Origin of the sequence: Acidiphilium multivorum AIU301, assembly GCF_000202835.1 — a bacterium.
Lineage (GTDB): Bacteria > Pseudomonadota > Alphaproteobacteria > Acetobacterales > Acetobacteraceae > Acidiphilium > Acidiphilium multivorum.
Genome location: NC_015186.1, coordinates 3,390,297 through 3,503,299, shown reverse-complemented (window position 1 = coordinate 3,503,299; position 113,003 = coordinate 3,390,297). Strand labels below are relative to the sequence as shown.

Here is a 113,003-nt window from a genome sequence, read left to right as displayed (position 1 = left end):
GCGTCAAGACCTTCGTGACGCTGGCGCGACCCGGCCGAAGGTCAGACGAGAGCCCGCTGATATTGCGGCACGAGATCAACCGGCAGGCCGAAATGCTGCGCCGCGCGGATCGGCCATGCCGGGTCGGCCAGCAGGGCACGGGCGAGGAAGACGAGATCCGCCCGCTCGTTGGCGACGATCTCGGCCGCAAGCTCGGGCTCGCGGATCATGCCGACCGCGCCGGTCGCGATCCCGGCCTCGCGGCGGATGCGCTCGGCGAACGGCACCTGGTAGCCGGGGTGGATCGAGGGAATCCTCTGCTGCGGCGAAATTCCGCCGGTCGAACTGTCGATCAGGTCGACATCGCCGCGGGCGGCAAGCCAGCGGCACAGCGTCACCGCCTGGTCGGCGTCGAATCCGCCCTCGATCCAGTCGGTGCAGGACAGGCGCACGAAGAAGGGCAGGTCGTCCGGCCATTCCGCCCGCATCGCGTCGATCGCCTCCATCACGATCCGCGCGCGGTTGGCGAGATCGCCGCCATAGGCGTCGGTGCGATGGTTGCTGACCGGCGAGAGGAACTGGTGCAGCAGATAGCCATGCGCCGCGTGAAGCTCGACGATGCGGAACCCGGCGCGGCGGGCGCGGGCCGTGGTCGCGGCGAAATCGCCCACGATGGCGGCGATCTCGCCGGCGGTGAGTTCGTGCGGAGCGGGGCGATCAGGCGCGAAGGGCAGCGGACTCGGCGCCACCGGCAGCCAGCCATCCGCCGCATCGGGCGCCACGAACCCGTCGCCCTTCCAGGGCTGGGTCTGGCTTGCCTTGCGGCCGGCATGGGCGATCTGGATCGCCGGCACCGCGCCGCCATATTCGATCAGCGCGACGAGGCGCTTCATGAAAGCCTCGTGCCCGTCATTCCAAAGGCCGAGGCAATGGGCGGTGATCCGCGCCGCGGGCGAGACATGCGTCGCCTCGGTGAAGACGATGCCGGCGCCGCCCATCGCCTTGGCGCCGAGATTCTGGATGTGCCAGTCCTGCCCGAGGCCGTCGATCGCGCTGTACTGGCACATCGGCGAGACAACGATGCGGTTGCGCGCCTCGACGCTGCGGAAGCTGACCGGCTGAAAAAGCTTGGGAATGCGCGCCACGGCAAGACCTTTCGACAATGAATGAAGACGTTTGCCCGGTGAGATGGCGCAGGGAAGGCGGGCATGCAACCGCCGGCCCTTGCCAGGCCGCGCGCCCTGCCGCCAAACCGGGCCATGGCGATTCTCTCGATCCAGTCACAGGTGCTCAACGGCGCGGTTGGCAATGCCGGCGCGGCCTTCATCCTGGCGCGGCATGGCCACGAGGTCTGGCCGCTGCCGACGGTCCTGCTGTCGCATCATCCCGGCCATGGCGGCGCCGAGGGTGGCCCGGTGAAGCCGGCGCGGCTTGCCGCCCTGCTGGACGGGCTCGCCGCGCGCGGCGCCTTCGCGCGGTGCGAGGCGGTGCTGTCCGGATATCTCGGCGCCGCGGCCGCGGTTCCCGTGGTGGGCGAGGCCGTCAGCCGGGCGCGGGCGGCGAATCCGGCGGCGCTCTATGTCTGCGATCCGGTCATCGGCGATGACGGGCGCGCCTACGTGCCGCCGCCGCTGATCGCCGCGATCCGCGAAACCCTGGTGCCGCGCGCCGATATCGCGCTGCCGAACGCCTTCGAGCTCGGCATTCTTGCCGGCACCACCCCCACGGACCGGTCCAGCGCCTTCGCCGCCATGGAGGCGCTTGGCACGAGGCTGGTCGTCCTGACCGGTTTCGCCGGCGCGGATACGGCGCCCGGCATGCTCGACATCCTCGCCATCGACCCGGATGGGCGCCGGCAGATCTCCGTACCCCGCCTCGCCGGGCGGTTCTCCGGCGCAGGCGATGCCTTCGCCGCCCTGTTCATGGCCCATTACCTGCCGTCGCGTCGGCTTGACGCGGCCCTGACCGCCGCTGCGGCAGCAACGACGGAACTGCTCCGCATCACCGCCGCCCTCGGAACGGACGAACTCGCCATCGTCGCGGCTCAGGAGGCGTGGGTTGCGGCCGGATGCGCCGCACGGGATGATGAAAATCCGGCGAGATGAACCATTTGTGTTGATCTGGGCGAAACCGCCGACATAGTCTGGTCTGGAATGAGCCTGTCCGCCGCGCCGTCGTGCGGCGAGGGCGTCCTCGGGAGGTTTGCGATGACAACGATGGCTGCGATACTGAAACGGAAACCCACCGCGCTGATCTCGGTGCCGCCTGAGGCGCGTATCCGCGAGGTGGTCGTCGTGCTGGCGGAGAAGCGCATCGGCGCTGTGGTCGTGCAGTCGCCGAACAGCGACCTGCTCGGGATTCTCTCGGAGCGCGACGTGGTCAGAAGCCTGGCGGCGAACGGCGCCGCGACGCTGGAGATGGAGGCGAGCCAGCTGATGACCCGCGCCCCCACCACGGCGACGCCGTCGACCACGGTTTTCGAGGCGGAAAACCTGATGACCGACGGGCGTTTCCGCCATCTGCCCATCGTCGACGGGGGCAAGCTGGTCGGTGTCGTCAGTATCGGCGACGTGGTGAAGTCGCTGATCGAGACGCAGACGCACGAAGTGCGCAGCCTGCGGGAATACGTCAACGGCAGCGCCTGACCGCGCGGCCGCGCGAGGTCAGCCCGGCGGGGCGAGCGGCTGCGCCTGAACGCTGCTGTTCCCGCCATAGCCGGTATCGCTTCCCGTACCGCTCGTGTAGCCACGAGAGGAAGACATCGGCGCCGGCGCCAGTTGCTGCGGTGCCGCATTGGCCGGCCCTGGCCCGGCTTCGTTCGTGGCCGGCGCCGCCGCGCCGCCGGCCCAGGGCGGATTGCCGAGATTCACCTGCTTCGGCGTCGTGTTCGCGGCGGTGAGAGCGCCAATGCCGCCTCCAACGGCACCGCCGACGAGAACGCCGATCGGCCCGCCGATCAGGCCGAAGGTCGCGCCCGTGGCGGCCCCGCCGGCAGCCCCGCCGCTCATGCGATTGCCGGCATCCGCGCCGCACCCGGCCAGCGTCACCGTCATTGCCGCAATCAGCCCCAGCGTCGTCGCTTGCCGCCGCCTGCGCTTCCAATCCGTCATTGAATGCTCCTTCCCGCGCCGGAGCGTTTCCGGCTGTCGGACCCTACAGCGCGGAATCGTGGCGAAACAAGGTTCGGGCCGAGTCCGGACGATGATTTCGGCGTAATCAAGGACAGGCTGCAACGAGGTCGCGAAGGGCGATCGCCACCGGCCATGTGCCGGAATGATGTGCTAATGGACATCCGGAGGAAGTTCATCCCCGATTCTGCCTGACGGCCCGGCCGGCGCGCCATGGCCAGCGCCCGAGGTTTTGGCACAATTCCTGCTAACTGCCCGATGTCACACGGATCAGCCGCATCGGATAACGGGCGGAACAAGAAGGAGCGGGTCGCCATGACGCGACGTTTATGGACGGTGGGAGCCCTCTCGCTCCCGCTTGCCGGCATCTGTTTGCCTGCAAAAGCGGCAGAATCGGGTTTGAGCGCGGGCGATACTGCCTGGATGTTGGTCAGTTCGGTCCTGGTGCTGCTGATGACCATTCCCGGCCTCGTTCTGTTCTACGGCGGCATGGTCCGCAAGAAGAACGTGCTTTCGATCATGATGCAGAGCGTCATCATCTGCGCGGTCGTTTCCGTCCTGTGGCTCGTGGTCGGCTACAGCCTGGCCTTTTCCAACGGCAACGGCTTCGTCGGCGGGCTGGGCGATGTCCTGCTGGAAAACCTGGCGCGCGACTGGAACCTGCCCTTCACCCTCGGCACGGGGCTGCCCGACGCCGTGCATCTGCGGGTGCCGGAGAGCGTGTTCGTCATGTTCCAGCTCACCTTCGCGATCATCACCCCGGCCGTGATCACCGGCAGCTTCGCCGAGCGGATGAAGTTTTCCGCCCTGCTGATCGTGATGGCCGCATGGTCGCTGCTGGTTTACGCGCCAATCGCCCACTGGGTCTGGAGTCCCGCAGGCTGGCTCTACCGGCTCGGCATCGCCGACTACGCGGGCGGCACGGTCGTCGAGGTGAATTCCGGCATTGCCGGCCTCGTCTGCGCGCTCTATCTCGGCCGCCGCCTCGGTTTCGGACAGGACAACATGATGCCCTGGAACCTGTCCTATGCGGTGATGGGCGCCTCGCTGTTGTGGGTCGGCTGGCTGGGCTTCAATTCCGGCGGCGCCGGCGGCGCCAATCCGAATGCCGGCATGGCAGTGCTGGTCACCCAGATGGCCGCGGCGGGAGCGACCCTGTCCTGGACCGCGGTCGAATGGGCGCATCTCGGCCGTCCCACGGTGCTGGGCGCGATTTCCGGTGCCGTGGCCGGCCTTGTGGCCATCACCCCGGCGGCGGGCTTCCTGCTTCCCGGCCCGGCACTGCTGCTCGGGCTTGCGGCTGGCGTGGTCTGTTTCTGGGCCGTCACCGTCGTGAAAATCCGCCTTCGCTACGATGATTCGCTCGATGCTTTCGGTGTGCATGGTGTCGCGGGCATTCTCGGCACGCTGGCCACCGGCGTGCTCGCCTTCGGCCCGCTTTCGGGCGGCGCGGTCGAACCCGGACTGCACCAGCTGGCGATCCAGGCGCTCGGCGTGGCGGCGACGATGATCTATTGTGGCGTCGTCACCGCCGGCATCCTGTTCGCCACGCAGCGCCTGGTCGGCCTGCGTGTGACCCGTGACGAGGAACGGCAGGGCCTGGATGAGGTGCTGCACGGAGAATCGATCGCCTGACACCCCGCCCGCCGGGAAGGCGGCGCCGCGCCGGCATCCGGCATTTTGACTTGCGGCGCCGAAGCCCGCAGAAGTCGGGTCGAACCCGCCGCCGCGGGATTCCGGTGCGATACGGAGGAACGGAGCCCATGCTCGTCGTCGGCAGCGCGAATATGGATCTCGTGGTGCGGACACGGCGCGCCCCGGATGCGGGCGAAACCGTCATGGGCCTCGATTACGCGACTTATCCGGGCGGCAAGGGGGCGAACCAGGCAGTCGCCGCGCGGCGGGCGGGCGCAACGGTCGCCTTCGCCACCTGCCTCGGCCGCGACGCCCATGGCGATGCCCTCCACGCGACGCTCGCCGCGGAAGGCATCGATCTCTCCCTTCTGCGCCGCGTCGACGCGGCGAGCGGGGTTGCGCTCATCACCGTGGAGCACGGCGGGCAGAACCGCATCGTCGTCGTCCCGGGCGCGAACCAGGATCTGCGGCCCGAGCGCCTGCCCGATCCGGTGCCGGCAGGGCTGCTGCTGGCCCAGCTGGAGGTGCCCGTGGAAACCGTTCTGGCGGCGGCGCGACGAATGAGGGCCGCTGGCGGGCGGACGGTGCTCAACGCCTCGCCGGTGGACCGGCTCGATCCGGCCACGCGGGCCGATCTCCTGGCTGAAACCGACATTCTCGTGGTCAACGAAACCGAAGCGGCCGCCCTCCTGGGCGCCGATTCTCCGGATGCCGCACCGGCCGAGATGGCCCACCGCCTTGCCGCCGGACGGCAGGCGGCCATTGTCACCCTCGGCGCCGCTGGCGTGGTATGGCACGCGGGCAAGGCGGGTAGCCGGGTTGAGCCGCATCGGGTTCCGGTGGTCGATACCACCGCCTGCGGCGACGCCTTCGCCGGCGCGCTGGCTGCCTCGCTCGAGGCGGGCGGCTCGATCGAGGAGGCTGTCCGTTTCGGCAATGCGGCCGGCGCGCTGGCCGCGACACGGACCGGCGCGCAGCCCTCCCTGCCGACCCGCCAGGCCATTCTCGACCTGCTGACCCGCGACACATGAAGGAGCGCCCATGCTGCACGGTATCGATCCCATCCTCACCGCCGATCTTCTGCATGCGTTGCGGGCGATGGGCCATGGCGACACGATCGCCATCGTCGACGCGAATTTTCCCGCCGCCACCTGTGCGAGGCGCCTGGTCGCCATGCCGGGCCTCGAGGCCAGGACGGTGTTCCGGGCGGTGCTGAGCGTCCTGCCGGTCGATGATTTCATCCCCTTGCCGCTGCTGACCATGCAGGTCGTCGGCGACGCGGCGGCCGTGCCTCCGGCGGTGGCGGAGTTCCGGCAGATCGCGGCCGGGGCCGGGGTGGGCGCCGAACGCATGGGCACACTGGATCGCCATGGCTTCTACGCCGCCGCGCGGGACAGTTTCGTGATCGTCCAGACCGGCGACCGGCGGCTCTATGCCAACGTGATTGCGACCAAGGGCGTGATCAGGACCTGAACGGCGCCGCTCCAAGCCGCCGAACCGTCTCGGGATCGGGCTGTCCGTCGTACCAGCGGTCGAGATTCGCCTGGCAGGTTTCGTCGCCGCACGCCAGCGCGAACAGGCTCATCGAAGAGCGGAACTTCAGCGCATCGATCGGGCCGAAGATCGCCTCCGGCGAATCGGCTTTGGCCGCCAGCACGAGCGCGGCGGCCTCGCGCAGGCGGGCGCCAAGCAGCGGATGCGCCATGTAGGCGCGGGCTTCCGCCATCGAGCCGATGCCGTAATGCGCCGCCGCCAGCGAGCGGCCGAGCCCGCGCAACTGGGGAAAGACGAACCACATCCAGTGCGTTCGCTTCCGCCCGGCCGCGAGTTCGGCGAAAACCTGCCCGATCACCGGCGCCTGGGCATCGACGAAGCGGGCGAGATCATGGGGATCGTCACCGGGCATCGAGCCGACCCTGCCGCAGGACGGATGGCTCGCGCCCGGCCGAAATCCGGCGCCCCAGCCGCGCGCGGCGCCCGCGGGTATCAGGCATTGCCGCCGCCGAGCTCCGCGCCTTCGCCGTGCGACAGCCCCGGAAGTGCGTGAACATGCGCGTCTCGGGCGCCATGCCGGGTCAGAATGTCCAGGGCACGGCGCTCCTGCTCGGGCGTCCATGTCCGGACCCAGAGCAGAAGGCCGCCTTGTTCCAGCTGGTCCTGCAGCCGCCTGGCTCGGCTGTCGCCGACGAATTTGGCGAGCACACCGCCGATCAGCCCGCCGGTTCCGCCACCGATCGCGGAGGCGATGACCGCCGCTGCCAGCTCGCCGCCCGCGGCAACGATCGGCACCGCGGCAACGACCGCGCCGACATAGAGCAGCCCGCCGATCAGCGCGCCTTCCGCATCTCCGACGGATTCCGGCGAGACGTAGTCTCCGCGCGGTGTTTTAGGATCATCCTCCAGACCGGCAATATTCCGCCGTTCGGTCCGGGGTGTTTCGAATACCGAGGCCTCGGAGGCCAGAAGGCTGATATCGGCTCGGTCGAAGCCTGCCATCAGCAGATCGTCCACGGCGGCCTGGAACGCATCTCGTTCAGTGAAGACGCCAACCGCTTCGCGGATCGTGATGGCCGGCTCAATGGCAGACATGGTCTTTCCTTTCTGAACGATCGATGGACAAACTGGCCCGCCCCGCCGACCGTCGCTGCCGGTTCGCCCCCGACATGCGCCGCCGGGTTGCCTCAAGATCGACTTCGCGACCAGGGACGTTCATCTGTCCTCTGAAATGCTGCGGGTTTCGGTGAGAGGAGACTAGGTCAGCAGAACGGGGAACGGCCAGCCCCCTTGGAGGTGATGGCCAATCGGGTCATGTGTGGACCGTCATCTCGCCCGGCGATGGCGAACTCGGTTCGCATGCGGACGGACCGGGGGCGCGCATGCCTTGTCGCTGCATTGAACCGGCCGCTGCCAGGCTCGTGGTGGTGACGCCGCCGGGCTGATTTCCAGCCAGGCCCACGTCCACCGGCGATACGGCCTCACGCCGTGCATGCCCGCGACTTATCCACCTTATCCACCTTATCCACAGCCCCGTCGCGCGGCGGGCGCGCTGTCCTGCATCCATCGGCCGCGCTAGTAGCGTGTCATGGATATGACCGAGTCCGCGCTTCTCACCGTCTCCCCAAGACTGCCGCCCGCCAATCTCGAGGCCGAACAGGCCCTGCTCGGCGCCCTGCTGGCCAACAACAAGGCCTATGAGCGGGTTTCGGAGTTCCTCGCCCCCGAGCATTTCGCCGATGCGGTGCATGGGCGGATCTACGAGGCGATCGCCCGGCGGATCGAGGCCGGGCAGGTCGCCGACCCAGTCACGCTGCGCGCGACCTTCGAACATTCCGGCCTGCTCGACGATGTCGGCGGCGCGGCCTATCTCGGCCAGTTGCTCACCGCGATGGTCGGGATCATCAATGCCGGTGATTACGGCCGGATCATCTACGATGCCTGGATCCGCCGGCAGCTGATCGAGCTGGGCGAGCTCACGGTCAATCGCGGCTTCGGGTCGGATCCCGAGCTCGACGGCACCGCACAGATCGAGGCGGCGGAGCAGGCGCTGTTCGATCTCGCCACCAAGGGCGGCAGCGAGGGCGCCGCGATGACCTTCGAGACCGCGCTGGCGATGGCGATCGACACCGCCGCCAAGGCCTTCGAGCGCGATGGCAAGGTCTCGGGCCTGACCACGGGCCTCACCGATCTCGACGCCCGGACCGGCGGGTTGCACCCGTCGGACCTGCTGATCCTCGCCGGCCGCCCCGGCATGGGCAAGACGGCGCTCGCGACGAAGATCGCCTTCGGCGCCGCCCAGGCCCTGCTCAACGAGGCCCGCGCCGAGAACCCGAACGCCGAGGCAAAGCAGTGCGTCGCGGTCTTCTCGCTTGAAATGAGCGCCGAGCAGCTCGCCACCCGCCTTCTCGCCGAGGAGGCGCGCGTCTCCTCCGACCGCATCCGCCGTGGCGAGATCGGGCAGAAGGATTTCGACAATTTCGTCGCGGTGTCGCGCCGCATCGCCCGGCTGCCGCTGATCATCGACGACACGCCGGCGATCACCCTCTCCGCGCTGCGCACCCGCTGCCGCCGGCTGCGGCGAACGCGCGGCCTCGCGCTCATCGTGGTCGACTATCTCCAGCTCATGCGCCCCGCCGCCGGCACAAGGCCGGACAACCGCGTGCTGGAAATCAGCCAGATCACCCAGGGGCTGAAGGCCATCGCCAAGGAACTCTCGGTCCCGGTCATCGCACTCTCGCAGCTCTCCCGCGCCGTGGAATCCCGCGAGGACAAGCGCCCGCAGCTCTCCGACCTTCGCGAGTCCGGCACGATCGAGCAGGACGCCGACGCGGTGATGTTCGTCTATCGCGACGAATACTACCTCCAGGCCCGGATGCCCAAGCAGATGGCGTATGATTCGGAGGACAAGTTCCAGGACGCGCTGGCCAAATGGCAGCAGGACATGGAGCATGTGCACAACCGCGCCGAGCTGATCCTCGCCAAGCAGCGCCACGGCCCGACCGGCAAGATCGACCTGTTCTTCGAGGCCGAATTCACTCGATTTGCCGACCTCGACACCCAACATGAATGACCGGTGAGCGAACGGAAGGAGTGCGCGCGATGGCGACATCAGGCGGCAATGCCTGCGCCGGCCTGCCCGAGGCCGACCTTGCGCGGATCGCGCAGGCGGCGGAGCGCTATGTCGCGGCGCACGGGCTGTTCGCCCGCCTGCTGAGCCGGATCGGCCGCGGCACCGTGGGCGCGGCGGAACGCGCGCTGAACCTGTTCCTGCCGAACAGCCGCCGGGCGATCGAGGACTACGCCTCCGAAGCTCTGTGGTCGCTGCTCGACGTCTCGCGCGCCGGACTTGCGCCGCGCCGCGCGGGGCCTGCCTCCGAACGGGTCTATCGCGGCGCCGTCGCGGCGAGCGGGGCGATCTCGGGCCTCGCCGGCGGCCCGCTCTCGCTGGCCGACATTCCGTTCACCATGGCGATGATGTTCCGCGCCATCGCCGAGATCGCCCGCAGCCATGGCGAGGACATCGACGCGTTCGAAACCCGGCGCGCCTGCCTCGAAGTGTTCGGCTTCGGCACGATCCGCGACGAGGAAGGCGAGGTCGAGGCGAGCTACTGGGCGGTGCGCGGCGCGCTGACCCATGCGCCGCTTTCGCTGTTCCTGCGCACGGTCGCCGCGCGCTTTTCCGTCATGCTGTCCGAACAGGCGATGGCGGCCCTCGTGCCGCTTGTCGGCGCCTTGTCGGGGGCAGGCGCCAATTACCTGTTCATGAGCCATTTCCAGACCATGGCCCAGGTTCACTTCACCATTCGCGACCTTGAGCGCCGGCACGATCCCGAGCGGGTGCGCGCCTGTTTCGATGCGCATGTCGCCCGACTGCGGGAGCGCCGGCAACTGTTCCGCAACGCCGCATGAACCACCCGACCCTGACCATCGACCCCGGCGCCGTCGCCGCCAACTGGCAGGCGCTGGCCGCCCGCCATGCGGGGGAGGTCGCCGGCGTGGTGAAGGCGGATGCCTACGGACTCGGCGCGGCGCTGATCGCCCCTGCCCTCGCCGCTGCCGGCTGCCGCAGCTTTTTCGTCGCCACGCTGGATGAGGCCCTTTCCCTGCGCGCCCTGTTGCCGGCGGCGCGGATCGGCGTGCTCAATGGCTGCCCGCCCGGCGAGGAGGAAACGATGCGCGCGCGGGAGCTGAGGCCGGTTCTGGGCTCGCTCGCGGCCTGCGCGCGCTGGCGCGGCGCCGCTGGCGATGACGAGGCGCCGCCTTCGTTCCTGCATCTCGATACCGGGATGAACCGGCTCGGCCTCGATCGTGACGAGGCGGCCCATCTCATCGCCCATCCGACTCTTCTCGACGGGCTGGGCCTGACGCATGTGATGACGCATCTGGTCGCCGCGGAGGAGCCGGATGCGTCGGCGAATGCCGCGCAGCGCGAGCGTTTCGCCGCTTTCGCCGCGCGGTTCCCCTGGCTGCGGACCAGCCTTGCCAACTCCTCGGGCCTGTTTCTCGGCCCTGGGTTCGGCTCCGACCTCGCGCGGCCGGGCTATGCGCTCTATGGCGGCAACCCGACACCGACGGCGGCGAATCCGATGCGCCCGGCCATCGCCCTCGCCGCCCCCATCCTGCAGATCCGCGCGATCGCTTCGGGCGAGACCGTCGGCTACAACGGCACCTGGCGGGCGGCGCGGCCCTCGCGTATCGCGACGATCGGCGTCGGCTATGCCGATGGGTTGCCGCGGTCGCTGTCGAACCGGCTGACGGCGCGCTGGCAGGGGAAGATCATCCCGGTCGCGGGCAGGCTGTCGATGGACCTGACGACGTTCGACGTCACCGAACATCCCGACATCGCGCCCGGCGACGTCATCGAGTTGATCGGCCCGGGCCATGACATCGATGCCATCGCCGCCGAGGCCGGCACGATCGGTTACGAGATTCTGACCTCGCTCGGCCCGCGCTATCGGCGGGTCGTGAAATCGGTATAATCCGGCGCATGAATCTCGTGCTCGACCCGATTGCCGCTCTCGGCCGCCTTGCGCTCGGCTTCGTGATCATGCTCGGCGAACTTGCGCTCTTCGCCGCCGCCGGCCTGTCCGGCCTGGTGCGCCCGCCCTTCCATCTGCGCAATTTCGGCCGCGCGCTGATGGAAATCGGCTATTCGAGCCTGCCGGTCGTCGCCCTCACCGCCGTGTTCACCGGCATGGTGCTGGCGCTGCAGAGCTATATCGGCTTTTCCCGGTTCGACAGTTCGAGCGTGATCGCGAGCGTGGTGGTGCTGTCGCTCACCCGCGAGCTCGGCCCGGTGCTGGCCGGCCTGATGGTCGCGGGGCGGGCGGGCTCGGCGATTGCCGCGGAAATGGGCACGATGCGGGTGACCGACCAGATCGACGCGCTGACCACACTCGCCACCGATCCGATGCGCTATCTCGTCACCCCGCGCCTGCTCGCCGGGGTGATCGCCCTGCCGCTGCTGGTGGTGATCGCCGACATTCTCGGCGTGGCCGGCGGCTTCCTGGTCTCCACCGTCAGGCTCGGCTTCGAGCCCAACGCCTATCTGCGCGACACCGTGAACTACCTGCACAGCAACGATGTCGTCTCCGGGCTTGTGAAGGCGGCGGTGTTCGGCTTCGTGATCGCGTTGATGGGGTGCTTTCACGGCTACCGCTCGCGCGGCGGCGCGCAGGGCGTTGGCGGTGCGACCACGGCGGCGGTGGTCTCCGCCTCGGTGCTGATCCTGGCACTGGACTATCTGATGACCCAGGCGTTCTTCTCGTGAGCGGCGGCGGGACCATCGAGCCGAAGATTCGCATCCGCGGGCTGCGCAAGAGCTTCGGCGCGAAGCGGGTGCTCGACGGTGTCGATCTCGACGTGATGCCGAAGACGAGCACCGTCGTCATCGGCGGGTCGGGCACCGGCAAGTCGGTGCTGCTGAAATGCATTCTCGGCCTGATCCCGCCGGATGAGGGCGAAATCTGGATCGATGGGGAAAACCTGATCACCGCGCGGCCGGCGCGCGCCCGCGCGCTGCGCGACCAGATCGGGATGCTGTTCCAGAACGGCGCGCTGTTCGACAGCCGGCCAGTCTGGGAAAACGTCGCGTTCGGGCTGCTGGCACGCGGCCGCGTTACCCGCGCCGAGGCGCGCACGGTCGCAGCCCGTGTGCTCGCTCAGGTCGGCCTTGATGCCAGCGTCGGCGAGTTGTCGCCGGCCGAGCTCTCCGGTGGCATGCAGAAACGCGTTGGCCTGGCGCGGGCGATTGCCGCCGAACCGTCAATCATGTTCTTCGACGAACCGACGACGGGGCTCGACCCCATCATGGGTGCCGTGATCGATGGGTTGATCGTCGATTGCGTGAAGCGCCTCGGTTCGACATCCATCACCATCACGCACGACATGGCGAGTGCCCAGCGTATCGGCGACCGGATCGCCATGTTGCAGGACGGCAAGATCGTGTGGGAAGGCGATGCCGCCACGGTCATGAACAGCGGCAACGACATGGTGGATCAGTTCACCCACGGCCGCCGTGAAGGGCCGATCCGGATGGCCCTGCGCCGCTGACATCAATCGGCGTACCCTGCCAGCGGCGTCGCGACGTGACATTGCCAGGTGATATCGCCGTTATTGAACTCGCCGCTCGGCAACTAAAAAGCCCCGGGCACAAGGCCCGGGGCTGGCTCAAATGTCCCGTCCAAAATAGACGTCAGGTGATAATCGAGCCTCCAACAAATTTCTGCAGGTTGCTGGCATTGTAGCCAACCATGGTGATCTGCGTATTGTCCGAGAGGGTGACGAGCGCGGCACCGGTGGGGTAATTGCCGTTGTTCGCACCAGTGACACTTACAATGTTGACACCGCTGAGAATGACAATGTTGTCGGTCTTCGAATTGAAGTTCTCAAGCACGTCGTTGCCGCCGCCGCCCTGCAGCGAGGACGAGAAGAAGTAGGTGTTGGTGGCGCCAGAAACGGTCGAACCATACATCGTCGCCGAGCCGGTTGCCGCGAAGAACGCCTGACTGCCGGAACCGGCGGACGAAATGATGTCGGTCCCCGAACCCGCAGCGAAAAGGTTGTTTTGCGTGACGGAGCTCGCCATCAGGGTTTCGTTGCCTGGTCCAGCAAACAGATCGTTATTGAGCGCGGAAGTAGTAGCTCCCCCGCCACCGGCGAGGAGGTAATCGTTGTTGCCCGCACCCACCAGCGAAACGCCGCCATTGCCGCCGATCAACGAGTTGTTACCGCCTGTGCCGCCGTAGAGCAGGCCACCGGCATTGCCGCCGAACGCGGTCACCGAACCGTGGCCGCCAAGCACCGTTGCCTGCGCCGAACTGGAGTTGATAAAATCCAGCGTGCCGGCGTAGCCGGTGGGAACGCCCGCCTGAACCGAGGCTGATCCGGTGGCCAGAACCGTATCGTTTCCGGTCAGCACCTTGAAGCGGTCAAGGCCACCGCTCAGCGTGGCCTGATTATCGCCACCCGCGTAAATGGTCGTGTTGCCCCCCAGATCGTAAATCTGATTGGGGTTCGAACCCGAATTGCCGGATGGCGCCGCGCTACCATTGGTCGAGATGACGGCATTGCTCTGTGAACCGATCAGATAGGTTGACGTATACCCGTTACCGGCAACCGAAACAGTGCCCGGAACCTGAACGACAACCTCATTGGCGCTCGACGGAACTGTGACGCTGATATTGTTCGCGGTGCCGGCAGCCGACGCGCCAGTGCTGTCCGTGTTGGTGATCTCATAGATCCCACCAGAAGAACTGGAACCAGCAAACGTTGCAGTTTTCCCGGCAATCGCATCGAAGTTGACCAAAGACGACTGGCCGTTAGCAACGGCCGCGTTGACCACATCAACGATCGACTGAAGGGACGCCAAGCTCGTGCCGCTCAATCCGCTTGCGGGAACCTGAACAATTCCGCTGACATGAGTGGCGGAATTGTTCACGCCACCTATGACTGTAATATATGAACTCATGCCGTAAACTCCTGAAAAACCCTTACATGAATGATTCTCAATTATCCTGAACTGGCGTGGCAGGCAAGAGAAACTTTGCCTTTTCAAAACAATTGTTTTTAGATTTAACTAACATATTAGACGAAAATTTTAGGCAATTTCTAAAAATTTGAGTTTAAAATAAAAACTTTCCGTTATCATTTCTGGAAAGTTCGATTTCGTATCATATGGAGAATTTTAGATCTCTACGCGTGTCATAATTTCATATTAGACACGTTCGTTATGGACCGTAGGAGCATGGGAGTATCTTTATTCGAAAGAAAGAATAATCTTCCCGATATGTCCGCTCTCTTCCATCAAGCGATGTGCGCGGACAACATCTCCCCAGGGCATGGCTTCGGCAATCACCGGGCGAATTTTCCCCGATTCGAGCCAAGGCCATGCGCGTTCCCGCAATGCCGCAGCAATGCCCCCCTTCTCGGCAGTGCTGCGAGGCCGCATCGTCGATCCGGTGACGGTCAGCCGGTTTATCATGATCGGCAAGAGATCGAGATTGCTGGCGATACTGCCTCCCATGAAGGCAATCTGGATCAGCCGCCCGCCACGCCTCAAGGCACGCAGATTCTGCTGGGTGTAGGGCGCTCCAACCATGTCGAGCACCACGTCGACCCCGTTGCCCGCCGTCAGTGCCTTGATCTCATGAAGGAAATCCTGCTCACGGTAATTGATTGCAGCGGTCGCGCCAAGTTCGAGGCAAGCGTTGCACTTCGCAGCCGAGCCCGCGGTGGCGTAGACGCTCGCGCCATGAGCATGGGCCATCTGGAGCGCGGCGACGCCGATTCCGGACGTCCCGCCATGAACGAGAACGGAGTCGCCGGGCGCCAGGCGACCAAGATCAAACAGATTGGCCCAGACGGTAAAATAAGTCTCCGGCAACGAAGCTGCCTCGATCGCGCCGAAGCCGGCAGGCCACGGCAGGCACTGCGCCGCCGGCACCGCGACATACTCGGCGTAGGCACCGCCATTGCAGAGTGCGGTCACGCGGTCACCCATCCGCCAATTGTGAACCGCGGCGCCGCATGCCACCACGGTTCCCGCCGCCTCCAGGCCAAGAATCGGGCTTGCACCCGGCGGCGGCGGATACGCCCCCTTGCGCTGCTGCACGTCAGGCCGGTTTACGCCGGCAGCCTCCACCCGGATCAGCACCTCATCATCACGAGGCTCCGGAACCGGACCGGTCACGACATGCATCACTTCCGGCCCACCGGGGCGGTCGAACGTCACATGCTTCATGCTGTCTGGCAGGCTCATCTGCGTCTCCTCATCTCGTCCGCGCGGCCATGGACCCGTGGCGCGACAATTCCGGCGCCTATCCGCACACTTCCATCACCTATATATATGATCCATGAACGAGCAACCGCCACGCTCCGCCCGCCCGTGAAGAGATTGCTGCCCCGTCGCGCCTTCATCGGGGGCCTCGGCGCTGCCGGACTATCGATCCGCGGCGCCCGGCCTGCGTCGATTCACGCCACGGAAAAGCAACGCAAGCACCTGCTGATCGGGACGCTGTTTCCCGAGACCGGTGCCCAGACGCTTCTCGGCGACGAAGCCTGGCGCGGCGTCGAACTCGCGATCGATGCGGCGCGAGCCGGGATCGACGCCGACATTGAAGTCCTCCGCGCCGATGCGGCAAACCCCGACGCGGCGATCCGCGGCATGATCCGCAAGGCCGGCAAGGCGTCCGATATCGCCATGATTCTCGGCAGCCAGTCATCGACAGCCGCCTTCGCCGCGACCGCCGCCGCCGAACTCGCCGGCATTCCCTATGTCGAGCTCGACGCGCCGGCCGATGGCATCACCCGCCGCGATTTCAAGATCCTGAGCCGCATCTGCACGACAACGACCGATTTCGCCAGTGCCGCCGAATCGGCGATCACCACGCTGCTGATCCCTGGCTGGAAGACCGGCGCCGAACGCCTGCGCCTTGCCCTCCTGTTCGATATCGGCGCCACGGACGGCTCCTTCGCCGGCGCGATGCTCGCGGCCTGCCGGCGAGCCGGGCTACCGGTCGTGCTCAGCATGGCCTACGCCACCGAAGCGGCGGATTTCGACGAGGAAGTCGCGCGGATGCGGCGCGCCGGCATCGAACTGCTGGTCCATGCCGGGCGCACCGCGCATGTGCTGCTGCTCTACCAGGCCATGCAGGAGGCCGGCTGGCGGCCCCGGATGATCATCGGGGCCGGGCCTGGCTATGGCCTCGCCGAGACGGGCGCGGCGCTGGGCCCCGCGCTCGACAATACGATGGTGATTGGCAACCCGCTTTACGGAGAGGACTCGGCACCGATCGCGGCAGCCTATCAGCGGCGCTATGCCGCCCCACCGCGCGGCGGGGCGAGCCTTACCACCCATGTCGGCACCACGCTGGCGCTGGACGCGCTGCGCACCGGCAAGCCGCTGCCGGCATCGCTCACAGCCATCAGCCGCCCGCGCGGCAGCCTGGCGAATGGCTGGGGCGTCCGCTTCGACACCACGGGCCAGAACCGGGAAAGTTTCGTCACCCTCCAGCAATGGCGGGACGGCGCCCTCATCACCATCGACCCGAAAATCCCCGGCGCCGCGAAACCCGCCCTCACCCTCTGAAGGCCGCGCGGCGCCCGGCGATCACTGCCCCGGCGCGGCGGGCGGCTGGGCCGCGAAATAGGCGGCCACCGCCTTGATCTGCGACGGACTCAGCATGTCGGCAATCTTCTGCATCAGGTGCAGGTTGCTCTCGTTGCGCGCGCCTTTCTGCCAGGCCAGCAGCTGCGCCTCGAGATAGTTCGCCGGCTGGCCGGCGAGCCGCGGGAATTCAGGCTCCATGCCGCGCCCGCCGGCGCCGTGGCACGAGTCGCAGGCCGGAATCGCGTGGTCGGTGCCCGCGCCGACACCGTGGATCGCCAGCGTCTCGCCGACATTGTCCTTCGGGGCGGCGGGTAGCGAGGCCGGAGCGACCACCGGCAGGCCGTGGTAATATTCGGCGATCGCCTTGCGCTCAGACGCGTTCAGCCCGCCGGCGAAGCTGCTCATCATGCCGTTGCGCCGCGTGCCATGCTTGAAGGCGTAAAGCTGCTGCTCGAGATACTTCACCGGCTGGCCGGCGAGCGCCGGAAACCCGGCGGCCGGATTGCCCATGCCGTTCTGGCCATGGCACCCCGCGCATTGCGCTGCCTGCGGCGGCGGGGCCGCCTGCGCCACGCCGATCCCGGCCAAAATCGCCACAACCGCCAGCACGCCACTGTTTCGCATCATGTCCACCCCGTCCTGAAATACCAATATAGAACGCTCTTAGACCGTCGGCGCGCCGCGTTCCATACGGCAGGCGGCCGGGACGCGGGCACTCACCGTCCTGTCAACGCGGACCAGGGAGAAATCCGTGCAGCCCGGCCCGTCGATCCGGCCGGCCATGGACCCGCCCGCGCCGCCGAGCGTGCCACGCAGCCCGACCCAGACGAAATGCGCCGGGCGCAGCAGCCATATCGTCGGCTTCAACGCGATGCTGCGGGCGGCGGCGTCGTAGCGTCCGGCCATCGTGAAGCAGCCCGGCGGGACATGCGGATTGCCCGCCAGCGCGTGGAAGAAGAACAGCGCCCGGACCCGGCCGCGCCCGGCCGGGGTGATGGTGAGATCGAGCGCCGTGGCGCCCTGCGCGCAATGATACTGCCCGGCCCAGGCGCCGGCCGGCGAGACGCGGGCAGGCCGGACGTCCGCAACGGCCCCCATCGCGACCCCGACCAGCATTGCCGCCAGCATCGCCCCCTGCGCGACACGGCGCAGGCGGATCACGAGCGCGCGCCCGCGATCGTGGCCCGGACGATCGACGGCGTGAGCACCTGCGGCAGAACCACCGGTGCGGCGTGTCCGGGCGGGTAATAGACATAGATCGGCACGCCATCCCGCCCATGCGCGGCAAGGAAGCGGGTGATCGCGGGATCGCGCCGGGTCCAGTCGCCGACCATGAGCGTCACGTGCCGTGCCGCGAAAAGGCGCTGCATCGCGCGCGGCGCCAGTGCCACCCGCTCGTTCACCTGGCAGGTGATGCACCAGGCGGCCGTCATGTCGACGAACACGGCATGGCCGTCCTTGCGCAGCGCCGCGAGCTTCGCCGGGGAATAGGGCACCGCGCTGCGGGGCAGTGCGCCGGGGAGCGCGGCGGGACCTGTTGCATCGGCGGGGACGACCCGGGGCAGGAGCAGCACCGCCCCGATCACTGCGAGAACCGCGAGCCCACGGAGGAGAATGCCCGGAAAGCGTAGCAGCCAGAGAGCGAAGCCGATGAGCAGCGCGCCGGCGCCGACGATCAGCACGCCCGACGATCCGGCCTCGACCGACATCACCCAGAGCAGCCAGACGGCGGTGCCGAACATCGGGAACGCAAGGATCTGCCGCAGGATCACCATCCACGGTCCGGGCCGCGGGAGAATGCGGCCGACCGCGGGGACCGCGGCCAGCGCCACGAAGGGCAGGCCGATGCCGAGGCCGAGGGAAGCGAATATGCTCAACCCGAGCGTGACGGGGGCGGCAAGTGCCGCCGCGAGCGCACCGCCCATGAACGGCGCCGTGCACGGCGTGGCCACCGCGACGGCGAGCAGCCCGGTTGCGAAACTGCCGAGCACGCCGCCATGGCGGGCCAGGCCGGCACCGAGATTCTCGAGTCCGGAGATATCGAACAGGCCGGCGAAATTGAGCCCGATGGCGAAGACGAGCCAGGCCATCACGGCGATGAAGACCGGCGACTGGAACTGGAAGCCCCAGCCCAGCGCCGCGCCGCCCGCGCGCAGGGCGAGCAGCCCGCCGCCGAGCAGCAGCATCGCGGCGACGGTGCCGGCCGCATAGGCAAGCGCCTCGCGCCGGGCGAGCGGACGGTCGTCATGGCCGAGCCGGGCCAGCGCCAGCGCCTTGATCGCCAGCACCGGAAACACGCAGGGCATCAGGTTGAGGATCAGCCCCGCCAGCAGCGCGGCGCCGAGCCAGACGATCAGGGGCGTGCCGGCAAGCAGCGGCGGCGCGGCGCCCGGCGCGGCATGCAGCGTCAGCGCCTGCATCCGGCCCGAGGGATCGGTGATCTCGATTACGCCGGCGGCCGCGGTCATCGGCGGGTGCGCCGGCTTGAGCCGGAGGGTGAAGCCATCGCGCACGAAGCCAAGACGCTGCGGCGCCGCGTTGACGATCGCCGCCGGGTCATCGGGATAGAAATGCGCGCCCTTCACCACGCTCCGGCCGAGACCGGCGCCGGTGATGGCGAGCGTGCCGTCCGGCGCGATGGTCGCGCGATAGGGCGAGGGACGCGGCAAGGCCGCGCGGGCGGCGCGGAACAGGCCTGCCTCGGCCGACGCACCACCTGCAAGGGCGAGATGGAAACGGCCGTGTTCGGGAACGCAGAGCTTGGGGTTGCAGACCAGCCATTCGGCCTTCGCGTCGATCGCCGTCACACCGGATTGAGGCAGTGTCACGGTGAAGGGCAGCAGCACCGTGCCGCTCTCGATATAGTCGCCCACGCCGCCGCCGGCGACCAGCCAGTGCGGCGGCGGAAAGGCGAATGGGCCGGCCTTCGCCCCTGCCGGCGCGACGATCGACACGGTGGGAGCCTGCCCGGCATCGCCCGGATCGGACCAGTAGATGTGCCAGTCCGGCTTCAGGTGGAACAGCAGGCCAAGCGTGATTGTCCCGGCCTTCGGCGCGTTCGCGGCGGAGACGAGCGAGACCTGCGCGCGCGGCGAGGTGACCTCGTTGCTGCGCGCCGCCCGCGCCGGGCCGGTGGCGGCAAGAGCCAGAAGGAAGGCGGCAAGAGCGGGCAGAAGGCGTTTCATCGGCTCAATATCGCATATCGGGCGGTTCGGTGCTAACCGCCCGCCTCATGGACGAACTGCCGGTTGCCGCCATCCTGCCCGATCTTCGCGCAAGCCTCGCGCGGTCGGCCAATGCCGTTCTCGTCGCCCCGCCCGGCGCGGGCAAGACCAGCCTGGTGCCGCAGGCACTATTGGGTGCGGACTGGCTGGGCGGACAAAAGATCGTGATGCTCGAACCAAGGCGGCTTGCCGCCCGCGCCGCGGCGGAGCGGATCGCGCAGCTGATCGGCGAGGCGCCGGGCGGCACGGTGGGCTATCGCACGCGGCTGGAGTCCGTGACCGGCCCGGCGACGCGGATCGAGGTGATCACCGAGGGGCTGCTGACCCGCCGGCTGCTGGCCGATCCCGGGCTCGATGGCATCGGCTGCGTGATTTTCGACGAAATTCATGAGCGCAGCCTCGAGGCCGATCTCGCCCTGGCGCTGACGCTCGACCTGCAGCGCGGCCTGAGGCCGGAGCTGCGGATCCTCGCGATGTCGGCCACCGCCGACATCGCGACCCTGACCACGCTGCTCGAGGCGCCGGTGATCGAGAGCGCGGGGCGGGTCCATCCGGTGACGATCGAATTCGCCGCGCGCGATCTTGCCGATGCGCGGGACCTGCCGGCGGCGCTGGCCCGCGCGGTGCGCGGCGCGCTGGCGGCGCATCGGGGCGACGTTCTCGCCTTCCTGCCCGGTATTGGGGAAATCCGCCGCGCCGCCGAGGCGCTGGAGGGCGCGCCGGCCACGATCATGCCGCTCTACGGCGACCTGCCGCCGGCGGAACAGGCGCGGGTGCTGGCCCCATCGAGCCAGCGGCGCGTCATTCTCGCGACCAGCATCGCGGAAACCTCGCTCACCGTGCCGGGGGTGCGGGTGGTGGTGGATGGCGGGTTTCGCAGGGCGCCGGAATTCGATACCGGCCGGGCGCTGACCCGCCTCGTGACGCGGCGGATCAGCCGGGCGGCGTCCACCCAGCGCGCCGGCCGCGCCGGGCGCGAGGCGCCGGGAGTGGCGATCCGGCTGTGGACGGAGGCGCTGCATCGCGGTCTGCCGGAGTTCGACACACCGGAAATCGCCGCCGCCGAGCTTTCCGGGCTGGTATTGGCCTGCGCCGCCTGGGGCGCGGACGCGGCGGCGCTGCCCTTTCCCGAGCCGCCGCCGCCCGGCGCGCTGGCGCAGGCGCGCGCCCTGCTCACCGATCTCGGCGCGATCGACGCCACCGGGCGGATCAGCCAGGCCGGACGGCGGATGGCCGAACTCGGCGCCGCCCCGCGCCTCGCGGCGATGATGCTGGCCGCCGACAGCGCGGTGGAGGCGGCGCTGGCCGCCGATCTCGCAGCACTGCTCGAGGAACGCGACCCGCTGCGCGAGGCGGGCAGCGCCGATATCGCGCTGCGGCTCGACGCGATCGCCGGGCGCGGCGGCGGCGATCGCGGGGTGATCGCGCGGATCCGCCAGGCGGCGGGCACCTATCGCGGGCGGCTCGGGCTGCGGCGGGATACGCAAGCCGGCGGCGACCCCGCCGTGCTGATCGCCGCCGGCTTTCCCGACCGGATCGGCGTGCGCCGCGGCGAGCCGGGCAGTTTCCGGCTCAGCGAAGGGGGCGGCGCGAAACTCGACCCGGCCGATCCGCTGGCGCGCGCGCCGATGCTCGCCGTCGCCGCGCTGGGCGGCCGGGGCGCGCCGAAGATCGGGCTCGCCGCGCCGATCAGCGCCGCGACGATCGAGGAGCGCCTCGCCACCCGCATCGTCACCACGCGGGAGATCGGGCTCGATGGCACCGGCGGCACGGTGATGGCGCGGGAGCGGCGGCGCTTCGGCGCGCTGGTGCTCGCCGAACGCAGCACGCCGGCATCGCCCGCGGAGATCGAGGCGGCGCTGCGCGAGGCGATTCGCGAGAAGCCGGGCCTGCTCGGCTGGAGCGACGAGGTGCGGCAGTTGCAGGCCCGCGTGGCGCTGATGCGGGAGATCGAGCCGGAGGGATGGCCCGACCTGTCCGACGAGGCGTTGCGGGCGGATTTCGAGACCTGGCTGTTTCCCTATCTCGCCGGGATGAGCCGGGTGAAGGAGGCGGCGGCGCTCGACCTGCTCGCCATCCTGCGCGACCATCTCGGCCATGAGCGCGTCCGCGCGCTCGACGCGGCGCTGCCCGCGCGGATCGAGGCGCCGGGCGGTGCCGTGCCGATCGACTATACCGGACCGGTGCCGGTGGCGGCAGCGCGGGCGCAGGCCTTCTATGGCAGCGACGCGACACCACGCCTCGCCGGCGGGGCGGTGAGGTTGCAGATCGCGCTGCTCTCGCCGGCCGGGCGGCCGATCGCGGTGACCGGGGATCTCGCCGATTTCTGGCGGCGGGGCTGGGCCGACGCGCGCAAGGACATGCGCGGCCGCTACCCCAAGCACGAGTGGCCGGAAGAGCCGTGGCGCGCGCCGGCCCGGCCGCGCGGGCGGCGCTAATCGGCCGGTGTGACCCGCGTCGCAGCCGTGAGTGGAACAGCATGCCATAACGGATGCGAACTGGCATTCCGACCGTCAACCGGATAGAATGTCGCCAAGATCGAGGGAGTTGATCATGCGTTTCACGGGCGTCTCCGCCGCCGCCGTCGTTGCACTGCTTGGCATGGGTGCCGCCCATGCGCAGTCCAGCGGCCCGTCGGCTCAGCAGATCATCCAGGCTCTGAAGCCGACCGGCAATGTGTCGAGCACCACGCGCGGCATCGTCCCGCTCGCGCAGGGGGCGGCGCAGGCAGCACCCGCGCCGTCGGTGGCGAAGCCGGCGGCGATGCGGATGAAGACCACCGCGCCGGCGGCGGTTTCCCATGCCGCGGCACAGACCCCGTCGATCAACCTGAACATCGATTTCGCGACGGGCTCGGCCAAGCTGACACCGCAAGCCGTCACCGAACTCGACCGTCTCGGCCGGGCGCTGACCGACAAGACGCTCGCCGCCTATCATTTCAGGGTCGTCGGCCATACCGACACGACCGGCGCGGCATCGACCAACCTCGCCCTCTCCCAGGCACGGGCGGCCGCTGTGAAGACCTATCTGATGTCGAAATTCGACATCCCGGCCACCCGCCTGCAGGCGACCGGCGTCGGCGAGGCGGACCTGTTGGTGCCGACCGGACCGAACGTGGCGAACCGGGCGAACCGCCGGGTTCAGATCATCAACACCGGCAAGTAGGCCCCTCCTGCATGGCCGGCGGCGTCTGATGGCGCGGCGGGGGTGGGATGTGCGCGCGGCGGCGTCCGGCGATCCGGACGACACCGTGCCGATGGGACAGATTCCCTCACGCGCCGCCGGCGCTCGGACCCGCCCGCCGGCGACGCGCCTGGCCGTTGCGCTGATCGTCGCAATCGCCGCCGTAACGGGTGTCGGGATCGGTGGGTGGATGGCGCTGCGCCGTCCGGATTATCCGAAGGCGGGCGAGACCGGGATTTTCAATCATGTCGGCCGGCATTTCACGATTTTCCGCTTCCGTGACGATCCGCTGATCCTCGTGATCGACTGCCCGGACCTGCGGGCCCAGGGCATGATGTTCGACCGGATCGCGGCGCTGATCGAGAAGGCCTCGACGCCGCGGAACCGCGTGCTGGGCGAGGCCGCCTTCACGAAGGTTCTCGCGAAGGCGAACGCGACCGAGGCGACCTATTATTACGGCAATGACTATCCGGCCTGGGCCCTGCGGAAATTCTTCCGCCTCGCCCATGCCGAGGGCATCCGGCTCACCGCGGATGAGCGCCGGCTGCGGGAGATCGCGCGGCGGGAAGGGTTTCTGCGGCCCGGCGCGAACGGCGCGGTCATCTCGATTCCGCAGGCCCAGGGCAGCCGGCGCATCAGCTGGGTATCGCGGGCGGTCATCCTGCGCCACGAGCTTTCACACGGCGCCTATTTCACCATTCCCTCATACCGTCGCTTCGTGCACCGGTTCTACGACACGCAGATGACGCCGTCGGAACAGGCCGCCTTTCGCAGCTTCCTGATCCGCGATGGCTACGATCCGCACGATCGCGACCTCATCGTGAACGAGACGATCGCCTACATGGTGTTCACCCGCGACCCTGACTATTTCAACGCTCAGGCGGTCGGGCTCACCGATGCGCAACTGGCCTCGCTGCGGCAGCGATTCGTGGCGCAGATGCCTCATTTCTGGCTGCGCCCGATGGCGGACGCGCCGCTACCCGCGCATCGCTGACCCCCCTTGCCCGACCCGTCCGGAACGGGCAGTTTCCGTGTCCGAAAATCGACCGGCCAACGGGGAAGGAAAGACGGGTCCATGAACGGCGCTGAAAGTCTGGTGCATACGCTGATCGCGTGCGGCATCGATACGGTTTTTGCCAATCCCGGCACCAGCGAGATGCATTTCGTTGCGGCGCTCGACCGGATTCCCGGGATCAACTGCGTTCTCTGCCTCGACGAGACGGTGGCCTCGGGTGCCGCCGACATGTACTGGCGGACCAAGGGGCGCCCGGCGGCGACGCTGCTGCATTGCGGCCCCGGGCTCGCCAACGCGCTCGCCAACCTGCACAACGCGCGGCGCGGCCGGTCGGGCATCGTCAATATCGTTGGCGATCAGGCGACCTATCACCGCCCGCTGGACGCGCCGCTGACCGCCGACACCGAAGGCTGGGCACGGCCGGTTTCCGGGTGGGTCCGGACCGCGATGACCGCCGACGCGGTCGGACACGATGCCGCCGAGGCGGTGGCCGCTGCCCGGACCGGCACGATCGCCACGCTGATCCTGCCGGCGGACACGGCCTGGACCGAGGGCGGGGTGATCGGCACGCCGCAACCGGTGCCGCCGCGCCCCACGGCAGACGCCTCCGCCATCGACGCGGCCGCCGAGGTGCTGCGCTCGGGCGAACCTGCCCTGTTGCTGCTCGGCGGGCGGACGCTGACCGACGCGACGCTGCGGATCGCCACCGCCATCGTGCAGACGACCGGTGCCAAAATGCTGGCCGAGATGTTCAACGCGCGGATGGAACGCGGACAGGGGCGGCCGCCGATCGAGCGCATCCCATACCAGATCGACGCCGCGGTGCACTCGCTGGAGGGAATCCGCCACCTGATCCTGGTCGAGGCCAAGCCGCCGGTCGGGTTCTTCGCCTATCCGGGCAAGAAGGGCCGGCTCTGGCCGGATGACTGCACGGTGCACACGCTGGCGGATATCGGCCAGGACGGCGTGGCCGCCTTGCAGGCGCTGGCCGAACGCATCGGCGCCGGCACGCCGGAGATCGCGGTGACGCCGCGCCCTGCGCCGGCGAAGGAGGCGATCGCGCCGGAGACGGTGGCCACCTCGATCGCCGCCCTGCTGCCGGATGACAGTGTCGTGATCGACGAGGGGATTTCCTTCGGCCGCGGCTTCTCGCGCTTCACTCATGGGGCGGCGCCGCATCTGTGGCTGCAGGTGCCGGGCGGGGCGATCGGCGGCGGCCTGCCGGGCGCCGTGGGTGCTGCGATCGGCTCCGGGCGGCGGGTGCTCGCGATCCAGGCCGACGGCTCGGCGATGTACAGCATCACCGCGCTCTGGACGATGGCGCGCTGCAATCTCGACGTGACGGTGGTGATCCTCGCCAACCGGAAATACGCGATCCTGCTGCATGAATACGCCAATGTCGGCGCCAATCCGGGACGGACGGCGATGGACATGCTCGATCTCGGCCATCCGGACATCGATTTCGTGCGCCTTGCCGAGGGGATGGGCGTCGCCGCCGCGCAAGCCGGCAGCATGGAGAAGCTCAACGAACTGATGGCGGCGAGTTTCGAGCGCAAGGGGCCGTTCCTGATCGAACTCCTGACCTGATCCGTTGATCGGCGAAACGGATCGGAATCATCGGCCTTTTCCATCGAATCGGAGGTTGACCGTTAACTTTCCTGTTGTAACTGTGGCTGCGGCCATGATGCTGCCGGAAATTTGCGGCATCTGACCGCCGGGCGGGCGGTCCGTCCTGACACAAGAAGACTTCACAGGGCGCAGCATGGCGAGTTCCACTGTTCAGCATCGGTCCAATTCCCGCTGGTGGTCGGCGCTGCGACGACGGATCGCGGCAATCACGGTGGATGCGCCGATGCATGTGCGCGCTCTGGTGCGCACCGACGAGATCTGGCTCGCGATGCTCGCGGCCGTGGTCGGCGTGCTGTCGGGGTTTTGCGTCTATCTGATGGATTTTCTCAGCCATCATTTTCATTTCTGGTTCTTCGCGCTGCCGAATCTCGACGAGGGACTGTCTCAGCAGACACATATCGACCCGCTGCGCGCCATCTTCGTGCCGATCCTCGGCGGCGCCGTGCTTGGGTCGGTCGCGTGGCTTCTCGGCAGGTACCGGATGACCAATTTCGTCGACCCGGTCGAGGCCAACGCGCTCTATGGCGGCAAGATGTCGCTCAGGGACTCGATCATCGTGGCGATGCAGACCTCGTTTTCCAACGGCGTCGGCGGCTCGGTGGGGCAGGAGGCCGGTTACGCGCAGTTCGGTGGCGGCCTGGCTTCCTGGGTAGGCCAGCATCTTCGGCTAAGGCGGAACGACCTGCGGGTGCTGGTCGGTTGCGGGGCGGGGGCTGCAATCGGCGGCGCGTTCAACGCTCCTCTCTGCGGTGCCTTCTATGGCATCGAGCTCGTCATCGGCACCTATTCGCTGCCAACGCTGACGATGGTGGTGATCTCCTCGCTGAGCGGCACGCTCGCAGTCGAACTGCTGATGAATGGCGGCGTACGGCCGCTGAACGTCGTATTGCCCACCCATACGCCGGGCTACGCCTATCCGCTGGCGGTGTTGCTCGGCATCATCGCCGGCTTTGTCGGTATCGCAATCATGCGGGCGGTCACCTCGCTGGAGGCGGTGTTCCGGCGCACCGGCGTTCCGATCTGGCTGCGACCGATCATTGGCGGTGTCGTGGTCGGACTGCTCGGCAGCATCACGCCGAAGGTGATGGCCTCGGGCAATTCCTCCCTGCATACCCAACTCGCCGTGGTCTACCCGTTCATGCTGGCGGTGGCCCTGCTCGTGATGAAATCGACGGCCTCGGCCTTCTCCATTGCCACCGGCTTTCGCGGCGGCCTGTTCTTCGCCGCGCTGTTCATGGGGTCGCTGCTCGGCCGCGCCTATGGCGACGTCGCGGTCATGCTCCCCTTCGCGCATGGCGTGCCGATCGGCTTCTATGCCGTTGTCGGCATGGCTGCGCTCGCCACATCGATCGTCAGCGGCACGATGACCATGACCTTCCTGACGCTCGAGAGTACGAACAATTTCAGCATCACCATTGCGGTGCTGATGGCGGCAATCGCCGCATCCCTTACCGTTCGCCGGTTCTTCGGCTACTCGTTCACCACATGGCGCTTCCATTTGCGCGGCGAGACAATCCGCAGCGCGGTCGACATCGGCTGGATCCATAATCTCACCGTCGGGCGGATGATGCGCCGCAACCAGTACATCACCCAGGAGACAACCGCGATCGCGGATTTCAAGACCGAATTCCCCCTCGGTCGAACCCAGTACGTGGTCGTGCTCGACGAAAACCAGCATTATGCCGGCCTCGCCTACCCGTCCGAAGTTCATGCGCCGGACGCAGCAGCCGAGGACTCGATCCAGCATCTGGTGCGCCATCGCGACGATTTCCTGGTGCCGCAGGCAACGGTGAAGGAGGCGATCCGGGCGTTCGAGAAGGCGGAATGCGATGTCCTGGCCGTCATCGACGGCGAGGAAACACGCCAGGTTCTGGGTGTTCTCACCGAGCAATACGCCCTGCGGCGCTACAGTGAAGAACTGGACCAGCGGCGGCGGGAACTGTCCGGCGAATAAACCCGGGACTCAGGAACCGAGCATCCGCAAGACCATCAGAAGTCGGTGCAACGACCGTTGCGTTCCCAGTCGCCGTAGCGCGTGGGTTCAGGGCCTTTGGGGCCGCCGATCTCCTTGGGCCAGGGCTTTGACGCCCCAGCATCCGTGGTGACGGACGACTTCCCGTCACCGCCCTCCTTGGGGAGACTGCCTGGTTCGACCGACTTGCTCATGGCGTGGACGTGGCCCCGGTCGCCTTGCCCGACAAGGGGGGGCTGCCATTGCTGGACTGCAGCACCGCAGCTTCGCGCAACCTTTGCTCGGCCAGGGAACGCCAGGGCGCTTGCGCCGGCGCCTCGGCTAGCGCCTTCCGGAACAGCGCGGCCGCATCCGGTGTCACATGGCCGGCGGCTTCGCTTTCGGCCTCTGCCGTTTCAGCGGCAAGTGTCGGATCGAATTTGATTGTCAATGCCACGTGCCAGGCACGCGCGGCCTGGTGGAGCTTGTTCTGGCTGACCAGCGCCTGACCGAGCAGCAGATAGCCCTGCCGAGCGTCCGGGCTACCCGGCGGCAGTTCCGCCAGCTTCTGCTTAAGCCTGTCGATCAGCGCGTTGTCCTGCCGCTCTGCCGCCGCGCGCTGGCGCATCACGCTTGCATGCGGCTCGGATGGCACCAGCGGCAGGCCGGATGGAACGAACACGACCACGGCGGCCACAGGAATGGCGGCAAGAGTGGCAATCATCAGACCGCGCGCGGCGCGGTTTGCCTCCGGTTCGGGGATCTGGTCGGCGGCGAGCAGCCGCCGCTGCACCTCCAGCCTTGCGGCCTGGTATTCCTCTTCTGGCAGCCGGCCTTCCTCGCGGTCCCGTTCGATTTCCTCAAGCTGCGCACGGTGCAGCGCCATGGCGGTCTCCCGCCGGTAGCGGATTGTGCCGCGGCGCAACCAGACCAGCACGACAGGCGCGAGCGCAACGGCGGCCAGCACCGCCATCCAGAGCCAGATCAAGACAGGAGTTCCTTCAGCCGGTCGGTCTCTTCCGGCGACAATGGGGGGGGAGCTGCCCGCCGGCGGCGGCGCGCGAAGAGCAGAACGGCCAGCCCGATCAGGGCGGCCAGAGCCGGCGAGAGCCAGAGCAGCCAGGTCTCCGGCCGGAAGGGCGGCTTGAGCAGAACGTAGATTCCATAGCGCTTGACCATGAAATCGATGATCTGGCGGTTGCTGTCTCCGGCGACGACGCGGCGGCGGATAATGGTGCGGAACTGTTTGGCCAGCCCGGCCTGCGAATTCTCGACCGTCTCGTTCTGGCAAACCAGGCAGCGCAGCTTGTTGCCGATTGCCTCCGCGCGGGCTTCCTGGGCGAAGGTGAGCTTCACGCCATCGCGCGTGATGCTGGTCGGATGGGCGCTCGCCGACGAGGACGAAGCCGGCGCAGCCAGCGCCGTGCCACAGGCGAGCACGAGTCCCGCGAACAGCAGAACGAGCCAACGCCTCATGTGAGCCTCTGCATGGCGGGCCGGAGCTGGTCATCGATGATCTCAGGCACCAGAGGCGCCGCGATATGCCACACCACCTTGCCGCCCGGCGCGATCAGGAAACTCTCCGGCACACCGTAGACGCCCCAGTTGATGGCAGTCCGCCCCGAGGGATCGGTGGCGAGACGCGCATAGGGATTGCCGTATTTTGCGAGGTAGAGGGCGATCGCCTCCGGCTTGTCCTGATAGGCGATCCCCCAGATATCGACGCCGGCCTTCGCCAGCCGGTCGAGATAGGGCGCCTCACCCGCGCAGGGCACGCACCAGGAAGCGAAGAAATTCACCAGAACCGGCCGCTTCTGGGCGGCAAGCACCGGCTTGTCGAAGCCCTTCCGGCCGTTCACGCCCGGCAGGGTGAAATCCGGCACATCATGGCCAACCAGAGGATTGTCGAAGGCTTGCGGATTATAACTGCCGGTCCTCATCCGGCGGAGCAGTTCATAGAAGCCGACGCCGCCTGCACCCACGACGAGCAGCGGCAGACCGAACAGCATGCGGCGCGAGACGCTCATCGGACAGGATCACACCGTGGCCGAGCCGGACGGCCGGCGCAGCCTGTTGCGCACCGGGGCGCCGACGCGGAAACGACGGTCGGTCAGGGAGATCGCGCCGCCAAGCGCCATGATGAGGCCTCCGAGCCAGATCTCCGGCGCCAGCGGATGGATGTTGAACCGGAACTCGCCACCACCGCTGTCGTTGTCACCGGCGAAGGTGGCAAAGAGGTTGCGCACACCGTTGGTGCTGATCGCTGCGGCCACCGTTTTCACCTTCTGGTTCGTGAAAAAGCGGGTTTCGGGATGCATCATCTCGACGAAATGGCCGTTCCGCGTCACCTCGATGGTGGCTTCCCGCGCCGCGTAGTTCGCCCCCTTGGCCGGCGCGATCGAAATCAGCTTCCAGTTGTAGCCGCCGAGATCGATCGACTGGCCGGGGTTGAGTACCCGGATCGTATGCACCTGCAGCGACATGCCAGCGATGCCGAGCACCGCGATGCCGAAGCCTAGATGCCCGAGCGAGGCGCCGATCGCGGCACGGGGAATGGTGAACAGCCGCGCGAAGGACTGGCGGAGCGGCACGCGGAACAGCCTGACCCGCTCGGCGAGATCGATCAGCGCGCCGATCATCACCCAGACCGCGCCGGCAAGGCCGAGAGCCGCCACGAAATGGCCTCGAAGGATGAACGCGCCGAAAACGATCAGCGCGACCACAGCGCCGAACCACAGCTTGGTCAGAGCCGGCAGAAGGACTGCGCGCTTCCAGGACATCATCGGCCCTACCGCCATCGCGAGGATCAGCGGTGCGGTGAGCGGCAGAACCGTCTGATCATAGAACGGCGCGCCGACCGAGATCTGCCGGTTGAAGAGCAGGTCGAGGAACGGAGGATACATCGTTCCGGTGAACACCACCGCGGCGATGATGCAGAGGAAGATGTTGTTGAGGATCAGCGCGCCCTCACGCGAGACCGGCGCAAAAACCCCGCTCGCCGCAAGCGCAGGAGCGCGGAAGGCGAAGAGCAGCAGCGAGCCACCGATAGTCAGTGCCAGCAGTACGAGGATGAACAGGCCCTGAGCCGGCGAGGCCGAGAAGGCATGCACCGAGTTCAGCAGGCCGGAGCGGACGAGGAAGGTGCCGCAGAGGCTGAGCGAGAAGGTCGCGATCGCAAGCAGGACCGACCATGTCTTCAGCGCTTCGCGCTTCTCGACCACGATGGCCGAGTGGATCAGCGCCGTGCCGGTAAGCCAGGGCAGCAGCGCGACGTTCTCAACCGGGTCCCAGAACCAGTACCCGCCCCAGCCCAGCGTGTAATAGGACCACAGCGACCCGAAACAGATGCCGCAGGTGAGGAACAGCCAGGAAACCAGCGCCCAGGGCCGCACCCAGCGCCCCCAGGCGGCGTCCACCCGCCCCTCGATGAGGGCGGCGACGGCGAAGGCGAAGGCGATCGAGAAGCCGACATAGCCGGTGTAGAGAATCGGCGGATGAACGGCGAGGCCAGGATCCTGCAGGATCGGGTTGACGCCCGCGCCATGCAGCGGCGGCGGCCAGATCCGCGCGAACGGGTTGGAGACGGCGATGACGAACGCCATGAAGCCTGCCGAGATCAGGCCGAGCACGCCGAGCACGCGCGAGCGCAGGCTGGTCGGGATGCTGTTGCCGAACGCGCCGACGGTCGCGCCGCAGAGCGACAGGATCAGGCACCAGAGCAGAATCGACCCGTCATGGTTCCCCCAGGTGCCGGTGATCCGGTAAAGGAGCGGCGTTGTCGACGACGAGTATTCGGCAACGTTGCGAACCGTGAAATCCGACACGACCCCGGCCCATACCAGGGCGAGGAAGGAGAGGCCGAGCATCACGAACTGGCTGATCGCCAGTGCGGGCGCGGTGCGGAGGATCAATCGGTCGCGCAGCATTGGACCGGCGATACCGATGACCGATTGTGCGACGGCAATAGCCAGTGCCAGCGCGAGCGCGAAATTGCCCAGGGTGGGAATCATTCTCCGGTCTCTCCCGTCCGCTCAGCCATTGTTGGATGCCTCGATCTGCGCCGGCGACTTGTCATCCCAGGCGCCGGCATTGGGCGGCGGCCCGAATTTCGGATTCCACTTGCCGGCCTTGCGCAGCGCCATCTCGACATCGCGCGGCATGTAATCGGCGCCATGTTTGGCCAGCACGGTAGAGGCCATGAACTCGCTGTCACCCTTGGCCATCGCGCCAATCGTGACCACGCCCTGCCCCTGACGGAACAGGCCCGGCAATACGCCGGTATAGACCACAGGGATCGAAGCGCGGCCATCGGTGATGCGGAATGTGGTGTAGGGCGCGCCGTTGCGCGTGCCCATCACCACGGTATTCGCCTGCACGATGCCGCCAAGGCGGAAGACACGGCCCGGAGGCGGATGGCGGGCGGCGACCTGCTCGGGCGACATGAAGAAGGACAGGCTGGAGCGGAAAGCGAACAGCATCAGCGCCACCGCGGTGGACAGGCCGATGCCGCAGGCGATCACGATCCAGAGGCGGCGCTTCTTGCGGCTCATCATCACACGGCACTCCCGGATTTCTCGTGCCGACGCGGCTCGACCGCGGCGAGCCTGCGCCGCGCCGAGCGATAGCGGAAGAACGAGGAGATCGAGAGAAACCCGATGATGAGGAGGGCGACGCCGTAGCTGCCGACCACGTAGGGCATCGTATGCTTGACCATGTCTTCAGTTCCCGGAGCGCTCCGCGCGTGCGAGCAGCAGGGCCCGCGTGCGGTTCTCCATGATTCCGCTCGAAATCCGCGCGAGCGACATCGCGATGAAGGCCAGATAGAAGCCGACCGTGCAGATCAGCAGCGGATAGAGCATGGTGATGTAGATCTTGGAGGGGCCGGTCAGAGTGATCGAGTTGCCCTGGTGGAGCGAATTCCACCAATAGACGCTGAACACGATGATCGGCAGGTTGATCGCGCCGACCAGGCCGAGGATCGCGGCCGCACGATAGCCGTGCTGCGGGTTGTCGAAGGCGCGGATCAGCGCCATGTGGCCGAGATAGAGGAAAAACAGGATCAGCACCGAGGTCAGACGTGCATCCCACACCCAGTAGGTGCCCCATTCAGGCTCGCCCCAGAGCGACCCGCTGATCAGGCAGAGCGCGGTGAAGCCGGCGCCGACCGGGCCCATCTCCTTCGCCGCGATATCGGCGAGCGGGTGCCGCCACACAATCGAGAGCAGTGAGCAGATCGCCAGCGCGGCGTAGCCGTTCATCGCCACCCAAGCCGCCGGCACATGCACATACATGATGCGCGAGGCAATACCCTGCTGCCAGTCGGCCGGGGCGAAGAAGAAGCCCCAGACGAGTCCGACCGTGCAGGTCAGCAGCGCCGTCCAGCCGATCCAGGGGATGATGGGCTGCACCAAGCGCTGGAAGCGGCCGGGATTGGCGAAACGATGCAGCCAGGCCCCGGTTTTCGACGTCGGAACGGCGATCGCGCCGCCTGGCACGTCTCCCGCGTATTCCGTAATTGCTGAACGGTCCATTGATAGATTGTCTAATACGAATTTGAATTTTTGACACCCCCCGCCCTCGCACGCACCCGGTTCCCGCGATCACATCTTGGCGCAGAGCGATCCGCCGCTATGCTGGGAGGCAGAGAAAACGCCAGAATGGAGCCATCCCATGCAGTTCCTCCTGATCGCCCATGACCGGGAAGACGGTCTTGCCCTGCGCAAGCAGGTGCGCCCGGAGCATCTTGCCTACCTCGAAAGCATAAAGTCGAGCATTGTCTTCGGCGGCCCGATGCTGGGGGCGGACGGCAATCCTTGCGGCTCGATGATCGTCTACGAGGCGGCGGACCGCGCGGCGGCCGAGGCGCTGGTCGCGAACGACCCCTATAGCAAGGCCGGGCTGTTCGGCGCGGTCGAGATCCAGGGCTTCCGCACGGTGGTGCGCGACGGCACGCTGACGCCGTGAACTACTGGCTGGTCAAGTCCGAGCCGGACGCGTTCTCCTGGGACCAGCAGGTGGCCAACGGCGTCGAACCCTGGACCGGCGTGCGCAACCACGCCGCCAGGAACAACCTGAAGGCGATGCGCGTGGGCGACCGCGCCTTCTTCTACCACTCCAATATCGGTCGCGAGATCGTCGGCGTGGTCGAGGTGGTGCGGGAGGCCTATCCGGACCCGACCGCCGAGTCGGGCGACTGGGTGGCCGTGGATATGAAGGCCATCGCGCCGATGCCGCATCCGGTCGGCCTTGCCGCGATCAAGGCCGATCCGGCGCTGGCGGACCTCGCACTGGTGCGCCTGTCGCGCCTGTCGGTCGGCCCGGTCAGCCCGGAGCACTGGGCGCATCTCTGCGCCATGGGCGGGTTGCGGCTCTAGCGCAGCGCCCCCCTAGCCGCGCAGGAAGGGCTCGATCGCCGCAAGCACCTCGCGCGGCTTCTCGGCGTGGAGCCAGTGGCCGGCATCGGCGATCGTCTCGATGCGGGCCTGCGGGAAGCGGGCGCGGATCGCCCCATGCGCTTCCAGCGGCACGTAGGACGATGTCGCCCCCGCGACGAACAGCGCCGGGCCATCGTAGCGCGCACCGGGCGCCGGATCCGCCCAGCCGACCAGATCGGTCATCGCGCCGGCGATTTCCTCAAGGCCGAGGCGCCAGCGCGGCGCCGCGCCGAGCACGAGATTGTGCAGCAGGAATCCGCGCAAGGCCGGCTCCGGCACGCTGGCGGCGAGGGCAGCGTCCGCCTCCTGCCGCGTCAGCCCCGGATGCAGCGCGAGGCCGCGCATCGCCCGGACATAGCCCAGATGCTCGTGACCATAGGCGATCGGCGCGATATCGAGCACGGCGAGGCGGGTGACGCGGCCGGGATGGGTGAGCGCCAGCGTCATCGCCGTCTTGCCGCCCATCGAGTGCCCGACCACGCCGGCCGAGGCGATGCCGAGCGACTCCATCGTCTCGGCGACATCCTCCGCCATTGCCCGGTAGCGCATGTCCGCATCGTGCGGGCTGTCGCCATGGTTGCGGGCATCGAGCGTGGTGACGCGGAACTGCGCCGCGAGCCCACGAGCGATGACGCCGAGATTGCGCCCGGCGCCGAACAGCCCGTGCAGCAGAATGACATCCGGGCCTGTGCCGGTCGTTGAGGCGTGGAGAATCATTTCGGTTTGTCGATCCCTTGGCTTGGGCTAGGGTTGGCCGATGCAGGCGGAAAATCAACCCGGGGCGGATGCGGCACGGCTCGAACGGCTCGTCGCGCGGCAGGCGGAGAAGCGGCATCTCGCCGCAATCTGGGCGGCGCGGGTTGGCCTTGCCGCCGGCATGACCGTGCTCGATATCGGCGCGGGCACCGGTGCGCTCGCCCTCGAATACGCGGCTCTCGGCGCGCGCGTGCTGGCGATGGACCCGGATTCCGCATCCCTTGCCTATGCCGCCGCCGAGGCGGCGCGGCGCGGCCTTGCCCTGGAGACGATCGTGGGGCGGGCCGAGGCGCTGGCAGCGCTGCCCGCGGCGCCGGACCGGGTGATGCTGACCGATGCGCTGCATCATATGCAGGAGAAGGATGCGGCGTTGCGCGCGATCCGCACCGCGATGAAGCCCGGCGGCGCGCTGTTCATCGCCGAATACGACCCGGCGGGGCCCGGGGCGGTCGGCGCGCCGATGGCGCGGCGGATGGACCCTGCGGAGGCGCTGACACTCCTCGCCGCCGCCGGGTTTGCCGCCTCTGCCGCCGAGGCCGGGCCGGACGAGCACTACACGATCATCGCCGTGCCGTGACCGGCGGCATCGCGCGCGGAGGGGCGATGCTCGCCGTGGCCGCCGCCCTTGTGGCGGGATCGGCGCTTTTGCTCCTCGTGCCGCAGGCAATCGGCCCCTTGCAGGGCCTTCTGGCGCTCGGCCTGGCCGGGGCCGCGGCGCTCGCCTGGCCGGAAGGGGCGATGGCCGCCTGGCTGATCCTGGTCGCGACCACGCCCGAGATGTGGCTATCGGACATGATCGGCCATCACGAGACGATCATCGCCCTGCTCAAGGTTACGGGGCTGGCGATCATCGGGCTGGCCGCGCTGCGCCGCGGGAGCCGGTTCGACCGCTACAATCCCGGCTTCGCCTTCCTCGTCATGTTTGTCGGCGGCTTCGTGCACGGCCTTTGGCCGGGGCTGACGCCGCTCGCCTCGCTGCGCTCGCTGGTCGGCTCTGCGGCGCCGTTCGCCGCCGGCTTCATGCGGGCGGAGGCGCGGATGCGCGCGGCGATCATCCGCTGCACCATCATCGGCCCGGCGGTGACCGTGGCCTTCGGCCTGCTGCTGCACGCGGCCGGCCTGCGGGCGCTCTATGGCGTTCAGCTCGGCGCGATCCGACTGCAGGCCTCGAGCTCGCCCGCCTTTCTCGGCGGGTTCGCGATGATCGCCATCTATGCCGGGCTGGTTGCCTTCGCCGGCAGCGGCCGACGGCGGGAATGGGCGTGGATTGGCGCGAATTTCCTGATCCTGCTGGCCAGCGGCGCGCGCGCGCCGCTGGCGCTCGCCACCTTCGCCACGCTCGCCACCCTGCTTTCGGTCGAGGCGCCGGATTTCGGCATGCGAGCGCGGCTGGGCCTGCTGACGACGGGCGGCGCGGCGTTCGGCGCCGTGCTTCTCGCCGGGCCGGCGCTGCATTTCGTCCGCGTGATCGACCTCATCCATCTGGGCGATGCCGCCAGCCTGTCCAACCGCAACCTGATCTGGCCCTATTTCGAGGCGGCGCTGGCGCGCTCGCCCTGGCTCGGCTGGGGGGTGGGCGCGGGCAAGGTGATCGTGCCGTTGCATTCGCCGATCGGCCGCTTCCTCGGCACCAACGCGGCGCATGACGAATATCTGCGCATCGCCTGCGAGGGCGGCGTGCCCGGTGCGCTGCTACTGTTCGGCCTGCTCGGCCTGTGGCTGTTTCGGGGCAGCGCTGCGCTGCCGGTGGGGCAGCGACGGCTGATCCGCCTTGTGTTTCTCGCCTTCGCAGTGCAATCTCTGACAGATAATACTTTGATCGCAACGACCAGCCTGACGTTCTTCACATGGGCGCGGGCGGTGTTCATCAATCCCGACGAAGGATCGGCCCCGGCATGACCATGCTTCCGCTTTCCCGCCGCGCGCTGCTGGCCGCGCCGGCGTTTCTCGGCCTGGCGCCTTCCCTCGCCCGCGCCGCCGGCCCGACGCCGCCGATCTGCATCGTGCTCGATTCGGGCGGCTCGCGCGTCTCGGTCATCGACATGACGACGCGCAAGGTGATCCACACCGAGCCGACGCTGCGCGAACCCGGCCACTGGGCGCTGACGCCGGACCGCAAGACGCTGCTGATCGCCGATGCTTCGGGCAATGCGCTGTTCTTCTTCGACCCCGTAACCGGGCGCGAACGCGGCCACAAGCTGATCCCCGATCCCTACCAGCTCTGGTTCAGCCCGGACGGCAAATTCCTCACCGTGAACTGCCTGCGGCTCAACCATGTCGACATCTACCATGCCGACACGCTGACCCTCGCCCACCGCTTCCGCGCCGGATCGATGCCGAGCCATCTGAGCTACACGCCGGATTCGCGCACCGTCTTCGTCTCGATGCAGGATTCCGGCACGCTGGTCGCGATCGATCTCGCCACCATGCGCGTCCGCTGGACGGCGCCGGTCGGCAAGACGCCGGCCGGGGTGATGTGGCATGACGGCATCGTGCTGGTCGCGATCATGGGGAGCGATCATCTCGCCGTGGTCGATCCGGCGAACGGCAAGCTGCTGCGCACCGTGCTGACCGACAAGGGCGCGCACAACATCTTCCTCACGCCGGACCGCAGCGAACTCTACGTCACCAACCGCGTCGCCGGCTCGCTCACCGTGCTGGACGCGAAGAGCCTCGGCTTCAAGCGGCGGATTCCGATGCCGGGCGGGCCGGACGATCTATGCTTCGCACCGGACGGACGGCTGTGGATCGCGCTGCGCTTCGCCTCCCGCGTCGCCGTGCTCGACCCGGCGAGCGGTGCTGTGGACCACATCACGGTCGGCCGCTCGCCGCACGGGATCTATCTCTCGACCCTGCTGACCGACACCGCCGCCCGCACGGCGATGCGCCTGGCCTGAGCATGCTGCCGGCCCATCCGTTCAACGATCTGGCCGGCTGGGTGGAGCAGGTGGCGGTGCTGCCGCTGCTCTACCGGTTCGGGCTGATGCAGTGGAGCGAACTCTCCTTCGGCTGGACGCTGGTCGCGATCTATGGCGTGACGCAGATGCTGCTGGCCTATGCGGTCTGCGTGCCGCTGGAGCGGGCAATGCCGATCGAGCGGTGGGACAGCCGGCGGGTGGTGCTGGTCGATGTGTTCTACACCTTTCTCGCCCGCGTCGGCGTGCTGCCGGTGATGACCTTCGTGCTGTTCTACGCGGCACAGGTGCGGCTCGACGGGTTTCTCGCCGATCATGGCTATGTGCCGCCGATGCTGGAGACGATCTTCCCGCCGCTGTTCGGCCATCCGGTGATCACCTTCGCGCTCTACGCGCTGATCCTCGACTTCGCCGATTACTGGCGGCACCGGCTCTCGCACCGTTTCCGTGTCTGGTATGCGCTGCATGCGGTGCATCACGCACAGCGGCAGATGACCTTCTGGTCCGACGACCGCAACCATGTGCTCGACGAGATGATCGGCTTTCTCTGGTTCATGGCGGTCGGGCTGCTGATCGGGATTCCGCCGCTGCAATTCCCGCTGCTGGTGCTGATCCTGCGCTTTGTCGAGAGCTTCAGCCACGCCAATATCCGCCTCTCCTTCGGCCGGATCGGCGAGCGGCTGCTGGTCTCGCCGCGGTTTCACCGCGCGCATCACGGCATTCTCGCCGCCGGCGAACGCTCGATCAATTACGGGGCGGTGTTTCCGTTCTGGGACATGCTGTTCGGCACCGCCGATTTCTCGAAGGATTTCGCACCGACCGGCGACCCCGAAGCACCCGAGGCGATGGCGAGCGGCGGATGGGTTGCCCAGCAATGGTCGGGGCTGGTGCATCTGGTCCGCTCGATCTGACGCGATTTTTCGCTTCCGCCCGGCGCCGATAAGGCGTTTCCTGCGCTCGCCATGCCGACCCTGTGCCGCGACTGCGATACCATCTTCGAGGCCGCCGGCGCCTGCCCGCAATGCGAGGGGCGGCGCCTCGTCGCGCATGACGAGATCGCGACCCTCGCCATCGCCCATGTCGACTGCGACGCCTTCTATGCGAGCGTGGAGAAGCGTGACCGGCCGGAGTTGACCGACAAGCCGGTCATCGTCGGCGGCGGGACGCGCGGCGTGGTGGCGGCCTGCTGCTACATCGCCCGCCTCTCGGGCGTGCGCTCGGCGATGCCGATGTTCAAGGCCAGAAAACTCTGCCCGGACGCGGTGGTGATCGCTCCGGAGATGCGGAAATACGCGGCGGCGGCGGCCGAGATCCGCGCCCTGATGGCGACGCTGACGCCGCTGGTGCAGCCGCTCTCGATCGACGAGGCGGCGCTCGACCTCTCCGGCACCGCGGCGCTGCACAGGGCGCCGCCCGCGGTCGTGCTGAGCCGCTTCGCCCGGCAGGTCGAGGCGGAGGTGGGGGTGACGGTGTCGATCGGCCTTGCCGCCAACCGGCTGCTGGGGAAACTCGCCGCCGAGCGGGACAAGCCGCGCGGCTTCGCCGTGCTGGGAGCGGAGGCAGCGGCGGTGCTGGCGCCGGAGCCGGTCGGCATTCTCCCCGGCGTCGGCCCGGCACTGGCGCGCAAACTCGCCGGCATGGGGATCACGCGGGTCGGCCAGCTCGCCGCCCTCAACGATCGCGCCGCCCGCGCCCGGCTCGGGGAGGACGGGCCGATGCTGGCCGCGCGCGCCCGCGGCATCGATCCCCGCCCGATCGACCCCGCGCGGGCGACGAAGTCGATCAGTGCGGAGACGACCTTCGCCGAGGATATCGACGATGCGGCATCCCTCGCCCGCGCCCTGTTTCCGCTCTGCGAGAAACTCGCCCGGCGGCTGCGCGCCGAGGGCTTCGCCGCCGCCGGGCTCGTGCTCAAGCTCAAGACCGCCCGTTTCGAGACGCATACCCATGCGGTGCGGCTGACCGCTCCCACACAGCTGGCCGAAACGATCTTCGAGGCGGCGAAACCGGTCCTGATGCGCGCCGCCGGCCCGCGCTACCGGCTGATCGGGATCGGCGCCGCGCGGCTCACCGATGCCGCCGAGGCCGACCGCGGAGATCTGGTCGATCAGGAAACGCCGCGCCGCGCCGCCCGCGAGGATGCCGTCGAGCGGTTGCGCGCGAAATTCGGCACCGGGATCATCCGCCGGGGCGGATGATCCGCCGGGCGCCCACGCCATGCTTGCCCGACGGCGCGAAAAGCCGATAGGCTTGCTCTGGGAGGATCGGCGGATGAAGCTGCGCGGATTCCTGGCTGGCGTTTTCGTGGCAGCGCCGCTGATTGCGGCGAGCGGGAACGCTGCGATGCCGACGCGGACGGTGAGCGAGCATGTCGGCCGGTTCGATGCGATCGTCCTGCACGGCCGTTTTCGTCTCAACTTCACCCGAGGGGAAACACGCTCGGTGAAGCTCACCGGCGATCCCTATCTCGTGGAAAATCTGAGCGTGTCTGTGAAACGGGGCGTGCTGGACATCGATCGCCCCAGCGCGCTCGACTTGCCGCAGAACGAGACCGTGGATGTCATCATCACCGCCCCCTCGCTCGCCGCGCTTACGACGAAAGGACTCGTGCGGGCGGACGTGCGGAACCTGTCCGGCCAAACGTTCGACTTCATCAATGACGGCGCCACTGCGGCCACCCTCTCGGGCGAAGTGGGCAAATTCCGGATGATTTCACGCGGAGTCGCGTCGATCGATGCCAGCCGGCTGCGGGCGGCCAACGTGACGGTCTTGGTGCGGGGGCAGGGCAACATGAGGGTGTTCGCGCGCGAAAGCGCCAACATCACGCTGTACGGCGAGGGGAAGATCGAGGTTCTCGGTCACCCGAAAGACCATACGTTCAAGACGCTGGCTTACGGAACCGTGACGCTGCGCTGAGCAGCAGACATGAAAAAAGGCGCCGCTTTCACGGCGCCTTTTCCGAGACAGGCTGGGTTCAAGCCGCCTTCAGGTTCTCGGCGGACATCTTGCCCTCGCGGCCCTTGCGGACCTCGAATTCAAGGCGCTGGCCCTCATCGATGCGGCCCAGGCCGGCACGCTCGACGGCAGAAATATGCACGAACACGTCCTTCGACCCGTCATCCGGCTGGATGAAGCCATAGCCCTTGGTTGCGTTGAACCACTTAACAGTACCTGTCGACATCGCGACTCTCCAAACAAACGGCAGCCCACGAAATGAGGGCCAGCAAACTCTTCAACTTGGGGAGGTGTCGAAGGCGGTAACGCCGTAACGCACGCAGCAACCAGAACCGAAAAGCGCCGTGATTGTCTTATACCGGCTTTTGCGGCCGAGGGCCAGCATGTATTCATGCCGGCGGCACGTAGGAGAGTCTCTCCCTGCCCTCGCGCTTTCCGGCGCGGCCGGTGGGCTCGAAGCCCACTGCACGCAACAACGACCAGGACGGGATGTTGGCCGGATGGCATTCGGCGAAGACGATCTCTCCGTGCAATGCCCGCAGCATCGCCGTCAAAGCCTCGCGCGCATAGCCACAGCGCTGGAACGCAGGACCAATCCAGTAGCCGATCTCGATCGCGGAACCGCCGCCATCCGTCGGCCCGCGGTGCGCGCCGAGCAGGCCGATCAGCTGCCCGTCGGCGGCAAGGCGGATGCCATGAAATCCCGGGTCGGATTCGATCAACGCCCGCGCTTGCGCGGGGCCGAAGGGCGAGGAGAGAAAATCGATGCGTCCGGTAATGATCGGATGGTCGGTAACGGCCGCGAGTTCCGCAGCATCGGCGATGGCGAGCGGCGCGAGACGAAGCCGCGCGGTCACCAATCGTACAGCGACAGGCGGCGTCCCTGTCAGGCCGGCTCGATCATGCATTGCAGCGGGTGTTGGTTCTCGCGGGCGAGTTCCAGAACCTGGATCATCTTGGTTTCCGCGATCTCGTAGGTGAAAATGCCGCAAACGCCGACACCGCGGCGATGGATCCGCAACGCTATCCGTCCCGCCTCATCGGTCGTCTTGCCAAACAGCCCGACCAGCGTTGCGACCACGAATTCCATCGGCGTGTAGTCATCGTTGAACATCATCACGCGGTAAAGCGGTGGTCTCTTCGCACGAGCGCGCGCCTGCGTGGCGAAAACCGGATCCATGCCGTCCTGGTCGTCAAAATCGTCCATGCCGATGGCCCCATAAATGCGATTGCGGTCGCTGTCATGCAGAACCGTCGACTTGCACCCGACCCGCGTGCAAATCTGCAAATGGCGACGGACGGACCGGAATCCGGCCCGTCCGCTTATCATTCATCCGTCAGGCGGTGAAACCGCCCTTCCGCTTCAGAGCGCCGCGCCGAACTTCTCGACGGCGAGAGTGACACGCGCAGTGAGCGGCGCGATGGTCTGCTCGGTGAGCTTGAGCGACGCATCGGTGATCCGGCCGGTCTCGGCGACCGCCTTTTCCATCATCGCACGGGCATAACCGGTCTGGAGATCGACGGCTTCCTTCACCGACTTCACGCCGCCGAGCGCCTTCGTCATTGCCACGGTCTCCTCGACAGAGGCCTGGGTGGTGCTGGCAATCTGCTTTGAAATGCCCTGCAGACCCGCAGTGAAGATCTGGCCGGCCTTTACCATCGCCTCGAAATTGCCCTGGCTGAACGCCATCATCTCTTCTGTCGTCTTCATCGCCTTCGCCATCTGCTCCTTGACCTTCGCCTGCTGGGCCTCGAAACCCTTCGCGGCGTTTTCCATGCCTTCCTTCATCGACGTCAGGGTCTTTTCGAACCCGGCGGCAACCTGGGCCTTGGTGGCCTCAACAGTGGCTTCGGCCGCCTGCTGCACCGTCTCGGTCGCTTTGATCTTTGTGCTCATCCTAGTTACTCCTCGTGTGTCCGTTGCAACGATGCCGATGCGCCCGCGCACCAGTCTTGGCCGTCGTTGCTTTCGTCGCAAGGGAGAAAAACGACCGCCAAATTCCTTGCACCCACGTTTTATAGTGCAGTGCAACATGGCCGATTTAAGCCTGCCGCGAGGGTAAGTCAATGCTTTTTGTGCAACGCACAATGACACTGCGGTTAAGCCTCACGGCGCCGACCGCTCCCACAAACACGGAGCGCAGGAGGATATCCTATTAACCCTTTGGCTTTTTTGTTAATTTCTATTTTTGAACTGGACAGCGCCGACATTTCATCCTATCCGTCTTATGAGGCTTCGTTCATGTTTGGGGGACCGTATGCGTTTGGCCGAATTGCAAGGCTGGATTGTGAACATCCTGCGGCGCGGCTCGGTACTCGCGGCAGGCGGCTTGATGGGCGCGGCGCTGGCCGCACCTCAGGCTGCGCAGGCTAATCTGCATCAACGGTATCGACATGTCGTGCGCATACATGAACGCCTTGGGGGCATTGCCTCTCCGGCCGCCTCGGGGCCGCTTGCGCCCGGGATTGACTGGATCGTGATGGACGCGGCAACCGGCCGCATCCTCTCCGAGCACAACGCGTATAACGAGCGCTTCCCGGCCAGCCTGACCAAGTTGATGACGCTGGATCTCGCTTTCCACGCACTCAGCCACGGCCGCCTGAACGCCAATACCCCGCTCCCGGTGAGTCCAGCGGCGGCGTCAGTGCAGCCTGTGAAGCTGAATCTTGTGGCGGGGCAGACCGTAACGGTCATGCAGGCAATGCTGGGCATGACGACCCTCTCCGCCAATGACGCGGCAACGGCGCTCGGACAGTACCTCGGCGGCGGCAGCATCCGGCGCGTTGCCGCCGAGATGACAGCGCGCGCCCACGCTCTCGGCATGGAGCGGAGCGAGTTCCGCAACCCATCCGGCCTACCCAATCCGAACCAGGTGACAGACGCCTACGACATGGCGATTCTCGCCCGTCACCTGCTGCTGGACTATCCGCAATATCGCTATCTTTTCTCCGTGCCGAGCTTCCGCTTCGAAGGCCGCACGATCCCCAATATCGATGGCATGCTCAAGCGCTACAACGGCGCCATCGGCATGAAGACGGGCTATACGGACCTCGCGCGGTTCAACCTCGTCACCGCCGCGGTGCGCAACGGTCACATGCTGATCGGCGTGGAGATGCACGCCCCGTCCTGGATCGTTGCTTACAATCGCATGACCCAGTTGCTTGATGCCGGCTTCGCAGCCGAAAGCGGTGCGCCGACGACCGTCATCGCAACTGCCACGTCACCACAGCCTCGCGCCGCAATGCCTCCGCCCCCGGTGCGCCAGCCGGCCGCGGCGCCCGTGCTCGTGGCGAGCCGAAGCAGAACCGCTCCTGTTCACATGATCGTTGCGCGTTCGGTCGGCCATGTCACGCGCGACATGATCCCGGGATGGACCGCCCAGGTTGGCGCCTATGACAGCTACATCCTCGCCAAGAGGCAGGCCCTGACCATACGCGGCGAGCGCAAGGTCGGCATCGCCAGGGTTGGCAGCGCCGTGGTGCACCGGCACCGGATCTGGCGCGCTCAGATTGCCGGCCTCGACCATAACGATGCGAATCTGGTCTGCAGCGCGATGAGACGCGCTCATCAGTCCTGCTTCATCATTCCACCGAGCAACGAAAGCCTGGCGATGCGCTGACGGAACGGGCCTGATCAGCCGGCCCGTTGCCTTTTGACAAGCGCCAGAACGGCAGGCGCCGCCAGCACCAGCACCAGCGCATTCCACAGCATGAATTCGAGGTTGAGCGGGCCGGAAATCACGGCGCTTGCCACGGCGCCGGCGACCAGCAGGACGCTGGGCAGCCAGTCGCGCCAACTGCGCATGGCCGGCCGGTCGGCCACCGCCAGTCGCCAGACGGCGATTGCGATCGGCACGGCAAAGACAGGGAACGGCGCGTCACGATAACGCGGATCGAACACGAGCCCCGCCTGGACGATGACCGCGGTCACCACGAACAGGAACCAGAGATGGTCGAAGAGGCCTTTGCCCCAGTCGCGGGGGCTAGCCTTGCCGAACAGGCTCGCGCGCAGGAGCAACACCGTTGCTGCTCCATCCAGCGGCCGCCGCCCCTTGCCGCGTGAGGCAACGCGCAGAGCGGCAAGGGCGAGCAGACCCTGTGCCGGCAGATTGATCGCGGCGCAGATCATCAGGGACTCGTCGTACAGCACGTGATGGGTGATCGCCCAGGCGTAGACGAGCGCATTGCCAAGGCCGAAAGCGAGCGCCAAGCCGGAGACACCCGCCATCCCGCCGATAAGCGCGAGGATCACCGACAGCGCGATCGCGGCACCGGCATAAAGCGGCCAATGCGGCATCTCCACCACCGGACCTTCAAGGGGGAATTTCGGCCGGCGTCCTGCGGACCAGATGCCCCAGTTGGCGCCGGCGATCCCCTCGTCGTGGTATTTCCAGTGCTGGTCGAACGCCTCGATCAGGTTGTAGTCGACATGCTCGCGATCGGCGAGGCTGACGAAGCGGCGCAGAAAGATCGCCTCGTTGACCCGCGAGGGCGCGGCATCCGCCCGCCAGCGCCCCCGGCTCGGCCAGCCGGTCTCCCCCACCGAGATCGTCTTGCCCGGAAAGACGCGCTCGGCCTTGCGGATGGTCCGGCCGATCCGCGCGATCGCGGCGTTCACCCCCACCGGGTGGTTCTGCCAGTAGGGCAGCAGATGGATCATCACGACGTCGACATGCTTCGCCACCTGCGGGAATTCGAACCAGAAGCTCGCGACATCGGCATAGGCGACCGGCTGCTTCACCCGGGCGCGCACATGGTCGATATCGCGGATCAGTTCGCCCACCGAGAGGTCGCGCCTGAGCAGCACCTCGTTGCCGACGACGACGCGGGTGATCGTGTGCGGATGCGCGTTCGCCGCGGCGATCCCGGCCGCCATCTCCCGCGCATTGTCCTTCGGGTTCGGCCCGAGCCAGATCCCGGCCCAGACCTTCAGCCCCGCCCGCTTCGCCAGCGCGCCGATGTCGAAATCGCCCTCGATCGAGGAATAGGTGCGGATGCCGCGCGCGTGCCGCGCGATCAGGCGCAGGTCCTGCTCCACCTCGGCGGCCGAGGAGAAGGTTTTCGTCAGCGGCGACTGGCCGTTGCGGAACGGCGCGTAGGACACCGAGTTGAACCGCGCATCCGGCATGACGACGCCGCCGGCACGCGGCCGGTTCGGCAGATACCATGCGGCAACGCTCAGCAGGCCGAGCAGAAAGATCAGATAGGGTCTTGCGGTGCGCATGGCCCATGCGCTTACAGGAGGCTCCACCGGCAGGCCAGAGGCGGCTCATGAACATCGACGGGCTCGACGACACGACGATCGCGCGCATACTGACCACCACGCGGCGGATCGCGCTGGTCGGCGCCTCGGCCAACCCGGCCCGCCCCTCGAACGAGGTGCTCGGCGCGCTGCTCCGCCTCGGCTACGACGTCACCCCGGTCAATCCCGGCCTTGCCGGCACCAGGCTGCACGGGCGGGAGGTCGCCGCCTCGCTCGACGATGCGACGCCGCTCGACATGGTCGAGCTGTTCCGCGCCTCAGAACGGGTGCTGCCGGCGGTGCGCGACGCGATCCGGCTGGGGGCGAAGACGATCTGGATGCAACTCGGCGTAGTGAACGAGGGCGCCGCCGCCCTCGCCCGCGCCGCCGGGCTCGTCGTGGTCATGAACCGCTGCCCGCTGATCGAGCGCCCGCGTCTCGGCCTCACTCCCTGAACGACGCGGCCGGATAGCCCTGGGCGAAGAGCAGCGCGCGCAGGTCGCCATGCTCGATGCGCACCGGCGCCGCCTCGGCGAGGATCGGCTTCGCGTGATACGCCACTCCCAGCCCGGCATCGGCGATCATCGCGAGATCGTTCGCCCCGTCGCCCACCGCCAGCGTCGCCGACAGCTTCACCCCGCGCGTCGCCGCCAGCTCGTGCAGCGCCGTCCGCTTGGCGTCGCGGTCCAGCACCGGCTCGGCGACGCGGCCGATCAGCCGGGTTCCGTCATCGAGCAACTCGTTGGCGCGATGCGTGTCGAACCCGACCTCCGCCGCCACCCGGCTGGTAAACCAGGTGAACCCGCCCGAGACCAGCGCCGTCACCGCGCCATGCGCGCGCATGGTGGCCACCAGCTCTCGCGCCCCCGGCATGATCGCGGTGCGCCGCCAGGTGCGCTCGAGCGCCGCGACATCGAGCCCCTCCAGCAGGGCGACGCGCTCGCGCAGCGCATCGGCGAAATCCAGCTCCCCCGCCATCGAGCGCGCGGTGATCGCGGCGACGCGCTCGCCCACCCCCGCCTCGGCGGCCAGCTCGTCGAGCGTTTCCGAGGTCACGATCGTGCTGTCCATGTCCGCGACCAGCACGGCCTTGCGCCGCCCGCGATCCCTGACGCACATCACGTCCACCGGCGCATTGTCGATCGCCGCGCGCACCAGGGCGAAGTCTGGCGGATTCATGCAGGGAATTTCGGCGGCCTCGCCTGGCGAAAGCCACACCGGCGGGCCGCCGGCGGCCAGCTCGCGCACGCGGGCCACCATCGTGTCGGTCAACGTCACCTTGTCGCGCGCCGCGACCAGCACCAGAACGAATTTCATGACCCAGTCGCCTAGAGCATGTTCCGCCCCGCCGGCAAGGCCGCTGCTGATCGTCGCAGGGCCCACCGCCTCCGGCAAGTCGGCCCTCGCCCTCGCCGCCGCGCAACGCTTCGGCGGCACGATCATCAATGCCGACGCGATGCAATGCTATGCCGACTGGCGGATCATCACCGCCCGCCCCACGCCCGCGGACGAGGCGGCGGCGCCGCACCGCCTCTACGGCGTGCGCCGGCTGGAAGAGGCGGTCGATGCCGCCTGGTGGCGCGGCCGGGCGCTGGCCGAGCTGGCAGCGGCCGAGCTGCCGATCCTGTGCGGCGGCACCGGCATGTATCTCTCGTCGCTGGTCAACGGCATCGCGCCGATCCCCGATCCGGGGCCGGACGCACGGGCGGAAGCGCGGCGGATGCTCGCGGCGGATGGACCGGCCGCGCTGCACGCCTGGCTTGCGGCGCGCGACCCGGCAACCGCAACGAAGCTGCGGCCGAGCGATCCCCAGCGCCTCGCCCGCGCCGCCGAGGTGCTGCTCGGCACTGGGCGCGGCCTCGCCGCCTGGCATGCCGCGCCGCGCGCCGGGCTCGCCGGATATCGCGTCATGCTGCTGCTGCTCGACCCGCCGCGCCCCGCGCTGCGCGAGGCGATCGCGGCGCGCTTCGAAGCGATGCTCGCCGCCGGCGCGCTGGCGGAAGTGGCCGCCGTCGCCGCCCGCGCCCCCGATCCCGCGCTGCCCGGCCTGCGCGCCCACGGTGTGCCGGAATTGCTGGCGCATCTCGCCGGCGCGATCAGCCTCGACGAGGCGGCGTCCGGCGCCATCGCCGCCACCGCAGCCTATACGAAACGCCAAGCGACCTGGTTCCGCCATCAGAAACTGGCAGATCAGCGCAACACGCATACGATCAGATCAAGATTCACTGATTCTACGCAATTTTCCGAAAGCACAGTCCGTTCGATCATTTCATTTATTAATTTATCGAGTTGACGCACCGCAGCAGACCGGGGTAGGCCTGCGTCGCGATCTGACAGGATGGGGATATGAACGCCGTGAACACCACAGTCGCTTCCGGGGCCGAAACCCTTCTCCGCGCACTGAAGGCGCAGGGGGTCGAGGTCATTTTCGGCTATCCGGGCGGCGCCGTGCTGCCGATCTATGATGCGATCTTCCAGCAGAACGCGATCCGCCACATCCTTGTCCGCCATGAACAGGCGGCGGTTCACGCAGCCGAAGGCTATGCCCGCTCGACCGGCAAGGTCGGTGTGGTGCTCGTCACCTCCGGGCCGGGGGCGACCAACGCCGTCACCGGGCTGGTGGACGCACTGATGGACAGCATTCCCGTTGTCTGCCTGACCGGCCAGGTGCCGACCCATCTGATCGGCAACGACGCGTTCCAGGAAGCCGACACGACGGGTATCACCCGGCAGGCCACCAAGCACAACTATCTCGTCAAGCGCTCGGACGATCTCGCCCGCATCGTGCATGAGGCATTCCACGTTGCGCGGACGGGGCGGCCAGGCCCCGTGCTGATCGACCTGCCGAAAGACATCCTGATCAACCCAGCGCCATATACCGAGGCGCCGGAAGGCCCGCACCGCTCCTATCGCCCGCGCACCGCCCCCGATCTCACCCGGATCGCCGAAGCGGTGAGCGCGCTCAAGGGGGCAAAGCGGCCGATCATCTATACCGGCGGCGGGCTGATCAATTCCGGTCCGGAATCGGCCGAACTGATCGTTCAACTCGCGAAGCTCACCGGCGCGCCGGTTACCTCGACGCTGATGGGGCTCGGCGCCTTCCCGGCCTCGAACCCGGCCTTTCTCGGCATGCTCGGCATGCATGGCACCTACGAGGCCAACCTCGCCATGCATGGCTGCGACGTGATGCTGAACATCGGCGCCCGGTTCGACGACCGCGTGACCGGGCGGCTCAACGCCTTCGCGCCGCACTCGAAGAAAATCCATATCGATATCGATCCGTCGAACATCAACAAGAACGTGGTCGTCGACATCGCCATCGCCGCCGACGCGACCGAGGCGCTGCGCGCCCTCATCGCCGCCTGGAAGCAGGACAATTCCCGGCAGGACACGGCAGCGCTGGCCGAATGGTGGCGCATGATCGAAACGTGGCGCGAGAAGGACTCGCTGCGCTTCACCCAGAGCTTCGAGAAAGGCGCGATCATCAAGCCGCAGCATGCCATCCGCCGGCTGTGGGAAAAGACCCAGGGCCGCGAAACCTATGTCACGACCGAGGTGGGCCAGCACCAGATGTGGGCGGCCCAGCATTTCCGCTTCGACAAGCCGAACCGCTGGATGACCTCGGGCGGCCTCGGCACGATGGGCTACGGCCTGCCGGCGGCGATGGGCGTGCAGATCGCCCATCCCGACGCGCTGGTGATCGACATCGCCGGCGAAGCCAGCATCCTGATGAACATCCAGGAGATGGGCACGCTCGCGCAATACCGCCTGCCGGTGAAGGTGTTCATCCTCAACAACGAATACATGGGCATGGTGCGCCAGTGGCAGGAGCTGCTGCATGGTGGCCGCTATTCCGAGAGTTATTCGGCGGCCCTGCCCGATTTCGTGCGCCTCGCCGAGAGCTTTCACGCCGTGGGCCTGCGCGCCGAGAGCATCGACGATCTGGACCGGGTGATCGACGAGATGCTGGCGACCGACCGGCCGGTGATCGCGGATATCCATGTCGACCGTGCGGAGAACTGCTTCCCGATGATTCCTTCGGGCGCTGCGCACAACGAGATGCTGCTCGGGCCGGAACACGAGTCCAGCGCCGCCGGCATCACCGATGAGGGGCTCGTGCTCGTCTGAGCCCCGCCATCATCGCCGAGACCCGAGATCCCGAACCTGAAAGAGCCGACATGAACGCCATCGTCCAGGAAGCCATGCGCGCCGCCACGATTTCCGTGCTGGTGGAAAACGAATCAGGCGTTCTCGCGCGCGTCATCGGCCTGTTTTCCGGCCGCGGCTACAATATCGACAGTCTCACCGTCGCCCCCGTCGAGGACGACCGGCGCAAGAGCCGCATCACCATCGTCACCTCCGGCACCGAACTGGTGATCCAGCAGATCAAGGCGCAACTCGACCGGCTGGTGCCTGTCTACCGCGTATCCGACTTGTCCGCCGAAGGGCCGCACATCGCCCGCGAACTCGCACTCATCAAGGTGATCGGCACTGGCGAGAAGCGGCTCGAAGCGCTGCGTCTTGCCGATGCATTCCGCGCAAGGGTGATCGATGCGACAACCGAAAGCTTCATCTTCGAACTCACCGGCGCCACCGACAAGCTCGATGCGTTTCTCGAGCTGATGCGCCCGCTCGGCCTCGCCGAGGTGTCGCGCACCGGCGTCGCCGCCATCGCCCGCGGCACCCGTACGATCTGACGGCATCCTGCCTCCGCGCCGGACTTCATGGCGCGGGATCCGGCGCAGGATTGTTGGCTGTGAACTATGCGATATTTGGCCGGCCGAGGCGGCGGCCTGGTGAACGACTTTCTATGGAGGCGACAGAGGTTATGGCCGACGCCTGAGAGGATGGCGTTGATGGCATCCCCGTGACGCCGAGCAGGAAATTCCGTCCGAGGTGGCCATCGGTCTTCATGTGGCCGATGACCGGCTCGATGGCAGCGTGCCTGCGCAATTCGTGGCGGATGGCGGGCGTGGTGCCGCGTTTCCGGCGGGCGACATCGCCTGACCGAACCGGAGGTCCATCTTTCATCAGGCTTCGGGCAACTGCGCCGTGTCGGTGATGACAAGGCTTTCGTGAAGCAGGGAAAGAAATGCGGCCACCGGGGTTCCCGGGCCGGCGACGGGCAGGTGGGCGACGACCAGTTCCCAGCAGAGTTCGGGTGATGAGAGACGCGCCATCCCGATGTCCGGATCACGCGCCACAACGACCGTCTCCGGCAGGAGGGCAATGCCTAGGCCGAGACTGACCAGTTTCAGCATCGTGTCGAGATCGCTGACTTCGAACGCGGTATGGCGGCCGATGCCGGCATCACCAAAGCGGCCGTCGACCAGCCTGCGGGTACCCCAGCCCGTTTCGAAGTCGACAAACGGAAAATCCTTTATCGCCTCGAGGGCGACGCCGGTCAGTCCCTCCAGCGGATGACCGCGGGGACAGGCGAGCACAACCTCGTCACACGCGATCATCGTTGTGACGAGATCGGTCAAATGCGTACCCACCGGGAAGAACGCGGCATCGATGCCGCCGGCCCGTGTCCGGTCCGCAAGGGCTGACGAGCTGCCCTGAATGAGCCGGATTTCGATGCCGGGATGCCGCTGGTGAAACCGCGCCAGAAGCAATGGCAGGTCGAGAAATGCGGGCAGGCTCTGCACTGTGCCGATTTTCAGCGTTCCCCGCTTCAGGCCCTGCACTTCGGCAACGGCGCTACGCGCATCCCGCACCGCCTCGATCGCCAATCGCGCTTTTTCAAGGAAGATCTCGCCCGCACCGGTCAGCCGCACGTCACGGGTGCTGCGCACGAAAAGGGGCGCATCGAGTTCCCTCTCGAGTGCCCGGATCGACGTCGAGAGCGCCGATTGCACGATGTTCACGCGACGTGCGGCGCGCGTGAACTGCCGCTCCTCGGCTAGCGCGACAAAATGATGCAGCTGTCTGAGCTCCATGCGCCATCTCTCCATCTATCCGAGAGAAGATTCGGATCAATAAGTTTTATTTGAACGATATTCAACGCTCTCCATCTCCCGGGCGCCAGAATGGAGATTTGGAGATGGATGCATATACGACGCTGCCAAGGATCAGGCTCGGCCTGACCGATATGGAGATCACCCGCGTCGGCTTCGGCGCATGGGCCATCGGCGGGGCTGACTGGGCCGTAGGATGGGGGGCTCAGGATGACCGCGATTCGATCGCGGCAATCCGGCATGCCGTTTCGCGAGGCGTGAACTGGATCGATACCGCAGCGATCTACGGGCTCGGCCATTCCGAAGAGGTCGTCTCGCGTGCGCTGGCGGAGATGCCACAAGCCGAACGCCCCTATGTGTTCACCAAATGCGGCCTGGTATGGGACGAGACCGATCGCCACGCCATGCCGCGGCAGGTCGGCTCGCCGCAAAGCATCCGGCGCGAAGTCGATGCATCGCTGCGGCGCCTCGGCATCGAACGAATTGACCTTTATCAGGTGCACTGGCCAGCGAAAGACGGCACACGGCTGGCAGATTACTGGCAGACGATGCTGGACCTCAAGGCTGAAGGGAAAGTCAGGGCCGTTGGCCTGTCAAATCACAGTGCCGAGCAACTTGCGGTGGCTGAGCGGCTTGGCCATGTCGACACGTTGCAGCCCCCCTTCTCGGCAATCCGGCGCGATGCCGCGGAGCGCGAGTTGCCCTGGTGTCACGCGCACGGCACCGGCGTCATCGTCTATAGCCCGATGCAGGCGGGGCTGCTGACCGGGCGGTTCTCGATCGAACGCGCAAAATCGCTTCCGGCGGATGACTGGCGCTCGCGCAATGACGAATTCATTGGCGACAAGCTGGCCCGCAACCTCCGTCTCGTCGACGCGCTGCGTCCTGTTGCAGAACGGCACGGTGTCTCGGTCCCGGCCGCCGCCGTTGCGTGGACGCTCGCCTGGCCGGGCGTATCCGGCGCCATTGTCGGCGCGCGCAATGCGTCGCAGGTAGACGGCTGGATTGCCGCCGCCAGCCTGCGGCTCGACAACGATGACATGGCGGCCATCGCGACCGCGATTGAGACGAGCGGCGCGGGAACCGGGCCCGCCCGGCCGGCGGGAGCGTGAGGTGGAGATGGCCTTGCATCCACCGCTGCGGCTGCTCGGCATTGTCGGCAGCCTGCGGCGCAACGCCCATTCGCGCGCCGTCCTCCTTGGAGTGAGGAGTGTCCTTGACGCTCGTGTCAGCCTGTCGCTCGTCGGGGTCGACCTCCCGCTCTACAACCAGGACCTGGACGACGACAAACCGCCCCGCGCCGTTCATGACTTCCGGAAGCAAATCGCGGAGAGCGACGCTCTTGTCGTTTCGACCCCGGAGTACAATCACGGCATGCCCGGCGCATTGAAAAACGCCCTTGACTGGGCATCACGACCGCATGGCAATTCTGTGCTGAAGGGCAAGCCCTTTATTGTGGTGTCATCATCACCTGCATTTACGGGCGGGGTCAGGGCACAGGCCCAGGTGAACGAAACGATGCTTGCGATGCAGGCCCTGCCGATTCCGGGACCGCAGATCGTCATCGGTGCGGTCGACGGTAAAGTATCCAATGGCCTCCTGGTCGACGGCACCAGCCTCGGCTTCATCACCGCCGCAATCGAAAACCTCCTAGCACCACGCGCGACAGATAACCTGGCCGAGAACATGGTTTCACTTGCGTGACTAAGCCGCTATCAGATCCAGCCTGCACTCATCAATATCAACGAAGAACGACCCTTGCCTATCCGGTTGACTCCCATACCTACTAGATCTAGTGTTGGGCATGGATGTCCTGGCCCGTGAAGACCTGCCGTTCCCGCAGTCTCTGCCGGAATTCCAGCGTATTTTCCCGAACGACGCGGCCTGTGCCGCCTATCTCGAAAGCGCCCGCTGGAATGGAGGGTTCGCCTGCCCAAGGTGCGGCGTCGTTGGCGAGCCGTTCCGTTTCGAGGCGCGCCCGGGCGTTCTGCGCTGCCGGGCCTGTCGCAAAGACGTAAGCCTGATGGCTGGGACCGTTATGGAACGCAGTCACACGCCGCTGTCGACTTGGTTCTGGGCGGCTTACTTGATCGCCAGCCAGACGCCCGGAATGTCGGCCGTCCAATTTCAGCGGCAACTCGGCCTGTCGCGCTACGAGACCGCCTTCGGCATCCTTCATAAGCTGCGCGCCGGGATGGTGCGCCCCGAGCGCGACAAGATTGGCGACACGCCGCAAGAACACGTCGAAGTGGATGAAACGTGGGTTGGAGGACGAACCCGAGGCGATGGACGGGGTGTCCATCACAAGGTTCTCGTCGCCTGTGCCGTGGAGGTGCGCCACCGGAAACCGGGAACCAAGCTCGACAATCGGAAAGACGGTCGCTACGCGGGACGCGTTCGTCTCGCTGTTGTCCCCGACCGTAGCGCCAATTCGCTCTGCGGATTCGTCGAAAACGCCGTTGCTCCCGGATCGCTGATCGTTACCGACGACTGGAGCGGCTATGCCGGTCTCGGAAGGCGCGGGTTCGACCACCATGCAATCGCCGAATGCGGCGACCCGGAGGTGGCAGAAGAATTCCTGCCGATCGTCCACTTGGTCTTTACCAACCTGAAGACCTGGATCAACGGCATCCATCACGGGGTCAGCGCCAAACATCTACAAGCCTACCTCAATGAATTCACGTTTCGGTTCAACCGGCGCCTCTATCCCTTCAACGCGTTCCGCTCGCTGCTCGGAATCGCGGGTAGGGCAGCCGCACCAACCTTTGACGAGCTTTATTCCGGGGAATGGACACACCCTACATTTAGTGGGTGTGGGTAACAACCGGATAGGCAAGGAACGACCAATCCAACCTCACAAAAAGCGACAAAATCGACAATATACATTCATGATTTATAAAATATTTGAGGACGATATGAACAAAAACATCTCCTGAACAAGCAAAAGAGACTCCGATGAGACGACAATATCTTGTCCATGCGCCGATCAGGCGCAAAATGATCGCGCTTTACACCGCTCTGATCACCGGCGCGATTATGGCGGGACTGCAAGCGGCCTCGGCCGCTCCCCCCGGCGGCGAGTTTCCATCGAAGGTGCCGGTTCCCGCCGACAACCCGATGACCCCCCGGAAGATCCATCTTGGCAAGCAGTTGTATTTCGATCCGCGGCTGTCATTGTCGGGCGACGTGTCCTGCGACACCTGCCACAACGTCGCGGGAAATGGCAGCGATGGACTGCCGCTCTCCTTCGGTGTTCTGGGCCGCGTCGACCGGCCAAGACACGCGCCGACCGTGTTCAATTCCGCGTTCAATACGGTCCAGTTCTGGGACGGACGCGCAAAGAGCCTTGAAGATCAGGCGAAGGGGCCATTGCTCAATCCGATCGAGATGGGCATGCCGAGTTCCGGAGCCATCGTGAAGCGCCTGGCTGGGATTCCCGGTTACAGGCGGGAATTTGCCCGTGTTTTCGGCGGCAAGACGCCGATCACCTTCGAACACGTCGTTCAGGCGATCGCCACATACGAACGGACCCTGGTGACGCCCGACAGCCCATACGATCGGTATCTGAAGGGCGACAAGAACGCGCTCGACAAGTCGGCGAAGCAGGGAATGCACGAGGTCTCCGATCTCGGCTGTGCGAGCTGCCACGCCGGCGCGATGTTCGATAATCCGGGCCTGCCCATGGGAACCGGTTGGTTCAGGAAATTCCCCATGATCCCGACAAACCCGACCTGCGCCACCTATGTGCGGGAGTACCATCTCGCCGACGATCCCGGACGGTTTGACGTCACGCACAAGCAAAGCGACGAGCACGTCTTCAAGGTTCCGAGCCTGCGCAACGTCGCCGTCCTTGCGCCATATTTCCAGAACGGGTCCGTGGGGTCGCTGCGAACCGCCGTTCGGGTGATGGCCGCATGTCAGTTGGGCAAGACGCTGACCGGGCTGCAGACGACGAACATCGTCGCGTTCCTAAACAGCCTGACCGGAAAGTTTCCGGTCGAGACCATGCCACACCTGCCGGAAACACCCGACAGCACATCAATGATGCAGGTTGCCAAGCTCCAGCAAAATCAGCGCCAGCTCAACTGAAGTTGACCCGCAAACGGACAAGGGAGCTTCTTCCAGGAGGCTCCCTTTCTGCGAATATTTCGTGGTGGCCTGCACAGCGGTGGTCGGAGGTGTATCGCGCCGGTCGCACCGTGATCACGCGATGCGGAAGAAGTCGCCCGTCTCAGGCAAGGTTGTGAAAGGCGGCAATCGTCTCGATGATATCGGTGCCGGTCACGTCGAGATGGGTGCATAGCCGTAGCCGGGTCGCCCCCATCACAGAAACCATGATCCCTTGCGCGCGAAGCGCCGCCGCCCAGTCCCCGGGAGTGCGGCCTGAAGCCGCGACATCGACATAGACCAGATTCGTCTCCGGCGGTTCGACGTTGAGACCGCCGATCGCCGCGAGCCCTGCTGCAAGGTCGCGGGCATTCGCGTGGTCCTCGGCCAGCCGGTCCACGTTATGATCGAGCGCATACAGGCAGGCCGCGGCGCAGATTCCGGCCTGCCGGAGCGCACCGCCCAGACGCTGCTTCCACCGCCAGGCGCGATCGATCAGGTCGGCTGAACCGGCCAGAACGGCACCGAGGGGGGCGCCAAGCCCTTTCGTGAAGTCGATCCACACGGTGTCGAACGGCGCCGCGTAGGCGGCGGCGGAGATTCCGCTCGCGACCACCGCGTTCATCAGGCGCGCGCCATCCATGTGCGTTGCCATTCCGGCCGCGCGGGCAATGCCGACGAGATCACGAAGAGTGGCCAAGGGCCAGATCGTGCCGCCGCCGAGATTGGCCGTCTGCTCGATTTCCAGCAGCACCTGCGGCGCGGCATAGCGGGAAGGCATCGTCAGCGCGGCGCGAAGATCGTCGGCCGAGAACATGCCCCGTGCGCCCCGCAGGCCGAGTACGCGCGCCCCCGCCAGCGCCCAGGGGGCTCCGCCCTCAGCCTCGATGATATGCGCGGTCTCGTGCGCGATGATCTCGTCGCCGGGACGGCAATGGGTAAGGATGGCCACCGAATTGCACATCGCCCCGGAGGGCAGGAACATTGCCGCCTCCTTCCCCAGCATGGCGGCCACACGCTCGCAGAGCGCATTCACGGACGGATCAAGACCGAGTTGCTCGTCGCCCACTTCGGCGCCGAGCATCGCCTCGCGCATCGCCGGCGACGGTCTGGTCTGGGTATCAGAATAGAGATTGATGCGCACCGGCGGCAACGAAGGATCGGGCCGGAGCGGGGCGTACATCCTAGCCCTCGGCGGGTGCCGCGAGATCGGCGCCGGACTGCGGCGTGCCGTAAACATCGCGCGCGCGCTTCAGAAATGCCGCGACCATCCGGCGCACCGCCTCGGCGAACACCGCACCGATGGCCTTCTGCAGGATCAGGCTGCGAAATTCGAAATCGACATAGAAATCGATCATGGTGCCGCGCTCGTCCGGCAGGAACCGCCACTCGTTGCGCAGGTAGCGGAAGGGGCCGTTCTCGTAGCGGACATGGATATGCTCGGGCGCGTTCAGCATCACGCGGGAGGTGAAACTCTCGCGGAACGGACCGAACCCGATGGTCAGGTCCGCCAGCATTTCATCGCCGCGCTGCGAGCGGACGCGCGCGCCGATGCACCAGGGCAGGAATTGCGGATATTTCCCCACATCGGCCACGAGATCGAACATCTGGCCGGGCTGGTAGAGGACCAGTTTCCGCTCGGTGTAGCTCGGCATGTCAGGCCGCGTGCCGGGCGGCCCGGGCTTCGCGCAGGGCGGCGAAATCGGCATCCGCGTGATAGGAGGAGCGGGTCAGCGGCGTCGCCGACACCATCAGGAACCCCTTGGCGCGGGCCATGGCGGCAAGATCGGCGAACTCGTCGGGGGTGACGAACCGGTCGACCGCGGCGTGTTTCACCGTCGGCTGGAGATACTGGCCGATGGTGAGGAAATCGACATCGGCGATGCGCAGGTCGTCCATCACCTGGCCGACCTCGCCGCGGTCCTCGCCGAGCCCGGCCATCAGGCCGGATTTGGTGAAGATGCTTGGGTCGAGCTGCTTCACCCGGTCGAGCAGGCGGAGCGACTGGTAATAGCGCGCGCCGGGGCGGATCGAGGGGTAGAGCCGCGGCACGGTTTCGAGATTGTGGTTGAACACGTCCGGCCTGGCAGCGACGACCACCTCCAGCGCACCGGGCTTGCGCAGGAAGTCCGGGGTGAGGATCTCGATCGTGGTGGAGGGTGCGGCGGCGCGGATCGCGCCGATCACCGCCGCGAAATGCGCCGCCCCGCCATCATCGAGATCGTCGCGGTCGACCGAGGTGATCACCACATGCTGCAAGCCGAGCCGGGCCACGGCTTCGGCCACGCGGGCCGGTTCGTCGGCGGCGAGCGGCGCCGGCTGGCCGGTGGTGACGTTGCAGAAGGCGCAGGCGCGGGTGCAGATTTCACCCATGATCATCATGGTCGCGTGGCGCTGCGACCAGCACTCGCCGATATTCGGGCAGGCCGCCTCCTCGCAGACCGTCACCAGCTTGGCCTCGCGCATCAGCGCGCGGGTTTCGTGATAGACGGGATGGTTCGGCGCCTTCACCCGGATCCAGGCGGGTTTCCGCTGGATCGGGTTATCCGGCCTGTGCTGCTTTTCCGGATGGCGGAGCTTGCCGCCCCCCGAATTCCGGTGATCGATCTCGACGCGCATGACGGATCAGAAGTGGATGACCTGTCCATACGCGTCAAGCACCGATTCGTGCATCGCTTCACTGATCGTGGGGTGGGGGAAGACGGTGTGCATCAGTTCGGCCTCGGTGGTTTCGAGCTGCCGGGCGACCACGTAGCCCTGGATCATCTCGGTCACCTCGGCGCCAGCCATGTGCGCGCCGAGGAGCTCGCCGGTCTCGGCGTCGAAGACGGTCTTGATCATGCCTTCGGGTTCGCCCATGGCGATCGCCTTGCCGTTCCCGATAAAGGGGAAGCGGCCGATTTTCACCTTGCGGCCGGCTTCCTTCGCCTTTGCTTCGGTCATGCCGACCGAGGCGACCTGCGGGCGGCAATAGGTGCAGCCGGGGATGTTCCAGGTCTCGAACGGATGCGGCTTCAGCCCCGCGATATGCTCGATGCAGACCACGCCCTCGTGGCTGGCCTTGTGGGCGAGCCAGGGCGGGCCGGTCAGATCGCCGATCGCGTAGATGCCCTCGACGCCGGTGCGCCCGAAACCATCGACCACCACATGCGTGCGCTCGACCTTCACGCCGGCCTGCTCAAGGCCGAGATTTTCGACATTGCCGACGATGCCGACCGCGGAGATCACCCGCTCGGCGGTGATCTTCTGCGCCTTTCCGCCGGCCTCGATCGTGACGGTCACGCTGTCCCTGCCCTTCTCGACGCCCTTCACGCTCGCCCCGACGAGCAGCTTCATGCCCTGCTTCTCGAACTGCTTGTGCATGAAGGCGGAGATTTCCTCGTCCTCCACCGGCAGGATGCGCGGCAGCGCCTCGACCACCGTCACCTCGGCGCCCATGTTGCGGTAGAAGCTCGCGAACTCGATGCCGATCGCGCCGGAGCCGATCACCACGAGGGATTTCGGCATGATGTCCGGCACCATCGCCTCGCGATACGACCATATGAACCGGCCATCCGGCTCGATGCCGGGCAGGACGCGGGCGCGCGCGCCGGTCGCGAGGATGATGTGCTTCGCCTTCAGCGTGGCGACCGGCTTGCCGTCCTTCTCGACCGCGAGCGTGCCCTTGCCGGCGAGCCGGCCGGTGCCGTCGAACACCGTCACCTTGTTCTTCTTCAGAAGATGGGCGACGCCCGAGGAAAGCTGCTTTGCCACGCCGCGCGAGCGCTTCACCACCTTGTCGAGATCGAACTTCACGTTCTCGGCGGAGAAACCGTATTCGGGCAAGGTGTGGAGCAGGTGGTTGATCTCGGAGGAACGAAGCAGCGCCTTGGTCGGAATGCAGCCCCAGTTGAGGCAGATGCCGCCGAGATTTTCGCGCTCGACCAGGGCGACCTTCAGCTTGAGCTGCGCGCCGCGGATCGCGGTCACGTAGCCGCCGGGGCCGCCGCCCACCACCACCACGTCGAAACTCTGATCGGTCATTGTTCTGCTCCTATGCGGCAAGGGCGGCGAGGGCCTCGCCCTTCAGACGGTAGCGCGTCCATTCATCGAGCGGGACGGCGCCGAGGGATTGATAGAAATCGATGGCGGGGCGGTTCCAGTCCAGCACCGACCATTCGAGCCGGGCGCAGCCGAGCCGGACCGCCTCGCGCGCGAGATGGCGCAGCAGGGCGCGGCCGATGCCCCGGCCCCGCGCCGCGGGCAGGACGAACAGGTCTTCGAGATAGAGCCCGGCCCGGCCGGTCCAGGTCGAGAAGCTGGTGAAGAACAGGGCGAAACCGGCGACCGCGCCATCGGCCTCGGCCAGCACGGCGCGGGCGAGAGGCTGCGGGCCGAACAGCGCCTCGTGCAGCATCGGCGCGGTCATCTCCACCTCGTGGGGCGCCTTTTCATAAAGGGCGAGCGCGTGAACGAGATCGAGCAGCGCGGCGATGTCGGCCGGTGCCGCAGGGCGAAGCGTTGCCGCCGCCCCTGAAGCGACACCGGCCGAATGGTCGCTCAAAGCATCAGCCCCAGCGGCTGTTCGACGATGGACTTGAACGCCGCGAGGAATTCGGCGCCGACCGCGCCATCCACCACGCGATGGTCGCAGGACAGGGTGACGGTCATCACCGTGGCGATGGCGATCTGCTCACCCTTCACCACCGGCCGCTTCTCGCCGGCGCCGATGGCGAGAATGCCGCCCTGCGGCGGGTTGATGATCGCCGAGAACGAGCTGATGCCATACATGCCAAGATTGGAGATCGAGAACGATCCGCCCTGGAATTCGTCCGGCTTCAGCTTGCCGGCCTTTGCCCGCGCGGCGAGATCCTTCATCTCGTTGCTGATCGCGGCCAGGCCTTTCTGGTCCGCCTTGCGGATGATCGGCGTGATCAGCCCGTCCGGAATCGCGACGGCCACCGAGATGTCCACGTCGTGATAACGGATCATCGCCTCCTCGGTGAACGAGGCGTTGGCCGCCGGAACGCGGCGCAGGGCGACGGCGACCGCCTTGATGATCAGGTCGTTGACCGAAAGCTTGAACGCGCCCGGCCCCTCCTTGGGGGATTGCGCGTTCAGCTCGGCGCGCAGCTTGAGCAGCGCGTCGAGCTCGACATCCATCGACAGATAGAAATGCGGAATGGTCTGTTTCGCGGCCTGCAACCGCTTCGCGATCACCTTGCGCATCGAGGAATGCGGGATCGCGTCATGCGGCGCGGTGATCGGCGCGGCCGGGGCCGCGGCGGCTTGCGCCGGTGGGGCGGCAGCTGGCGCTTTCGGCGCCGGTGCCGCGGCTTCCGGGGCACTGCCGCGGGCGGCGTCGATATCCGCCTTGACGATCCGCCCGTTCGGGCCGGAGCCCTTGAGCGTGGCGAGGTCGATCCCCGCCTGCTGCGCCATGCGGCGGGCGAGCGGCGAAGCGAAGACGCGCGGGCCATGCCCGGTCGTCTCCGCCGCCGGCGCGGCCGGAGCTGCCGCAGCCGGGGCAGGTGCCGCCACCGGTTCCGGCGCGGCGGCGGGCTTTGGCGCCGGGGCAGCGGGCGCGCTGTCCGGCACGGCTTCGCCCGGTTCGACGAGAATGGCGATCGGCGCGTTCACCGCGACATTCTCCGATCCGGCAGCGACCAGGATCTTGCCGAGAACGCCCTCGTCGACCGCCTCGACCTCCATCGTCGCCTTGTCGGTCTCGATCTCGGCGATGACGTCGCCGGCCTTGATCGTCTCGCCTTCCTTCTTGAGCCAGCGCGCCAGCGTGCCTTCCGTCATGGTGGGCGAGAGTGCCGGCATCAGGATGTTCGTGGCCATGTTCGCGCCTCCCTCAGAACAGTTTCTTGACGGCGCCGACGACCCAGTCCGGCTGGGGCAGCGCGAGCTTTTCCAGATTGGCGGCATAGGGCATCGGCACGTCGAGCCCGGCGACGCGGGTCGGCGGCGCGTCCAGCCAGTCGAACGCATGTTCGGTGATCTGCATCGCGATCTCGGCACCGATGCCGGCAAAGGGCCAGCCCTCCTCGACCGAGACGACGCGGTTGGTCTTCTTCACCGAATTCACGATGGTCTCGATGTCGAGCGGGCGGATCGTGCGCAGGTTGATCACCTCCGCCGAAATCCCCTGCTGGTCCAGCGCCTCGGCGGCCTTCAGCGCGACATCGACCATCAGCGAGAAAGCAACGATGGTGACATCCTCGCCCGCGCGCTCGACCTTGGCCTTGCCGATCGGCAGGATGAAGTCATCGTCGGTCGGGCATTGGTGCTTGTGGCCGTAGAGAATCTCGTTCTCGAGGAAGATGACCGGGTTCGGGTCGCGGATCGCCGCGCGCAGCAAGCCCTTCGCATCCGCCGCCGACCACGGGGCGACCACCTTGAGGCCCGGGCAATGCGCATACCACGAGGCGTAGCACTGGCTGTGCTGGGCCGCGACGCGGGCGGCAGCGCCGTTCGGCCCGCGGAAGACGATGGGGCAGCCCATCTGCCCGCCGGACATGTAGAGCGTCTTCGCCGCCGAATTGATGATCTGGTCGATCGCCTGCATGGCGAAGTTGAACGTCATGAACTCGACGATCGGCTTGAGGCCGGACATCGCCGCCCCCACCGCCATGCCGGTGAAACCGTGCTCGGTGATCGGCGTGTCGATCACCCGCTTCGCGCCGAACTCGTCGAGCAGGCCCTGGCTGATCTTGTACGCGCCCTGATACTGGGCAACCTCCTCGCCCATCAGGAACACGTCGGCATCGCGCCGCATCTCGGCGGCCATCGCATCGCGCAGCGCCTCGCGGACGGTGATTTCCTGCGTCGGGCCCCAATCGTTCTCGGCGGCCGGCGCCACCTCGGCAGGCGGCGCCTTCGGCGCGGCAGCGGGCTGGTGCGCGGGCGCGGGCGCGGGCGCGGGCGCGGGCGTAGCCTGCGGCGCCGGCGCGGCGGCGGAAGGGGACTCTGCCTTTTCGCCATGCGCGCCGAGCACCGCGATCGGCGTGTTCACCGCGACGTTTTCAGTCCCCTCATCGACCAGGATTCGCAGCAGCTCGCCCTCGTCGACCGCCTCGACCTCCATCGTCGCCTTGTCGGTCTCGATCTCGGCGAGAACATCGCCGGCCTTGACCCGGTCGCCGACCTTCTTGAGCCATTTGGCCAGCTTGCCCTCGGTCATCGTCGGCGAGAGCGCGGGCATCAGAACGTCCGTGGTCATGCTCAGCCCTCCACCAGCACATCGGTCCAGAGTTCGGATTCATCGGGTTCGGGGCTCTGCTGCGCGAAATCGGCCGCGTCCTGCACCCGCTTCTTGATGTCGTCGTCGATCGCCTTGAACATCTCGTCGCTCACCCCCATCGCCTCCAGCGCCTTGCGGGCGAGATCGATGCAATCGTGCTCGGTCCGCATCTTCTGCACCTCCTCGCGGGTGCGGTATTTCGCGGGGTCGGACATCGAGTGGCCGCGATAGCGATAGGTCTTCATCTCCAGCAGGAACGGCCCGTTCCCCGCCCGGCAATGCGCGACCGCCTGCTCGCCCGCTTCCTTGACGGCCTGAACGTCCATCCCGTCCACCTGCAGGCCCGGAATGCTCCAGGGCGCGCCGTTCAGGCTGAGATCGCGCGAGGCCGACGCGCGCTCGACGCTGGTGCCCATGCCATAGCGGTTGTTCTCGATGATGAAGATCACCGGCAGCTTCATCAGCGCCGCGAGGTTGAAGCTCTCGAACACCTGGCCCTGGTTCGAGGCGCCCTCGCCGAAATAAGTCAGGCAGACGCGGTCATTGCCGCGATAGTGATTGGCGAACGCAAGGCCGGTGCCGAGCGAGACCTGCGCGCCGACGATGCCGTGCCCGCCGAAGAAGCCCTTCTCCTTCGAGAACATGTGCATCGAGCCGCCCTTGCCCTTGGAATAGCCGCCGGCCCGGCCGGTCAGCTCGGCCATGACGCCTTTCGGGTCCATGTCGCAGGCGATCATGTGGCCGTGATCGCGATAGGAGGTGATGACCTGGTCGCCCGGCTCGATCGCCAGCTGCATGCCGGTCACCACCGCTTCCTGCCCGATATAGAGATGGCAGAACCCGCCGATCAGCCCCATGCCGTAGAGCTGGCCGGCCTTTTCCTCGAAACGGCGGATCAGCAGCATCTTTTCGTAGGCGGCCAGAAGCTCGTCCCTGTCCATGGATTGCTGTTTCTGGCTGCTGCGCTTGCGTGAGGCTGGCTGGGCTTTCCCGCCCGTCGATCTTGTACGGCTGGCCACGATGATCCCCCTCCGTCGGTTGATCTCTTTCCAATGCGTCGGAACGGGGGCACGACGCAAGCGGGAAAACAAAAAAACAATGATGGTGCAATGCAATATTCATGTTAACCAAAAATTGGTTAAGGCCCTGATCAGCACGACGAAAGCCCTATTTCGTGCCAGGATTCGCCGGAATCTCGGGAAACCCGCCTTGCTCCAGACGCGGCTTCAGGAGTGGGGACGGCCCGGCGCCGCAGGCGTTGGTGCCGCAGGCGCGGACGACGCCGGGGCCGGGGCCGGATGGAGCGGCACGGCGAGATCGTCGGGATCAGCAAGATTGAGCACGGCTCGCGCCTGTTCGTTGAGCATGTCCGGCGCGATAGCGTGATGATGCAGGGCATCGACCCGGGCCTGCCAGCGGTCGCGCCGGGCCGTCACATCGGTCAATGACTGCCGGTCCTTCACAAGAACGGCTTGGTCGTGGCGCTGGGCGATGATCCCGCGCGAACCATTGATGGCATTGAAAACGAAATACGCCGTCACCACGAGGAAGAGAACGGGCAGCACCAACGCTCTCAAGCGCCGTTTCACGGCTGGCTCCATGCTTCGGAAAACGTCTTCGGATGTGTCACGCCCCTGCATGCCCGGCCCATGGGGGGTTTCGCAAGTGCTTTTGGCATGCGGACGCCGGGTGAAACTTTTGTAAGCCACAATTCGCACCGAAAGCCGCCCTTTCGATGCCATCATGGGGTCGTCTGTATCGGACCAACGACGAATGCAGGAGATTTGAAGATGTCGGAACGCAGCAGAAAAGCGACAGGCCGAATCGGCCGGGTTGCCTCGGTCCTGCTCGCCGCCGGAATTGGCCTAGTGGCAACGGGGGCAACCGCCTTCGCCGACCCACCCTGGGGACACGATCACTGGGAGCACCATGGCTGGCATCACGGATGGCGCCATGACGATGACGATGGAGGCTGGCACCGCGGCTATGTCTACGGCTATGCGCCTCCGCCGGCGTATTATCCGCCGCCGCCCGTCTACTATGCCCCGCCGCCGGTCTACGTCGGCCCGCCCAGCGTCTCCTTCGGGGTAAACATCCCTCTCGGTCACTGAACCATGATCGCCTCAAGCCCGGCCTTCAGCAACGCCAGAAGGTCGGGCAGGGCGAGAGCGATGCAACCATCGGTCGGCGCATAATCCGGGCGCGCCACATGCAGGAAGATCGCCGACCCAGAACCGCGGACCACCGGGTTGTCGTTCCAGCCGAGCACGCCGACCAGATCGTAGACGGCGTCGGCGCGCCAGAGACGTTCATGCCGGCCCTCATGCGGCAGGCGGACCATCCGGTTGTAGTCAGGATGCTGGGGGTCGTCGCACCAGCCATCGTCGGGAGACAGGGGCTCGCGCGGCACCGCGCACGCCGGCGGTGAGATCCGATCGGCGCGGTACAGCACGCGCCGGAGCACGAGGAGGCCGGCTGGCGTCGTGCCGTCTCCTTCGCGCTTCCTGTCAGAGACGCCCCCTTTGCCGATGGCGACGCGGAATGTCAGCCCGGCGGCCGCCAGCGTAATCGGCCCCCCTTCGCGTAATAGCGCCGTCGGCGCGTTGCCTGTCGACGTCACTGGCGCATCTAGTCCAGCAGGTGGCCGAACCGGCGGGCCTTGGTCGCAAGATAAAGGTCATTGACGCCGTTCGGCGCGATCACATGCGGCACCCGCTCGACGACATCCACGCCACACGCGGCGAGGCCGGCCGTCTTTTCGGGATTGTTCGTCAGCAGGCGGATGTGGTCGAGCCCCAATGCCGCCAGCATCGCGGCAGCGATGTGGAAGTTGCGTTCGTCCGCCCCCCAGCCAAGCGCCCGGTTGGCATCGACGGTATCGAGACCGCGATCCTGCAACGTGTAAGCGCGCAACTTGTTGATCAGCCCGATTCCGCGCCCCTCTTGCGCGAGATAGAGGACGACACCGCCGCCTTCCTGCGCCATGCGACGAATGGCCCCCTTGAGCTGGGGGCCGCAGTCGCAGCGCAGCGAGCCCAGCAGATCGCCGGTGAAACATTCGGAATGGATCCTCACCAGCGGCGCGGCCTGCGCCGACGGGTCGCCGACCAGGATCGCCATGTGCTCGATACCCTGATCGAGTGCGCGAAACGCCACGAGTCGGGCGTCCGGCGCGTCGTCCAGCGGCACCGCGACTTCCGCCACGCGGTGAAGGGTTGCCGCGACATTCCGATTGTAAGCCAGCAGGTCGGCGGCAGGCACCGCCAGCAGGCCGCCACCAAGAGGCAGCGACGCCCAGCCCGGACGGACCGGCGCCGTGATCATCGCCGGCAACAGCCGCGCCTGCTTGCCCAGCGCCAGCGCCGCCTCGGCCAGCGGTGGCGGCGCAACACGGCGGAAGCCTGGCATGATCTGCTCAAGGGTTGGATCCGCAAGGCGGCGGAGTGTGGCGACATCGATCAGCGGGCGGGTCAGGCCGAGCGCAATCGCCGGGAGAGTCTCATCAAGCGGTTCCTGCAACACGGCGGCCGCCCGCGACGGGGCCAGCAACAGCATGGCGCCGGAACTTCCCAGGCGGTCGATGAGGTGGAGCCCTTCGGCACCCACTGTCTCGGCCGGGACGACGATCAGCGGATGCTGCCCGGCCAGCACGACCGGCACGCCCCGCCGCGCGTCGCCGACGGCCCTATGCACCGCGCGGGTGCGCACCGGATCAAGCGGTGGCAAGGTTCCGGACGCGTCGGCGTTCGTGCTCTTCTGACCCTGGACTGGCAATGAGTTCATGGTCGTACAGATATAAGATGGAACCCGTCTGTTGCGCCATATCGCCGGCCATTTTCCGACATTGCACGAAGATTGCGGCGTTTTCACGCGCATGTGAGCGAGATCATGGAAGATTTATAATGAAAGGTCTGCGAATCGGACCTTTTGAACTATAGGAAAGAGCGGCAAACTCCCTGGTGCGGCAGCAGTGCCGGGCTTGGAACGGAGAATTCGAGGAAATGGGATACATGGCGAACGTTCACCCGATCCTGGTCGTCGATGATGATCTGGCATTGCGTTCGACGCTCTGCGAGCAATTGCGGGCTGAAGACGAGTTCGCGCCGAGCGAGGCCGGCTCGATTGTTGAAGCCGAACGAATGATTGCTTCGGCCGAGCAACGGTTTGATGCCATCATCCTTGACGTAAGCCTGCCCGACGGCGACGGGCGCAGCTTCTGCGCACGGTTGCGTGAGGAGGGAATCAAGGTTCCGATCATCATGCTGACCGGGTCCGCGGCTGAGCAGGATGTGGTGCGAGGGCTCGATTCAGGGGCGAACGACTATGTCGCCAAGCCTTTCCGCCTCGCTGAGCTGATGGCCCGGCTGCGCGCTCATCTCCGCAACTTTGAAAGCAGCGAGGACGCAGTCCTCCAGATCGGGCCGTACACATTCCGCCCCGCGATGAAGTTGCTGCACGAACCGTCACAGAACAGACGGATTCGCCTGACCGACAAGGAGGCTGCAATCCTGAAATTCCTCTACCGCGCGGGCGGGAAATCGGTTGGCAGACAGGTCCTGCTGAACGAGGTGTGGGGCTACAACGCCGCTGTCACCACTCATACCCTGGAGACGCATGTCTACCGGCTGCGCCAGAAGATCGAGCCCGAGCCAGCCCATGCCCGACTGCTGATCACCGAGGGCGGTGGATACCGCCTCAACCAACCGGTGAGCGACGCGGCGTGACGTTGTAGCCGGTTTGAACTATATAAGAACAGGTTGTCTCCGTAGCTCAGCCGGATAGAGCACAGGATTCCTAATCCTGGGGCCGTGGGTTCGAATCCCGCCGGGGACATACCTTTTTCACGATGCGACTAAACGATTGAAATAATGAGATATATTTCGATCCGTTTCCGAAATGCCCATACAAGCGGCCACACAGCTGCCCATACAGGTTTCCGGCGTCGTCACCGCGCACCGGTGCGGCATGCTGGCCGGAACGCTTCGGGGTCGGCGGGCGGTCGTGGGGATGCGCCGGGCAAGCCGGGCAGAGGCTGATACGGGGACGCGGTGGAGCATGCGCTCATTGAGGCCGGTGCGAGGAGACGCTGGGGCCGCTCAGCGGGCCTCTGAGGCCGCCGCCGGGCGGGCGGTCGCGCAGTCTCGACGCGGTGCAGCGCCGCACAAGTTGACGCGACGACGTATAAACTCGCTGGAGCCGGTGTAGCCCTCCAGTGGTGCTGTTTTGTGCGGGGAGACGCTGAGGCCGCTCAGCGGGCCTCTGAGGCCGCCGCCGGGCTACCCGGGGTCGGCATGCGGTTCTCGATCACGGTGGGGGGCTTTCCAGCGTGGCCGCAGGACACCCCGGGGGTCAGGAAATCCGGCGGCGCATCCCGCTGAACGCGGGGACGCACAGGGATAAACAACAGCAACAACCTTTAGCAGTGTTTGCGAAGTGACCAACAATGACACCCGGTGGTGCCGCGTTCGTCGTCGCGAATCAAAACGTGAATCATCGCGAAATCTGCGACACAACCGCACGAATCAAATGGCGCTGTTTAAATCGAAATCGAATGACGTGAACGACATTGCCGCGATGAGCGCGCTGTGTCGTCGTGGTGCATGGTTGTCGTCATGGTCGTGCGCGTCACGAAGCGTGCCAGACGCGGGGCTGAGTCATGCACTTTGGGAATCCCGGCGATTCCCGAATGACTCGGGTCAAGCCGCGCTGGGCGTGTCACAAGTCAGGCAACGTCGGTTGAGTGATTTGTGAGGGTGGCAATGGTCGAGCGGTTCGTAGCGTATCTGAGGGTTTCAACGGCGCGGCAGGGGCAAAGCGGCCTTGGGCTGGAGGCGCAGCGCAGTGCCATCGCGGGCTACCTCAGCGCAGCAGCTCGTGAGCTGCTGGACGAGTTCGTCGAGGTCGAGAGCGGCAAGAATGCCGACAGGCCGCAACTGGCTGCGGCCTTTCAGGCATGCCGGTTGACCGGGGCGCGGCTCCTGATAGCCAAGCTCGACCGGCTCAGCCGAGATGCGGGTTTCCTGTTGGGACTGGAGAAGGCGGGTGTCGAGTTCGTAGCAGTCGACATGCCACACGCGAACCGCCTGACCATCGGCATCATGGCTGTGGTGGCGGATGAGGAGCGGCGGATGATCTCAGCGCGCACCAAGGCAGCGCTGGCAGCGGCAAAGGCTCGCGGGACCGTGCTAGGCGGCTACCGGGGCGGCCCGAATGTCGACAACCGGCTTGGCACAGCCGCCGCGATGCGGCGCGCTGATGCGTTCGCGGAGCGCGTTGGGCCGACTATCGAGGCCATGCAAGCGCAGGGGCTGAGCCTTGGGGCCATTGCGGAGCAGCTCAACGAACGACAGATCAGGACGGCACGAGGCGGTCGCTGGGCCGCCATGAGCGTCAAGCGGGTCATTGAGAGACGAGCAGCGCACTAGGCGGCGTCGTGACGGCAGCACAGACAACGACGAGATAGGACAGGAAATATGTCGTATACGGTAGAGGTGATTGAAGACAAAAAATCAGGAGCGGCGGATGCGGTGCTGATGCCGGAGCTGATCCGGCGGCGAGCTTTTGAGCTGGCCAACGGGCTTGGGCTGCCCATGACGCGACAGAGCGGCGATGGTTTCGACTACCTCGCAGTCCTCGACGTCCCTTCGCAGTCCCTCGACGACGACTACGTTCCCGAGCGCTGGCTGATAGAATTGCACGACGATGGTAGCTGGGGCGTATTCGATGCGGGCGACAACGGCGGCGCGGGTGGTTGCGTGGTCGCGGCAACGCTGCTGGAAGCGCTGGAGCGTGTTCACCGGACAAGGCGTGAGGCCCTGCGGGATGCCTAGCAGACACGCACGGGCTGAGGCTGGGCTATGGGCAGGGCGCTGAGTAGGCTTGAAGGGGCATGCACAGACCCTAGCCCGGATTTCTCACGGGGTTAGGTGCATCGGGGCTCTGAATCGGCGAAAGTTCTTCTGCAACAAAGGAATTTCGCGAAGCAGAGGAGCGCCCCGATGCCGACAGAGTGTAGTGCGGAAAAGTTTGAATTTGGAGAGGTTTCCGGTCGCGTCGTGGTCGCCGGTTTCGATGGCGGTGCGATCACCTCGGATGCCGGCGCGCTGCTGCTCGGTGCGACCGATCGGGCGATCCGGCTGACCGAGCGCTTCGCCGCCTGTTTCACCGACCGGCGCTCCCCCGATCACATTGAGCACGACGTGCGCACACTCCTGCTGCAGCGCGTGGTTGGCATCGCGCTCGGCTATGAGGACCTGATCGATCATGACCAACTACGCCATGACCCGGTGCTCGCCGTCCTCGCCGGCAAGCTCGCGGCACGGCGTGCGGGCTGCGCACCGCTGGCCGGCAAGTCGACGCTGAACCGGCTGGAGCTGAGCCGCGCTGATGCCACGCGGTATCACCGGATCAGCCATGACCCGGCGGCCATCGAGGCGCTGTTCGTCGATCTGTTCCTCGACGCCCATCGCAAGCCGCCGGCGCAGATCACACTCGATCTCGACGCCACCGACGATCCCCTGCACGGCCACCAGGAGGGGCGGTTCTTCCACGGCTATTACGACTGCTTCTGCTATCTGCCGCTCTACGTCTTCTGCGGCCGGCACCTGCTGGCGGCCAAACTGCGGCGATCGAACATCGACGCTGCCGCCGGCGCCGTCGAGGAGATCGCGCGGATCGTCCGCCAGATCCGCCGGCGCTGGCCGCGCGTGCGGATTTTGCTCCGCGGGGATTCCGGCTTCTGCCGCGACACCCTGATGAGCTGGTGCGAGGCCAACCGCGTCGACTACGTCTTCGGCCTCGCGCGTAACCCGCGCCTGGTCGCGGAAATCGGCGCTGAACTCGCCGCTGCCGAGGCCGAGAGCACCGCGACCGGCAGGCCGGCCCGCCGGTTCCGCGACTTCATCTGGCAGACGCTGGAGAGCTGGGATCGTCCCCGGCGTGTGATCGGCAAGGCGGAATGGACCCAGGGCGAGGCCAATCCCCGCTTCATCGTCACCTCGCTCAAGCCCGCGGAGGTCGCCGGCCAATATCTCTACGAGGCGATCTACTGCGCCCGTGGCGAGATGGAGAACCGGATCAAGGAGTGCCAGCTCGACCTGTTCGCCGACCGCACCTCGGCCGCCACCATGCGCGCCAATCAGCTGCGCCTCTGGTTCGCCTCGATGGCCTATGTCCTGCTCTGCGCACTGCGCCGGATCGGCCTGGTCCACACCCAGTTCGCCCAGGCCACATGTGGCACGATCCGCCTGAAGCTGCTCAAGATCGGTGCCCAGGTAACATGCAGTGTCCGGCGCATCCGCATCGCAATGGCTTCAGCCCATCCCTGGCAATACGAATTCAGCATCGCCCACGCCTTGCTCGGAAACGCCGGCGCCTGACACGACCCAGACATCGCAAGCCGCCATCCCCAGAAATCACGCCACCAAACCCGGCGTAGGCCACGCTCGCCCGCGCCACGCCGAGATCGCTCGCATAGCCGCTTCAGACGCCGTCGACTGCCAATATCATCGGCGCCGGCCGTCTCGTCAGATACCCGCGTGAGAAATCCGGGCTAGCAGGGTCTTCAAGTAGTCTCACAGGTCTCAGTGCAATATCAATGGGGTATGATCTACGGTAAATATGGCCCTAAGGTAATCATGCAGGGGTCATGAGGTAGGCTTTGGGAGGTCTAGCAGCAGTCTTTCAGTAGTCTTCTAGAGTATGCTTAGGGTATACTTGGCGGCGGCTTCTTCTGTAGGAGGACTTTAATGGGAAAGTGAGCGCAGGGGCCGCATCGGCGCGGCTTTGTCGTGAGCTTCCAGCGGTCGTGACGCGGCTGGATGAGCTGGCGGCAGGTCATGGGTTGTCGTCCGCCGCCGCCCGGGGCAGCGCAGTGCCACACAAGTTCATGCGAGGCCGTATAAGCTCGCTGAGGCCGGTGTAGCTCTGCGGTGGTGTGGTTTTGCGGTGAGACGCTAGAGCCGCTGAGCGGGCCTCTGAGGCCGCCGCCGGGCTACTCGGGGAGACGCACAGCCTCGACACAGCGCCGCTCGACGTCATCGCCCGGGCCGTGGTTGTAAACATGGTCGGTGATGGTCTGCTGAGCGTGGCCGACAATGCGGGCGACAACCGCTTGGTCAGCGTTCCGCCGTGCCTTCGTGATGAACCAGTGCCGCAGCGAGTGGAAGTTCACAGCGAGATCATGGGTCTTGAGGCTGGCGGCGAAGCGCGACTTGCCAAGCTGCCTACGGAGCTTGCGCGGAACATCAAGAACCACCCACCAAGTCCTATGACGAAGGAGTAACCAACGCTTGTCAGTGGTCGATGCCATTCCGCAATGTCCATACAGCACTGTCCACGCAGGTCAACACGCAGATATGATTGCGTGCGCAGTATTCCTTGGCTTCAGACCGCCGCGCCTTCACTTCCAGCGGAGACGCCTCGTTATGTTCATTTGCCTCTTGCGCTGATGGATCGACGTCAACTGTCCGTATTGGCCAGCGCGCGGTGCCGCCAAAAAGATATTGCCATGACTTCGAACAGCCCCCATGACGACGTCGACCTAGCCTCCGGATCGACAGGTTCGAGCGAGCGTGTCACCGGTCGACCACACCACACCTTCTAGACAGGATCGTCGAGCCTTGCGCCACCTCAGAGTTACAGGAGCCTGGCTGGCGGCCGCGCTTCTAATAGTAATCAGCGTGTCCCTGTTCGGCTCAGCATCATCTGGGGCAGGGTTCACCTATATTGGTTACGGCGAAGACCCGCAGGGGTTCATCTGGTTCCTGAACTGGTGGCCGTTCGCCTGGGCGCACCACCTCTCACTGTTCCATACCCGCTACGTCGCAGCGCCGGCCGGCATGAATCTGGCCTGGCGGACGTCGATCCCAGCACTTGGGTTCATCGCGGCACCGTTCACGGCCATGTTCGGCGCCTTATCGACCTACAACTGGCTGATGCGGCTCGCGCCAGGGCTTGCCGGCATGGGGATGTTCTGGGCGGCCCGCGAACTTACCGGCCGCACGATCCCCGCCCTCGTAGCCGGGCTCATATTCGGCTTTTCCAGCTATGAAATGGGCCAGTCTCTCGGCCACCTCAATCTCAACTTCACGATAGCCGTGCCGCTACTCCTGTGGGCATCGCTTCGCTCGCTGCGACTGCGATGGCCATCCGCCGGCCTCGCTCTGGCGATCGGCGTTCTGCTTGCCTTTCAGCTCTGCGTTTCGCAGGAAATCGCCGCCAGCGCCGTGCTCATGGCAGCCCTCAGTCTCGGCTTGATCTACAGGCAGCAACCCGAGGCCCGTGCCGCCTTGCGGCGACTGGCCCCCGGGCTCCTCGGCGGGCTTCTCGTTGGCGGCGCCCTAGCGTCGCCGTTGCTGATCGAGATGCTGTTCGGCGGGGGCGGCGGCAGCACAAGCATCGCCGCGCCATCGGCTTCGTCCACGGATCTGCTGAATTTCATTATCCCGACACCCGTAACGCTACCCTTCGGTCACATGGCACGCGGCATCGCCGGCACATTCAGGAGCAATTTCAGCGAGGAGGCCGGATATCTCGGGCTCCCGCTCATCCTGTTGCTCGCCGGCATTTACCTGACCACCGACGATCCCGAAATCCGCCTGCCGCTGACGATGGCCCTGGGCGCCGCCGTTCTGTCGCTAGGGCCGGTCATCCACGTCGCAGGGCACGGCGTGTTTCCCGCGCCATGGCAGCTCGTGTCATGGATGCCGATAGTTCATGACATGCTGCCGCAACGCTTCATGATCTATGCCGATCTGATGGTGGCGCTGGCGGTGGCGGCGTGGCTTGCAAAACCGGTTGCAGGGCCGATCGCGCCGCTGCGATATGCGCTGGTCGCCGGCGCGCTGGCCTTCTGCATACCCAATCCCGCAGTCGTCGGGCACTGGAGCGATGTCAAACTGCCGCGAATATTCACTGCCAGCGCCGATCACGCCGCGTTGCGGGGACGCACGGTGCTGATCCTACCGTTCCAGGGCAATCATATCGGAGAGCAATATGCCGCCGGCATGCGGTTTCGCATGGCCGCCGAGGGCTATCTGGGCGGTGGAATAGCGAGGCCGTTCAGCGAATGGCCACTGATCATGCCGCTATACAATGGCGAATACGGGAAGATCCCTAGACGCGAGTTCGGCGTCTTTCTCGCACGCTACGATGTTGCGGATATTCTGGTCGAAACAAGCCAGATCCGGAATCCCGGCGCTATCCTAAGCCTTGTGAATGGCGCGGGGTGGCATCTCGACGCGAGGGTCGGCAGTGTCGAGATTTTCGGCCCACCCGCGCAACCGCCGTCGCCATCAGCCGTGGCGCGGGAGACAGCCGCCTATCTGCACGCGAGGGCGCTGGCGACGCTGGCGCGGCGTGAGCGCCTGAATGTCTGCGCCATCCGCCGATTCGAGCGGCGCTGGCATGTGAAACTCGGCCCTGTCTGGTGGCTGTACCGGCGCAGCTTCACTCTTCCGTTGAAGATCGGCACGATCTCCTGCAATCCTGCGAAAGCAGCGCGGATGTAGACCATCGACGCGTTTCAGAGATCACGTCAGCCTTACTCGCCCGCGAAGGCTCCTAGGCGGGTGAAGACGGCATAAAGCGGCTACGCGCTAATGAGCAGGCCAGTGCCATCGATATAGTATTGCGACGGAAACACGATGAATCAGATGAGTGTGGCCGTGCCGATTGTGTAGGCGGCCGTCAGGCCGAGCAGGATATCCACTTCACGCGGAGGCGGCGCGGGGGCAGATAAGAGCCGCTTTCCGCGCTCGTATCTCGGCTGCTGCCGCCCGCTGGGCTGGCGGCAGTGTGGCCTCGGTGCGAGGCGTCAGGATTTTGGTTGCGAAGCCCAAGGCCTCATATCCGCCGAAGGAGACGATTTTGAAGCGGCCGAGTGTCAGCAGACGAAAACTCGCCACCATGCGGAAGGGAAGTTCGATAGCAATCGCCGCACGGACAGGCTGGCTCTAGCCTGACCGAGCCGCCCCGTCTCGCCGCTGGAGCCACATGATGAACGCAGTAATAACGACAATGAAGGGAAGCCAGCAGTTGTCTATAATCGGTGCCATAACACAACAACCATACAGACATGCCCACACAGGTTAACGCCCGTATGCCCCTGATGTCGCAGCATTCTTAAAGCTCAGATCGCCACGTCTTCCCGTCCCGCCGGGGACGCCACGCTTCACAACTCATTGAATGTGCTGATGTCACTTAATATCGCCCCACACATGTGACACACGTTTGTGCCACCTGTGGAAAGCCATCATGGCGTTGTGTTCCTACATCGAGAAACGACGTCTGACCTATTATTTCGGCTGCGTTTGCTGGTCGGAATCGGTGATCTGCGCGAGTCATATCGAGGTTCGCCTGGCTGCCGGCAGGCGCGCGGTAATCGAAGGGGAAGGGGCGTCCTCATCCGTGGCCGGAGGATCCTAGCATGGGAAGCCAGAGCGCAAGCGCGGCGAGCGTGACCAGCAGTACCGGCGGGGTAATCAGCAGGCCGACACGCATGTATTGCCCCCAGCCGATCCGCACGCCCTTGCCGGCGAGTACGTGCAGCCAGAGCAGCGTCGCCAGGCTGCCGATCGGGGTGAGCTTGGGGCCGAGATCGCAGCCGATGACATTTGCATAGACCATCGCATCGCGGATGGCGGTGGGGGGATGGACATGGGAGATCGCCAGCGCGCCGACCAGCACGCTCGGCATGTTGTTCATCACTGAGGAAAGTAGGGCGGCGAGAATGCCGGTGCCGAGCGACGCAACCCAGATGCCATGCGCGGCGAAGATCCGCAGCAGTGAGGCGAGCTGGTCAGTCAGCCCGGCGTTGCGCAGCCCGTAGACGACCAGATACATGCCGAGGCTGAAGATCACCACTTGCCACGGCGCGCCGCGCAGCACACGCCCGATATCGATCACGCCGCCGCCGCCGCCGCCAGGCCAGCGCGCGGCGAGGGCCAGCATCGCGATCGCGCCGGCGATTGTCACATAGGAAACCGGAACGCCGAGCGGCGCGGTGACGAAATAGGCCACGAACAGGAGGGCGAGCACCGGCCAGGCAGCGCGGAAGACGACATGGTCGCGGATTGCGTGCGCTGGGGCTTCGAGGTCATCCACATCATAATGCCGGCTGGCGACGGTGCCGTAGCGCAGCATCAGCACGCCGAGGGTCGCCGCGAGGGCGACGAGATCGACCGGTACCATCACCAGGGCGTAGCGAGTGAAGCCGATGCCGAAGAAATTGGCGCTGACGATGTTGACGAGGTTGGAGATGACCAGCGGCAGGCTCGTCGTGTCGGCGACGAAGCCTGTGGCGATGATGAAGGCGAGCGCCGCGGCGGGGGGAAATTCGAGGCTGGCGAGAATGGCCATGACGATCGGCGTCAGCAGCAGTGCGGCGCCGTCATTGGCGAAGACCGCGGCGATCGCGAAGCCGAACAGCACAACCAGCGGCAGTAGCAGGCGCCCGCGCCCACGGCCCCAGCGCGCGACATGCAGCGCCGCCCAACGGAAGAAACCGGCCTCGTCCAGCAGCAGCGAAACGACGATCAGCGCGACGAAGGTGAAGGTCGCGTTCCAGACGATGTGCCAGACGGTGGGGATATTCCGCCAGTGGACGATGCCGAGGGCGAGATCGACCGCCGCCCCGGCCATCGCGCTCCAGCCAATGCCGAGGCCGCGAGGCTGCCAGATGACGAGCGCGAGTGTGGCGATGAAGATCGCGAAGGCGAGCATGGAGGGTCTTCCGGGTGACGGGCGGGTGGGTCAGGGCAGGCGGCGGCCGGCGTCGTCGACCACCTGCTGCCCGTCTTCCTTGGTGAAGGCGCCCTGCTGGGGAGTGGGCAGGATGTCGAGCACGGTTTCGGAGGGGCGGCAGAGGCGGACGGCGCGCTCGGTGACGACGATCGGCCGGTTGATGAGGATCGGGTGGGCCATCATCGCGTCGAGCAGTGCATTGTCGGTCAGCGTTTCATCATCGAGACCGAGCTCGGCATAGGGCGTGCCCTTCTCGCGTAGCACGGCGCGAACGGGCACGCCCATCCGCGCGATCAGGCCGCGCAACTCCTCGCGCGAGGGCGGGGTTTTCAGATATTCGATCACCACCGGCTCGAGCCCCGCATTGCGGATCAGGCCGAGGACGTTGCGCGACGTGCCGCAGGCAGGGTTGTGGTAGATCGTGACGGTCATGTGTCTGATCCTTGTTTTGTTGCGGACCGCCCCGGTTCACAGGCCGGCGCGGGGGCGGCCGCGTGGCCGCAGCAATTGCGCACGAGATAGGCGACCAAGCCGTTCATGGCGGTGAAATCGGCAGCGTATATCACATGGCGGCTGGCGCGCCGCTGGGTGATCAGCCCGGCGCGGGTCAGGGCCTGGATATGGAATGTGAGGGATGACGCCGCGAGGCCGAGCCGCTCGGCGATCTCGCCCGCCGGCAGGCCAGCCGGTCCTGCCTCGACCAGGAAGCGATAGGCGGCGAGACGGTGCTCGTGCGCCAGAGCGGCAAGCGCCGCGACGGTCCAGGATGCGTCGATTGCCGGCGGTCCGTTCATCGTCATTTCCGGAATTGTCGAATTATCATATTGATAAGGTGATGGCGCCGTCGGCGTCAAGGGACGGCGAAACGCTGGCCCGAGACTGCTCATTGACGATGCGACGCATGCCTTGCCCGCACGATTGACTGAACCATCAGCGACGTCGAGAAACGGTGATATATATTTTAGGCGATCGTTAAATAATTGGTTGCATTCTTTTGGATGCTTAATTTGTATCTCTCGAAAGCATCTACTTGAGGATGTATCAATAATGGCGACGCGATAATGGGGCTGATAAAAGCGCGCCTCAGAGACACAAGCTCATGTGCAGGCTGTCGACAGGGGCAATTCGACAGGCCGCTCGCCATGGCATTTCAGCCAATCATCGATGTCGCGGCACGATCAGTGTTTGCCTATGAGGCTTTGGTGCGCGGCCCCGCCGGAGAGTCGGCTGGGAGTATATTGGAAACCATCGGCCAGTCGGAACTCTATGCTTTTGACCAAGCATGTCGAGTGACGGCGATTGAAACCGCCGCCGCTCTTGGGCTCGGCGATAGTTCTTGCGATCTCTCGATCAATTTTCTGCCCAATGCAGTCTATGAGCCCCGAGCGTGCATTCGCACGACTCTGCAAGCTGCCGCCCGGACCAGATTTCCAACCAGAAAGCTTATCTTCGAGATTAACGAGGGAGAATTGTTGAGCGCGCCCGATCATTTGGCCGATATCGTGGCGGAATACGCAGCTATGGGCTTCCGCACGGCGATTGATGATTTTGGGTCGGGATATTCCAATCTCAATCTACTCGCCAAATTCCGCCCGGATCTGGTGAAGCTCGATATGGAACTGATCCGCGGCATCGAGTCAGACAAGAGGCGCAGGAGCATCGTCAGCCATTGCGCTGCGATGTGCCGGGAAATGGGGATCACCGTCGTTGCCGAAGGCATCGAAACGCTTGGCGAATGCTCGGCGTTGAACGATCTCGGGATTACGCTCATGCAAGGCTATCTTTTCGCGAAGCCAGGCTTTCGCAGCTTGCCAACACCTACGTGGGCGAACTGATCTCAGCGATCACCCATCTCATTGCTGGATTTTTCAGCAATCATGCCAAGGTGGGATTTTTTGCTGACCTGTCATGAAGTAATGCATCAAAATCCGAGATTTGCGAATGCAATGACAACAATAACGCCCAGTACCCAGATTTATCGCATATGGCATCCGCATCTAAACGGTTCGACCAAATCACTGAAATCGATCAGTTTATACTGATTCATTTCCACAATTCCCATACAATCATCCCTACTGCGCCCATACAAGTTCAGCCGTTCCCCTTAACAAGGCGCTGAAGAGTCCCCGCCTCGAGGCCGGCTGCAGAACATGATGCACCAACGCCACTGCGAGGACGGAGGTGGCAATGCGCCGATCGGACGAGGTGACGTGATCGCTGTTGATCTACGTCGATCTTGAGGAGCGCATCCCGGCGCGGCATCCGCTGCGACCGATGACCCGCCCCACGCCGCAACCGCAATGCCCCAGTTAAACAGCGGGTTTTCCTAAGCAATTGAAAAGGCGTGTGAAATCTGGCGTGCGCCGGAGCTGTGGCACTACAGGGCGGAATGCGCAGCCGGATCAGGTTACGGCTTGCTGGGGGGTCTGCAGACGGGGCGGCAGGGCGATGCGGGCGGCTTTGAAGGCTGTGGCCGCCGCAACGCCGGCTTCGGTGCGCAGCTGCCAGCGCTTGCCGTTCTGACTGATTTCGCCGTGCTGCAGTCTGTCGAGATCACGAAGGAGATCGGCCCATTCGACGCGCTTGCCGGCCCGGCGGAGTTTTTCGTCGAGCGCCTGGTGCAGGATCAGCGCGAGAAAAGAACAGAACACATGGCCGCGGATGGCGGCGTCGGAGGAATGGTAGATTGGCCGGGTGCGCATCGTCGCCTTCGCCACACGGAACAGCCGTTCGACATTCTGCAGGTCCCGGTAGCGGAGCACCGCCTGCAGCGGCGAGATCCTGGCATTGGAGCGCAGCACGAAGACGCCGTCGAAGCGGGCTTCCTCGGCGAGCTTGCCGGCGTCGATCTCGAACAGCTTGCTCTTGCGGCCGGGCTTTGCGTCACTGACCGGGCGCAGGAAGCGGCGATAGGCGGAGTTGCCGATCAGCGCCTTGTCGCCTCGCTTCAGCTGACGATCGAGGGCGGCGACCACCTGGCGCCTGGTCTCGGCCTCTTCGATGGCCACCGCCTCGTTGCGGCAGACGATATAGCGCTTGCCCGCGACCTTGACCTCCTTGATGAAGAGCTGTGTCTCGTCGCCACTTGCGCGCTCGAGGCAGAGCGGGATGTAGGGGCGCTCATCGGCCAGCACCACCTCGCGGACGATGCGGTCGGTGCGTTCCCTTGCGCCGAGGACGTATTCCAGCCCGCGCTCCTCCAGCGCGGCGATCGTCGCGGCGCTGATCATGCCGCGATCGGCGACAACGCAGACCCGGGTGATGCCGAAGCGCGACCGCAGGCGGTCGATCACCGGCACCAGCACCGAGACATCGGCGGTGTTGCCCGGCCACATCTCGGTGCAGATAGGCCTTCCGTCCTGATCGATCACCACGCCCAGGATCATCTGCGCGAGCTGTGGGCGGTAATCCTTGGAGTGGCCCCACGCGCCCAGCGTCTCGCCGCCGGCACCTTCGAAATACAGCGAGGTGGTGTCCATGAATACGACCGAGAGATCGGTGAACAGATCATGCCGCCGAGCGAAGAGCCGCTCTTCCACCAGATCCTTCACCGTCCGTGGCGCAAAGGGCGTGGCATCCGCCTGCTCTGCCTCCGGCAACTCCTCGCCAAGCCAGGCCATGGCGCGGTAGAGGTGATGCAGGCCGAGCTCCTCGGTGCTGGGAATGTCGTAATCGTCGAGCCATTTGTCGCAGGCGCGATCCGAGCCCGAGACCATAATCCGGTGGAGCACGGTGGCGAACACCGCGCGCTCGACCGGGAACTCGAACTGCCGCCCGGCCAGCAGCTCCTCGAACACAGCAGCGATCCCGCTCTCCTGCCACAGTCGGCCGAACAGCAATGGCGCGCCGAACCGGCGCATGCTCAGCGTGGTCGCCTCATTCTCCATGGCGGAGAGCAGCATCATCTGCTCGCAATGGCGGGCGCCGGAGGCCAGGAGCCTCGCGAGCTGGCCGCTTGCTTCGAGTTCGTCCATCCGGCCGATGGTCAGCCGCACAACCTGGCGGACCTTGCCATCGACCCGCTTGTTCTCGACGATCTGCAGGTAGCGACGGCCACCTGATGGTTTGATGCGGAAGAACATGACCCCGACTCCGGACACCACGCTACGGAGCCGATGCAAGCAAGATCAACACACAATCGCGCGATACGTGGCACTACGTTTTTAAAAGATCTTCAAACGGCTCCGAAAAAACCGTTATCTCCCAATCCTCTATCGTGCCGTTATCGTATCGTTCCGGGTTCCACTGTTGAAGTCGGGCAATGCCGAAGCCGATTTCCGCGGCGAACGACACTCCAGCGCGACCCGTGCTTCGACGATCGATCCCGACGCCCGCCTGTTCAAGACGTCACCCGGCGCAGGGGCCATGCTGTGCTTCATTGGGGCATAGCCTGATGGAGAACCGCTCCAGCCTGATCGTGCAGGCCGACCTGACGCAGGGCGGTGGCCACGCCGCATGTCGGGCCGCACAGCAGATGCTTCACAGGCATTCGTCCGGATCGACCCGGCGCCTGACGCGGCCGGCTGACAGCGGCTACGACAGCGCCGACTTCACTGCTGATCTGCGCCAGATGGTGGTCACGCCGCATGCCGCCCGGAAGTCTCGGCGCTCCGCCATCGATGGCAGAACCACCCGGCACCCGGGCTAGCGAAATCGCAGTGACGCCGGACGAAGATCGAGGACCCCTTCGGCTGGACCAAGACAGTCGGCGGCATGGCGCAGACCATGTATGCGGCATCAAGCACGTGCGGGCCCGCTTCACTTTGGCGATGGTGGCCTGCAATCTGCCAAGGCTGCCGAAACCGCTCGGTACCTGAGCCGGAAGAAAGCACTCGAACCGCACCCGAGTGGAAAATGCCTCACCAGGCCGAACCTACCTAGGACGGCGTTCCTCTCACAGACCTCTTGCAGCAGCCCGTTAGGTCGAGAGTGGCAAGACGAGCGACCGGCCACCGTTGACCGCCGCCTTCGGGGCTTATCGCCCGACTGGCGCTAAGCTCTGTTGAATTCTGTTGAGAGGTCCCGCTGATCTCGGACGAGAAACACGCCGAATGTGGTCTGCTAGCCTGCCGCTGATCAACAAAGAGCTTTTCCCAATCTCTGCCTCAACACTCCGCGCTCATGCTGCGGCTTCCCGGCTCATCCGGAATGTCCAACCCTGCCATGCAAGCCGATCGGGTTGCCCTCGCGTTCAAATCACTGAGACATCAGAGCCGTCTCGCCGCCATAGCAGCTTGTAGCTGCGATTAAGCAGGAAAAATCGGGGCGCAAAATCAGGAAAATTGATTGGACCGGGCCAGACCATCCTCTAAATCATAGATTTGTTTGGAAAATCTGGTGGGTGCGACAGGGATTGAACCTGTGACCCCCGCCGTGTGAAGGCGATGCTCTCCCGCTGAGCTACGCACCCGGTCGGCATGTCTCTAGCGGCGCGGCGCGGCGAAGGCAAGAGGCCAGGCGGTCGGCCCGGCTCAGCCCCGCGCCGCCGGCGCCGAGGGGCGGACGGCTGCGAAGGCGATTCCGAGGAAAAATGTCAGGCAGGCAACGCTGAAGCCATTCAGCGTCGCGAGCGAGGCGGCAACGGACGCCGGGTAGGTCGCGATCGGCGGCATCGGTGCGAGGCGCAGCGCGGCATAGGCAAGGAAGGGCAGCGCGGCGAGGGCGAACATCGTCCGCCGTTCGGATTGGTGAAAGCCGAGTGTCGCCAGCATCACGCAGGGGATCAGGAACAGCGCCACCCCGGAGGAGAAGCCGAGCACATGGTTGCACCATGCGGTGTTCAGCGTCGCCACCGTGCAGAGCAGGGCGCGCGCGGCATAGCCGCTGCGCCGGGCGAGCAGCGGCACGGCGAGCCAGAACGGCAGCGAGGCCAGAGTCAGCAGCACGAACGGGCCGGCATTCCGCCCGAGCACGGCCCAGAGATAGAGCGGATAGAACGGCGTGTTGCCCGCCAGCACGAGGGCGACGGTGTTGCAGGTCGCGGTCAGCCCGTCCTCATGCGCGACGAAGCCGGCAAGGGCGCGGGCGGCGGCACGCATCAGGCCGGACGCAGCCGGTAGTGGCTGACCCCCCAGGATTCGCCGCCGGCATGGCCGAACAAGCCTTCGGTGGCAAGGAAGAACAGCCGCCAGCGCCGCTTCCACACCGCGGCCTCGGCGCCATAGACGCGACTCAGAATCTCGCCGATCGGGCCGGCATTGCGGTCGTAATTCTCCAGCCAGAGGCGCGCGGTGCGGGCGTAATGCATGCCGTTCCAGCGCCAGTCGGCCTCCAGCGCGAACAGGTCGGAAAACTGGCCGATCAGCCCGTGGCTCGGCATGATGCCGCCGGTGAAGAAATGCCGGGCGATCCAGTCCGCCGGATCGTCGTGATCGAAGCGGTAGGGGCCGGTGCGGTGCGAGAATACGTGCAGGAACAGCGCGCCGCCGGGGGCGAGCCACTGGCGGACGCGCCCGAGCAGGCTCTGCCAGTTGGACATGTGCTCGAACATCTCGACCGAAACCACCCGGTCGAATGTCCGCTCGGGGGTGAATGCGTTCATGTCGGCGGTGACGACGCGCAGATTGGCCAGGCCAAGCCGCGCGGCCTCCGCCTCGATATGCGCGCGCTGCGAGGCGGAGTTGGATACCGCGGTGATGGCGGCGGCGGGGTAGCGTTCCGCCATGAACAGGCTGAGCGAGCCCCAGCCGCAGCCAAGCTCGAGGATGCACTGCCCGTCGGCGAGGCCGGCATGGTCGCAGGTCTGCTCCAGCGCCTCGACTTCCGCCGTCTCCAGCGTATCGGCCGGAGAGCGGAAGAAGCAGCTCGAATATTTCCGCCGCGGTCCGAGCACATGACCGAAAAACGCCGCCGGCACCTCGTAGTGCTGGGCGTTCGCCGCATCGGTGTGCAGGGCGATCGGCAGGCGCGCCATGTCGCGCGCGAAGGCGCGTTCGGCATCTTCCGTCATCGAGGCGAGCTTGCGGTCGGTCCGGCCGACCAGCCCGGCGATGCCGCGGCGGGTCAGCGCGTCGGGGATCGGCAGGCGCTCGGCCATTCCGGCCATGGTGGCGGCAAGGTTCATTCATTCACTCCGGAGCTTGGGTCAGACCAGACGTGATACGGCGGGCGGGCATCGTCCGGATGCACGGGGCTCAGCCGCGCTGCCGCTTCGGCCAGGGCACGATCGGGCTGACCCGCGCCTGATAGTCGCGATAGGCGTCGCCGCGCGAGGCCAGCATCTCGCGTTCGAGCGGCGGCACGCCCGAAATTTTCGCCAGCAGCCAGTACATGAACAGCGGCGCGGCGAGGCCGGCGAGCCCCGGCCACCACGGGCCGGCGAGCCCGATCAGCGGATAGGCGAGCCAGACCAGGATCTCGAAGAAATAGTTCGGATGGCGCGACCACGCCCACAGGCCGCGGGCGCAGACCTTGCCGCGATTGGCGGGATCGGCGCGGAAGGCGTGCATCTGCCGGTCCGCCAGCCCCTCGCCGGCGACCGATCCGGCGAACACGGCAAGCCCGGCCAGCGTCAGGCCGGGGGCGAGCGGGTAAGGGTTGCTCGCCGCGAGCGTCACCGCCAGCGCCAGCAGCCAGGCGACCGCGGCCTGGATCATAAGCAGGACGAACATCCGCCGTTCGAACCCCGCCCCCCATTCGGCGCGGAACCGGGCATAGCGCGCATCCTCGTGGCGGATGGCGGCGGTGCGGCGCAGGATGTAGCCGCCGAGCCGCCCGGCCCAGACCAGCACCAGCGCCGCGACCAGCAGCCGCCGCGCCGGCGGCGCGGTGCCGAGCGGCACCAGCGCGCCGACCGCACCGGCGATGCCGGTGCCGAAGGTCCAGAACACGTCGACCCAGCCGGAATTGCGGGTCGCGCGCTGCGCCACCCAGGCGCCGGCCATCACCAGCATGAGAAAGAGCAGGAGTGTGAGCGCGAGTGCGGGATATGCCATGCGCAAGACATTCATCCGCCCCGCACTTCGTCAAGGGCCGGGCTGCGCCGCCGGCGCCGAAACGCTATATGACGCGGCAGACAGAAGGAGCCACGCCATGTCGCGCATCGACGAAAGCCGCAAATTCGTTCCCGTCGCCATCGCGGTGATGACCGTCTCGGACACGCGGACGGCGGAGACCGACAGTTCGGGCGACGCGCTGGCCGCGCGCGTGGTCGCCGCCGGCCACCGGCTCGCCGCGCGCACCATCCTGCGCGACGACGCCGACCTCATCGCCGCCCAGCTGCGCGCCTGGATCGCCGATCCGGCGATCGACGTGGTGATCACCTCGGGCGGCACCGGCATCACCGGGCGGGATGTGACACCGGAGGCCTTCTCCCGCGTGCTGGAGAAGGAAATCGAAGGCTTCGGCGAATTGTTCCGCATGCTGAGCTACCAGAAGATCGGCACCTCGACGATCCAGTCCCGCGCGATCGGCGGGGTGGCGGGCGGCACCTATCTCTTCGCCCTGCCCGGCTCGACCGGTGCGGTGAAGGATGGCTGGGACGACATTCTCGTCTTCCAGCTCGATTCCCGCCACCGCCCGTGCAACCTCGTCGAGCTGATGCCGCGGTTGCAGGAACATCTGACCGCCTGACCACCTGCCCCGGCCCGCCGGTCAGATCGGCGGCGGGCCGGATTTCATCCGTTCCATCGCGAAGCGCGAGCTGACATTGCGCAGCGGCACGGCGGCGATCAGCCGGCGGTAGAACGCATCGTAGGACGGGATGTCCGGCGCCATGACGTGCAGCAGGTAGTCGACATCCCCGCTCATCCGCCAGGCGCCGACGATCTCGGGCATGGTCGCGACCACCTCGGCGAAGCGGGCGATCCAGCCATCCGAGTGATCCGCCGTCTCGATCGAGACGAAGACCGACACCGGATAGCCCAGCCGCTCGGGCGAGAGTGCGACCACCCGCCCCTGAATCACGCCCGCCTCCTCCATCCGCTTGATCCGCTTCCAGCAGGGCGTGGCCGAAAGCCCGACCTCCTTCGCCATGATGGCGAGCGGCACGGTGGCGTCGCGCGCGAGCAGGCGGAGGATCGCGCGGTCGATATTGTCGAGCGTGATGGCGGCGGCCGGCGCGGCGGCAGCGGCCGCCTGGCTGGTCCGGGCTTTGTCAGCCATTCCAAATTATCCTTCAAATTTAGACTCTTTTTTCATATGACCCGAATAATTCAGAAAATCAAACTTATTTTAGGCCGAAAACGCTGTTTTAGGAGAAATATGTTTTCCTGCCCCGGCCGCGTTCCTATACTCCGGGCGTGCAGGAGACACCATGATCCCGATCGCGCTCGACCCTCGTCTGACCTCGCTCGCCGTCGCCGGCAACGGCACGCTGGCGCTGCGCCGCTATCGCGCGCTGCGGGCGGCCGGGGCCGAGGGCGCGCTGCTGTTCTCCGACGATCCCAGCGCCGAGGCTGTCGAGGCGGCGGGTGCGAACCTGCGCCGCGCCCTGCCGGACGACGCGGCGCTGGCGGCGCTGCACGTGCTCTGGATCGTCGATCTCCCGGCCGAGGCGGCGGAAGCGCTGGCGACGCGGGCGCGGGCGGCGCGCGTGCTCGTCAATGTCGAGGACGTGCTGCCCTTCTGCGATTTCCACTCGGTCGCCGAAATCCGCCGCGGCGACCTGCTGCTCACGATTTCCACCGCCGGCGCCGCCCCCGGGCTTGCCGGCGTGCTGCGGCGCGATCTCGAAACCCGGTTCGGCCCGGAATGGGCCGACCGCGTCGCACATGTCCGCGCGCTGCGCCGCGCCTGGCAGCAGGAGGGCGTGAAAATGCCCGAGGCCGCACGGCGGATCGCCACTCTCGTCGAGGAAGAAGGCTGGCTCGCATGATCCGACATCCCGCATTCGCCCCCGGCAGCGTCTGGCTGGCCGGCGCCGGCCCCGGCGACCCCGCGCTGCTGACGCTGGCGGCGCTGCACGCGATCGAGACCGCCGACGTCATCCTGCACGACGCGCTGGTGCCGGCCGAAATCCTCGCCCTCGCCCCGGCGACGACGCGGCTGGTGCCGGCGGGCAAGCGGGCCGGCGGCATCCACACGCCGCAGCTCTCGATCAACGAGGATCTGATCGCCCTTGCCCGGCAGGAGCTGCGGGTGCTGCGCCTGAAAGGGGGCGATCCGTTCGTCTTTGGCCGTGGCGGCGAGGAGTGCCTCGCCCTCGCCGCGGCGAGCATCCCCTTCCGCGTCATCCCCGGCATTTCCGCCGGCATCGGCGCCGCGAGTGCGGCGCATATGCCGATCACCCATCGCGGTGTCGCCCGCAGCGTGGTCTTCGCCACCGGCGAGGCGGGGCCGGCCGGCGGCGAGGTGGATTTCGCGGCACTTGGCCGCGCCGCCGATACGCTGGTGCTCTACATGGCGCGGCAGAATATCGGCCGGATCGCCGCCGCCCTGATCGCCGGCGGCCGCAGCCCGACCGACCCGCTCGCCTTCCTGCTCGACGCGACGACGCCGCGCGAGCGCGTCGTCCACACCACGATCGGCGCCGCCGCCGCCATCGCCGCCACCCTGCCGCCGGCCGCCACACTGGTGATCGTCGGTCCCGTCGCCGGAATCGGTGCGATGATCGCGCCGCACCGCCCGGAAGCCGAACCCTCGATCCGCTCCGCACAAGGTTGACATCATGACCCGCATCGCCGCCCTGCCCCATTCCGCCCCCTTCGCCCCCGAGGACATCGCCGTTCTCGACAAGGTGATCGGCCGCGCCTCCAGCACGCAGCGCGCCTGGCTCGCCGGCTTCCTCGCCGGGATCGACGCCGCGAAGGGCGACGCCGCCGCCCCCGCCGCACCGCCGGCGGCGAAGACCAAGCTCACCATCCTGTTCGCCACCGAATCCGGCAATTCCGAGGCCCTGGCCAACGCCGCGAAGAAGGACGCGCAGAAGCGCGGCTTCGCCCCCCGCGTGCTGGACATGGCGGATATCGCCCCCGCCGCGCTGGCCGAGGCGGAGAACCTGCTGGTCATCGCCTCGACCTGGGGCGAGGGCGAGGCGCCGCAGCGCGCCGCCCCGTTCATGCGCGCCCTGCTGGCCGAGGACGCGCCGGCGCTGGAGGGCGTGACCTTCGCGGTGCTCGCCCTCGGCGATTCCTCCTACGCGCAGTTCTGCGAGACCGGAAAGCAGATCGACGCCCGGCTTGAGGCGCTCGGCGCCCGCCGCATCGCCCCCCGGCTCGACTGCGATCTCGACTACGAGGCCCCGGCCGCGAATTTCATCGACAGCCTGTTCACCTCGCTCGCCCCGCAGGCCGATGCCGGCTCGGTCATCCATGTCGATTTCCACCGCGCCGAAGGGGTGGAGATCAGCAAGGCCAACCCGTTCGAGGCGGAGGTTGCGGCGCTGCACCCGATCACCTCGTCGCGCTCGGAGAGCGAGACGCTGCATCTCGAACTCGACCTCACCGGCTCCGGCCTGAGCTACGAGCCGGGCGACACGCTGGGCATCGCGCCGACCAACGCGCCTTCGCTCGCCGATGCGATCCTCGGCGCGACCGGCCTTGCCGGCGACGCCGCGGCGCGCGAGGCGCTGATCCGCGAGCGCGACATCACCACCCTGACCCCGAAGCTGATTGCCGATTATGCCGCGCTGACCGGCGAGGCGAAGCTCGCCGCCCTCGCCGCCGACGAGGCGGCGCGCACCGCCTTCATCGCCGGGCGCCAGCCGCTCGACCTGTTCGAGGCGTTTCCGCACCGTATCGATGCCGGTCAACTCGCCGGCCTGCTGCGCAAGCTGCCGCCGCGCTACTACTCCATCGCCTCCTCGCAAAAGCTCGTGGGCGATGCGGCGCATCTCGCCATCGCCAAGGTCGCCTATGAAAGTGCTGGCCGGGCGCGGCTCGGCGTTGCCTCCGGCATGGTCGCCGAGCGGCTGCGCGAGGGCGACACGCTGCCCATCCACATCAAGGCGAACCCGCATTTCCGCCTGCCCGAAGATTCTTCCGCGCCGATCGTGATGATCGGCGCCGGTACCGGCATCGCCCCCTACCGCGCCTTCCTGCAGGAGCGCGAGGCGACCGGCGCGTCCGGCCGGACCTGGCTGATCTTCGGCCATCGCCGCTTCACCCACGACTTCCTCTACCAGCTCGAAATCCAGGACTGGCTGAAGAGCGGCGTGCTGAACGAGATCGACCTCGCCTTCTCGCGCGACCAGCCCGAGAAGCGCTACGTGCAGCACGTGCTGTGGGAGCGGCGCGCGGCGCTGCAAGCCCAGCTCGCCGAGGGCGCGACGCTCTATCTCTGCGGCGACGCCAAGGCGATGGCCCGCGATGTCGACGCCACACTCGCGCACATCCTCGGCGGCGATGACGCCGCGAAGGGCCAGGCAGCACTCGATGCGCTGATCGCCGCCGGCCGCTACAAGAAGGACGTCTACTGATGAGCGAACCCGTCTCCGACCGCGCGCGTGCGACGCTGGACATGCTGCGCGCCGCACTGCACGCCCATCACGGCAGGATCGCGCTGGTCTCCTCCTTCGGCACCGAATCGGCCGTGCTGCTCGACATGGCGGCAAGGATCGACCGCGCCCTGCCGGTGATCTTCCTTGAAACCGGCAAGCTGTTTCCCGACACGATCGCCTATCGCAACGCGCTGATCGCCCGGCTGCGGCTGCACGATGTCCGCACCATCCGGCCGGACCCCGCGCATCTCGCCGCGCTCGATCCGGATGGCGCGCTGTTCGGGCGCGACCCCGATCTCTGCTGCACCATCCGCAAGACCATGCCGCTGGATGCCGCCCTCGACGGGTTCGAGGCGTGGATTTCCGGCCGCAAGCGCACCCAGTCCGACCAGCGGGCGCGCATCCTGCCGATCGAGACCGGGCCGGACGGGCGGACCATCGTCAACCCGCTGCATGACTGGGAGCGCGCCGATATCGACGCCTATTTCGCCGCCCGGCGCCTGCCGCGCCACCCGCTGGAGGCGGAGGGCTTCCCCTCGATCGGCTGTGCCACCTGCACCCGCCGCGTGCGCCCCGGCGAGCCGCCGCGCGCCGGCCGCTGGAGCGGCACCAGCAAGACCGAATGCGGCATCTTCCTCGACCGCGCCGGCCAGGCCGCCTGACCCGACAACGCTAACCGAAAGATTGCACCATGGCGGATCGTGACGTCATTCAACTCTCCCGCAACGAGGACATCAAGGCGCGGAGCGACTTTCTCCGCGGCACGCTGATCGAGGAATTCGGCCAGCAGGCGCTCGGCGGCCTCACCGAGGATGGCGGCCAGCTCGTCAAGTTCCACGGCATGTATGTCCAGGACGACCGCGACCTGCGCCCCGAGCGGGCGAAGCGCAAGCTCGACCGCGCCTACATGTTCATGGCCCGGCTGCGGATTCCCGCCGGCGTGCTGACGCCGCGCCAGTATCTCGCACTCGACCGCATCGCCGACGAGCGGGCCAACGGCACCATCCGCGTGACCACGCGGCAGACGGTGCAGTTCCACGGCATCATCAAGTCGAACGTGCGCGCCGCGCTGCGGGCGATCGACGCCGCCCTGCTCGACACGATCGCGGCCTGCGGCGATGTGAACCGCAACGTGATCTCCACCGCCAACCCCTATCTCTCCCGCGCCCATGCCGAGGCGGCGGAAGCGGCGCGGGTGCTCTCGGCGCATTTCCTGCCGCGCACCGGCGCCTGGCGCGAGGTGTTCATCGGCGACGAGCGGGTGCTCGGCGGCGAGCCCGAGGCCGAGCCGATCTACGGCGCGACCTACCTGCCGCGCAAGTTCAAGATCGCCATCGCCGTGCCACCCTCGAACGATGTCGACGTCTTCGCCCACGATCTCTCCTACATCGCCATCGTCGAGAACGGGGTGATCGCCGGGTATAACGTCGTGGTCGGCGGCGGCATGGGGGCGACGCATGGCGAGCCGGAGACCTATCCGCGGGTGGGCGACGTGATCGGCTATTGCCCAGCGCATCTGCTGGTCGAGTCCGCCGAGGCGGTGCTGACCACCCAGCGCGATTTCGGCGACCGCGCCAACCGCAAGCACGCCCGGCTGAAATACACGATCGACACGCACGGGCTCGACTGGTTCCGCGCCGAGGTCAACCGCCGGATGAGCGCCCCGCTGGAACCCGCCCGCCCCTTCGCCTTCGCCGGCAATCACGACCAACTCGGCTGGACCACCGACGCCGAGGGCCACCACCACCTCACCCTGCACATCGTCAACGGCCGCATCGCCGACCGCGACGATGCGCGGCTGAAATCCGCCCTCGCCGCCATCGCCGGCCTGCCCGGCTTCATCGATACCGGCGCGATCGTGATGACCACCAACCAGAACATCATCATCGCCCGCGCGAACGATGCCGAGCGCGCCGCGATCGACGCGATCCTGGCGGAACATGCGGTCGGTCAGGACGTGTCGCGCCTCGCCGAAGGGGCGATGGCCTGCGTCGCCCTGCCCACCTGCGGCCTCGCTCTGGCCGAGAGCGAGCGCTACCTGCCGACGCTGGTCGGGAAGATCGACGGGATTCTGGCGGATCACGGCCTTGCGGAGCAAAAGATCACCATCCGCATGACCGGCTGCCCCAATGGCTGCGCCCGGCCTTACATCGCCGAGATCGGCCTGGTCGGCCGCAACCCCGGCAAATACAACCTGATGCTCGGCGGTGCTGCCGACGGCTCGCGGCTCAACACGGTCTACCGCGAGAATGTCGGCGAGGCGGAAATCCTCGCCTCCCTCGCGCCGGTCATCGCCGCCTATGCGAAGGACCACCAGCCGGGCGAAGGGTTCGGCGACTACACGCGGCGCGCCGGCATCGTCTGACAGCGCCGCACGATAAAGAAGGCCCGGCCGGATAGTGGTGTCCGGCCGGGCCGACCCGAGAGCGGCACGAAAAGTGTCGCGATTATTTTACCGGACAAACGCCATTCTTGTCGGGCGTGCCGGCCGGATGCGCCGGAATAGAAAGCTTCACTGTCCCGAAATGGCTGCCCGGATTGGTTGGGAAGGCCGTCTTTCCAGCCGGGAAGCAGTTTGATGCCAACAGATAGGCCATCACATCGGCATATTCGCCGGGCTTGAGTGAACCCGGATCGTTGAACGGCATGTTCTGGGTCACGATCGTATTGAGGATCGAGACCGAGTAGCCGTTGGTGTGCGCCGTCGTGAGGAATTCCTTGCCGGCGATGGCCGGTGCGGCAACGCCCTGCAGATTGGCGCCGTGGCAGCTCGCGCAATGCGTCGAATACACCGTCTTGCCTGCCGTAGCTTGCGCCATCGTGTAGGAGACGGCGCCGTCGCCGCCCGTGTCCGCAACCCTGATGAGCCGGGCCGCCGGCGCTTTGGTCACCTGGACCGAGGCATGCTGCACCGACGCATGGGTAGCGGCATGATGTTTCACATCGGCGGCACAGAGATGATGCACCATCGCGGCGGCCGGAGTGTATAGCACGAGCATCGAACCTTCCTTCTTCACGATCGAACTGCCGGCGGTGGCGATCGGGCCACCGTCGAGCTTGACGGCATGCCATACCAGCCAGCCATGCCACAGCCCGTAGCCTGCCACATGCGGAGCGGCACAGCCATTCTCTGTCGGCGCACCAGCCGGCACACCGAGTTCGGTATTGGCGATGGCCCCGCGCATGCCGCCGAACACGTCGAACGTTCCAGAACGCCCCTCGGCGATTTCCATGGTCTGGAGCGCCTGAGAGACATCGTTCTGATACGCGCCAAGGCCATGCGCCTTGGCCGCGTCGCCGAGATTCGCCACCGCAGACTGGAGGTTCACAAGAACCCCGTGTAGCGCCGGCACGAAGGGCGGCGTCGCCCGACGATCGAGCAGGTGATTGACCTCGCCGATCGCCCCGACGGGATCGCCGGGATCGCCGGCGGCGGGATCGAAGGCGCTATCCCCGCGGCCGACCAGAAGATTGATCGCCCGGTGCGCCGCCTGGACATAGCGGGCGGGACCATTGGTGGCGTCGTTCTCGGCATCCATGATTGCCGCGACCGCGGCTCGGATATTCGACAGCGCCGCCTCGGCCCGTGCATGGTCCGAGGCGGGTGCCGCAGCGAGGCCGGAAGGCACCGCGAGGGCGGCAAGAACCGCCCCCGCAGCCAGAAAACGCAGAAGACCGCCTTTCGCCATCACTTCGACAGCGCGAACATGGTCAGCATGGTTCCCTTGTTGGTCTTCGGCATGTTGGGCAGTTCCTGGTTGCCCGCCTGACCGGATGCAACCGCGACGTATTCGGTCTTGCCCTGGGTGAAGGCGACCGGCGGCGCGATGATCGGGGAGCCGGTATCGTAGCTCCACAGCTTCTTGCCGGACGTCGCGTCATAGGCATCGAAATCGCCGTTCTCGAGGCCGGTGAAGACGAGGCCGGTCGAGGTCGAGAGAGCGCCGCCCGCCATCGGCAGTTTCGAGGGGTTACGCCACGCGAAGACGCCGGTATTCACGTCGATCGCGTTGAACTGCCCGGTGTTCGGCCCGACGAATTTCGGGAACGCGCCACCGAGATAGAACTGCCCGGCGATGTAGACCACGTTCTTCGTCGCCCGCCAGAAGCCGCACTCGTTCGAGCTTGGCAGGTAGATCATGTTGGTCTTCGGGTCGTAGCTGCCGCCGTTGTATTCGACGCCGCCATTGGTGTTCGGGCAGGCCACGTTGCCCTTCAGGCTTGGCTCCGTGTTCTGGTTGTACTGCATGCTGACGGCGAGGTGGTTCACCAGCTTGCCGGTCTGCGAGTTCAGCAGCCAGAAATTGCCGGCCTTGTCGCCGTCGGCCACGAGCGGCATCTCCTTACCGTCCACCTTCCCGGTGAACAGGATCGGCGGCATCACCGGATCCCAGTCATGCGTGTCATGCGGGATGAACTGGTGGGCCCAGACCATCTTCGGCTTCGCGCCGGAGATGTTGATGGCGAGCAGGCTGTCGGAATAGAGGTTGGAACCCTTGCGCGCCGGGCCGTTGAAGTCCGGCTGCGGGTTGCCGGCATTGGCATAGAGGATGCCGGTCTTCGGGTCGAGCGCCATCATCGTCCACACGGCGCCGCCGCCGCGCTTCCAGGAGTCGCCGCTCCAGGTCTTGTTACCCTTCTGGCCCGGGCCCGGAATGGTTTCATACTTCCATTCGACCGCGCCATTGGCAGGGTTGATCGCCTGGATCGTGCCGATTCCACCCCAGTCGCCGTTCGAGATGCCGAGCAGCAGCACCGTCTTGCCGGTCTTCGGGTTGGTGTAGGGCAGCGGCTGCATCGTGTAGAACGAGTTCGCGGTGTCGGACACTTCCACCTTGTCGAACACCTTCTTGCCGGTGGTCGCGTTCAGCGCGATCAGGTGGCCGTCGAGCGTCGCAAGATAAACCTTGCCATCAAGCAGCGTGACACCACGATTGGCAGCGAAGGAAATGACGTGGGGATTGTCGGAGAACTGCCATTTCAGCTTTCCGGTCTTCACATCGATCGCGTAAACATGGTCGTGGGCGGAGGTGATATAGGCGGTGCCGTCCCAGACCACCGGCGCGGCCTCGATCGGCCCATTGTCCGAGATATGGAACGTCCAGACCGGCTTCAGCTGCGCAACGTTGGCCGGCGTGATCTGGCCGATATCGACATAACGGTTGTTGTCGTAATTCTTGGCACCGAGAATCCAGGTCGAGTTGCTGCTCGCCGTGCTGGTGTAATCCTTCGGCGTCGGCGTCGTGTTCGAGACGGCACCGGCATGGGCAATTCCCGCGATGCCAACGGCCATGGCCGCGGCCGCAACGCCGCCGGCGAGGCGGGCAAGGCCAGAGCGTGACTTCATTTGGTCGGTTCTCATGAACGTCTCCCCAGTTCGAAGTGAAGCTGCCTCAAGGGTACGAGGACACCATCGCACGCCCGTGGCTGCCTGATAACGCTATCATAGTCGCCAGAAGGATCAAGCTTTCGTGTGTGGCCCCAGGCCCGATGTTCCCAAACGGAGCAACATGACCAGCATGGACTGCCTTGGCTCGGCTGGCACAGGCGATATAGTCGGCTCATGATCAATCTGCTCGACCACCTCGCCGCCGCGCTTGGCCCCGGAGGGGTCATCATCGCCCCTGAAGACATCGCCCCCTTCGGCACGGACTGGCGCGGCCTCGTCAGCAACATGCCCCGCGCGGTTCTGCGGCCGCGCGACACGGCGGGTGTTGCGGCCGCGCTGCGACTTTGCGCGGCGGCCGGCGTTCCTGTCGTGCCCCAGGGCGGCAACACGTCGATGGTCGCAGGCGCCGTGCCGTCGCGGGACGGGGCGGAACTCGTGCTTTCGCTCTCGCGGATGAATGCCGTGCGCGCCATCGATGCCGCGGGGCTCACCATGGAAGTGGAGGCCGGGGTCACGCTCCGTGCGGCCCAGGACGCGGCGCGCGACGCAGGTGCCCTGCTGCCGCTTTCGATCGGCTCGGAAGGGTCCGCGCAGATCGGCGGTGTCATCTCGACCAACGCCGGCGGCAACAACACCCTGCGTTTCGGCAACGCCCGCGATCTCGTACTGGGGCTGGAGGTGGTACTGGCCGACGGCACGATCTGGAACGGACTGCGCCGGCTGCGGAAGGACAATACCGGCTATGCGCTGCGCCAGCTTTTCGCCGGCGCCGAAGGAACGCTCGGCATCGTCACCGCCGCCGTGCTGCGCCTCGCGCGGGCACCGCGCCAACGGCAGACCTGTTTCTGCGCGATCCCCAGCGTCGAGGCCGCGCTCGACCTGTTTGCCCGGTTCCGCGACGAAGACGAAGCCGCGCTCTACGCATTCGAATACATCTCCGGCGCCGCCATGGCCGTGAACCAGTCATACATGCCGGACTTCCGGCTCCCGCTCGAAACGGCTTCACCGCACTATGTGCTGCTCGAACTGGCAACGACCCGCAGACGCGATCCGCTGCGGGAGACGATGGAAGCCGTGCTGGCAGACGCGCTTGAAGCCGGTGTGATCACCGATGCAGCGATCGCCGAATCCGAGGCACAGCGGGCGGCGTTCTGGGCTATCCGCGAGCATCTTTCGGAGTCGCAGCGTCGGGCCGGCGCCTCGGTGAAGAACGATGTTTCAGTCCCGGTCGCGGCAGTACCGAGCCTGCTTGCACGCGCCGCAGCGATGCTCGGCGCCCGCCATCCCGGCGCCCGCATGGTTGCATTCGGACATATCGGCGATGGCAACATCCACCTGAACGCCCTGCAGCCCGAGGATGGCGACGCTGCAGCCTTCGCCGCGCGCGGCGAGGACCTGATGGAGGATGTGAACGCCATCGTCATGGAACTCGGCGGCAGCTTTTCCGCCGAGCATGGCATCGGACAAATCAAGACCCACGCCTTCGGGCAACTGCGGTCAGCGGCCGAGCGGGAGATCATGCGCAGGATCCGCGCGGCGCTCGATCCGGCCGCAACGCTCAACCCCGGGAAACTGTTCTGACCGCGAGAGCGGTCAGAACCGGTAACGTGCCCGCATCCCGATCACGAAGTTGCGCCCTGGCGCCGGCTCGTAATAGGCGGCATTGCTCGCGGCGATCACGACCGCACCCACATAGGTCCGGTTGAAGAGATTGTTGATGCGAGCGAATTCATTGAACCGGATCGGCCCAAGGTTCTGCCGGAAACCCCCGGCGATGCCAGCGGTGAAGTAGCCCGCCGCGTAGGCCGAGTTCTGCGAGTCGACATACATCCGGCTCTGCCACTGACCATTCGCCTGGGCATAGAATCCGGTCGACGGATCATGCCAGTCCAGTTCGCCGTAGATCCGCTGGTCCGGCACGCCGGGCAATGACCTGCCGGCGAACTGGTTGGCAAGGAAGTGCGCCTTCAGCAGCGAATAGGAGCCGTAGAGCTCGACATGGTGAGGCAGATACGTATCGAGGCTGACGTCGACGCCGTTGCGCGCCGTCTGCCCCTGGTTCGAATAAGCGGTACGTCCGTCCTTCGAGGAAGACACCTCGATCTCGTTGTTGGTGTGAATGTGGAACACCGCGAGCTGGAGATAGGTATCCGCACCGATCAGGCTCTTGATCCCCGCCTCGAAGTTCTGGCTGGTCGTGGGGCGCAGGGCGGAATTGAACCCCGCGAGGCCGTTGGGCAGGTAAGCGAGCTGGTCGAGCGTCGGCGTTTCGAAACCCTCGCCATAGTCGGCGTAGAGATTGGTGGTCGGCGTCAGGTGATAGGTGGCGCCGGCAACGAAGCTCGTGTTTCCATAGCTGACCGATCCCGAGTCGTTGGTCAGCGTGCTGGTCACGTAATTGTCGGTCACGCTGTAATAATCGTTGCTGTGCCGAAGACCGACGACCAAAGTCGTGCGCTTGGCAACGTGGGCGTTCACCTGCGCGTATTCGGCGACATTGCGGGCGACATCCTGCTCGTTGCGACGCAATGCGCCGATTGAGCCGAACTCGTTGACATAGCCCTTGCGGTGCTGCTGTTCGTAGCCGAAATCCACACCGGTGATGAGTGTGACCGGAACGCCGGCAACCTCGTCCCTGTGGGTCCAGGACGCGTCGATGCCACCGGATTTTCGGGCAAGATCCACCACGCCGCCGCCGGAAGCCGCGTAGCTGCCGGTAAAGGGCAGGAATTGCAGCACTGAGTGGGTCGCCTCGTAAACCACCACGCGGACGCTGTTCTGTGCGTTGAAGCGGTGTTTGAAGACGAGGCCGAACTGCAGGTGGCGCAGCACCTTGCGGGTCCCGAACGCATCGGCACCGGTGCCGGCCTGGCGCGGATTGGCATGATACTGCGCAGCAGTCAGGCCGCCCGGGTCTTCCGAATACGGTTCGTTCAGGCCGTCGATCAGCAGCGTGTAGCTGGTATTCGGGCTGACCTGCACACGGAATTTGCCATAAAACTGCTGGCGCCGCGCGGCACTATGCTGGCGGTATCCGCCAGTATAGAAATCCGACGCGTTCATCATGTAGTTGAACGAACCGTCAGATCCCCAGCGTGCGGTGCCGCCATAGGTCGCGCCGACGCGCCATCCGCCATAGGACGTCGCAATCACGCTGCCACCGACCGTGGGGCGGGTCGGGCCGTTCTTGCTGAAGACCTGGATCACTCCACCCGAGGCATTGCCGTACAGGACGGAGAACGGGCCGGTCAGAACCTCGATCCGGCTGATGTCGCCAAGGTCGATCACCTCGGAGTCGGTCGTTCCGTCCGGACCGGTCAGTGGCATTCCGTCGACGAGGATGCGGATATTCCGCACGCCAAACGGTGTCTGCGCGCCGAAGCCGCGCGAGGTGATGCGCAATCCCTGCGCATAGTCCTGCCGGTTCTGCACGTCGATGCCGGGTACGCGATTCAGCGTCTCGCTGAGGTTCTCTTCCGCGTTGGCGAAACTGATCTGCCTACCGGAGATACTATATATCGAAACCGGAACGTTGAAACTCGCCTCCCGGGTACGGGTCGCGCTGACCACGATCTTGTGGATCGCGATCTCGCCCGGCGAGGGAACGATCAGGGGTTTCGCGTTCTGTCCGAACGCCGGAGTGGCGAACGCCGTGCCCCCGAGAAGGGACACGGCGAGCAGGCTGAGCCGTCTCGACATCAGTAGACGACGACGCTGCGGATACTCTCGCCCTTGCGCATCAGTTCGAAGCCTTCGTTGATCTGCTCGAAGGGCAGCACATGGGTGATCAGGTCGTCGATGTTGATCTTGCCGTTCATGTACCAGTCGACGATCTTCGGCACGTCGGTGCGGCCGCGCGCGCCGCCGAAGGCGGTGCCGCGCCAGTTGCGCCCGGTCACCAGCTGGAACGGCCGGGTCGAGATCTCCTGCCCCGCGCCGGCCACCCCGATGATGATCGAGGTGCCCCAGCCGCGATGGCAGCATTCCAGCGCCTGGCGCATCACCTTCACATTGCCGATGCACTCGAAGGAGTAATCGGCGCCGCCATCGGTCAGGTTGACGAGGTAGGGCACGAGATCCTCGCCGATCTCGGCCGGGTTGACGAAATGCGTCATGCCGAATTTCTCGGCCATCGGCTTGCGGCCGTTGTTGAGATCGACGCCGACGATCATGTTCGCACCGGCGAGGCGCGCCCCCTGGATCACGTTCAGGCCGATCCCGCCGAGACCGAAGACGACCACGTTATCGCCCGGCTGCACCTTGGCGGTGTTGATCACCGCGCCGATGCCGGTGGTCACCCCGCAGCCGATATAGCAGATCTTGTCGAAGGGCGCGTCCTCGCGCACCTTCGCCACCGCGATTTCCGGCAGCACGGTGTAGTTGGCGAAGGTCGAGCAGCCCATGTAGTGCATCACCGGCTCGCCGTCGCAGGAGAAGCGCGAGGTGCCGTCCGGCATCACGCCCTTGCCCTGGGTCGCACGGATCGCGGTGCAGAGATTGGTCTTGCGCGAGAGGCAGGATTTGCACTGCCGGCATTCCGGCGTGTAGAGCGGAATCACGTGATCGCCCTTCTTCACGCTGGTCACGCCGGGACCGACATCGACCACGATACCAGCACCCTCGTGCCCGAGGATGGCCGGAAAGAGGCCTTCGGGGTCCGCGCCCGACAGCGTGTATTCATCCGTGTGGCAGATGCCGGTGGCCTTGACTTCCACCAGCACCTCGCCCGCCTTCGGCCCATCCAGCCTGACCGTGCCGAGCTCCAGTTTTTCGCCGGCCTTCCACGCAATCGCGGCGCGAACATCCATCGTTGTTATCCTCCTTGACGCGTCAGGCCGCGAGCTTGCCGTTGGCTTTCGCGACATGGGTCGCGATGGCATCCATCAGCGGCGGCGAAAGGCAGTCATACGGCTCAAGGCCGAGTTCTTTCAAGCGGGCGCGGATGGCGCCCATCTCGGAGGGCGGCGTGCCCTGCTCGATCACCGAGGAGACGAAGGCGGCGAATTCGGGCGCCGACCAGCCCTGATCCGACGACAGCTCGGTATGCACGAAGTCGAGCCCGTAGAAAGGATGGTCCTTGTTCTCGATGCGGCCGAACATGTGCACGCCGCATTCGCGGCAGGCATGGCGCTGGATGACCGCGTTGTGATCGACGATGTGCAGCTTGTTGCCATTCTCGACGACGTGAACCTTGTCCCGCGGCACCACCGCGACGATCGAGAACTTCGCACCCGCCGGCTTCCAGCATTTGGAGCAGCCGCAGGCGTGGTTATGGGCGGTCTGCGAGTCGACGCGCACCACCACCTGATGGCTCGGGCAGTGGCAGCGCAGCGTGCCGCCGGCGAAGGTTGACGAGCCCGGCTTGACGCCGTGGTCGATGGAAGGGTGCAGTGCAATGGCCATGTTTCGAACTCCCTTGTGACTATGTCTGGTGGCGGAACAGCGCGACGCCCTGCCCCGTCATTGTTTCGGCGTGCCGGTGCCGACGGCGCCGACAGCGCGGGCCTTGACGTATTGGTAGATCACGTGGATCTGGTGCGGGGTGAAGAAGCCGGCCCAGCTCGGCATGCCCTTCGCCTTGCGCCCCGTCATCGCGACATTGGTGAAGCCGGCCTCGGTCATGCCGTTGTTGAGCGAGGCGCGCAGGTTGGGCGCGTAGGAACCGCCCACGGCATCCTCGCCATGGCAGCGGAAGCAGTAGGAATTGAACAGCTCGTAGCCGCGGAAGACGTCCTTGGTGACCTTGTCGGTGCCGGGCTGGAAGATCGGGAAATCGACCTTCACCTTCTTGCCCTTCACCGTATAGGTGTAGGTCTTCCCGCTCGATGCCGGTGCGCTGGCGGCCTTGGCGCTCTTGAGGCTCAGGATCCAGGAGACGATTTCCTTGGTCTGCGCATCCGAAAGTTTCGGATGCGGCGGCATCGGGATCTTGCCCCAGGTGCCGACATGCCCCTTGCGGATCGCGTTTACCAGCGTGTCTTCAGCGCCGGACTGGCCGGCGAACTTCTTGGCAACGGCATCGAAGGCCGGACCGACGACCTTCTGGTTTATGGCGTGACAGGAGAAGCAGTCGCTGCCTTTGGCAATCTGCTCGCCCTTGGGCATCGAGCCGGAACCGCTGGCGGCGAGAGCCACGGCGCCGAGCAGCCCGGCCGCGAGAACGCCGGTCGCAGTGGCGCCAATGAAGGTAGTAATCGAACTCTTGGTCATGCCTCACTCTTTCTCGTGCTACGGTTCGTCACTGGGACTGTTAGTTGTTCGAGTAGTTGAAGTGCCTGGGGTTGGGCAGCAGGCGCACGTTGAACTTGGCAAGGGTCGCGCCGATCTCGCTCTTGTGGGTCGCGATCACCTTGTCGAGCGCGGCACGCAGTGCCTTGTCACCTTTCCGCACGCCCATTGACATCGAATACGTGTAATTCACCTGCGGCAGACCGGGCGCATATTCCTCCGAGGGCACCCGGCGCATCTGCAGGCCGGGGAAATCCTTCATGAAGGCGCCGATCGCCGGTTCCCAGGTCACCATGACACCGACCTTGCCATCCTGAACCGCCTGCAGAAGCTGCCGCGGCGAGGCGTTCGGATTGCTCGCGACATGGAAGGCGACGGCATTCTCCATCAGCCCAAGCATCTTGATCGCCGTCTCGGGCGTCGTGCCGGCCTCGAAGCCGATCTTGATCGCGTGCATCGAAACCGATCGCATCGAGCGGATATGCAAATGCTTGCCCTTGCGGGTCACGAACACATACGAAGAGCGATAATACGGCTTGGTCGCCATTTCCTCGTTGTCGCCCGTCGGCAGGTTCATGACGACATCGCATTTGTGCGCATCGAGATTGAGAGCGAGGAAGTTCGAGAAGCCGCCATGCATCCGGTAACTGGCCCAGGTGTATTCGAGCTTCCGGCCCATCGCCTTGGCGACGAGTTCGGCGATCTTGTTCTCGAATCCCTGCCCCGCCCGGTTCGAGTAGGGCAGGTAGTTGGGATCGGCGCACACGCGCAGCACGTGGCTGTTGTTGGAGGGCTGAGCGGTTGTGCTGGCCGCTGCGACGCCATTTGGCGCGGCGGCGAAGAAGGCGGCACAGCCCGCGAACATGATCCAGCGGGTCATTGACGATTTCATGGGTTTCACTCCGTCAGCATGACCGACCGCGGGGGCCGGTACCTGTAGTCGCCGGGCGTCCACCGGAGGCGGACTGGAAGAAAAAAGCTCCAGCCCGGGCAGGGGAGCAACCCGGGCTGGATGGTCACGACGCGACTCAGTTCGCGCTGGCCACTTTCGAGGGCAGCGAGAACACCATCAGCGTGCCGCCAAGGTTCGTATAGTCGGTCAGGGTCGCGTTCAGACCCACGGCGCCGAGGCCGGCCGACGATTTGTGCAGGTTGTCCGCCATGCCGATCGCGGCCCAGCCACCCACACCGCTCAGCACCGCGACATACTGCTTGCCGTCATGCATGTAGGTGATCGGGTTGCCGATGATGCCGGACGGCGTCTTGAACTGGTAGAGGATCTTGCCGGTCTTGATGTCGACCGCGCGGAACATCCCCTTCAGCGTGCCGTAGAACGCGACATTGCCCGCCGTGGTCAGCGCACCGCCCCAATCCTGGAACATGTCGTGAATCTGCCACTCGGTCTTGCCGGTCATCGGGTTGTAGGCAATGAACCGGCCGCGATAGCCACCCGGTCCCGGGATCATGTTCACGATGGCGCCGACGAACGGGAAGCCAGCCTTGTACTTCACGTTGAACGCCTGGTAGCTCATGCACAGGTGGTTCAGCGGAGCGTAGAACAGGCCGGTCTTCGGATCGTAGGAGACGGGCTGTTCGTCCTTGTCACCCTGCGACGACGGGCAGATGTCCTTCACGTCCTTGCCCGCTTCGGTCATCTTCGCCGGGTCGACGATCGGCTCGTTGGTCTTCGGGTTGATGCCGGTCGCCCAGTTCACCGACGGATCGTATTTGTGGATCGCGATCGGGCTGCCGTTCTCACGGTTCATGACATAGCTGAAGCCGTTGCGGTCGAAATGCACCAGCGCCGGGACTTCCTTGCCGTGATACTTGACGTTGACGAGAACCATCTCGTTCACGCCGTCATAGTCCCAGCCGTCATGCGGGGTCATCTGGTAGACCCACTTGACCTTGCCGGTCTCGGGGTTGCGGGCCCAGATGGTCATCGACCAGCGGTTCTTGCCCGGGCGCTGGCTCGGGTTCCAGGTGCCGGGGTTGCCCGACCCGTAATAGATCAGGTTGAGCTTCGGATCGTAGGAATACCAGCCCCAGGTCGTGCCGCCGCCGACCTTCCACTCGTCACCCTTCCAGGTCTTGATGCTCGAATGCGGGCCGACGGGCTTGCCGGTCGCGCCGTTGATCGTCGTCGCCGGATCGATCAGCGTGTCCTTGGAAGGTCCCTCGCTGTAGCCGCGCCAGACCATCTTGCCGGTGTGGATGTTGTAGGCGGTGATGTAGCCGCGGACACCGTATTCACCGCCGGCGATACCGACGATCACGTTGTTGCCGACAACCATCGGCGCGCCGGTCATGGTCTGGCCGTCCTTCGGATGGCCATTGTCGGCAGACCAGACGACCTTGCCGGTCTTCGCGTTGAGCGCATAGAGCCGGGCGTCCAGCGCATCGACGAAGATCATGCCATCGCCATAGGCCGGGCCGCGATTCACGACGTCGCAGCAGGCAACCGGCGGGGCGTTGGAATCACGTGGCGGCGTATATTTCCACGCGATCTGGTCCGGATGGTTCAGGTTCACGGCATAGACGTAGTTCGGATACGACGTCTCGTAATACATCATGTCGCCGATGACGATCGGCTGGCCCTCGAGACCGCGATCCGTGCCGGTCGACATCGTCCAGGCGACCTGCAGGTTTTTGACGTTCTTCGAGTTGATCTGGTCAAGCGTGCTGTAGCGCCAGTTGTTGTAGGTGCCGGTCGGCATCACCCAGTCATTGGGGTTCTTCTGCATCTGCAGCAGCGACTCGTTGGCGCTACCCGACGTGGCCGCCTGCGCGGACAGCACAAGCGCCCCTGCCCCGAGAATGCCGAAACTGGCCGCCAGCAGCGACCGCTTCAGCGATTTTGTCCCAAGTCTTGTCATTACGCTCCCTCCAAATGCGCGCCGGGGCCCCGCGGGCATCGGCGACGGACGTTTGACGCGTACCGGATTGCCCGGCTGGGACCATCACCAGCAATTCCCGTGCCAGCCGAAGCTAGGAGCCAAAGCCAGCGATTATCCTTGAGTCGCGGAACAGACTTGTCACGACACAAGCAAATCGGGGTGACAATCTGTAATTTGTGTGGAACACTCTGCCCCGCCAGACTGTTGCAATTCAATCCGGCGTTCAGACCGGCAATGGCACAGGCCGTAAAATTCGGTCAGGGGAGTGGCCGCAAGATGACCGACGCAAGTCATGACATGATGTACGCGGCGGCGACGTCCGCCGCAAAATCAAGCCGTGCGGCAAGCGGTTCCGCCGGACGCGAGGACTACATCGAAGCCGCCTGGCGGCGATGCCGAGACGATTACAGGCTGAATCCCGAAGCCCCGCCGGCAGCCGTTCATGTGGGCGGCGCGGCGCTGCGGCAGATCCGCGAGGAACATGCGTTGTTCGAGCGCCTCGGCCGGGTCGAGATGCACAGGCTGCTTGGCCAGATCAGCCAGCAGGTCGCCCAGTCCGCCACGGCATCGCGCTACGTTCTGATGCTGACCGATGCCGACGGCACCGTGCTCGACGTGTTCACCGATGCGGCGAATGCCGAGCGGGCGCGTGCCGCAAACATGATGCCCGGCTACATGTGGGACGAGCAGCACGCCGGCGTGAACGGTCCGGGGACGTCGCTGCACGACCGGCGTTCACGCGTTGTGCATCGCGAGGAACATTACTTCACCCGCAACAGCCGGATGACCTGTTCGGCAGCGCCGATCTGGGGCGCGAACGGCAGGCTGCTGGGCGCGATCGACGCGACATGCCTTGATTGTGATGACAGCCGCGCCGCCCAGGTGCCGACGATCGCACTCGTCAGCATGTCGGCGCGCATCATCGAGCAACTGCATTTCACCAACAGTTTCCGTGACTGCATGATCATGCGCTTCCATGAGCGCCCCGAACTCGTCGGCCTGCCGTATGATTCCCTCCTGGCGGTTGATTCGGACGGACTGATCCGCGCGGTTGACAATTCCGTGCCCTCGATGCTGGGCGCCGCCGGATACAATACGCTGGTCGGTCGCAGCGTGGCCGAAGTCTTCGACATTTCGCTGGACCGTCTGCTGGAGCATGCCGAAACCCAGCCCTTCGCCATCTGGCCGATCGCGCACGGAAACGACAGGCACGGCTATGCCAGCGTCTGGCCGGCGAAACAGACCCGCGCCCGCGCCCGCGCCGTCGTCAGCGCGCGCAATGCGCTGGTGGAGCGCGCACCGCTGCGGCCGCCGGCCGAGATGCGGCAACGCAAGCCTGAGCCGCGGGAACTCGTGGCGCTGGCCGGCGCCGACCGGGCCATGGCGCACAACGTGTGGCGCGCCGAGCGCGTCATGAACCGGGACATCAACATCCTGCTCCTCGGCGAGACCGGCACCGGGAAGGATACCTTCGCCCGCGCGATCCACCGCGCGAGCAATCGCCATGCCGCGCCGTTCGTCGCAATGAGTTGCGCGGCAATTCCCGAGCAGCTCATCGAAAGCGAACTGTTCGGCTACGAAACCGGCGCTTTCACCGGCGCGCGGCCGGGCGGCATGCGCGGCAAGGCGGTGGCCGCGCATGGCGGCACGCTGTTCCTCGACGAAATCGGCGACATGCCGCTCTCCATTCAGGCCCGCCTCCTGCGGCTGCTGGAAGAAAAGGAGATCGTGCCGCTCGGCAGTTCCACGCCGACTCCGGTGGACATCAAGGTCATCAGCGCCACCCATCGCGACCTTGAAGCGATGGTGGCGCGCGGCGAGTTCCGCATGGACCTCTATTACCGGCTCAACGGCCTGTCGCTGACGATGCCCGCCTTGCGGCAACGCTCTGACCGGCAGGACCTGATCGAGACACTCTGCGCCGAGGAAAGCGAGGGCGCATCGATCTCCATTACCCCCGCCGCGATGCAGGCGCTGATCGAGCACGACTGGCCCGGCAATATCCGCGAACTGCGCAACACGCTGCGTACCGCCCTGGCTTTCGCCGAAGCCGGGCGCATCGAGGTGCATCACCTCCCGCACATGATCGTCCGCACCATGCCCGCGCACGGCCCAGTCCCGCCGCAGCCCCTGGCAGAGGAAGATCCCGAGCGCGAACGGATCGTCGCGGCACTCGAACGGCATCACTGGCGTATCGCCGCCACGGCATCCAGCCTCGGCATCAGCCGCAACACGCTCTACCGGAAGCTGCACCGCTACGGCCTGATGAACGAACCGCATTGACTCGCCGGCCCGTCGCCTATCTCGCCGGGCCGGACCTGTTCCTGCCCGACGCGCACGCCCATGCCGCGCGAAAGGTCGCGATCGCCGCCGGCCACGGCATCGATGCGCTCGTCCCGCTGGATGCGCCGGCGCCCGAACGCCAGCCGGGCGAGGCGCTGTGGCGGGCGATCTTCCGGCAGGATGTCGGGATGATGGAGGCCAGCGACATCATCATCGCCCATCTCACCCCCTTCCGTGGCGCCTCCGCCGATGCCGGGACGCTGGTCGAGCTGGGCTGGTTCCTCGGCCGCCGCCGGCCCTGTTTCGGCTACTCGAACGCGTCCACGCCCTTCGCCGCGCGCAGCCGCCGCCAAATCGCCGCGCTGCCCGATCCCGTTAGCGATATTGCGGTCGAGGATTTCGGCCTGGGCGACAACCTGATGGTAGTCGGCGCGCTGGAGGGCGGGCTCGTCACCCCGCCGGAGGGCCAGGACCTGCCCTTCGACTCGCTCGCGATGTTCGAACGCTGTGTTGCGCGGGCGGCAGCGTTTCTTGCGGGCAGGTCGCCGCCAGGCTGAGCATCGCCGGCGCCGGCGCGACCAGCCGGCGATGCAGCAGCCGGGCAAGGCCGCGCGCCACCAGCATGCTGTGAAAATACTGGCAGGGCTGTGCGAGGTGATCCTCGCTGTTGTAGAAATCGGCGCGCGGATACCGGCTGTGATTGGCGAGTTCGAGAAACCGCCCGCCATGCTGCCGATAGACCCCGCCGATCGCGCTTATATCCGCCTGCGGCAGCCTGACATCGCGGAAATCGGTCGGCAGCCCGCCGATCACGATCACCCCCCGCGCCGCCGCGGCGGCGACGAACTGGCCGATCAGCACCGTGCCATACCCGTCCCGGATCGCCCGCGCCGACGGCTCGACCCGATGCAGCCCGGCGAGGAAGGCGCGGTCGGCGGTCGCAAGGCTGGTGCCGATCTCGTCGCCCTCCGCATCCTCCTCGCGGGCGAGGCGGGCGCGCAGATGGCCGAGCCCCGCCGCCCGCGCCGCCATCTCCGCCAGCGCCTCCAGCCCGTCCGGCATGGTGTTGTCGAAGGCGGCGCCAAGTATCCGCCCCGGCGGCATTTGCCACAGCAGCGCCCGGTCGTGGCGGAAGAGCATGGCGCCATCGACATCCATCCGGTTCGCCGCGCGGCTGATGTCGTATTGCTGCACCTCCATCGGCAGATAGACGATGTCGCCGCGATGCAGCAGCTTCAGCCAGCGGAGGAACAGATCATCGAGCCCGATGCCGACGGCGATGCCGCCATTCTCGCAAGGCAGCGCCAGCATCGCGCCGATCACCCGGCAGGAATGCGAATAGGGCCCGTTCGACCCGGCGAGGATCACCAGCTTCGGCGAAGGCAGCGCCGCGCCGCGGGCGAGCTTCTCGCGCATCTCCAGCCGCAGCAGGCCGAGCGAGAGCGGGCGGTCGAGCACGAAGGCAAAGGCGGCAAGATAGAGCGCGAGCGAGGCGATGGCGCAGAGAACAAGCCGGCGCATCAGAACTGGAAATAGATGAAAGGCCGCGCATAGGGCGCAAAGATCAGCGCCTGCGCGGTGAAGGCGAACCCGGCGATCAGCGCAAGGCCGCGCCCGCGCCCCCCGAGCGTGTGGATGTCGCGCGCCCCCAGCATGATCCCCCAAGCCAGCGCGATCAGCGCGCTCCCCTGCACCACGCTCATCGTCCGCGCCGCGCCGAGCCAGGGCAGCACCGCGACCGGCTTGGCAATCGCGCCGAGCGCGGGGATCGCGGCGATGATCTGGTTTGGCAGCAGCATTCCGCCAGCGCCGACAAGCCCGCGCAGCACGATCCGGCAGGCGGAGAGGCTTTCGGCGCGGAACGGCACCCAGGCCAGCAGCACGGCAAGCAGCGTCAGCCCCTGCGCCACCAACCGCGGCAGGCGCGTTCCAAACCGCCGCCACTGGTGATGGATCACGAGATACAGCCCATGCAGCCCGCCCCACAGCATGAACGACCACGCCGCGCCATGCCACAGCCCGCCGAGCAGCATGGTGATCATCAGGTTGAGATTGCGGCGCGCCTCGCCGCGCCGGTTGCCGCCGAGCGGAATGTAGAGATAGTCGCGCAGGAAGAACGAGAGCGTGATGTTCCACCGCCGCCAGAAGTCCGAGATGTCGCCTGCCTGATAGGGGCTGCGGAAATTCAGCGGAAAGCCGATGCCGATCATCCGCGCCAGCCCGATCGCCATGTCCGAATAGCCCGAGAAGTCGAAATAGATCTGCGCGCCATAGGCGAGCAGCGCCACCCACGCCTCGATCAGCGACAGCGAATGCCCTGCGGCAGCGGCGGCGAAGCCCGGATCGGCGAAACGGGCGAGACTGTCCGCCAGCACCAGCTTCTTGCCGAGGCCGAGGAGAAAGATCTCGATGCCGCAAGCGAGATCCTCCTGCCGCACCCTGCCGCGATGGCGGGCGAATTGCGGGATGATCTCCCCTGGCCGGACGATCGGCCCGGCGATCAGATGCGCGAAGAAGGCAACGAAACAGGCATAGTCGAGAAAGCCGCACTCCGGCACCTCGCCGCGCGCGGTATCGACCAGATACATCACCTGCTGGAAGGTGAAGAAGCTGATGCCGAGCGGCAGCAGGATGCAAAGCGCCGGCGCGGGCAGGCCGAGCAGCGCCGCCCCGCTCGCCGCCAGCAGCCCGGCATACTTGAACCAGCCCAGCAGCAGCAGGTTCGCCGCCAACCCGCCGACGAGCCAGCCTCGCTTCCGGCGCGAGCGCCGCATCGCACCCGCCAGCAGATAATTGCCGAGGATCGATCCGGCCAGCAGCGGCAGCAGCACCGGCTTCCACCACCCGTAGAACACGAGGCTCGCCAGCAGCAGCACGCCGAGCGCCGCCCGCGCCCCGGCAATCCGCCCGGCCAGGGCGAAGCCGGCGAGAAAGACCGGCAGAAACCCGAAGACGAAAAGAGCCGAGTTGAAAAGCACGATCAAAATACCCGCTTAGGTTGAAATCACCTTGCCACGCGGCGAGGGCGATTTCCACCCCGAATTGGCCGCGGCGGCACCGGATGCTATAGGCCGCGCGAGACCGGCCCCTTCGGGCCGTCCCCACGCCGCGCCGGAACCCGCATCGACATGACCGACGACCTGCCGCCCCACCCCGCTTTGCTGCCCGCGGGCTTCACCGACCTGCTGCCGCCGGACGCCGAGGCCGAGGCAAGGCTGACCGAAACGCTGACGGCGAGCTTCGGCGCGCATGGCTATCAGCGGGTCAAGCCGCCGCTGGTCGAGTTCGAGACCACGTTGCTCGCCGGCAGCGGCGCCGCCGTGGCCGAGCAGACCTTCCGGCTGATGGACCCCGAATCGCAGCGCATGATGGGCGTGCGCGCCGACACCACGCCGCAGATCGCCCGCATCGCCACCACGCGGCTCGCCGCCGCCGCCAGGCCGCTGCGCCTGGCCTATGCCGGGCAATGCCTGCTGGTGCGCGGCTCGCAGCTCGCCCCCGAGCGCCAGGTCGCACAGGCCGGCATCGAGCTGATCGGGCCGGACGTGCCGGAGGCCGACGCCGAAATCATCGTCACCGCCGCCGCCGCCCTCGCCGCCACCGGCATCGGCGAGGTCAGCGTCGATCTGACCATGCCGCCGCTGATCCCCGCCCTGCTGGGCGACACTTCGGCCCATGCCGCCCTCGTCCGCGCGCTCGACCGCAAGGACGCCGCCGAGATCGCCGCCCATGGCGGCGCGCTGGCCCCCACCCTCCTCGCCCTGCTGGAGGCCGCCGGCACCGCCGAGACCGCGATCGGCCGCCTCGCCGCGATCGACCTGCCCGCCCCGGTCCGCGCCCTGGCGGACCGGCTGAGCGCGACCGTCGCCGCCATCCGCGCCCTGATGCCTGCCCTGCGGCTGACCATCGACCCGGTCGAGTTCCGCGGCTATCGCTACCACACCGGCGTCGCGCTCACGATCTTCGCGCCCGGCCGCCAGGCCGAGTTCGGCCGCGGCGGACGCTATCTCTGCGACAATGGCGAATCGGCGACCGGCATCACCCTTTATCCCGACACGATCCTCGCCGTCGCCCCGCGCCCGGCCTTGCGCCCGCGCCTGTTCCTGCCCGCCGGCACGCCGGCCGAGGCCGGTGCTCGCGCCCGCGCCGAGGGCTTCGCCACCATTCGCGGCCTCGCCGCCGCGGCGGATGACGCCGACGAGGCGCGCCGCCTGTCCTGTTCCCATCTCTGGCGCGACGGACGCGCCGTTCCGCTCGAAGGATAACGCCATGGCAAATGTCACCATCATCGGCGCGCAATGGGGCGACGAGGGCAAGGGAAAGGTGGTCGACTGGCTGGCCTCCCGCGCCGATGTCGTGGTCCGCTTCCAGGGCGGGCACAATGCCGGGCACACGCTCGTGGTCGGCAACCAGACCTACAAGCTCTCGCTGCTCCCCTCCGGCCTCGTGCGCGGCAAGCTCGGCGTGATCGGCAACGGCGTGGTGGTCGACCCGGTGGCCCTGCTCGCCGAAATCGGCCGGGTGCGCGAGCAGGGGCTGAACGTCACCCCCGAAACGTTGCGCATCGCCGACAACGCGCCGCTGATCCTGCCGCTGCACGCCGCCCTCGATGCCGCGCGCGAGGCCGCCCGCGGCGCACGCCGCATCGGCACCACCGGCCGCGGCATCGGCCCCGCCTATGAGGACAAGGTCGCCCGCCGCGCCATCCGCATCTGCGACCTCGCCGAACCCGAGACGCTCGACTGGCGGCTCGACGAGCTGCTGCTGCACCACAACACGCTGCTCGCCGGCCTCGGCGCGCCCACGTTCGGCAAGGCCGAGCTGATGGACCAGCTCCTCGCCCTCGCGCCGCAGATCCTGCCCTTCGCCGAACCGGTCTGGGAACGCCTGGCCGAGGCAAAGAAATCCGGCGCCCGCATCCTGTTCGAGGGCGCGCAGGCGGTGATGCTCGATGTCGATCACGGCACCTACCCGTTCGTCACCTCGTCCAACACCGTCTCCGGCCAGATAGCCGCCGGCGCCGGCGTCGGGCCGGACGCCGCGGGCCGCGTCCTCGGCATCGCCAAGGCCTATTCCACCCGCGTCGGCTCCGGCCCCTTCCCGACCGAGCAGGACAACGAGACCGGCCGCCTGCTCGGCGAGCGCGGGCATGAATTCGGCACCGTCACCGGCCGCGCCCGCCGCTGCGGCTGGTTCGACGCCGCGCTGGTCCGCCAGGCGGTCAAGGTCGGCGGCATCCAGGGCCTCGCGCTGACCAAGCTCGACGTGCTCGACGGCATGACGACGCTGCAAATCGGCGTCGGCTACCGCATCGGCGGCGAAACCCTGCCCCATCTGCCGCCCGGCGCCGCGGCGCAGGCCAAGGCCGAACCGGTCTATGAAACCATCGAGGGCTGGTCCGGCTCGACCCGCGGCGCCCGCTCCTATGCCGACCTGCCGGCGCAGGCGATCAAGTATGTCCGCCGCATCGAGGAACTGGTCGAATGCCCGGTCACCCTGCTCTCCACCAGCCCCGAGCGGGACGACACCATCCTGATGCAGGACCCCTTCGCCGACTGAGCGCTTGGGGATGCCTGCAACTTCGCCCGGCGGCTCAAGCCCCCCACCCCACACGAATTCATCTGCAAACGATGAACTTCAGAACCAGACCGATTCATCAACCCAATCCGCCAAATGCCGGGACTAAGCAACAAGGCTCCAGCGGTCCAACGATGTGTAGCAGCGCAAGCGTATCAATCAGTTCTCAGCACTCTGTGGTGAAGCCCAAGGGGTCCACCCCAACGCGGGGTTCAACGTTGATGCCGCTTAGCAGGGCGGATCAATCAGATTGGCTCGAAAGGAACATTGCCGAAAATAGCTGCCTGTTCCGGGAAAGACGACCCCTGCGTGCCAATGACCTTAAGGCATCGAGACAGTATCAAGAATTGAGAAAAATAATGATCAACAGTTCCCTGTGTAATAGACATATCAATATCCATTACGGCACCAGTCATTTTACGTAATCTCGAAACATATTCATGGTCGTCGCTAAAAATTATTTTAGTGCCCGGCGTAGAATTAATTCGAGCCATAGCATTTTCTAGAGATATTTCCGATTTTGGGTTATAGTGAAGAAAATTTCCTCTCCGAATAGAAAAACCGATATCAAATACAGGAATGTTAGAAATAAAATTATTCCATTTTTGCGATAATTTAAAATAATTACAGTAAATAGCTGACATAATGGTAGAGGTAGGAATATTGATATTGTCAGGGAATAATTCTAGTGAAGTTTCTACCACAACGATATCATCTTCTGAATTAATAATCTCATCTATTGAAATATACTTCCGAAAATTCCGAAATTTCAAATTATTGTAAGCAGTTGATTGCTGTTTGTGCCAAAAATCATTTTGATCCCACTCACTAAAAATAATATCGACTTCATTTTTTTCAAACAACGGTATAGAAAAATCAAAAAAATATTCTGGAGTTATACGCTTCATGTCATTTACATTTTCGACATGACTTAGATTATCGTCAGGAATCCAGTAATGGAATACTTTACGATTCGTAATTTGCCCAAGAAATATTCCAGTACAAAGAGACCGTAGGCGATTTCCAAATCCAGCTTGCGGCGAAATAACTAAAGATCGCATAT

At 66.2% G+C, this 113,003-nt stretch carries 107 protein-coding genes, 2 tRNA genes and 2 pseudogenes; 53 read left to right on the top strand and 58 right to left on the bottom strand.

All coding sequences use genetic code 11. The features are described from left to right. Positions 1-41: 41 nt before the first annotated feature. Entirely contained in the window at positions 42-1,124 is a 1,083-nt protein-coding gene (locus tag ACMV_RS16010) for an NADH:flavin oxidoreductase/NADH oxidase (RefSeq protein ID WP_012040384.1), read from the bottom strand. Between the two features lie 63 nt (positions 1,125-1,187). Between ACMV_RS16010 and pdxY the strand changes: the two genes are divergently transcribed. Continuing rightward, positions 1,188-2,084, top strand: coding sequence for a pyridoxal kinase (pdxY, locus tag ACMV_RS16005; protein WP_013641089.1), 897 nt, complete (start codon positions 1,188-1,190; stop codon positions 2,082-2,084). A gap of 102 nt (positions 2,085-2,186) precedes the next feature. Beyond that, on the top strand, positions 2,187-2,624 hold the full coding sequence (locus ACMV_RS16000) for a CBS domain-containing protein (RefSeq protein ID WP_012040382.1): 438 nt from the start codon (positions 2,187-2,189) through the stop codon (positions 2,622-2,624). Between the two features lie 18 nt (positions 2,625-2,642). On the opposite strand, the gene ACMV_RS15995 is transcribed toward ACMV_RS16000, so the two are convergent. Continuing rightward, positions 2,643-3,089 (bottom strand): hypothetical protein, encoded by a 447-nt coding sequence (locus tag ACMV_RS15995; protein ID WP_012040381.1) that lies wholly within the window; start codon positions 3,087-3,089, stop codon positions 2,643-2,645. 333 nt (positions 3,090-3,422) lie between these two features. Between ACMV_RS15995 and ACMV_RS15990 the strand changes: the two genes are divergently transcribed. The 3 genes from ACMV_RS15990 to ACMV_RS15980 all read left to right on the top strand — a co-directional run bounded on the left by ACMV_RS15990 (position 3,423) and on the right by ACMV_RS15980 (position 6,215). After that, entirely contained in the window at positions 3,423-4,742 is a 1,320-nt protein-coding gene (locus ACMV_RS15990; RefSeq protein ID WP_013641088.1) for an ammonium transporter, read from the top strand. A gap of 128 nt (positions 4,743-4,870) precedes the next feature. Next, positions 4,871-5,773 carry a ribokinase gene (locus ACMV_RS15985; RefSeq protein ID WP_012040380.1) on the top strand — a complete coding sequence of 301 codons (903 nt, stop codon included), beginning with the start codon at positions 4,871-4,873 and terminating at the stop codon, positions 5,771-5,773. Between the two features lie 10 nt (positions 5,774-5,783). Beyond that, the gene (locus ACMV_RS15980) at positions 5,784-6,215 is read left to right on the top strand and encodes an RbsD/FucU family protein (RefSeq protein WP_013641087.1); all 432 of its coding nucleotides are present in this window, start codon (positions 5,784-5,786) and stop codon (positions 6,213-6,215) included. Here the strand turns inward: ACMV_RS15980 and ACMV_RS15975 are convergent. Both ACMV_RS15975 and ACMV_RS15970 read right to left on the bottom strand, forming a co-directional pair. Next, complete coding sequence (locus ACMV_RS15975; protein WP_013641086.1) at positions 6,205-6,648, bottom strand: DUF1810 domain-containing protein; 444 nt, start codon at positions 6,646-6,648, stop codon at positions 6,205-6,207. The genes ACMV_RS15980 and ACMV_RS15975 overlap by 11 nt on opposite strands. Positions 6,649-6,728: 80 nt before the next feature. Beyond that, positions 6,729-7,331: a hypothetical protein gene (locus ACMV_RS15970; RefSeq protein ID WP_013641085.1), complete on the bottom strand. Its 603-nt coding sequence runs from the start codon at positions 7,329-7,331 to the stop codon at positions 6,729-6,731. A 493-nt stretch (positions 7,332-7,824) separates the two neighbouring features. Here ACMV_RS15970 and ACMV_RS15965 point away from each other — a divergent pair, with 493 nt between their 5' ends. Genes ACMV_RS15965 through ACMV_RS15945 form a run of 5 tightly spaced genes read left to right on the top strand, consistent with a single transcriptional unit; the run spans position 7,825 to position 12,791 of the window. Continuing rightward, complete coding sequence (locus ACMV_RS15965; protein WP_007424101.1) at positions 7,825-9,309, top strand: replicative DNA helicase; 1,485 nt, start codon at positions 7,825-7,827, stop codon at positions 9,307-9,309. A gap of 29 nt (positions 9,310-9,338) precedes the next feature. Beyond that, positions 9,339-10,148, top strand: a complete 810-nt coding sequence (locus tag ACMV_RS15960) for an EcsC family protein (RefSeq protein ID WP_007424102.1) — start codon at positions 9,339-9,341, stop codon at positions 10,146-10,148. Then, the gene (gene alr, locus ACMV_RS15955) at positions 10,145-11,218 is read left to right on the top strand and encodes an alanine racemase (RefSeq protein WP_013641084.1); all 1,074 of its coding nucleotides are present in this window, start codon (positions 10,145-10,147) and stop codon (positions 11,216-11,218) included. Before ACMV_RS15960 ends, alr begins: the two co-directional genes overlap by 4 nt. Positions 11,219-11,226: 8 nt before the next feature. Beyond that, positions 11,227-12,009: an MlaE family ABC transporter permease gene (locus ACMV_RS15950; protein WP_013641083.1), complete on the top strand. Its 783-nt coding sequence runs from the start codon at positions 11,227-11,229 to the stop codon at positions 12,007-12,009. Continuing rightward, on the top strand, positions 12,006-12,791 hold the full coding sequence (locus ACMV_RS15945) for an ABC transporter ATP-binding protein (protein WP_007424105.1): 786 nt from the start codon (positions 12,006-12,008) through the stop codon (positions 12,789-12,791). The genes ACMV_RS15950 and ACMV_RS15945 overlap by 4 nt, the downstream gene beginning before the upstream one ends. A gap of 142 nt (positions 12,792-12,933) precedes the next feature. On the opposite strand, the gene ACMV_RS15940 is transcribed toward ACMV_RS15945, so the two are convergent. Next, a complete protein-coding gene (locus ACMV_RS15940; protein ID WP_012040376.1) occupies positions 12,934-14,208 on the bottom strand; it encodes a hypothetical protein in 1,275 nt (424 codons plus the stop codon). Positions 14,209-14,496: 288 nt separating this feature from the next. Next, positions 14,497-15,498 (bottom strand): NAD(P)H-quinone oxidoreductase, encoded by a 1,002-nt coding sequence (locus tag ACMV_RS15935; RefSeq protein WP_012040375.1) that lies wholly within the window; start codon positions 15,496-15,498, stop codon positions 14,497-14,499. Positions 15,499-15,624: 126 nt separating this feature from the next. On the opposite strand from ACMV_RS15935, the gene ACMV_RS15930 reads away from it, so the two are divergent. Further along, on the top strand, positions 15,625-16,827 hold the full coding sequence (locus ACMV_RS15930; RefSeq protein WP_231844441.1) for an ABC transporter substrate-binding protein: 1,203 nt from the start codon (positions 15,625-15,627) through the stop codon (positions 16,825-16,827). A gap of 21 nt (positions 16,828-16,848) precedes the next feature. Here ACMV_RS15930 and ACMV_RS15925 read toward each other — a convergent pair whose 3' ends face one another. From ACMV_RS15925 to ACMV_RS15915, 3 genes are read right to left on the bottom strand one after another with little or no spacing between them, the layout of a single operon-like run. Further along, positions 16,849-17,475: a c-type cytochrome gene (locus ACMV_RS15925; RefSeq protein WP_231844440.1), complete on the bottom strand. Its 627-nt coding sequence runs from the start codon at positions 17,473-17,475 to the stop codon at positions 16,849-16,851. 36 nt (positions 17,476-17,511) lie between these two features. Then, positions 17,512-18,009 carry a hypothetical protein gene (locus ACMV_RS15920; protein WP_013641079.1) on the bottom strand — a complete coding sequence of 166 codons (498 nt, stop codon included), beginning with the start codon at positions 18,007-18,009 and terminating at the stop codon, positions 17,512-17,514. After that, on the bottom strand, positions 18,006-20,033 hold the full coding sequence (locus ACMV_RS15915) for a protein-disulfide reductase DsbD family protein (protein ID WP_013641078.1): 2,028 nt from the start codon (positions 20,031-20,033) through the stop codon (positions 18,006-18,008). The genes ACMV_RS15920 and ACMV_RS15915 overlap by 4 nt, the downstream gene beginning before the upstream one ends. 47 nt (positions 20,034-20,080) lie before the next feature. Between ACMV_RS15915 and hrpB the strand changes: the two genes are divergently transcribed. From hrpB to ACMV_RS15890, 5 genes are all read left to right on the top strand, one after another. Beyond that, complete coding sequence (gene hrpB, locus ACMV_RS15910; protein WP_013641077.1) at positions 20,081-22,510, top strand: ATP-dependent helicase HrpB; 2,430 nt, start codon at positions 20,081-20,083, stop codon at positions 22,508-22,510. A 115-nt stretch (positions 22,511-22,625) separates the two neighbouring features. Continuing rightward, complete coding sequence (locus ACMV_RS15905) at positions 22,626-23,237, top strand: OmpA family protein (RefSeq protein ID WP_007422093.1); 612 nt, start codon at positions 22,626-22,628, stop codon at positions 23,235-23,237. A 28-nt stretch (positions 23,238-23,265) separates the two neighbouring features. Continuing rightward, positions 23,266-24,249, top strand: a complete 984-nt coding sequence (locus ACMV_RS15900) for a hypothetical protein (protein ID WP_013641076.1) — start codon at positions 23,266-23,268, stop codon at positions 24,247-24,249. A gap of 81 nt (positions 24,250-24,330) precedes the next feature. Beyond that, positions 24,331-25,857 (top strand): acetolactate synthase large subunit, encoded by a 1,527-nt coding sequence (locus ACMV_RS15895; RefSeq protein WP_012040368.1) that lies wholly within the window; start codon positions 24,331-24,333, stop codon positions 25,855-25,857. 265 nt (positions 25,858-26,122) lie between these two features. Next, positions 26,123-27,853, top strand: coding sequence for a chloride channel protein (locus ACMV_RS15890; RefSeq protein WP_231295299.1), 1,731 nt, complete (start codon positions 26,123-26,125; stop codon positions 27,851-27,853). Positions 27,854-27,888: 35 nt separating this feature from the next. Here the strand turns inward: ACMV_RS15890 and ACMV_RS20060 are convergent, their stop codons facing one another. Genes ACMV_RS20060 through ACMV_RS15860 form a run of 8 tightly spaced genes read right to left on the bottom strand, consistent with a single transcriptional unit; the run spans position 27,889 to position 33,381 of the window. After that, positions 27,889-28,065: a DUF1674 domain-containing protein gene (locus ACMV_RS20060; RefSeq protein WP_081479263.1), complete on the bottom strand. Its 177-nt coding sequence runs from the start codon at positions 28,063-28,065 to the stop codon at positions 27,889-27,891. Next, positions 28,062-28,823 (bottom strand): c-type cytochrome biogenesis protein CcmI, encoded by a 762-nt coding sequence (gene ccmI / locus ACMV_RS15885; protein ID WP_231844439.1) that lies wholly within the window; start codon positions 28,821-28,823, stop codon positions 28,062-28,064. The genes ACMV_RS20060 and ccmI overlap by 4 nt, the downstream gene beginning before the upstream one ends. Positions 28,824-28,834: 11 nt before the next feature. Further along, on the bottom strand, positions 28,835-29,326 hold the full coding sequence (locus ACMV_RS15880; RefSeq protein ID WP_007422088.1) for a cytochrome c-type biogenesis protein: 492 nt from the start codon (positions 29,324-29,326) through the stop codon (positions 28,835-28,837). Then, entirely contained in the window at positions 29,323-29,877 is a 555-nt protein-coding gene (locus ACMV_RS15875; protein WP_007422087.1) for a DsbE family thiol:disulfide interchange protein, read from the bottom strand. Before ACMV_RS15875 ends, ACMV_RS15880 begins: the two co-directional genes overlap by 4 nt. Positions 29,878-29,886: 9 nt before the next feature. After that, a complete protein-coding gene (locus tag ACMV_RS15870) occupies positions 29,887-31,860 on the bottom strand; it encodes a heme lyase CcmF/NrfE family subunit (protein ID WP_007422086.1) in 1,974 nt (657 codons plus the stop codon). A gap of 21 nt (positions 31,861-31,881) precedes the next feature. Further along, a complete protein-coding gene (gene ccmE / locus ACMV_RS15865) occupies positions 31,882-32,403 on the bottom strand; it encodes a cytochrome c maturation protein CcmE (protein ID WP_007422085.1) in 522 nt (173 codons plus the stop codon). Next, positions 32,403-32,564 carry a heme exporter protein CcmD gene (gene ccmD, locus ACMV_RS20055; protein WP_013641075.1) on the bottom strand — a complete coding sequence of 54 codons (162 nt, stop codon included), beginning with the start codon at positions 32,562-32,564 and terminating at the stop codon, positions 32,403-32,405. Before ccmD ends, ccmE begins: the two co-directional genes overlap by 1 nt. Positions 32,565-32,568: 4 nt before the next feature. After that, positions 32,569-33,381, bottom strand: a complete 813-nt coding sequence (locus ACMV_RS15860) for a heme ABC transporter permease (RefSeq protein ID WP_007422084.1) — start codon at positions 33,379-33,381, stop codon at positions 32,569-32,571. A gap of 139 nt (positions 33,382-33,520) precedes the next feature. Between ACMV_RS15860 and ACMV_RS15855 the strand changes: the two genes are divergently transcribed. Together ACMV_RS15855 and ACMV_RS15850 are read left to right on the top strand one after the other, a co-directional pair. After that, positions 33,521-33,814 carry a YciI family protein gene (locus ACMV_RS15855; protein ID WP_012040364.1) on the top strand — a complete coding sequence of 98 codons (294 nt, stop codon included), beginning with the start codon at positions 33,521-33,523 and terminating at the stop codon, positions 33,812-33,814. Next, positions 33,811-34,224: an EVE domain-containing protein gene (locus tag ACMV_RS15850; RefSeq protein WP_013641074.1), complete on the top strand. Its 414-nt coding sequence runs from the start codon at positions 33,811-33,813 to the stop codon at positions 34,222-34,224. The genes ACMV_RS15855 and ACMV_RS15850 overlap by 4 nt, the downstream gene beginning before the upstream one ends. A gap of 12 nt (positions 34,225-34,236) precedes the next feature. On the opposite strand, the gene ACMV_RS15845 is transcribed toward ACMV_RS15850, so the two are convergent. Then, positions 34,237-35,001, bottom strand: a complete 765-nt coding sequence (locus ACMV_RS15845) for an alpha/beta fold hydrolase (protein ID WP_013641073.1) — start codon at positions 34,999-35,001, stop codon at positions 34,237-34,239. A gap of 40 nt (positions 35,002-35,041) precedes the next feature. On the opposite strand from ACMV_RS15845, the gene ACMV_RS15840 reads away from it, so the two are divergent. The 6 genes from ACMV_RS15840 to ACMV_RS15815 all read left to right on the top strand — a co-directional run bounded on the left by ACMV_RS15840 (position 35,042) and on the right by ACMV_RS15815 (position 40,871). Beyond that, positions 35,042-35,617 (top strand): class I SAM-dependent methyltransferase, encoded by a 576-nt coding sequence (locus ACMV_RS15840; RefSeq protein WP_013641072.1) that lies wholly within the window; start codon positions 35,042-35,044, stop codon positions 35,615-35,617. Next, the gene (locus tag ACMV_RS15835) at positions 35,614-36,939 is read left to right on the top strand and encodes an O-antigen ligase family protein (protein WP_013641071.1); all 1,326 of its coding nucleotides are present in this window, start codon (positions 35,614-35,616) and stop codon (positions 36,937-36,939) included. Before ACMV_RS15840 ends, ACMV_RS15835 begins: the two co-directional genes overlap by 4 nt. Next, on the top strand, positions 36,936-37,937 hold the full coding sequence (locus ACMV_RS15830; RefSeq protein WP_013641070.1) for a YVTN family beta-propeller repeat protein: 1,002 nt from the start codon (positions 36,936-36,938) through the stop codon (positions 37,935-37,937). Before ACMV_RS15835 ends, ACMV_RS15830 begins: the two co-directional genes overlap by 4 nt. A gap of 2 nt (positions 37,938-37,939) precedes the next feature. Then, positions 37,940-38,866 carry a sterol desaturase family protein gene (locus ACMV_RS15825; RefSeq protein WP_007422077.1) on the top strand — a complete coding sequence of 309 codons (927 nt, stop codon included), beginning with the start codon at positions 37,940-37,942 and terminating at the stop codon, positions 38,864-38,866. Positions 38,867-38,917: 51 nt separating this feature from the next. Next, positions 38,918-40,153: a DNA polymerase IV gene (locus ACMV_RS15820; RefSeq protein ID WP_013641069.1), complete on the top strand. Its 1,236-nt coding sequence runs from the start codon at positions 38,918-38,920 to the stop codon at positions 40,151-40,153. Positions 40,154-40,226: 73 nt separating this feature from the next. Then, entirely contained in the window at positions 40,227-40,871 is a 645-nt protein-coding gene (locus tag ACMV_RS15815) for a head GIN domain-containing protein (protein ID WP_013641068.1), read from the top strand. Positions 40,872-40,929: 58 nt separating this feature from the next. Here the strand turns inward: ACMV_RS15815 and ACMV_RS15810 are convergent, their stop codons facing one another. From ACMV_RS15810 to ACMV_RS15795, 4 genes are all read right to left on the bottom strand, one after another. Further along, positions 40,930-41,136 carry a cold-shock protein gene (locus tag ACMV_RS15810; RefSeq protein ID WP_007422074.1) on the bottom strand — a complete coding sequence of 69 codons (207 nt, stop codon included), beginning with the start codon at positions 41,134-41,136 and terminating at the stop codon, positions 40,930-40,932. Between the two features lie 163 nt (positions 41,137-41,299). Further along, entirely contained in the window at positions 41,300-41,767 is a 468-nt protein-coding gene (locus ACMV_RS15805) for a GNAT family N-acetyltransferase (protein WP_013641067.1), read from the bottom strand. Between the two features lie 29 nt (positions 41,768-41,796). Further along, positions 41,797-42,240, bottom strand: coding sequence for an ATP-dependent Clp protease adapter ClpS (gene clpS, locus ACMV_RS15800; RefSeq protein ID WP_373856285.1), 444 nt, complete (start codon positions 42,238-42,240; stop codon positions 41,797-41,799). 33 nt (positions 42,241-42,273) lie between these two features. Further along, positions 42,274-42,858 carry a phasin family protein gene (locus ACMV_RS15795; RefSeq protein WP_231844438.1) on the bottom strand — a complete coding sequence of 195 codons (585 nt, stop codon included), beginning with the start codon at positions 42,856-42,858 and terminating at the stop codon, positions 42,274-42,276. 310 nt (positions 42,859-43,168) lie between these two features. Here ACMV_RS15795 and ACMV_RS15790 point away from each other — a divergent pair, with 310 nt between their 5' ends. After that, positions 43,169-44,530, top strand: a complete 1,362-nt coding sequence (locus ACMV_RS15790) for a D-alanyl-D-alanine carboxypeptidase family protein (RefSeq protein WP_013641065.1) — start codon at positions 43,169-43,171, stop codon at positions 44,528-44,530. Positions 44,531-44,544: 14 nt separating this feature from the next. On the opposite strand, the gene ACMV_RS15785 is transcribed toward ACMV_RS15790, so the two are convergent. Continuing rightward, positions 44,545-46,134, bottom strand: coding sequence for a glycoside hydrolase family 17 protein (locus ACMV_RS15785; protein ID WP_013641064.1), 1,590 nt, complete (start codon positions 46,132-46,134; stop codon positions 44,545-44,547). A gap of 47 nt (positions 46,135-46,181) precedes the next feature. Here ACMV_RS15785 and ACMV_RS15780 point away from each other — a divergent pair, with 47 nt between their 5' ends. After that, a complete protein-coding gene (locus ACMV_RS15780) occupies positions 46,182-46,607 on the top strand; it encodes a CoA-binding protein (protein WP_013641063.1) in 426 nt (141 codons plus the stop codon). Here the strand turns inward: ACMV_RS15780 and serB are convergent. Next, positions 46,597-47,469 carry a phosphoserine phosphatase SerB gene (gene serB / locus ACMV_RS15775; protein ID WP_007422067.1) on the bottom strand — a complete coding sequence of 291 codons (873 nt, stop codon included), beginning with the start codon at positions 47,467-47,469 and terminating at the stop codon, positions 46,597-46,599. The two genes, ACMV_RS15780 and serB, sit on opposite strands and share 11 nt — an antisense overlap. On the opposite strand from serB, the gene miaA reads away from it, so the two are divergent. The 3 genes from miaA to ilvN are packed head-to-tail and all read left to right on the top strand — an operon-like array spanning position 47,468 to position 50,849. Next, positions 47,468-48,445 (top strand): tRNA (adenosine(37)-N6)-dimethylallyltransferase MiaA, encoded by a 978-nt coding sequence (miaA, locus tag ACMV_RS15770; protein WP_013641062.1) that lies wholly within the window; start codon positions 47,468-47,470, stop codon positions 48,443-48,445. The two genes, serB and miaA, sit on opposite strands and share 2 nt — an antisense overlap. A 53-nt stretch (positions 48,446-48,498) precedes the next feature. Beyond that, positions 48,499-50,280, top strand: a complete 1,782-nt coding sequence (locus ACMV_RS15765; RefSeq protein WP_013641061.1) for an acetolactate synthase 3 large subunit — start codon at positions 48,499-48,501, stop codon at positions 50,278-50,280. Positions 50,281-50,330: 50 nt separating this feature from the next. Next, positions 50,331-50,849, top strand: coding sequence for an acetolactate synthase small subunit (ilvN, locus tag ACMV_RS15760; RefSeq protein WP_013641060.1), 519 nt, complete (start codon positions 50,331-50,333; stop codon positions 50,847-50,849). A 125-nt stretch (positions 50,850-50,974) separates the two neighbouring features. Here ilvN and ACMV_RS21580 read toward each other — a convergent pair. Together ACMV_RS21580 and ACMV_RS15755 are read right to left on the bottom strand one after the other, a co-directional pair. Then, positions 50,975-51,147 (bottom strand): annotated as a pseudogene (locus ACMV_RS21580) (IS5/IS1182 family transposase); the annotation flags it as partial. 35 nt (positions 51,148-51,182) lie between these two features. Further along, entirely contained in the window at positions 51,183-52,094 is a 912-nt protein-coding gene (locus tag ACMV_RS15755) for a LysR substrate-binding domain-containing protein (RefSeq protein ID WP_013641059.1), read from the bottom strand. Positions 52,095-52,198: 104 nt separating this feature from the next. Here ACMV_RS15755 and ACMV_RS15750 point away from each other — a divergent pair, with 104 nt between their 5' ends. From ACMV_RS15750 to ACMV_RS15735, 4 genes are all read left to right on the top strand, one after another. Further along, positions 52,199-53,224, top strand: a complete 1,026-nt coding sequence (locus ACMV_RS15750; RefSeq protein ID WP_013641058.1) for an aldo/keto reductase — start codon at positions 52,199-52,201, stop codon at positions 53,222-53,224. 7 nt (positions 53,225-53,231) lie between these two features. Further along, entirely contained in the window at positions 53,232-53,816 is a 585-nt protein-coding gene (locus ACMV_RS15745; RefSeq protein ID WP_013641057.1) for an NADPH-dependent FMN reductase, read from the top strand. A gap of 100 nt (positions 53,817-53,916) precedes the next feature. After that, positions 53,917-54,933 carry an IS1595-like element ISAcr1 family transposase gene (locus tag ACMV_RS15740; RefSeq protein WP_007421341.1) on the top strand — a complete coding sequence of 339 codons (1,017 nt, stop codon included), beginning with the start codon at positions 53,917-53,919 and terminating at the stop codon, positions 54,931-54,933. A 176-nt stretch (positions 54,934-55,109) separates the two neighbouring features. Next, positions 55,110-56,201: a cytochrome-c peroxidase gene (locus tag ACMV_RS15735; RefSeq protein WP_013641056.1), complete on the top strand. Its 1,092-nt coding sequence runs from the start codon at positions 55,110-55,112 to the stop codon at positions 56,199-56,201. Positions 56,202-56,343: 142 nt separating this feature from the next. On the opposite strand, the gene ACMV_RS15730 is transcribed toward ACMV_RS15735, so the two are convergent. From ACMV_RS15730 to ACMV_RS15690, 9 genes are all read right to left on the bottom strand, one after another. Next, positions 56,344-57,402, bottom strand: a complete 1,059-nt coding sequence (locus ACMV_RS15730; RefSeq protein ID WP_013641055.1) for a threonine aldolase family protein — start codon at positions 57,400-57,402, stop codon at positions 56,344-56,346. A 1-nt stretch (position 57,403) separates the two neighbouring features. After that, positions 57,404-57,874 carry a type II toxin-antitoxin system RatA family toxin gene (locus tag ACMV_RS15725; RefSeq protein ID WP_013641054.1) on the bottom strand — a complete coding sequence of 157 codons (471 nt, stop codon included), beginning with the start codon at positions 57,872-57,874 and terminating at the stop codon, positions 57,404-57,406. A 1-nt stretch (position 57,875) separates the two neighbouring features. Further along, positions 57,876-58,838, bottom strand: coding sequence for a lipoyl synthase (gene lipA, locus ACMV_RS15720; protein WP_007421399.1), 963 nt, complete (start codon positions 58,836-58,838; stop codon positions 57,876-57,878). Positions 58,839-58,844: 6 nt separating this feature from the next. Continuing rightward, positions 58,845-60,242 carry a dihydrolipoyl dehydrogenase gene (lpdA, locus tag ACMV_RS15715; protein WP_013641053.1) on the bottom strand — a complete coding sequence of 466 codons (1,398 nt, stop codon included), beginning with the start codon at positions 60,240-60,242 and terminating at the stop codon, positions 58,845-58,847. A gap of 10 nt (positions 60,243-60,252) precedes the next feature. After that, positions 60,253-60,762, bottom strand: coding sequence for a GNAT family N-acetyltransferase (locus ACMV_RS15710; protein WP_007421401.1), 510 nt, complete (start codon positions 60,760-60,762; stop codon positions 60,253-60,255). Next, complete coding sequence (locus tag ACMV_RS15705) at positions 60,759-62,045, bottom strand: pyruvate dehydrogenase complex dihydrolipoamide acetyltransferase (RefSeq protein ID WP_013641052.1); 1,287 nt, start codon at positions 62,043-62,045, stop codon at positions 60,759-60,761. Before ACMV_RS15705 ends, ACMV_RS15710 begins: the two co-directional genes overlap by 4 nt. Before the next feature lie 13 nt (positions 62,046-62,058). Further along, positions 62,059-63,426 (bottom strand): pyruvate dehydrogenase complex E1 component subunit beta, encoded by a 1,368-nt coding sequence (locus tag ACMV_RS15700; RefSeq protein WP_013641051.1) that lies wholly within the window; start codon positions 63,424-63,426, stop codon positions 62,059-62,061. A gap of 2 nt (positions 63,427-63,428) precedes the next feature. Further along, positions 63,429-64,388, bottom strand: a complete 960-nt coding sequence (gene pdhA, locus ACMV_RS15695; protein WP_007422058.1) for a pyruvate dehydrogenase (acetyl-transferring) E1 component subunit alpha — start codon at positions 64,386-64,388, stop codon at positions 63,429-63,431. A gap of 285 nt (positions 64,389-64,673) precedes the next feature. Then, on the bottom strand, positions 64,674-65,036 hold the full coding sequence (locus ACMV_RS15690; RefSeq protein WP_012040336.1) for an FtsB family cell division protein: 363 nt from the start codon (positions 65,034-65,036) through the stop codon (positions 64,674-64,676). A 201-nt stretch (positions 65,037-65,237) separates the two neighbouring features. Here ACMV_RS15690 and ACMV_RS15685 point away from each other — a divergent pair, with 201 nt between their 5' ends. Beyond that, positions 65,238-65,558 carry a hypothetical protein gene (locus ACMV_RS15685; protein ID WP_231844437.1) on the top strand — a complete coding sequence of 107 codons (321 nt, stop codon included), beginning with the start codon at positions 65,238-65,240 and terminating at the stop codon, positions 65,556-65,558. Here ACMV_RS15685 and ACMV_RS15680 read toward each other — a convergent pair. Together ACMV_RS15680 and ribA are read right to left on the bottom strand one after the other, a co-directional pair. Next, entirely contained in the window at positions 65,552-66,067 is a 516-nt protein-coding gene (locus ACMV_RS15680) for a L,D-transpeptidase family protein (protein ID WP_013641048.1), read from the bottom strand. The genes ACMV_RS15685 and ACMV_RS15680 overlap by 7 nt on opposite strands. Positions 66,068-66,075: 8 nt before the next feature. Continuing rightward, positions 66,076-67,140, bottom strand: coding sequence for a GTP cyclohydrolase II (ribA, locus tag ACMV_RS15675; RefSeq protein WP_231844436.1), 1,065 nt, complete (start codon positions 67,138-67,140; stop codon positions 66,076-66,078). A 308-nt stretch (positions 67,141-67,448) separates the two neighbouring features. Here ribA and ACMV_RS15670 point away from each other — a divergent pair, with 308 nt between their 5' ends. The 5 genes from ACMV_RS15670 to ACMV_RS15650 all read left to right on the top strand — a co-directional run bounded on the left by ACMV_RS15670 (position 67,449) and on the right by ACMV_RS15650 (position 71,825). Next, positions 67,449-68,171, top strand: a complete 723-nt coding sequence (locus ACMV_RS15670; protein WP_012040332.1) for a response regulator transcription factor — start codon at positions 67,449-67,451, stop codon at positions 68,169-68,171. Between the two features lie 35 nt (positions 68,172-68,206). Then, a tRNA-Arg gene (locus tag ACMV_RS15665) sits at positions 68,207-68,280 on the top strand. Between the two features lie 926 nt (positions 68,281-69,206). Then, positions 69,207-69,872 carry a recombinase family protein gene (locus ACMV_RS15660; RefSeq protein WP_013641047.1) on the top strand — a complete coding sequence of 222 codons (666 nt, stop codon included), beginning with the start codon at positions 69,207-69,209 and terminating at the stop codon, positions 69,870-69,872. Positions 69,873-69,920: 48 nt separating this feature from the next. Next, positions 69,921-70,277 carry a hypothetical protein gene (locus ACMV_RS15655; protein WP_013641046.1) on the top strand — a complete coding sequence of 119 codons (357 nt, stop codon included), beginning with the start codon at positions 69,921-69,923 and terminating at the stop codon, positions 70,275-70,277. A gap of 168 nt (positions 70,278-70,445) precedes the next feature. Beyond that, positions 70,446-71,825, top strand: coding sequence for an IS1380 family transposase (locus tag ACMV_RS15650; RefSeq protein WP_013641045.1), 1,380 nt, complete (start codon positions 70,446-70,448; stop codon positions 71,823-71,825). A gap of 614 nt (positions 71,826-72,439) precedes the next feature. Here ACMV_RS15650 and ACMV_RS15645 read toward each other — a convergent pair. Continuing rightward, a complete protein-coding gene (locus ACMV_RS15645; protein WP_041665148.1) occupies positions 72,440-72,757 on the bottom strand; it encodes a DUF6538 domain-containing protein in 318 nt (105 codons plus the stop codon). Between the two features lie 262 nt (positions 72,758-73,019). On the opposite strand from ACMV_RS15645, the gene ACMV_RS15640 reads away from it, so the two are divergent. Next, complete coding sequence (locus ACMV_RS15640) at positions 73,020-74,957, top strand: hypothetical protein (RefSeq protein WP_148360970.1); 1,938 nt, start codon at positions 73,020-73,022, stop codon at positions 74,955-74,957. Between the two features lie 892 nt (positions 74,958-75,849). Here ACMV_RS15640 and ACMV_RS15635 read toward each other — a convergent pair. The 3 genes from ACMV_RS15635 to ACMV_RS15625 are packed head-to-tail and all read right to left on the bottom strand — an operon-like array spanning position 75,850 to position 77,984. Next, entirely contained in the window at positions 75,850-77,169 is a 1,320-nt protein-coding gene (locus ACMV_RS15635) for an arsenic transporter (RefSeq protein WP_013641042.1), read from the bottom strand. A gap of 30 nt (positions 77,170-77,199) precedes the next feature. Then, positions 77,200-77,622 carry an arsenate reductase (glutaredoxin) gene (arsC, locus tag ACMV_RS15630; protein ID WP_007422048.1) on the bottom strand — a complete coding sequence of 141 codons (423 nt, stop codon included), beginning with the start codon at positions 77,620-77,622 and terminating at the stop codon, positions 77,200-77,202. Next, entirely contained in the window at positions 77,619-77,984 is a 366-nt protein-coding gene (locus ACMV_RS15625) for an ArsR/SmtB family transcription factor (protein ID WP_456236363.1), read from the bottom strand. Before ACMV_RS15625 ends, arsC begins: the two co-directional genes overlap by 4 nt. Before the next feature lie 348 nt (positions 77,985-78,332). Here ACMV_RS15625 and ACMV_RS15620 point away from each other — a divergent pair, with 348 nt between their 5' ends. Beyond that, complete coding sequence (locus tag ACMV_RS15620; RefSeq protein ID WP_007422046.1) at positions 78,333-79,025, top strand: EAL domain-containing protein; 693 nt, start codon at positions 78,333-78,335, stop codon at positions 79,023-79,025. A gap of 567 nt (positions 79,026-79,592) precedes the next feature. On the opposite strand, the gene ACMV_RS15615 is transcribed toward ACMV_RS15620, so the two are convergent. Next, the gene (locus ACMV_RS15615) at positions 79,593-81,272 is read right to left on the bottom strand and encodes an IS1634 family transposase (RefSeq protein WP_013635043.1); all 1,680 of its coding nucleotides are present in this window, start codon (positions 81,270-81,272) and stop codon (positions 79,593-79,595) included. 175 nt (positions 81,273-81,447) lie between these two features. Between ACMV_RS15615 and ACMV_RS20045 the strand changes: the two are divergent. Next, positions 81,448-82,007: pseudogene (locus ACMV_RS20045) on the top strand (transposase); the annotation flags it as partial. A gap of 518 nt (positions 82,008-82,525) precedes the next feature. On the opposite strand, the gene ACMV_RS15605 reads toward ACMV_RS20045, so the two are convergent. The 4 genes from ACMV_RS15605 to ACMV_RS15590 all read right to left on the bottom strand — a co-directional run bounded on the left by ACMV_RS15605 (position 82,526) and on the right by ACMV_RS15590 (position 85,124). Beyond that, positions 82,526-82,600, bottom strand: a tRNA-Val gene (locus ACMV_RS15605). 61 nt (positions 82,601-82,661) lie between these two features. Next, positions 82,662-83,228: a hypothetical protein gene (locus tag ACMV_RS15600; protein ID WP_013641040.1), complete on the bottom strand. Its 567-nt coding sequence runs from the start codon at positions 83,226-83,228 to the stop codon at positions 82,662-82,664. Continuing rightward, the gene (locus ACMV_RS15595) at positions 83,228-84,253 is read right to left on the bottom strand and encodes an SAM-dependent methyltransferase (RefSeq protein ID WP_013641039.1); all 1,026 of its coding nucleotides are present in this window, start codon (positions 84,251-84,253) and stop codon (positions 83,228-83,230) included. Before ACMV_RS15595 ends, ACMV_RS15600 begins: the two co-directional genes overlap by 1 nt. 70 nt (positions 84,254-84,323) lie before the next feature. Further along, positions 84,324-85,124, bottom strand: a complete 801-nt coding sequence (locus tag ACMV_RS15590; protein ID WP_013641038.1) for a DUF1295 domain-containing protein — start codon at positions 85,122-85,124, stop codon at positions 84,324-84,326. A gap of 97 nt (positions 85,125-85,221) precedes the next feature. Between ACMV_RS15590 and moaB the strand changes: the two genes are divergently transcribed. Further along, positions 85,222-85,761 (top strand): molybdenum cofactor biosynthesis protein B, encoded by a 540-nt coding sequence (gene moaB, locus ACMV_RS15585; protein ID WP_013641037.1) that lies wholly within the window; start codon positions 85,222-85,224, stop codon positions 85,759-85,761. 21 nt (positions 85,762-85,782) lie between these two features. Here moaB and ACMV_RS15580 read toward each other — a convergent pair whose 3' ends face one another. Next, positions 85,783-86,292: an Lrp/AsnC family transcriptional regulator gene (locus ACMV_RS15580; protein ID WP_013641036.1), complete on the bottom strand. Its 510-nt coding sequence runs from the start codon at positions 86,290-86,292 to the stop codon at positions 85,783-85,785. Between the two features lie 151 nt (positions 86,293-86,443). On the opposite strand from ACMV_RS15580, the gene ACMV_RS15575 reads away from it, so the two are divergent. From ACMV_RS15575 to ACMV_RS15555, 5 genes are read left to right on the top strand one after another with little or no spacing between them, the layout of a single operon-like run. Then, the gene (locus ACMV_RS15575; protein WP_013641035.1) at positions 86,444-87,004 is read left to right on the top strand and encodes a precorrin-2 dehydrogenase/sirohydrochlorin ferrochelatase family protein; all 561 of its coding nucleotides are present in this window, start codon (positions 86,444-86,446) and stop codon (positions 87,002-87,004) included. Next, positions 87,001-87,792: a uroporphyrinogen-III C-methyltransferase gene (gene cobA, locus ACMV_RS15570; RefSeq protein WP_013641034.1), complete on the top strand. Its 792-nt coding sequence runs from the start codon at positions 87,001-87,003 to the stop codon at positions 87,790-87,792. The genes ACMV_RS15575 and cobA overlap by 4 nt, the downstream gene beginning before the upstream one ends. A 4-nt stretch (positions 87,793-87,796) precedes the next feature. Next, positions 87,797-89,545: a diflavin oxidoreductase gene (locus ACMV_RS15565; protein WP_013641033.1), complete on the top strand. Its 1,749-nt coding sequence runs from the start codon at positions 87,797-87,799 to the stop codon at positions 89,543-89,545. Then, positions 89,545-90,228, top strand: a complete 684-nt coding sequence (locus ACMV_RS15560; RefSeq protein ID WP_007424030.1) for a phosphoadenylyl-sulfate reductase — start codon at positions 89,545-89,547, stop codon at positions 90,226-90,228. The genes ACMV_RS15565 and ACMV_RS15560 overlap by 1 nt, the downstream gene beginning before the upstream one ends. A 29-nt stretch (positions 90,229-90,257) precedes the next feature. Then, on the top strand, positions 90,258-91,931 hold the full coding sequence (locus ACMV_RS15555) for an NADPH-dependent assimilatory sulfite reductase hemoprotein subunit (protein ID WP_013641032.1): 1,674 nt from the start codon (positions 90,258-90,260) through the stop codon (positions 91,929-91,931). 82 nt (positions 91,932-92,013) lie between these two features. Here the strand turns inward: ACMV_RS15555 and ACMV_RS15550 are convergent, their stop codons facing one another. Next, the gene (locus ACMV_RS15550; protein WP_013641031.1) at positions 92,014-93,255 is read right to left on the bottom strand and encodes a c-type cytochrome; all 1,242 of its coding nucleotides are present in this window, start codon (positions 93,253-93,255) and stop codon (positions 92,014-92,016) included. Next, positions 93,255-94,928 (bottom strand): pyrroloquinoline quinone-dependent dehydrogenase, encoded by a 1,674-nt coding sequence (locus tag ACMV_RS15545; RefSeq protein WP_231844435.1) that lies wholly within the window; start codon positions 94,926-94,928, stop codon positions 93,255-93,257. Before ACMV_RS15545 ends, ACMV_RS15550 begins: the two co-directional genes overlap by 1 nt. 201 nt (positions 94,929-95,129) lie before the next feature. On the opposite strand from ACMV_RS15545, the gene ACMV_RS15540 reads away from it, so the two are divergent. After that, positions 95,130-96,536, top strand: coding sequence for an FAD-binding oxidoreductase (locus ACMV_RS15540; protein ID WP_013641029.1), 1,407 nt, complete (start codon positions 95,130-95,132; stop codon positions 96,534-96,536). Positions 96,537-96,548: 12 nt separating this feature from the next. Here the strand turns inward: ACMV_RS15540 and ACMV_RS15535 are convergent, their stop codons facing one another. From ACMV_RS15535 to ACMV_RS15510, 6 genes are all read right to left on the bottom strand, one after another. Continuing rightward, positions 96,549-98,654, bottom strand: coding sequence for a TonB-dependent receptor family protein (locus ACMV_RS15535; RefSeq protein ID WP_013641028.1), 2,106 nt, complete (start codon positions 98,652-98,654; stop codon positions 96,549-96,551). Then, complete coding sequence (locus ACMV_RS15530) at positions 98,654-99,763, bottom strand: S-(hydroxymethyl)glutathione dehydrogenase/class III alcohol dehydrogenase (RefSeq protein ID WP_007424024.1); 1,110 nt, start codon at positions 99,761-99,763, stop codon at positions 98,654-98,656. The genes ACMV_RS15535 and ACMV_RS15530 overlap by 1 nt, the downstream gene beginning before the upstream one ends. A 22-nt stretch (positions 99,764-99,785) precedes the next feature. After that, positions 99,786-100,358: an S-(hydroxymethyl)glutathione synthase gene (gene gfa / locus ACMV_RS15525; protein ID WP_012040316.1), complete on the bottom strand. Its 573-nt coding sequence runs from the start codon at positions 100,356-100,358 to the stop codon at positions 99,786-99,788. A gap of 57 nt (positions 100,359-100,415) precedes the next feature. After that, positions 100,416-101,165 carry a c-type cytochrome gene (locus tag ACMV_RS15520; protein ID WP_007424022.1) on the bottom strand — a complete coding sequence of 250 codons (750 nt, stop codon included), beginning with the start codon at positions 101,163-101,165 and terminating at the stop codon, positions 100,416-100,418. Positions 101,166-101,205: 40 nt separating this feature from the next. Further along, positions 101,206-102,063 carry a quinoprotein dehydrogenase-associated putative ABC transporter substrate-binding protein gene (locus ACMV_RS15515; protein WP_013641027.1) on the bottom strand — a complete coding sequence of 286 codons (858 nt, stop codon included), beginning with the start codon at positions 102,061-102,063 and terminating at the stop codon, positions 101,206-101,208. A 148-nt stretch (positions 102,064-102,211) separates the two neighbouring features. Next, the gene (locus tag ACMV_RS15510; protein ID WP_007424019.1) at positions 102,212-104,059 is read right to left on the bottom strand and encodes a methanol/ethanol family PQQ-dependent dehydrogenase; all 1,848 of its coding nucleotides are present in this window, start codon (positions 104,057-104,059) and stop codon (positions 102,212-102,214) included. A 297-nt stretch (positions 104,060-104,356) separates the two neighbouring features. Here ACMV_RS15510 and ACMV_RS15505 point away from each other — a divergent pair, with 297 nt between their 5' ends. Continuing rightward, on the top strand, positions 104,357-106,363 hold the full coding sequence (locus ACMV_RS15505; protein ID WP_007424020.1) for a sigma-54-dependent Fis family transcriptional regulator: 2,007 nt from the start codon (positions 104,357-104,359) through the stop codon (positions 106,361-106,363). Then, positions 106,360-106,920 (top strand): nucleoside 2-deoxyribosyltransferase, encoded by a 561-nt coding sequence (locus ACMV_RS15500; RefSeq protein ID WP_012040314.1) that lies wholly within the window; start codon positions 106,360-106,362, stop codon positions 106,918-106,920. Before ACMV_RS15505 ends, ACMV_RS15500 begins: the two co-directional genes overlap by 4 nt. Here the strand turns inward: ACMV_RS15500 and ACMV_RS15495 are convergent. Continuing rightward, positions 106,814-107,884, bottom strand: a complete 1,071-nt coding sequence (locus ACMV_RS15495) for a hypothetical protein (protein WP_013641026.1) — start codon at positions 107,882-107,884, stop codon at positions 106,814-106,816. The two genes, ACMV_RS15500 and ACMV_RS15495, sit on opposite strands and share 107 nt — an antisense overlap. Further along, positions 107,884-109,341 (bottom strand): MBOAT family O-acyltransferase, encoded by a 1,458-nt coding sequence (locus ACMV_RS15490; protein ID WP_041665443.1) that lies wholly within the window; start codon positions 109,339-109,341, stop codon positions 107,884-107,886. Before ACMV_RS15490 ends, ACMV_RS15495 begins: the two co-directional genes overlap by 1 nt. Before the next feature lie 150 nt (positions 109,342-109,491). Between ACMV_RS15490 and ACMV_RS15485 the strand changes: the two genes are divergently transcribed. Both ACMV_RS15485 and ACMV_RS15480 read left to right on the top strand, forming a co-directional pair. Beyond that, positions 109,492-110,628: an ATP phosphoribosyltransferase regulatory subunit gene (locus ACMV_RS15485; RefSeq protein WP_013641024.1), complete on the top strand. Its 1,137-nt coding sequence runs from the start codon at positions 109,492-109,494 to the stop codon at positions 110,626-110,628. Positions 110,629-110,632: 4 nt separating this feature from the next. After that, positions 110,633-111,922, top strand: coding sequence for an adenylosuccinate synthase (locus ACMV_RS15480; RefSeq protein WP_012040310.1), 1,290 nt, complete (start codon positions 110,633-110,635; stop codon positions 111,920-111,922). Between the two features lie 263 nt (positions 111,923-112,185). Here the strand turns inward: ACMV_RS15480 and ACMV_RS20935 are convergent, their stop codons facing one another. Next, positions 112,186-113,001, bottom strand: coding sequence for an O-fucosyltransferase family protein (locus ACMV_RS20935; protein ID WP_013641023.1), 816 nt, complete (start codon positions 112,999-113,001; stop codon positions 112,186-112,188). Positions 113,002-113,003 lie beyond the last annotated feature (2 nt).

Coding starts and splice junctions, on each gene's coding strand:
- pdxY (WP_013641089.1), top strand. CDS start 1,188: ATGCAACCGCCGGCCCTTGCCAGGCCGCGCGCCCTGCCGCCAAACCGG.
- ACMV_RS16000 (WP_012040382.1), top strand. CDS start 2,187: ATGACAACGATGGCTGCGATACTGAAACGGAAACCCACCGCGCTGATC.
- ACMV_RS15995 (WP_012040381.1), bottom strand. CDS start 3,089: ATGACGGATTGGAAGCGCAGGCGGCGGCAAGCGACGACGCTGGGGCTG.
- ACMV_RS15990 (WP_013641088.1), top strand. CDS start 3,423: ATGACGCGACGTTTATGGACGGTGGGAGCCCTCTCGCTCCCGCTTGCC.
- ACMV_RS15985 (WP_012040380.1), top strand. CDS start 4,871: ATGCTCGTCGTCGGCAGCGCGAATATGGATCTCGTGGTGCGGACACGG.
- ACMV_RS15980 (WP_013641087.1), top strand. CDS start 5,784: ATGCTGCACGGTATCGATCCCATCCTCACCGCCGATCTTCTGCATGCG.
- ACMV_RS15975 (WP_013641086.1), bottom strand. CDS start 6,648: ATGCCCGGTGACGATCCCCATGATCTCGCCCGCTTCGTCGATGCCCAG.
- ACMV_RS15970 (WP_013641085.1), bottom strand. CDS start 7,331: ATGTCTGCCATTGAGCCGGCCATCACGATCCGCGAAGCGGTTGGCGTC.
- ACMV_RS15965 (WP_007424101.1), top strand. CDS start 7,825: ATGGATATGACCGAGTCCGCGCTTCTCACCGTCTCCCCAAGACTGCCG.
- ACMV_RS15960 (WP_007424102.1), top strand. CDS start 9,339: ATGGCGACATCAGGCGGCAATGCCTGCGCCGGCCTGCCCGAGGCCGAC.
- alr (WP_013641084.1), top strand. CDS start 10,145: ATGAACCACCCGACCCTGACCATCGACCCCGGCGCCGTCGCCGCCAAC.
- ACMV_RS15950 (WP_013641083.1), top strand. CDS start 11,227: ATGAATCTCGTGCTCGACCCGATTGCCGCTCTCGGCCGCCTTGCGCTC.
- ACMV_RS15940 (WP_012040376.1), bottom strand. CDS start 14,208: ATGAGTTCATATATTACAGTCATAGGTGGCGTGAACAATTCCGCCACT.
- ACMV_RS15935 (WP_012040375.1), bottom strand. CDS start 15,498: ATGAGCCTGCCAGACAGCATGAAGCATGTGACGTTCGACCGCCCCGGT.
- ACMV_RS15925 (WP_231844440.1), bottom strand. CDS start 17,475: ATGATGCGAAACAGTGGCGTGCTGGCGGTTGTGGCGATTTTGGCCGGG.
- ACMV_RS15915 (WP_013641078.1), bottom strand. CDS start 20,033: ATGAAACGCCTTCTGCCCGCTCTTGCCGCCTTCCTTCTGGCTCTTGCC.
- hrpB (WP_013641077.1), top strand. CDS start 20,081: ATGGACGAACTGCCGGTTGCCGCCATCCTGCCCGATCTTCGCGCAAGC.
- ACMV_RS15905 (WP_007422093.1), top strand. CDS start 22,626: ATGCGTTTCACGGGCGTCTCCGCCGCCGCCGTCGTTGCACTGCTTGGC.
- ACMV_RS15900 (WP_013641076.1), top strand. CDS start 23,266: ATGGCGCGGCGGGGGTGGGATGTGCGCGCGGCGGCGTCCGGCGATCCG.
- ACMV_RS15895 (WP_012040368.1), top strand. CDS start 24,331: ATGAACGGCGCTGAAAGTCTGGTGCATACGCTGATCGCGTGCGGCATC.
- ACMV_RS15890 (WP_231295299.1), top strand. CDS start 26,123: ATGCATGTGCGCGCTCTGGTGCGCACCGACGAGATCTGGCTCGCGATG.
- ACMV_RS20060 (WP_081479263.1), bottom strand. CDS start 28,065: ATGAGCAAGTCGGTCGAACCAGGCAGTCTCCCCAAGGAGGGCGGTGAC.
- ccmI (WP_231844439.1), bottom strand. CDS start 28,823: ATGGCGGTGCTGGCCGCCGTTGCGCTCGCGCCTGTCGTGCTGGTCTGG.
- ACMV_RS15880 (WP_007422088.1), bottom strand. CDS start 29,326: ATGAGGCGTTGGCTCGTTCTGCTGTTCGCGGGACTCGTGCTCGCCTGT.
- ACMV_RS15875 (WP_007422087.1), bottom strand. CDS start 29,877: ATGAGCGTCTCGCGCCGCATGCTGTTCGGTCTGCCGCTGCTCGTCGTG.
- ACMV_RS15870 (WP_007422086.1), bottom strand. CDS start 31,860: ATGATTCCCACCCTGGGCAATTTCGCGCTCGCGCTGGCACTGGCTATT.
- ccmE (WP_007422085.1), bottom strand. CDS start 32,403: ATGATGAGCCGCAAGAAGCGCCGCCTCTGGATCGTGATCGCCTGCGGC.
- ccmD (WP_013641075.1), bottom strand. CDS start 32,564: ATGGTCAAGCATACGATGCCCTACGTGGTCGGCAGCTACGGCGTCGCC.
- ACMV_RS15860 (WP_007422084.1), bottom strand. CDS start 33,381: ATGGACCGTTCAGCAATTACGGAATACGCGGGAGACGTGCCAGGCGGC.
- ACMV_RS15855 (WP_012040364.1), top strand. CDS start 33,521: ATGCAGTTCCTCCTGATCGCCCATGACCGGGAAGACGGTCTTGCCCTG.
- ACMV_RS15845 (WP_013641073.1), bottom strand. CDS start 35,001: ATGATTCTCCACGCCTCAACGACCGGCACAGGCCCGGATGTCATTCTG.
- ACMV_RS15840 (WP_013641072.1), top strand. CDS start 35,042: ATGCAGGCGGAAAATCAACCCGGGGCGGATGCGGCACGGCTCGAACGG.
- ACMV_RS15830 (WP_013641070.1), top strand. CDS start 36,936: ATGACCATGCTTCCGCTTTCCCGCCGCGCGCTGCTGGCCGCGCCGGCG.
- ACMV_RS15825 (WP_007422077.1), top strand. CDS start 37,940: ATGCTGCCGGCCCATCCGTTCAACGATCTGGCCGGCTGGGTGGAGCAG.
- ACMV_RS15820 (WP_013641069.1), top strand. CDS start 38,918: ATGCCGACCCTGTGCCGCGACTGCGATACCATCTTCGAGGCCGCCGGC.
- ACMV_RS15815 (WP_013641068.1), top strand. CDS start 40,227: ATGAAGCTGCGCGGATTCCTGGCTGGCGTTTTCGTGGCAGCGCCGCTG.
- ACMV_RS15810 (WP_007422074.1), bottom strand. CDS start 41,136: ATGTCGACAGGTACTGTTAAGTGGTTCAACGCAACCAAGGGCTATGGC.
- clpS (WP_373856285.1), bottom strand. CDS start 42,240: ATGATAAGCGGACGGGCCGGATTCCGGTCCGTCCGTCGCCATTTGCAG.
- ACMV_RS15790 (WP_013641065.1), top strand. CDS start 43,169: ATGCGTTTGGCCGAATTGCAAGGCTGGATTGTGAACATCCTGCGGCGC.
- ACMV_RS15785 (WP_013641064.1), bottom strand. CDS start 46,134: ATGCGCACCGCAAGACCCTATCTGATCTTTCTGCTCGGCCTGCTGAGC.
- ACMV_RS15780 (WP_013641063.1), top strand. CDS start 46,182: ATGAACATCGACGGGCTCGACGACACGACGATCGCGCGCATACTGACC.
- miaA (WP_013641062.1), top strand. CDS start 47,468: ATGACCCAGTCGCCTAGAGCATGTTCCGCCCCGCCGGCAAGGCCGCTG.
- serB (WP_007422067.1), bottom strand. CDS start 47,469: ATGAAATTCGTTCTGGTGCTGGTCGCGGCGCGCGACAAGGTGACGTTG.
- ACMV_RS15765 (WP_013641061.1), top strand. CDS start 48,499: ATGAACGCCGTGAACACCACAGTCGCTTCCGGGGCCGAAACCCTTCTC.
- ilvN (WP_013641060.1), top strand. CDS start 50,331: ATGAACGCCATCGTCCAGGAAGCCATGCGCGCCGCCACGATTTCCGTG.
- ACMV_RS15755 (WP_013641059.1), bottom strand. CDS start 52,094: ATGGAGCTCAGACAGCTGCATCATTTTGTCGCGCTAGCCGAGGAGCGG.
- ACMV_RS15750 (WP_013641058.1), top strand. CDS start 52,199: ATGGATGCATATACGACGCTGCCAAGGATCAGGCTCGGCCTGACCGAT.
- ACMV_RS15745 (WP_013641057.1), top strand. CDS start 53,232: ATGGCCTTGCATCCACCGCTGCGGCTGCTCGGCATTGTCGGCAGCCTG.
- ACMV_RS15740 (WP_007421341.1), top strand. CDS start 53,917: ATGGATGTCCTGGCCCGTGAAGACCTGCCGTTCCCGCAGTCTCTGCCG.
- ACMV_RS15735 (WP_013641056.1), top strand. CDS start 55,110: ATGATCGCGCTTTACACCGCTCTGATCACCGGCGCGATTATGGCGGGA.
- ACMV_RS15730 (WP_013641055.1), bottom strand. CDS start 57,402: ATGTACGCCCCGCTCCGGCCCGATCCTTCGTTGCCGCCGGTGCGCATC.
- ACMV_RS15725 (WP_013641054.1), bottom strand. CDS start 57,874: ATGCCGAGCTACACCGAGCGGAAACTGGTCCTCTACCAGCCCGGCCAG.
- lipA (WP_007421399.1), bottom strand. CDS start 58,838: ATGCGCGTCGAGATCGATCACCGGAATTCGGGGGGCGGCAAGCTCCGC.
- lpdA (WP_013641053.1), bottom strand. CDS start 60,242: ATGACCGATCAGAGTTTCGACGTGGTGGTGGTGGGCGGCGGCCCCGGC.
- ACMV_RS15705 (WP_013641052.1), bottom strand. CDS start 62,045: ATGGCCACGAACATCCTGATGCCGGCACTCTCGCCCACCATGACGGAA.
- ACMV_RS15700 (WP_013641051.1), bottom strand. CDS start 63,426: ATGACCACGGACGTTCTGATGCCCGCGCTCTCGCCGACGATGACCGAG.
- pdhA (WP_007422058.1), bottom strand. CDS start 64,388: ATGGACAGGGACGAGCTTCTGGCCGCCTACGAAAAGATGCTGCTGATC.
- ACMV_RS15685 (WP_231844437.1), top strand. CDS start 65,238: ATGTCGGAACGCAGCAGAAAAGCGACAGGCCGAATCGGCCGGGTTGCC.
- ACMV_RS15670 (WP_012040332.1), top strand. CDS start 67,449: ATGGGATACATGGCGAACGTTCACCCGATCCTGGTCGTCGATGATGAT.
- ACMV_RS15660 (WP_013641047.1), top strand. CDS start 69,207: ATGGTCGAGCGGTTCGTAGCGTATCTGAGGGTTTCAACGGCGCGGCAG.
- ACMV_RS15655 (WP_013641046.1), top strand. CDS start 69,921: ATGTCGTATACGGTAGAGGTGATTGAAGACAAAAAATCAGGAGCGGCG.
- ACMV_RS15650 (WP_013641045.1), top strand. CDS start 70,446: ATGCCGACAGAGTGTAGTGCGGAAAAGTTTGAATTTGGAGAGGTTTCC.
- ACMV_RS15645 (WP_041665148.1), bottom strand. CDS start 72,757: ATGGCATCGACCACTGACAAGCGTTGGTTACTCCTTCGTCATAGGACT.
- ACMV_RS15635 (WP_013641042.1), bottom strand. CDS start 77,169: ATGCTCGCCTTCGCGATCTTCATCGCCACACTCGCGCTCGTCATCTGG.
- arsC (WP_007422048.1), bottom strand. CDS start 77,622: ATGACCGTCACGATCTACCACAACCCTGCCTGCGGCACGTCGCGCAAC.
- ACMV_RS15625 (WP_456236363.1), bottom strand. CDS start 77,984: ATGAACGGACCGCCGGCAATCGACGCATCCTGGACCGTCGCGGCGCTT.
- ACMV_RS15620 (WP_007422046.1), top strand. CDS start 78,333: ATGGCATTTCAGCCAATCATCGATGTCGCGGCACGATCAGTGTTTGCC.
- ACMV_RS15615 (WP_013635043.1), bottom strand. CDS start 81,272: ATGTTCTTCCGCATCAAACCATCAGGTGGCCGTCGCTACCTGCAGATC.
- ACMV_RS15600 (WP_013641040.1), bottom strand. CDS start 83,228: ATGCGTGCCGCCGCCCGCGCCCTTGCCGGCTTCGTCGCGCATGAGGAC.
- ACMV_RS15595 (WP_013641039.1), bottom strand. CDS start 84,253: ATGAACCTTGCCGCCACCATGGCCGGAATGGCCGAGCGCCTGCCGATC.
- ACMV_RS15590 (WP_013641038.1), bottom strand. CDS start 85,124: ATGGCATATCCCGCACTCGCGCTCACACTCCTGCTCTTTCTCATGCTG.
- moaB (WP_013641037.1), top strand. CDS start 85,222: ATGTCGCGCATCGACGAAAGCCGCAAATTCGTTCCCGTCGCCATCGCG.
- ACMV_RS15580 (WP_013641036.1), bottom strand. CDS start 86,292: ATGGCTGACAAAGCCCGGACCAGCCAGGCGGCCGCTGCCGCCGCGCCG.
- ACMV_RS15575 (WP_013641035.1), top strand. CDS start 86,444: ATGATCCCGATCGCGCTCGACCCTCGTCTGACCTCGCTCGCCGTCGCC.
- cobA (WP_013641034.1), top strand. CDS start 87,001: ATGATCCGACATCCCGCATTCGCCCCCGGCAGCGTCTGGCTGGCCGGC.
- ACMV_RS15565 (WP_013641033.1), top strand. CDS start 87,797: ATGACCCGCATCGCCGCCCTGCCCCATTCCGCCCCCTTCGCCCCCGAG.
- ACMV_RS15560 (WP_007424030.1), top strand. CDS start 89,545: ATGAGCGAACCCGTCTCCGACCGCGCGCGTGCGACGCTGGACATGCTG.
- ACMV_RS15555 (WP_013641032.1), top strand. CDS start 90,258: ATGGCGGATCGTGACGTCATTCAACTCTCCCGCAACGAGGACATCAAG.
- ACMV_RS15550 (WP_013641031.1), bottom strand. CDS start 93,255: ATGGCGAAAGGCGGTCTTCTGCGTTTTCTGGCTGCGGGGGCGGTTCTT.
- ACMV_RS15545 (WP_231844435.1), bottom strand. CDS start 94,928: ATGAGAACCGACCAAATGAAGTCACGCTCTGGCCTTGCCCGCCTCGCC.
- ACMV_RS15540 (WP_013641029.1), top strand. CDS start 95,130: ATGATCAATCTGCTCGACCACCTCGCCGCCGCGCTTGGCCCCGGAGGG.
- ACMV_RS15535 (WP_013641028.1), bottom strand. CDS start 98,654: ATGTCGAGACGGCTCAGCCTGCTCGCCGTGTCCCTTCTCGGGGGCACG.
- ACMV_RS15530 (WP_007424024.1), bottom strand. CDS start 99,763: ATGGATGTTCGCGCCGCGATTGCGTGGAAGGCCGGCGAAAAACTGGAG.
- gfa (WP_012040316.1), bottom strand. CDS start 100,358: ATGGCCATTGCACTGCACCCTTCCATCGACCACGGCGTCAAGCCGGGC.
- ACMV_RS15520 (WP_007424022.1), bottom strand. CDS start 101,165: ATGACCAAGAGTTCGATTACTACCTTCATTGGCGCCACTGCGACCGGC.
- ACMV_RS15515 (WP_013641027.1), bottom strand. CDS start 102,063: ATGACCCGCTGGATCATGTTCGCGGGCTGTGCCGCCTTCTTCGCCGCC.
- ACMV_RS15510 (WP_007424019.1), bottom strand. CDS start 104,059: ATGACAAGACTTGGGACAAAATCGCTGAAGCGGTCGCTGCTGGCGGCC.
- ACMV_RS15505 (WP_007424020.1), top strand. CDS start 104,357: ATGACCGACGCAAGTCATGACATGATGTACGCGGCGGCGACGTCCGCC.
- ACMV_RS15495 (WP_013641026.1), bottom strand. CDS start 107,884: ATGCGCCGGCTTGTTCTCTGCGCCATCGCCTCGCTCGCGCTCTATCTT.
- ACMV_RS15485 (WP_013641024.1), top strand. CDS start 109,492: ATGACCGACGACCTGCCGCCCCACCCCGCTTTGCTGCCCGCGGGCTTC.
- ACMV_RS15480 (WP_012040310.1), top strand. CDS start 110,633: ATGGCAAATGTCACCATCATCGGCGCGCAATGGGGCGACGAGGGCAAG.
- ACMV_RS20935 (WP_013641023.1), bottom strand. CDS start 113,001: ATGCGATCTTTAGTTATTTCGCCGCAAGCTGGATTTGGAAATCGCCTA.